The organism is Prochlorococcus sp. MIT 1327 (genome assembly GCF_047304785.1).
In the GTDB taxonomy this organism is placed as follows: Bacteria; Cyanobacteriota; Cyanobacteriia; order PCC-6307; family Cyanobiaceae; genus Prochlorococcus; species Prochlorococcus marinus_D.
Genome location: NZ_CP138972.1, coordinates 1148471 through 1263813, shown reverse-complemented (window position 1 = coordinate 1263813; position 115343 = coordinate 1148471). Strand labels below are relative to the sequence as shown.

General features: G+C 51.3%; 112 protein-coding genes, 2 tRNA genes and 1 pseudogene (1 of these 115 cut by a window edge). 52 read left to right on the top strand and 63 right to left on the bottom strand.

Annotated features, from left to right (window positions below; genetic code table 11):
- Nucleotides 1-31: 31 nt before the first annotated feature.
- From SIB80_RS06190 to SIB80_RS06175, 4 genes are all read right to left on the bottom strand, one after another.
- A complete protein-coding gene (locus SIB80_RS06190) occupies nt 32-451 on the bottom strand; it encodes a DUF3119 family protein (RefSeq protein WP_063403280.1) in 420 nt (139 codons plus the stop codon).
- A 236-nt stretch (nt 452-687) separates the two neighbouring features.
- The gene (locus SIB80_RS06185; RefSeq protein ID WP_063419430.1) at nt 688-945 is read right to left on the bottom strand and encodes a DUF6790 family protein; all 258 of its coding nucleotides are present in this window, start codon (nt 943-945) and stop codon (nt 688-690) included.
- Nucleotides 946-983: 38 nt separating this feature from the next.
- The gene (locus tag SIB80_RS06180) at nt 984-1196 is read right to left on the bottom strand and encodes a DUF6790 family protein (protein ID WP_063419429.1); all 213 of its coding nucleotides are present in this window, start codon (nt 1194-1196) and stop codon (nt 984-986) included.
- A 165-nt stretch (nt 1197-1361) separates the two neighbouring features.
- Nucleotides 1362-1868, bottom strand: a complete 507-nt coding sequence (locus SIB80_RS06175; protein ID WP_240951588.1) for a GNAT family N-acetyltransferase — start codon at nt 1866-1868, stop codon at nt 1362-1364.
- A gap of 40 nt (nt 1869-1908) precedes the next feature.
- On the opposite strand from SIB80_RS06175, the gene SIB80_RS06170 reads away from it, so the two are divergent.
- Nucleotides 1909-3348: a glutamate decarboxylase gene (locus tag SIB80_RS06170; RefSeq protein ID WP_063419428.1), complete on the top strand. Its 1440-nt coding sequence runs from the start codon at nt 1909-1911 to the stop codon at nt 3346-3348.
- A 211-nt stretch (nt 3349-3559) separates the two neighbouring features.
- Nucleotides 3560-4240 (top strand): hypothetical protein, encoded by a 681-nt coding sequence (locus tag SIB80_RS06165; protein WP_236065989.1) that lies wholly within the window; start codon nt 3560-3562, stop codon nt 4238-4240.
- A gap of 179 nt (nt 4241-4419) precedes the next feature.
- Here SIB80_RS06165 and SIB80_RS06160 read toward each other — a convergent pair whose 3' ends face one another.
- On the bottom strand, nt 4420-4950 hold the full coding sequence (locus tag SIB80_RS06160) for a DUF2808 domain-containing protein (protein WP_063419427.1): 531 nt from the start codon (nt 4948-4950) through the stop codon (nt 4420-4422).
- Nucleotides 4950-6203 (bottom strand): glutathione S-transferase family protein, encoded by a 1254-nt coding sequence (locus tag SIB80_RS06155; RefSeq protein ID WP_063419426.1) that lies wholly within the window; start codon nt 6201-6203, stop codon nt 4950-4952. The genes SIB80_RS06160 and SIB80_RS06155 overlap by 1 nt, the downstream gene beginning before the upstream one ends.
- Nucleotides 6204-6473: 270 nt before the next feature.
- On the opposite strand from SIB80_RS06155, the gene gorA reads away from it, so the two are divergent.
- On the top strand, nt 6474-7835 hold the full coding sequence (gene gorA / locus SIB80_RS06150; RefSeq protein ID WP_063419425.1) for a glutathione-disulfide reductase: 1362 nt from the start codon (nt 6474-6476) through the stop codon (nt 7833-7835).
- A 210-nt stretch (nt 7836-8045) separates the two neighbouring features.
- Here the strand turns inward: gorA and SIB80_RS06145 are convergent, their stop codons facing one another.
- Nucleotides 8046-9155, bottom strand: coding sequence for a calcium/sodium antiporter (locus SIB80_RS06145; RefSeq protein ID WP_063419424.1), 1110 nt, complete (start codon nt 9153-9155; stop codon nt 8046-8048).
- Nucleotides 9156-9568: 413 nt separating this feature from the next.
- Between SIB80_RS06145 and pyrC the strand changes: the two genes are divergently transcribed.
- On the top strand, nt 9569-10633 hold the full coding sequence (pyrC, locus tag SIB80_RS06140) for a dihydroorotase (protein WP_063419447.1): 1065 nt from the start codon (nt 9569-9571) through the stop codon (nt 10631-10633).
- A gap of 132 nt (nt 10634-10765) precedes the next feature.
- On the opposite strand, the gene SIB80_RS06135 is transcribed toward pyrC, so the two are convergent.
- Nucleotides 10766-10851 (bottom strand) — tRNA-Leu (locus tag SIB80_RS06135).
- A 107-nt stretch (nt 10852-10958) separates the two neighbouring features.
- Between SIB80_RS06135 and SIB80_RS06130 the strand changes: the two genes are divergently transcribed.
- The 3 genes from SIB80_RS06130 to trpA are packed head-to-tail and all read left to right on the top strand — an operon-like array spanning nt 10959 to nt 12391.
- The gene (locus SIB80_RS06130; RefSeq protein WP_240951590.1) at nt 10959-11165 is read left to right on the top strand and encodes an NAD(P)H-quinone oxidoreductase subunit L; all 207 of its coding nucleotides are present in this window, start codon (nt 10959-10961) and stop codon (nt 11163-11165) included.
- Nucleotides 11166-11169: 4 nt separating this feature from the next.
- Nucleotides 11170-11517 carry a DUF3007 family protein gene (locus SIB80_RS06125; RefSeq protein WP_041384294.1) on the top strand — a complete coding sequence of 116 codons (348 nt, stop codon included), beginning with the start codon at nt 11170-11172 and terminating at the stop codon, nt 11515-11517.
- 46 nt (nt 11518-11563) lie between these two features.
- On the top strand, nt 11564-12391 hold the full coding sequence (gene trpA / locus SIB80_RS06120) for a tryptophan synthase subunit alpha (RefSeq protein ID WP_063419423.1): 828 nt from the start codon (nt 11564-11566) through the stop codon (nt 12389-12391).
- A gap of 134 nt (nt 12392-12525) precedes the next feature.
- Here the strand turns inward: trpA and SIB80_RS06115 are convergent, their stop codons facing one another.
- Nucleotides 12526-12897, bottom strand: a complete 372-nt coding sequence (locus SIB80_RS06115) for an AbrB family transcriptional regulator (protein ID WP_011129843.1) — start codon at nt 12895-12897, stop codon at nt 12526-12528.
- Between the two features lie 102 nt (nt 12898-12999).
- Between SIB80_RS06115 and SIB80_RS06110 the strand changes: the two genes are divergently transcribed.
- Nucleotides 13000-13269 carry a YciI family protein gene (locus SIB80_RS06110; protein ID WP_011129842.1) on the top strand — a complete coding sequence of 90 codons (270 nt, stop codon included), beginning with the start codon at nt 13000-13002 and terminating at the stop codon, nt 13267-13269.
- On the opposite strand, the gene SIB80_RS06105 is transcribed toward SIB80_RS06110, so the two are convergent.
- The gene (locus SIB80_RS06105; protein WP_063406635.1) at nt 13245-13622 is read right to left on the bottom strand and encodes a c-type cytochrome; all 378 of its coding nucleotides are present in this window, start codon (nt 13620-13622) and stop codon (nt 13245-13247) included. The genes SIB80_RS06110 and SIB80_RS06105 overlap by 25 nt on opposite strands.
- Before the next feature lie 350 nt (nt 13623-13972).
- Between SIB80_RS06105 and SIB80_RS06100 the strand changes: the two are divergent.
- Nucleotides 13973-14428 (top strand): annotated as a pseudogene (locus SIB80_RS06100) (Nif11 domain/cupin domain-containing protein); the annotation flags it as partial.
- Here the strand turns inward: SIB80_RS06100 and SIB80_RS06095 are convergent.
- The 5 genes from SIB80_RS06095 to SIB80_RS06075 form a co-directional block, all read right to left on the bottom strand.
- Nucleotides 14391-14921, bottom strand: coding sequence for a phosphate-starvation-inducible PsiE family protein (locus SIB80_RS06095; RefSeq protein WP_063419421.1), 531 nt, complete (start codon nt 14919-14921; stop codon nt 14391-14393). The pseudogene SIB80_RS06100 and the gene SIB80_RS06095 overlap by 38 nt on opposite strands.
- A 29-nt stretch (nt 14922-14950) precedes the next feature.
- Nucleotides 14951-15235 carry a hypothetical protein gene (locus SIB80_RS06090; protein ID WP_063419420.1) on the bottom strand — a complete coding sequence of 95 codons (285 nt, stop codon included), beginning with the start codon at nt 15233-15235 and terminating at the stop codon, nt 14951-14953.
- A 5-nt stretch (nt 15236-15240) separates the two neighbouring features.
- Nucleotides 15241-15558: a hypothetical protein gene (locus SIB80_RS06085; RefSeq protein ID WP_063414013.1), complete on the bottom strand. Its 318-nt coding sequence runs from the start codon at nt 15556-15558 to the stop codon at nt 15241-15243.
- Nucleotides 15558-15929, bottom strand: a complete 372-nt coding sequence (locus tag SIB80_RS06080) for a YkvA family protein (RefSeq protein WP_011129836.1) — start codon at nt 15927-15929, stop codon at nt 15558-15560. Before SIB80_RS06080 ends, SIB80_RS06085 begins: the two co-directional genes overlap by 1 nt.
- A 110-nt stretch (nt 15930-16039) precedes the next feature.
- Complete coding sequence (locus SIB80_RS06075) at nt 16040-16966, bottom strand: RNA polymerase sigma factor RpoD/SigA (RefSeq protein ID WP_063419419.1); 927 nt, start codon at nt 16964-16966, stop codon at nt 16040-16042.
- A 239-nt stretch (nt 16967-17205) separates the two neighbouring features.
- Here SIB80_RS06075 and SIB80_RS06070 point away from each other — a divergent pair, with 239 nt between their 5' ends.
- Both SIB80_RS06070 and SIB80_RS06065 read left to right on the top strand, forming a co-directional pair.
- Entirely contained in the window at nt 17206-17676 is a 471-nt protein-coding gene (locus tag SIB80_RS06070; RefSeq protein WP_011826454.1) for a DUF2214 family protein, read from the top strand.
- 5 nt (nt 17677-17681) lie between these two features.
- Nucleotides 17682-18314: a hypothetical protein gene (locus tag SIB80_RS06065; protein ID WP_063419418.1), complete on the top strand. Its 633-nt coding sequence runs from the start codon at nt 17682-17684 to the stop codon at nt 18312-18314.
- A 47-nt stretch (nt 18315-18361) separates the two neighbouring features.
- On the opposite strand, the gene hisIE is transcribed toward SIB80_RS06065, so the two are convergent.
- Nucleotides 18362-19030 (bottom strand): bifunctional phosphoribosyl-AMP cyclohydrolase/phosphoribosyl-ATP diphosphatase HisIE, encoded by a 669-nt coding sequence (gene hisIE / locus SIB80_RS06060; RefSeq protein WP_063419417.1) that lies wholly within the window; start codon nt 19028-19030, stop codon nt 18362-18364.
- Nucleotides 19031-20093: 1063 nt separating this feature from the next.
- On the opposite strand from hisIE, the gene SIB80_RS06055 reads away from it, so the two are divergent.
- The gene (locus SIB80_RS06055) at nt 20094-20579 is read left to right on the top strand and encodes a 6-carboxytetrahydropterin synthase (protein WP_063419415.1); all 486 of its coding nucleotides are present in this window, start codon (nt 20094-20096) and stop codon (nt 20577-20579) included.
- A gap of 49 nt (nt 20580-20628) precedes the next feature.
- On the opposite strand, the gene clpB is transcribed toward SIB80_RS06055, so the two are convergent.
- The 11 genes from clpB to SIB80_RS06000 all read right to left on the bottom strand — a co-directional run bounded on the left by clpB (nt 20629) and on the right by SIB80_RS06000 (nt 32557).
- Nucleotides 20629-23220 carry an ATP-dependent chaperone ClpB gene (gene clpB, locus SIB80_RS06050; RefSeq protein ID WP_063419414.1) on the bottom strand — a complete coding sequence of 864 codons (2592 nt, stop codon included), beginning with the start codon at nt 23218-23220 and terminating at the stop codon, nt 20629-20631.
- Nucleotides 23221-23649: 429 nt separating this feature from the next.
- Entirely contained in the window at nt 23650-23865 is a 216-nt protein-coding gene (locus SIB80_RS06045) for a Nif11-like leader peptide family natural product precursor (protein ID WP_063419413.1), read from the bottom strand.
- Between the two features lie 199 nt (nt 23866-24064).
- Nucleotides 24065-24424 carry a plastocyanin gene (gene petE, locus SIB80_RS06040; protein WP_063419412.1) on the bottom strand — a complete coding sequence of 120 codons (360 nt, stop codon included), beginning with the start codon at nt 24422-24424 and terminating at the stop codon, nt 24065-24067.
- 34 nt (nt 24425-24458) lie between these two features.
- A complete protein-coding gene (locus SIB80_RS06035; RefSeq protein WP_063419411.1) occupies nt 24459-25460 on the bottom strand; it encodes an NAD-dependent epimerase/dehydratase family protein in 1002 nt (333 codons plus the stop codon).
- Nucleotides 25457-26515 carry a uroporphyrinogen decarboxylase gene (gene hemE / locus SIB80_RS06030; protein WP_063414025.1) on the bottom strand — a complete coding sequence of 353 codons (1059 nt, stop codon included), beginning with the start codon at nt 26513-26515 and terminating at the stop codon, nt 25457-25459. Before hemE ends, SIB80_RS06035 begins: the two co-directional genes overlap by 4 nt.
- 109 nt (nt 26516-26624) lie before the next feature.
- The gene (gene glgB / locus SIB80_RS06025; protein ID WP_063419410.1) at nt 26625-28895 is read right to left on the bottom strand and encodes a 1,4-alpha-glucan branching protein GlgB; all 2271 of its coding nucleotides are present in this window, start codon (nt 28893-28895) and stop codon (nt 26625-26627) included.
- Nucleotides 28896-28995: 100 nt separating this feature from the next.
- Nucleotides 28996-29763 carry a DUF3887 domain-containing protein gene (locus SIB80_RS06020; protein ID WP_063403251.1) on the bottom strand — a complete coding sequence of 256 codons (768 nt, stop codon included), beginning with the start codon at nt 29761-29763 and terminating at the stop codon, nt 28996-28998.
- Nucleotides 29718-31361, bottom strand: coding sequence for a CocE/NonD family hydrolase (locus SIB80_RS06015; protein ID WP_063419409.1), 1644 nt, complete (start codon nt 31359-31361; stop codon nt 29718-29720). The genes SIB80_RS06020 and SIB80_RS06015 overlap by 46 nt, the downstream gene beginning before the upstream one ends.
- Nucleotides 31351-31617: a hypothetical protein gene (locus SIB80_RS06010; RefSeq protein WP_011129820.1), complete on the bottom strand. Its 267-nt coding sequence runs from the start codon at nt 31615-31617 to the stop codon at nt 31351-31353. Before SIB80_RS06010 ends, SIB80_RS06015 begins: the two co-directional genes overlap by 11 nt.
- A 66-nt stretch (nt 31618-31683) precedes the next feature.
- On the bottom strand, nt 31684-32088 hold the full coding sequence (locus tag SIB80_RS06005) for a DUF4332 domain-containing protein (protein ID WP_063419408.1): 405 nt from the start codon (nt 32086-32088) through the stop codon (nt 31684-31686).
- On the bottom strand, nt 32078-32557 hold the full coding sequence (locus tag SIB80_RS06000; protein ID WP_011129818.1) for a Ycf51 family protein: 480 nt from the start codon (nt 32555-32557) through the stop codon (nt 32078-32080). Before SIB80_RS06000 ends, SIB80_RS06005 begins: the two co-directional genes overlap by 11 nt.
- Before the next feature lie 65 nt (nt 32558-32622).
- Between SIB80_RS06000 and SIB80_RS05995 the strand changes: the two genes are divergently transcribed.
- From SIB80_RS05995 to SIB80_RS05975, 5 genes are read left to right on the top strand one after another with little or no spacing between them, the layout of a single operon-like run.
- The gene (locus SIB80_RS05995; RefSeq protein WP_063419407.1) at nt 32623-37059 is read left to right on the top strand and encodes a translocation/assembly module TamB domain-containing protein; all 4437 of its coding nucleotides are present in this window, start codon (nt 32623-32625) and stop codon (nt 37057-37059) included.
- A gap of 4 nt (nt 37060-37063) precedes the next feature.
- Entirely contained in the window at nt 37064-37978 is a 915-nt protein-coding gene (locus SIB80_RS05990; RefSeq protein WP_063419406.1) for an ROK family protein, read from the top strand.
- Between the two features lie 34 nt (nt 37979-38012).
- Nucleotides 38013-39329, top strand: a complete 1317-nt coding sequence (locus SIB80_RS05985) for a glutamate-5-semialdehyde dehydrogenase (RefSeq protein WP_063419405.1) — start codon at nt 38013-38015, stop codon at nt 39327-39329.
- The gene (locus tag SIB80_RS05980; protein WP_063419404.1) at nt 39296-39709 is read left to right on the top strand and encodes a dihydroneopterin aldolase; all 414 of its coding nucleotides are present in this window, start codon (nt 39296-39298) and stop codon (nt 39707-39709) included. The genes SIB80_RS05985 and SIB80_RS05980 overlap by 34 nt, the downstream gene beginning before the upstream one ends.
- A 21-nt stretch (nt 39710-39730) precedes the next feature.
- Complete coding sequence (locus SIB80_RS05975; RefSeq protein WP_063419403.1) at nt 39731-40351, top strand: esterase/lipase family protein; 621 nt, start codon at nt 39731-39733, stop codon at nt 40349-40351.
- On the opposite strand, the gene SIB80_RS05970 is transcribed toward SIB80_RS05975, so the two are convergent.
- The 6 genes from SIB80_RS05970 to thrS form a co-directional block, all read right to left on the bottom strand.
- The gene (locus tag SIB80_RS05970) at nt 40348-40602 is read right to left on the bottom strand and encodes a hypothetical protein (RefSeq protein WP_063419402.1); all 255 of its coding nucleotides are present in this window, start codon (nt 40600-40602) and stop codon (nt 40348-40350) included. The two genes, SIB80_RS05975 and SIB80_RS05970, sit on opposite strands and share 4 nt — an antisense overlap.
- Nucleotides 40603-40715: 113 nt before the next feature.
- Entirely contained in the window at nt 40716-42863 is a 2148-nt protein-coding gene (locus tag SIB80_RS05965; RefSeq protein WP_063419401.1) for a M3 family metallopeptidase, read from the bottom strand.
- Nucleotides 42864-42866: 3 nt separating this feature from the next.
- On the bottom strand, nt 42867-44438 hold the full coding sequence (locus SIB80_RS05960; protein ID WP_063399344.1) for an NAD(P)H-quinone oxidoreductase subunit 4: 1572 nt from the start codon (nt 44436-44438) through the stop codon (nt 42867-42869).
- Nucleotides 44439-44494: 56 nt separating this feature from the next.
- Nucleotides 44495-45445 (bottom strand): homoserine kinase, encoded by a 951-nt coding sequence (thrB, locus tag SIB80_RS05955; RefSeq protein ID WP_011129805.1) that lies wholly within the window; start codon nt 45443-45445, stop codon nt 44495-44497.
- 14 nt (nt 45446-45459) lie between these two features.
- Entirely contained in the window at nt 45460-46521 is a 1062-nt protein-coding gene (gene glk / locus SIB80_RS05950; protein ID WP_063414049.1) for a glucokinase, read from the bottom strand.
- A gap of 434 nt (nt 46522-46955) precedes the next feature.
- Nucleotides 46956-48878, bottom strand: a complete 1923-nt coding sequence (gene thrS / locus SIB80_RS05945) for a threonine--tRNA ligase (protein ID WP_063419400.1) — start codon at nt 48876-48878, stop codon at nt 46956-46958.
- A gap of 474 nt (nt 48879-49352) precedes the next feature.
- Here thrS and SIB80_RS05940 point away from each other — a divergent pair, with 474 nt between their 5' ends.
- Complete coding sequence (locus tag SIB80_RS05940; protein ID WP_169189875.1) at nt 49353-49523, top strand: hypothetical protein; 171 nt, start codon at nt 49353-49355, stop codon at nt 49521-49523.
- Nucleotides 49524-49596: 73 nt separating this feature from the next.
- Here SIB80_RS05940 and SIB80_RS05935 read toward each other — a convergent pair whose 3' ends face one another.
- The 3 genes from SIB80_RS05935 to SIB80_RS05925 all read right to left on the bottom strand — a co-directional run bounded on the left by SIB80_RS05935 (nt 49597) and on the right by SIB80_RS05925 (nt 52142).
- On the bottom strand, nt 49597-50202 hold the full coding sequence (locus tag SIB80_RS05935; RefSeq protein ID WP_063419446.1) for a glycoside hydrolase family 104 protein: 606 nt from the start codon (nt 50200-50202) through the stop codon (nt 49597-49599).
- A 320-nt stretch (nt 50203-50522) separates the two neighbouring features.
- Nucleotides 50523-51536, bottom strand: a complete 1014-nt coding sequence (gene trpS, locus SIB80_RS05930; RefSeq protein ID WP_063419398.1) for a tryptophan--tRNA ligase — start codon at nt 51534-51536, stop codon at nt 50523-50525.
- Nucleotides 51537-51539: 3 nt separating this feature from the next.
- Nucleotides 51540-52142, bottom strand: a complete 603-nt coding sequence (locus SIB80_RS05925) for a hypothetical protein (protein WP_063419397.1) — start codon at nt 52140-52142, stop codon at nt 51540-51542.
- 220 nt (nt 52143-52362) lie between these two features.
- Between SIB80_RS05925 and SIB80_RS05920 the strand changes: the two genes are divergently transcribed.
- The 8 genes from SIB80_RS05920 (at nt 52363) to SIB80_RS05885 (ending at nt 61283) form a co-directional block, all read left to right on the top strand.
- Complete coding sequence (locus SIB80_RS05920) at nt 52363-53730, top strand: YcjF family protein (RefSeq protein ID WP_063419396.1); 1368 nt, start codon at nt 52363-52365, stop codon at nt 53728-53730.
- Nucleotides 53731-53887: 157 nt separating this feature from the next.
- Nucleotides 53888-54964, top strand: coding sequence for a photosystem II q(b) protein (gene psbA, locus SIB80_RS05915; protein WP_011129798.1), 1077 nt, complete (start codon nt 53888-53890; stop codon nt 54962-54964).
- A 284-nt stretch (nt 54965-55248) separates the two neighbouring features.
- Nucleotides 55249-56112 (top strand): metal ABC transporter substrate-binding protein, encoded by an 864-nt coding sequence (locus SIB80_RS05910; protein WP_169189930.1) that lies wholly within the window; start codon nt 55249-55251, stop codon nt 56110-56112.
- Complete coding sequence (locus SIB80_RS05905) at nt 56112-56909, top strand: metal ABC transporter ATP-binding protein (protein ID WP_063418822.1); 798 nt, start codon at nt 56112-56114, stop codon at nt 56907-56909. Before SIB80_RS05910 ends, SIB80_RS05905 begins: the two co-directional genes overlap by 1 nt.
- Nucleotides 56906-57775 carry a metal ABC transporter permease gene (locus SIB80_RS05900; protein ID WP_063418821.1) on the top strand — a complete coding sequence of 290 codons (870 nt, stop codon included), beginning with the start codon at nt 56906-56908 and terminating at the stop codon, nt 57773-57775. Before SIB80_RS05905 ends, SIB80_RS05900 begins: the two co-directional genes overlap by 4 nt.
- Nucleotides 57776-58319: 544 nt before the next feature.
- A complete protein-coding gene (locus tag SIB80_RS05895; protein WP_063418820.1) occupies nt 58320-59039 on the top strand; it encodes a class I SAM-dependent methyltransferase in 720 nt (239 codons plus the stop codon).
- A 1-nt stretch (nt 59040) separates the two neighbouring features.
- Nucleotides 59041-60198, top strand: a complete 1158-nt coding sequence (locus SIB80_RS05890) for an NAD(P)/FAD-dependent oxidoreductase (protein WP_063418819.1) — start codon at nt 59041-59043, stop codon at nt 60196-60198.
- On the top strand, nt 60189-61283 hold the full coding sequence (locus SIB80_RS05885) for a type III polyketide synthase (protein ID WP_063418818.1): 1095 nt from the start codon (nt 60189-60191) through the stop codon (nt 61281-61283). Before SIB80_RS05890 ends, SIB80_RS05885 begins: the two co-directional genes overlap by 10 nt.
- 581 nt (nt 61284-61864) lie before the next feature.
- Here SIB80_RS05885 and SIB80_RS05880 read toward each other — a convergent pair.
- The gene (locus tag SIB80_RS05880; RefSeq protein ID WP_063418817.1) at nt 61865-62653 is read right to left on the bottom strand and encodes a prohibitin family protein; all 789 of its coding nucleotides are present in this window, start codon (nt 62651-62653) and stop codon (nt 61865-61867) included.
- 278 nt (nt 62654-62931) lie between these two features.
- Here SIB80_RS05880 and SIB80_RS05875 point away from each other — a divergent pair, with 278 nt between their 5' ends.
- The gene (locus SIB80_RS05875; protein WP_063418816.1) at nt 62932-63234 is read left to right on the top strand and encodes a hypothetical protein; all 303 of its coding nucleotides are present in this window, start codon (nt 62932-62934) and stop codon (nt 63232-63234) included.
- Nucleotides 63235-63890: 656 nt separating this feature from the next.
- Here SIB80_RS05875 and SIB80_RS05870 read toward each other — a convergent pair.
- Nucleotides 63891-64028, bottom strand: coding sequence for a hypothetical protein (locus SIB80_RS05870; protein ID WP_169246908.1), 138 nt, complete (start codon nt 64026-64028; stop codon nt 63891-63893).
- 93 nt (nt 64029-64121) lie between these two features.
- Between SIB80_RS05870 and SIB80_RS05865 the strand changes: the two genes are divergently transcribed.
- Nucleotides 64122-65345 carry a DUF4336 domain-containing protein gene (locus SIB80_RS05865; RefSeq protein ID WP_063418814.1) on the top strand — a complete coding sequence of 408 codons (1224 nt, stop codon included), beginning with the start codon at nt 64122-64124 and terminating at the stop codon, nt 65343-65345.
- Here SIB80_RS05865 and SIB80_RS05860 read toward each other — a convergent pair.
- Entirely contained in the window at nt 65335-65685 is a 351-nt protein-coding gene (locus SIB80_RS05860) for a DUF760 domain-containing protein (RefSeq protein WP_011826503.1), read from the bottom strand. The genes SIB80_RS05865 and SIB80_RS05860 overlap by 11 nt on opposite strands.
- A gap of 15 nt (nt 65686-65700) precedes the next feature.
- Entirely contained in the window at nt 65701-66321 is a 621-nt protein-coding gene (gene lepB / locus SIB80_RS05855; RefSeq protein ID WP_063418813.1) for a signal peptidase I, read from the bottom strand.
- Nucleotides 66322-66371: 50 nt separating this feature from the next.
- Between lepB and menD the strand changes: the two genes are divergently transcribed.
- The 6 genes from menD to SIB80_RS05825 all read left to right on the top strand — a co-directional run bounded on the left by menD (nt 66372) and on the right by SIB80_RS05825 (nt 73490).
- Nucleotides 66372-68198, top strand: a complete 1827-nt coding sequence (menD, locus tag SIB80_RS05850) for a 2-succinyl-5-enolpyruvyl-6-hydroxy-3-cyclohexene-1-carboxylic-acid synthase (protein WP_370520967.1) — start codon at nt 66372-66374, stop codon at nt 68196-68198.
- Between the two features lie 5 nt (nt 68199-68203).
- Nucleotides 68204-69097, top strand: coding sequence for a 1,4-dihydroxy-2-naphthoyl-CoA synthase (gene menB, locus SIB80_RS05845; RefSeq protein ID WP_011129784.1), 894 nt, complete (start codon nt 68204-68206; stop codon nt 69095-69097).
- Nucleotides 69098-69118: 21 nt separating this feature from the next.
- Nucleotides 69119-69697, top strand: coding sequence for a L,D-transpeptidase (locus SIB80_RS05840; RefSeq protein ID WP_169189873.1), 579 nt, complete (start codon nt 69119-69121; stop codon nt 69695-69697).
- Nucleotides 69698-69756: 59 nt separating this feature from the next.
- Nucleotides 69757-71256, top strand: a complete 1500-nt coding sequence (glgA, locus tag SIB80_RS05835) for a glycogen synthase GlgA (protein ID WP_063418825.1) — start codon at nt 69757-69759, stop codon at nt 71254-71256.
- A gap of 120 nt (nt 71257-71376) precedes the next feature.
- Nucleotides 71377-72093: a hypothetical protein gene (locus SIB80_RS05830; protein WP_063418812.1), complete on the top strand. Its 717-nt coding sequence runs from the start codon at nt 71377-71379 to the stop codon at nt 72091-72093.
- On the top strand, nt 72093-73490 hold the full coding sequence (locus SIB80_RS05825) for a UDP-N-acetylmuramoyl-tripeptide--D-alanyl-D-alanine ligase (RefSeq protein WP_063418811.1): 1398 nt from the start codon (nt 72093-72095) through the stop codon (nt 73488-73490). Before SIB80_RS05830 ends, SIB80_RS05825 begins: the two co-directional genes overlap by 1 nt.
- Nucleotides 73491-73516: 26 nt before the next feature.
- On the opposite strand, the gene glmU is transcribed toward SIB80_RS05825, so the two are convergent.
- From glmU to SIB80_RS05805, 4 genes are all read right to left on the bottom strand, one after another.
- A complete protein-coding gene (glmU, locus tag SIB80_RS05820) occupies nt 73517-74857 on the bottom strand; it encodes a bifunctional UDP-N-acetylglucosamine diphosphorylase/glucosamine-1-phosphate N-acetyltransferase GlmU (protein ID WP_063418810.1) in 1341 nt (446 codons plus the stop codon).
- A 454-nt stretch (nt 74858-75311) separates the two neighbouring features.
- Nucleotides 75312-76259, bottom strand: a complete 948-nt coding sequence (locus tag SIB80_RS05815; RefSeq protein WP_063418809.1) for an MnmC family methyltransferase — start codon at nt 76257-76259, stop codon at nt 75312-75314.
- The gene (gene aroA / locus SIB80_RS05810; RefSeq protein ID WP_063418808.1) at nt 76234-77559 is read right to left on the bottom strand and encodes a 3-phosphoshikimate 1-carboxyvinyltransferase; all 1326 of its coding nucleotides are present in this window, start codon (nt 77557-77559) and stop codon (nt 76234-76236) included. The genes SIB80_RS05815 and aroA overlap by 26 nt, the downstream gene beginning before the upstream one ends.
- A 147-nt stretch (nt 77560-77706) precedes the next feature.
- Nucleotides 77707-79272, bottom strand: a complete 1566-nt coding sequence (locus SIB80_RS05805; RefSeq protein WP_063418807.1) for a UbiD family decarboxylase — start codon at nt 79270-79272, stop codon at nt 77707-77709.
- Nucleotides 79273-79336: 64 nt separating this feature from the next.
- Here SIB80_RS05805 and SIB80_RS05800 point away from each other — a divergent pair, with 64 nt between their 5' ends.
- The 5 genes from SIB80_RS05800 to sds are packed head-to-tail and all read left to right on the top strand — an operon-like array spanning nt 79337 to nt 83828.
- Nucleotides 79337-80068, top strand: coding sequence for a 2-phosphosulfolactate phosphatase family protein (locus SIB80_RS05800; RefSeq protein WP_063418806.1), 732 nt, complete (start codon nt 79337-79339; stop codon nt 80066-80068).
- Between the two features lie 42 nt (nt 80069-80110).
- The gene (locus SIB80_RS05795) at nt 80111-80932 is read left to right on the top strand and encodes a carbon-nitrogen hydrolase family protein (RefSeq protein WP_063418805.1); all 822 of its coding nucleotides are present in this window, start codon (nt 80111-80113) and stop codon (nt 80930-80932) included.
- Nucleotides 80933-80936: 4 nt separating this feature from the next.
- Nucleotides 80937-82031, top strand: coding sequence for an N-acetylmuramoyl-L-alanine amidase (locus SIB80_RS05790; RefSeq protein ID WP_063418804.1), 1095 nt, complete (start codon nt 80937-80939; stop codon nt 82029-82031).
- Nucleotides 82028-82834, top strand: a complete 807-nt coding sequence (gene murI, locus SIB80_RS05785) for a glutamate racemase (protein WP_063418803.1) — start codon at nt 82028-82030, stop codon at nt 82832-82834. The genes SIB80_RS05790 and murI overlap by 4 nt, the downstream gene beginning before the upstream one ends.
- Before the next feature lie 22 nt (nt 82835-82856).
- The gene (sds, locus tag SIB80_RS05780) at nt 82857-83828 is read left to right on the top strand and encodes a solanesyl diphosphate synthase (protein ID WP_063418802.1); all 972 of its coding nucleotides are present in this window, start codon (nt 82857-82859) and stop codon (nt 83826-83828) included.
- Between the two features lie 5 nt (nt 83829-83833).
- Here the strand turns inward: sds and SIB80_RS05775 are convergent, their stop codons facing one another.
- Complete coding sequence (locus SIB80_RS05775; RefSeq protein ID WP_063418824.1) at nt 83834-84511, bottom strand: HAD family hydrolase; 678 nt, start codon at nt 84509-84511, stop codon at nt 83834-83836.
- Between the two features lie 374 nt (nt 84512-84885).
- Nucleotides 84886-85203 (bottom strand): hypothetical protein, encoded by a 318-nt coding sequence (locus SIB80_RS05770; protein ID WP_063418801.1) that lies wholly within the window; start codon nt 85201-85203, stop codon nt 84886-84888.
- 276 nt (nt 85204-85479) lie between these two features.
- Here SIB80_RS05770 and acs point away from each other — a divergent pair, with 276 nt between their 5' ends.
- Nucleotides 85480-87456, top strand: coding sequence for an acetate--CoA ligase (acs, locus tag SIB80_RS05765; protein WP_011129768.1), 1977 nt, complete (start codon nt 85480-85482; stop codon nt 87454-87456).
- 12 nt (nt 87457-87468) lie between these two features.
- Here acs and SIB80_RS05760 read toward each other — a convergent pair whose 3' ends face one another.
- Both SIB80_RS05760 and SIB80_RS05755 read right to left on the bottom strand, forming a co-directional pair.
- Nucleotides 87469-88197 (bottom strand): DUF1350 family protein, encoded by a 729-nt coding sequence (locus tag SIB80_RS05760; RefSeq protein WP_063418800.1) that lies wholly within the window; start codon nt 88195-88197, stop codon nt 87469-87471.
- On the bottom strand, nt 88194-88655 hold the full coding sequence (locus SIB80_RS05755; RefSeq protein ID WP_063399568.1) for a peroxiredoxin: 462 nt from the start codon (nt 88653-88655) through the stop codon (nt 88194-88196). The genes SIB80_RS05760 and SIB80_RS05755 overlap by 4 nt, the downstream gene beginning before the upstream one ends.
- 41 nt (nt 88656-88696) lie before the next feature.
- Here SIB80_RS05755 and SIB80_RS05750 point away from each other — a divergent pair, with 41 nt between their 5' ends.
- The 4 genes from SIB80_RS05750 (at nt 88697) to SIB80_RS05735 (ending at nt 91853) form a co-directional block, all read left to right on the top strand.
- On the top strand, nt 88697-89626 hold the full coding sequence (locus SIB80_RS05750) for a 3'-5' exonuclease (RefSeq protein WP_063418799.1): 930 nt from the start codon (nt 88697-88699) through the stop codon (nt 89624-89626).
- A 362-nt stretch (nt 89627-89988) separates the two neighbouring features.
- The gene (locus SIB80_RS05745) at nt 89989-90648 is read left to right on the top strand and encodes an alpha/beta family hydrolase (protein WP_063418798.1); all 660 of its coding nucleotides are present in this window, start codon (nt 89989-89991) and stop codon (nt 90646-90648) included.
- Between the two features lie 128 nt (nt 90649-90776).
- The gene (locus SIB80_RS05740; RefSeq protein WP_063418823.1) at nt 90777-91355 is read left to right on the top strand and encodes a peptide deformylase; all 579 of its coding nucleotides are present in this window, start codon (nt 90777-90779) and stop codon (nt 91353-91355) included.
- 252 nt (nt 91356-91607) lie between these two features.
- The gene (locus SIB80_RS05735; RefSeq protein ID WP_063418797.1) at nt 91608-91853 is read left to right on the top strand and encodes a hypothetical protein; all 246 of its coding nucleotides are present in this window, start codon (nt 91608-91610) and stop codon (nt 91851-91853) included.
- 386 nt (nt 91854-92239) lie between these two features.
- Here the strand turns inward: SIB80_RS05735 and SIB80_RS05730 are convergent, their stop codons facing one another.
- Nucleotides 92240-92476, bottom strand: coding sequence for a hypothetical protein (locus SIB80_RS05730; RefSeq protein WP_063418795.1), 237 nt, complete (start codon nt 92474-92476; stop codon nt 92240-92242).
- A 980-nt stretch (nt 92477-93456) separates the two neighbouring features.
- Here SIB80_RS05730 and SIB80_RS05725 point away from each other — a divergent pair.
- The 3 genes from SIB80_RS05725 to SIB80_RS05715 all read left to right on the top strand — a co-directional run bounded on the left by SIB80_RS05725 (nt 93457) and on the right by SIB80_RS05715 (nt 97227).
- Nucleotides 93457-96501 (top strand): tetratricopeptide repeat protein, encoded by a 3045-nt coding sequence (locus tag SIB80_RS05725; protein WP_413351809.1) that lies wholly within the window; start codon nt 93457-93459, stop codon nt 96499-96501.
- A gap of 122 nt (nt 96502-96623) precedes the next feature.
- Nucleotides 96624-96842, top strand: a complete 219-nt coding sequence (locus SIB80_RS05720; RefSeq protein WP_063418829.1) for a hypothetical protein — start codon at nt 96624-96626, stop codon at nt 96840-96842.
- 253 nt (nt 96843-97095) lie between these two features.
- Entirely contained in the window at nt 97096-97227 is a 132-nt protein-coding gene (locus SIB80_RS05715; RefSeq protein WP_328585567.1) for a phospholipase D-like domain-containing protein, read from the top strand.
- A gap of 81 nt (nt 97228-97308) precedes the next feature.
- Here SIB80_RS05715 and SIB80_RS05710 read toward each other — a convergent pair whose 3' ends face one another.
- From SIB80_RS05710 to ftsH, 8 genes are all read right to left on the bottom strand, one after another.
- Nucleotides 97309-98025: a hypothetical protein gene (locus SIB80_RS05710; protein ID WP_074160115.1), complete on the bottom strand. Its 717-nt coding sequence runs from the start codon at nt 98023-98025 to the stop codon at nt 97309-97311.
- The gene (locus SIB80_RS05705; RefSeq protein WP_063418831.1) at nt 98006-98704 is read right to left on the bottom strand and encodes a DUF3854 domain-containing protein; all 699 of its coding nucleotides are present in this window, start codon (nt 98702-98704) and stop codon (nt 98006-98008) included. The genes SIB80_RS05710 and SIB80_RS05705 overlap by 20 nt, the downstream gene beginning before the upstream one ends.
- Nucleotides 98705-98706: 2 nt before the next feature.
- Nucleotides 98707-98838, bottom strand: a complete 132-nt coding sequence (locus tag SIB80_RS05700) for a hypothetical protein (protein WP_255454336.1) — start codon at nt 98836-98838, stop codon at nt 98707-98709.
- A 197-nt stretch (nt 98839-99035) separates the two neighbouring features.
- On the bottom strand, nt 99036-99317 hold the full coding sequence (locus SIB80_RS05695) for a hypothetical protein (RefSeq protein ID WP_205909631.1): 282 nt from the start codon (nt 99315-99317) through the stop codon (nt 99036-99038).
- Nucleotides 99318-99675: 358 nt separating this feature from the next.
- A tRNA-Ala gene (locus SIB80_RS05690) sits at nt 99676-99748 on the bottom strand.
- Nucleotides 99749-99809: 61 nt separating this feature from the next.
- A complete protein-coding gene (gene lexA / locus SIB80_RS05685; RefSeq protein WP_011129759.1) occupies nt 99810-100433 on the bottom strand; it encodes a transcriptional repressor LexA in 624 nt (207 codons plus the stop codon).
- A 135-nt stretch (nt 100434-100568) separates the two neighbouring features.
- On the bottom strand, nt 100569-101525 hold the full coding sequence (gene argF / locus SIB80_RS05680; RefSeq protein ID WP_063418833.1) for an ornithine carbamoyltransferase: 957 nt from the start codon (nt 101523-101525) through the stop codon (nt 100569-100571).
- Between the two features lie 54 nt (nt 101526-101579).
- Nucleotides 101580-103457 carry an ATP-dependent zinc metalloprotease FtsH gene (gene ftsH, locus SIB80_RS05675; RefSeq protein WP_063418835.1) on the bottom strand — a complete coding sequence of 626 codons (1878 nt, stop codon included), beginning with the start codon at nt 103455-103457 and terminating at the stop codon, nt 101580-101582.
- 1028 nt (nt 103458-104485) lie between these two features.
- On the opposite strand from ftsH, the gene SIB80_RS05670 reads away from it, so the two are divergent.
- The 4 genes from SIB80_RS05670 to SIB80_RS05655 all read left to right on the top strand — a co-directional run bounded on the left by SIB80_RS05670 (nt 104486) and on the right by SIB80_RS05655 (nt 107892).
- The gene (locus SIB80_RS05670; RefSeq protein WP_063418837.1) at nt 104486-104767 is read left to right on the top strand and encodes a hypothetical protein; all 282 of its coding nucleotides are present in this window, start codon (nt 104486-104488) and stop codon (nt 104765-104767) included.
- Nucleotides 104768-104869: 102 nt separating this feature from the next.
- A complete protein-coding gene (locus SIB80_RS05665; protein WP_063418839.1) occupies nt 104870-105526 on the top strand; it encodes an SOS response-associated peptidase in 657 nt (218 codons plus the stop codon).
- Between the two features lie 999 nt (nt 105527-106525).
- On the top strand, nt 106526-107284 hold the full coding sequence (locus SIB80_RS05660; RefSeq protein WP_063418841.1) for a potassium channel family protein: 759 nt from the start codon (nt 106526-106528) through the stop codon (nt 107282-107284).
- A gap of 347 nt (nt 107285-107631) precedes the next feature.
- Nucleotides 107632-107892: a hypothetical protein gene (locus SIB80_RS05655; protein ID WP_169246911.1), complete on the top strand. Its 261-nt coding sequence runs from the start codon at nt 107632-107634 to the stop codon at nt 107890-107892.
- Nucleotides 107893-108041: 149 nt separating this feature from the next.
- Here the strand turns inward: SIB80_RS05655 and ribD are convergent, their stop codons facing one another.
- The 5 genes from ribD to SIB80_RS05630 form a co-directional block, all read right to left on the bottom strand.
- Complete coding sequence (ribD, locus tag SIB80_RS05650; RefSeq protein WP_063418845.1) at nt 108042-109136, bottom strand: bifunctional diaminohydroxyphosphoribosylaminopyrimidine deaminase/5-amino-6-(5-phosphoribosylamino)uracil reductase RibD; 1095 nt, start codon at nt 109134-109136, stop codon at nt 108042-108044.
- Nucleotides 109137-109139: 3 nt separating this feature from the next.
- Nucleotides 109140-109676: a DUF3122 domain-containing protein gene (locus SIB80_RS05645; protein ID WP_236076880.1), complete on the bottom strand. Its 537-nt coding sequence runs from the start codon at nt 109674-109676 to the stop codon at nt 109140-109142.
- Nucleotides 109677-109757: 81 nt separating this feature from the next.
- Nucleotides 109758-112271 (bottom strand): GH116 family glycosyl hydrolase, encoded by a 2514-nt coding sequence (locus tag SIB80_RS05640; RefSeq protein ID WP_063418847.1) that lies wholly within the window; start codon nt 112269-112271, stop codon nt 109758-109760.
- Nucleotides 112272-112373: 102 nt separating this feature from the next.
- Nucleotides 112374-112775, bottom strand: coding sequence for a calcium-binding protein (locus tag SIB80_RS05635; protein WP_236065926.1), 402 nt, complete (start codon nt 112773-112775; stop codon nt 112374-112376).
- A gap of 641 nt (nt 112776-113416) precedes the next feature.
- Nucleotides 113417-113689: a hypothetical protein gene (locus tag SIB80_RS05630; protein ID WP_063418907.1), complete on the bottom strand. Its 273-nt coding sequence runs from the start codon at nt 113687-113689 to the stop codon at nt 113417-113419.
- A gap of 89 nt (nt 113690-113778) precedes the next feature.
- Between SIB80_RS05630 and SIB80_RS05625 the strand changes: the two genes are divergently transcribed.
- Nucleotides 113779-115074 (top strand): bifunctional cobalt-precorrin-7 (C(5))-methyltransferase/cobalt-precorrin-6B (C(15))-methyltransferase, encoded by a 1296-nt coding sequence (locus SIB80_RS05625; protein WP_063418854.1) that lies wholly within the window; start codon nt 113779-113781, stop codon nt 115072-115074.
- 5 nt (nt 115075-115079) lie between these two features.
- On the opposite strand, the gene SIB80_RS05620 is transcribed toward SIB80_RS05625, so the two are convergent.
- Nucleotides 115080-115343 carry the 3' portion of a DUF192 domain-containing protein gene (locus SIB80_RS05620; protein ID WP_328585568.1) on the bottom strand. 255 nt of this gene lie beyond the right edge of the window, so only the last 264 of its 519 coding nucleotides appear in the window; the start codon falls outside the window, past its right edge — the gene reads right to left on this strand; its stop codon occupies nt 115080-115082.

The following is a 115343-nucleotide window of genomic DNA, read 5'->3' as shown; positions in this document are numbered from 1 at the left end:
GCCCAGAATCTTATCAATCTCCTGGATTATTTTAGTCCGATTCTTTAGGCACTTCGAGAGTTCCCACTCGAAGCCTCAACTGTTCTAAAAGCATGACAGGGTCAAAAAGGATCGGCAGCAGATGAGGGCTCTTGACTTCGCGGAAGAACAAGATGCCTGGTATTTCCGGCAAGAACATTCGCCAGGCCAGCCAATTGGCAAATGGGAAGCGGCGTATCTCCTCGTCTACTCGCCATATCACGAGATCTTTGTCGGTTAATTCCAAACGCAGCAGATAAGCTTGCACAAGCAAAAATACTGCGAATCCGCACACCACAATCGTCGCCCAAGGATGGAGAGGGAGCGGTAGCATTGCTAGGCCAATAACGTACACCAATACAGGTAAGCGGATGTTTGGTTTGAGAATTACGCTCTGGCTTTGATCAGGCTGGCTTTCAGGTGTCGATGACATTACTACTGAACTGAGGTTGTTATTAGGTTTTTGCCTCTACCTCTTTTTAGATGATTTTCTGTAAAAAGAGTTTTAGAAGGTTTTTTTTCGTTATGATTTTAAGCTCCATCGTCAGCAGACTGAGAGCTTATGAAAGCTCTGCCACATCCTCATTTCCCTAGGATTAGCAACGCGATGTCAGCAGTGTTCTTGAAGGGAGCGCAGCTTGCAACAACGAATCGAAAGTGTTTTTTGGGCTAAGGTTTTAGTCGGGTTCGTTCTTCGCGAGTTAGCCACAACAAGATCACCATCAGGATTGGCATTAAAAGGTCTGTAAACAAAAGTGTTCCAACATTGGAGGGAGCATCATTGGACTGGACAACCAGCGAATAAACATGCGCGAGCCCATCGACGAGGAGCCAGCTGGCATAGGCAACGATCGAGGCAACCAAATAGTCACGACTTCGCTGCCAGAAGCGACTCAACCCAAGGATGCCAATGGTGAGATGGCGAATGCCACTTCATTCTGGAATGGGCGATTAGGCCAGCAGATCTACTCGGCGATGAACTGGCCAAACGATATATGCATTGCGAATCCATACAGTCCCCCTAGACCCATGACCCAAAAAGCTATCCAGAGCAGGGTTGCTTCCGACCAGCGACTGACGTTCCAACTACGGCGAACCTGCAGAGCCCCGCATAGCAAAGCAATCAATGCGGTCCAAAGATCGATATGGCCAAAGATCAAACGGACCAAGTGATTCATCGGATAAATTATTTCCCTCCGGATATTTAAAAAGCATGTTGTGAGAATCTTTTAGAGGGATATAAGCCCAAAGAAGCAAACTTCTGCATTTCAAGATCGTTTACCAAGACTGCAACCGTCAATGGCTTGATTGATCTGATAGCAATCGGTTTGATGGAACTCTTTTCAGCCAAGCTCCATGGCGAAATGGTGAAACACTATGTTGAACCCTTGTTTTGCATAAAAACGATGGGCTCCAAATCGCTCCACTCCTGCATCTAGATGGATCTGTCTGCAACCCGCATCCCTTGCGATCGCCTCCAAGTAGCGCAACATCTGAACTCCCAGACCCTGGCCCTGACAGGTGGGGTTCGTCACAAGATCTCCCAGATAGAAGTAGGTGCCAAGCGATAGGGAAGAAGCCAAGCGATATCCCGCCAGGACTGCCAATGAAGAGAGTTGCTTCTGATCAGTTGGATTGAGGTCTTGAAAGAGACCCAAAAGCACATAGCCATGGTCATTGCGTTGCAGCCCAAGACGGCTGATGAAATCAGCTTTGCCGAGTTTCGGATGAAGGTGGCGGATCAGGCCATAGGCCTCGTTCAACTCCGAAGGGGTGTTGAGTTCATGGATCATCAACCGACTCAGTTGTTTGTTATTGCACCTCCCATCTTGCAAGGCTTCCTTGCTCAAACAACGTCATTAAGGTCATACATAGAAACAAGAAAAAAGCATGGCCCTGCATCATTCCAATCCCCGCTCCAACGATCTGGAAGAACATGCCATTGGGGAAACCGTTGATGCATTGGTCTCACCGTTACCACGCACGACTTTCCCGCAAGAGTGCCGTCCTGCATTAACAACATTTAATTTGCTCAAGGAGGAATTATTGCTTGACGGCAACAGCAAACAAAATCTGGCCACCTTCTGTCAGACCTATGAAAGCCACCAGGTGGCTGAGCTAATGGCCCTCGCGGTTGACAAGAACCTGATCGACAAGGACGAATATCCCCAAACCGCAGAGATTGAACGCCGTTGTGTTTCGATGATGGCTGATTTATGGCATGCCCCCGGTGAAGCTGTGGGCTGCTCCACCATCGGTAGCAGTGAGGCCGCCATGCTGGGTGGCTTGGCTGCGAAATGGCGTTGGCGTGAACATCGCAAAGCAGCAGGTCAGTCGATCGATCGCCCCAACATGGTTTGCGGCAGTGTACAAATCTGCTGGACGAAATTTGCCCGCTACTGGGACGTTGAGTTGCGGGAGGTGGAGATGACCTCCGGCGAGCTCTGCATGTCTCCAGAACGAATGCTGGAGCAAGTGGATGAGAACACCATCGTTGTAGTACCTACCCTGGGCGTCACTTATCACGGCCTGTATGAAGACGTACAAGCCATCAGTCAGGCCCTCGATGAGCTGCAACAGCGAAAACGACTCGACATCCCTATCCATGTGGATGCAGCAAGCGGTGGCTTTCTTGCTCCTTTCTGTGCCCCTGATCTAGCTCCCTGGGATTTCCGCTTGCCGCGCGTGAAGTCAATCAACTCCTCTGGCCATAAGTTCGGCTTAGCTCCTCTGGGTGTGGGTTGGGTTCTTTGGCGTGAATCCTGTGATCTACCGGAAGGATTGGTTTTCCATGTGAGTTACCTAGGAGGCGATATGCCAACGTTTCAGATCAACTTCTCGCGGCCAGCGGGGCAGGTGATCTCCCAGTACTACGACTTTGTCCGCCTAGGTCGCGATGGTTATCAAGCCATCCATGGAGCGAGCTATGCCAATGCTCAATATGTTGCTCAAGAACTCAAAAAGCTAGGCCCATTTGAGTTGATAAACGATGGCAACCCAGCAGGTGGCATCCCCACGGTGGTATGGACATTGCGAGCCGACCAAGAGCTTAGTTTTAACCTTTACGACCTCTCTGATCGACTGAGATTACGTGGTTGGCAAGTGCCAGCTTATCCATTCACAGGTGAGCTTGCTCATCAAGCCTTTCAGCGGATCTTGGTAAAACGCGATTTCTCACGTGAAATGGCTGAGCTCCTACTTACCGACATCCGCAACGCCATAACTCATTTCGAGAGTCATCCTGTCAAGATCAGTCTTAACGCTAATGAAGCAGCGTCTGCTAATCATCTCGGCCGTTCAATGGTTGAATGCCGTGATGCGCATGGATGATGCCCCACTATTGGGGGCTTTGAATTTAAAGCGGGAGCATCCTCCAAACCTTCAGTCGCATTATTCAAGTCCATGGGGCACGACAGCTTGGCGGGATGTTCCTGTTAGTGACAGACCGCATGATTTAAAAGCTCATTCACGTTAGGGGCTGTGGACAAGTCGTCGTCTGCGAAAAGGCCATGAACCGCTGGAGCAAGGAAAGTATCGAACCTTGGCTCCGAAGCATATGGTTCAAGCATTACTGCGTGGGAAAGAAGTCCATCGTCTTGAAGTGCGAACGGCCGTGGCGTTCATCATTGGTCCGCTGTTTTTCGTTATTGGCAGTGTTTTGCTGATGAGCAAAATTGGCTCGGGTGCAGCGCTCTTGGCAATTGGCTCCGTTTTTTTTACGGCAGGAGGTTGGTTTCAGTTGGAACAGGCTTTGTTGGTGACCCGTGGTTTGCTCAATCGGAAGCAGCGCTGGGGCTGGTGTGGAATTTGGTGTGCGCTAACGCAAAGCATTGGCACCGTTCTTTTCAACATGGAGACATTTTCAACCTGGGGGTTACCTACGCTGAATGGAACACCATGGCTAATGCTGGAGGTTGCTCCCAACATTCTCGGGTCCGTGCTGTTTGTTATTTCGGCGATCTTCGGGCTTCTTGAGGTGGGTCATGGCCGTCTCTTCGTCATACAGCCGCACCATCTTGGTTGGTGGGTAGCTGTTGTGAATGCACTCGGATGTCTGTGGTTTATGCAAGCAGCCATCGCTGCTATCCCTGTAGATTTATCCATAGCGGCTGTACTTGATCCTCAGGTTGCGATCCGAGCAACCTTATTGGGAGCCTTAGCTTTTACTGCTGTAGGGATGCTGAGCCTTGCCGAGTGTAGTGAGGATGAGGTTAAGAGCTAAAATTGCATCTAATAGGGTCTTATCTCTTTGCTGATGATCAATAAAGCTTGTCTTACGACATAAAAAATCAACTCCTAACTAGAAATTAAAGGGATTTTTTCTTTGAAAGAATAGGTTTCTATTTCTAGAATGCCCCTATTAAGAAAATCTTTGTGCTCATCTAAATATCCTGTGGAGTTTCAGAATTGCCTTTGTGAGAAAACACTCATCTGTACAACTCCTACATCCTGGGGGATGGGATTAGGGCCCCAAGGGATAGCAGAAACTGAATAAACGTACAGGCCTGCGGGTGGATTCGTCATCACATTGAAAGCCACAGTGACCTTGGATCCGGGCGGAACAGCTTCCTGAAATTTGATAGCGATCGATCGATTGCCGTCTTCGAAATTGGCAGATACCGGCACGGAGGATCCACGCTGACGTGGCATTCCTAAAAATGCCTTTGGTTGAATAGAACCGTAATAGAAAGCAGGCTGGACACCGCGGATCTGTTTTAAGCTAATTCCGCCGAGACCAGCGTCTGCTCCTTGTGGCAACTCGATCACGAAATAGAACTTTGCTCCACCTTCAAATGCATAGCTGCTGTAGTTAATTAGTTTTGCCTTAGTCGGCACTGCCACAAAAGATGTCTGACCATTGATCTCAAGCGCTGGCGAATGGATTGGGAACAGCAAAAACGCCGCAGCCAATGCTGAAGGGATCAGATGCATCAGCTCGTCAAGAAAGGCGTGGGATTCTGATCAAAGCGATCGTGAATCGGAATTGGATCACCCATCTCAGGGCTATCGAGCTGGGCTGTTTGTTCAAGGGCTTGACGTAGCCTTCGAGCTGATATCAGTGGCATGTCTCGCGGGACTGAGATGCGATCCCTGAGGTAGCGCAATCCACTAGCACTTCCTGGATCTGGTGAGCAAGAGGCCCCTAAAGCCATTCGTGTGAGTGTTGCCCTTAAGGGTTGATCAAAGCGAATAGCTCCAAGAGGGTTGAGCTCCAAAAGTCGTTTGCGATGCTTCAACACCCTTGACAGAGCAAGACCCTCGGGCCGGGTCTTTGAGTTATCGGGATCAGCCCAACAGGTTTCCAATTCCGCAAGGCCTGCACCACAATCAATAGCTTCTGCCAGTTCTTGTTGTTTTGGATTAGGTGCAACCCAACATCCACCCATCTGAGGTGGCAAGTCGTGGGCATGAGTATGGAAGTCACCCTGCGTACCTCGATACACCTCCAATTCTTCGAGAGCCTTAAACCACTTGTGGATGGCGGGATGTTCTTCCCGCAGGCTGAAACCTTTGTAATAAGCCAATGAGGCATTCATCCTTTCTACATAGGGGATAAACACCACATCAGCGCTTCCTGGGCATGGGCTGGTTGGTGTATTGCTAGCTGGATCCAGCCAAGGTCCTTGTTCTGCTGACAGCTGCTGTTCCATCATCCGGGCTTTGATCTGAAATTGTTCTCGGCCAGCCTGTTCCTGCCTCTGATTCAATCGAGCTGTACAAAGCCACCGACACCAGGCTCCAAACAGTTGCCGTTCCAGATCCCGCAACTTAAGGGTGCGCGGGTCCTCCAACCGATGACCTAGAGGACCAAAGGCATGCTCTAGAGCTAACAAGATCTGATCACTTTCCGTAATCAAGCGACCATCAAGCTCAAGGGCAGGAAGCATTCCTGAAGGCACTTTTTTCTTGAACCAGGCTTCCTTTTGCCCATAGCAGCGCATGGTGACTTTGCGAATCCTGTAGGGGATCTGCTTCCATTCGAGCCAAAGCCACACCTTCTGGCAGTAGGGGCACCAAGCGTGATGGTCCCGATAAAGAGTCACCCTTAAAGCTTTTTCAGATTGCCCAAACAGGCGCAAGGTGGCTTGGGCATTGGTGGGGCCATTGATTCGATCAGCCTCCGGCACTGTTAGCTCTGCTAAGGCCTGCCAGTCAAGAGCTTTTGTCGACGCTGCAGCAGGCATAAATCCTTGATTTGAAGCCGCATCATCATGCCTGTTTCGAGTGCCTTTAGGTGCTTGGACAAAAGGTTCTCAATTCAAATCAAATCAAATGATCAAACATTGATGTTGGATAAGCCACGAGTTTCGGCCAATGCTCGATTGCAGAGGATCCACAACTCGTTGTTCTGAATGAGTCATGACCGGTTTACTGATCATTGTCGTCACGATCCCTGAGTAATCCTGGCGTTGCTTTCTTAAGGAGTTGACAATGGATGCAGTGATCCTCGTCTCTTGGAGCATCCTTTTGATCTGATCGTGCTTGGCGCTGGCTCTGGTGGACTAGCCGCTGCTAAGCGAGCCGCAAGCCATGGTGCCAAGGTCGCCATCGTTGAAGGTGACCGTGTTGGAGGGACCTGCGTCATTCGCGGCTGTGTACCTAAGAAGCTGTTGGTGTACGGATCTCTTTATCGGGAACAGCTTGAAGTTGCCCCCAGTTTTGGAGTTGAGTTGAGTGATGCACAGATCAATGCGGGGGTGTTGCTAGCCAATGTGCGTCAGGAAGTGGATCGTCTCAATACTCTTCACATTGACCTGCTAGCCAAAAACGGTGTTGAGCTTGTGACGGGATGGGGGAGTTTTACGAGCCCAAACAGCGTGGCTGTCTCAAGGAACGGAGCCATCGATGCTTCACAGGAACTTCACGGCGATCACATTCTGATCGCAGTCGGTGGGCGTCCCCATCGTCCTGATATCCCAGGTGCGGAGTTGGGCTGGGTTAGCGATGACATGTTCATGCAAAGCAGCTTCCCCGACCGAGTGGTGGTGGTGGGAGCTGGATTTATTGCCTGTGAATTTGCCTGCATCCTCCATGGCCTTGGCGTCGAGGTCATCCAACTGGTGCGAGGGGATCACTTGCTGCGTGGCTTTGATCGGGAGCTCTCCACTGCAGTACAGGATGGAATGCAGGAGAAAGGCATTGATCTGCGTTTTGGGGAAAACCCAGCCGCTCTAAAAGGCCAACCTGGCGATCTCGTCTTGTCAACCCAGAGTGGGGAACGCTTCTCTTGTGGGGGCGTTCTTCTTGCTACAGGACGACGACCTTTTTTGCAAGGACTCAACCTTCACGCTGCTGGGGTTGTTTTAGAAGGTCGACGTATTTCAGTGGATGCCAACCAATCCACAAATATCCCTCACATCTTTGCTGTTGGTGATGTAACAGACCGCATCAACCTCACCCCTGTGGCAATCGATGAGGGCAGGGCATTCGCCGACAGTGTTTTTGGACAGAAACCCCGCCAGGTCAATCATGACCTCGTTGCCAGTGCTGTCTTCAGCCAACCAGAGCTAGCCACAGTTGGGCTCACTGAAGAGCAGTCGATTGATCGCTATGGCAAAGATCAAGTCAAGGTCTACCGCGCCCGCTTCCGATCCATGGCTCAGGCCTTGCCGAAGCGAGGGCCCCGTTGTCTTCTCAAGTTAATTGTGGAACGCAACACTGATCGAATCCTTGGTTGTCACATGGTGGGGGAACATGCTGCCGAAATCATTCAGATGGCATCAATAGCACTAGCAATGGGTGCTACAAAGGCAGACTTTGATCGCACCATGGCATTACATCCCACCGTTTCTGAGGAGTTTGTCACCATGACTTAGGGAGTATTGCTGAAGATAAATTCCATCCATCCTTTTAGTCGATCACTTGCGCCATTTGAGTCGTCCAGGCAAGGCCTTAGGGGATCTGTTTCGGCTCGGCAAACAATAATCTTGGCGATGTATATGTTCTGATGTTCGTGTCACATGATATCGGTATCTTCGAATCAGTTGACTCGATTAATCTCCATCTTCAGCAGGATGCTTGATAGATCAATCAAAACTTTGAGTTATTCGTTCTTTGCGAAGTTGACGCCAATACAACAAGGCTTGAAGCACAATCATAACGAGAATAGTAGGCAGAACAATGCAGAGCATTGTCAATCGAAATCCATCCTGCCAAGTGGGTAGGGTGCGGGGGAGAACTTGATCGATCACATAAAAAACGTAGAGCCCTACGAGGATCCCTCCTTCAAGCCGGCTAATACGTCCCCTGGTCCAAAAAATTGGCATGCAGGCAAGCGTGGTAAGCACCATCACAGGTAGATCTCGCTCAATGATCAAGCGATCGACTTGCAGCCCAGCCCCACCAGAGACCAAGGCACAACTGCTTAGGACCAGAAGTTGATTGAGCAAGCTGCTGCCCACCACATTGCCGATCGCAAGATCTGTGCGGCCTCGTAGAGCAGCCACCAAAGATGTAAACAATTCCGGCATTGAGGTGCCAGCAGAGACGATCGTGAGCCCGATGACGGTCTCACTCACTCCTAAGAGTGAAGCAGCATCGCTTGCCCCTTTAACCAGCTGATTCGACCCGACGGTCAACAACAGGATGCCAAGCAAAAGGCGGATACAAGCTTTGATCCAACCGCCATTGGCAGTTTCGCTATTGATCTCCGGCTCAGCCTCCACCATTCCATCCGGTTCCTCCCGGGCCGTACGGATTTCCCATACAGAATTGATCACGAGGGCTATCAAGAGGGCTACTCCGGCCTGCCATGTCACACGACCTGCTGAAGCCATTCCCCAAACGGCTGCAGACACCGCTAGTAGCAGAGGAACATCACGTCGCACTAAACGACTCTCCACCCTGAGTGGCAGCACAAGGGCACTGCTGCCAAGCACCACCATCACATTAAAAATATTGCTACCAACCACATTGCTCACGGCCAGGGCATCGGAGCCCTTCAGCACTGAACTCACACTGACAAACAGCTCGGGGGCACATGTGCCCAAGGCCACCACAGTGAGACCGATCACAAGCTCGGGTATACCTAAGATCAGTGCAAGGGCGACGGAACCCTGCACAAACAGTTCTCCCCCCCCAAACAACAGGCCGATTCCTGCCAGCACTTGTAAAGCCGGTTCAAGGAATTGCGGCATGTGATCCGAACGGACTAAAGGGATTCTGCATCTGAACGCAAACCATGACCCTCTCTCTCAAAAATCATGGTTGTTTGCGCAAGACGATCTTAAGGTTTTGGTCTTCATACTTGCAAGATTCGCTGTTGCTCAATCGGACCAACGCTGATTCTCAGATGTCGCTCTACTTAGAAAGCGTATCGCTGCAAGAATGCTTCTATCAATGATCTTGATTTTCGCTTCTTGCTCTTGTGCGCTGGCCAAGGCTCTCTCCTGAGAACACAATGTCATTGTCTGTTCTCAGGAATGACTGAGCCATAGCGTCGAAAACATCATCTTTGGCAGCACTTCCAGAAAGGAGGTATCACAGCAAATTTATTTTTGGGTCTTGCTTCGGTGCTGAAATCTCTACACCTCATTCTGGGTTGATGACTTTGGATTCTTTGCCCGACCAACTCATTTTGCGTCAACCGGATGACTGGCATGTCCATCTGAGGGATGGTGCCATGCTGCATGCGGTGCTAGGCAGCACAGCTCGGGTGTTTCGACGAGCAATCGTGATGCCCAATCTCAGGCCACCAATCACGAGTGTAGAAGCAGCAAAAACCTATCGCGACCAGATTTTGGCAGCCCTTCCTGATGGTGTTCCGTTTACGCCATTGATGACGGCCTACCTCAACGAAAGCTTGGCTCCAGATGTTTTAGAACAAGGGCATCAACAGCATGTTTTCATCGCCGCCAAGCTTTATCCAGCCCATGCCACAACTAATTCCGAGCAGGGGGTCAGTGATCTAAGAGCGATTAACTCACTTCTAGAGACGATGGAGAAAATTGGGATGCCATTGCTCGTTCATGGTGAGGTGAGCGATGTCGATATCGACATTTTTGATAGAGAAGCCTTTTTTATTGAGCACCACCTGGCACCACTAATAGGGCGTTATCCAAATCTTCGTGTCGTGATGGAGCACATCACGACGCAAGAGGCAGTTCAGTTCGTGGAAACAGGTGGGCCGAATCTGGCAGCCACTATCACTCCTCATCATTTACATATCAACCGTAATGCAATGTTTCTCGGTGGTTTTCGTAGTGATTTCTACTGCTTACCAGTAGCCAAGCGTGAACGCCATCGACTCGCCCTGCGTCGAGCAGCGACAAGTGGCAATCCATGCTTTTTCCTTGGCACTGATTCGGCACCACACCCTCGCTCTGCAAAGGAGAGTGCTTGTAGTTGTGGTGGCATTTTCAATGCTCATTATGCGATGGAAAGTTATGCCGAAGTCTTTGAGCAGGAAGGAGCACTTGATCGTCTTGAGGCCTTCTCCAGTGAATACGGTCCAGCTTTCTATGGCTTGCCCCTCAATAACACCTCAATCAAACTGATACGAAGAGCTCATGTTGTACCAGCTACTTTTAGCGGACAAACGAACGCAGATTCTTATGAACACTTAGTTCCATTTCATGCTGGCGAACTGTTGGGCTGGTCTGTTTCGGTTGATTGATAAAGCACGCATCGGAGCGCATTAATAGCACCATTGCTCGAGCTGGCAATCAAGGATCCGATTGGGGTCTGGCTAGCAACTTGAATCTCTACGCAAATGGGGAAATATTTGGCTCGTTGCGATGATCACCAGTGGGGGCAGGGGGACTTGAACCCCCACGTCCTTTTCAGGACAAGCGATTTTAAGTCGCTTGCGTCTACCAATTCCGCCATGCCCCCGGCAATGGCTGGGCCAAGGCCCGCAATGGCATCCTAGATTTATACCAAGCAGTTTGCTGACAGTGTTTCTACAGGCCGTCACCAGTCCAATCTCGATCAACTCGCTGATGGTGCTCGCTGCCTATGCCTTGTTAGGCGGCCTCTATTTGATTGTTGTCCCTTTGCTCCTCTATTCCTGGATGAACAGACGGTGGCACTGTATGGGCAAATTCGAGCGTCTAAGCGCCTACGGATTGGTGTTCCTATTCTTTCCCGGTTTAATTCTATTCGCGCCTTTTTTGAATCTTCGCCTTAATGGGCAAGGAGAGGTTTAAACATATGACGCGTGCCAAGGTCATTCAGCTGGGCTTTCTTGTTTTGATACTCGGGGGGATCGCTTACAGTGTATTGAGATTTACGGGCCTGGATAGTATTTCTGCCGGTATCGCTGCTCAATCACTTCTTGTTGTGGTTGTTGTCGCCTGGACGGGATCATATCTACTTCGAGTGGTTTCAGGGAATATGACCTTCATGCAACAACGGCGACGTTATCAACAGGCCTATGAAAATCTATCAGCTGCTGAACTTCAGGCTCGCTTCGATGCATTACCTGATGCTGAGAAAGTTTCCTTACTGAAGGATATTGAGGATGAGAATCCTAAGCAACAAGCCCCCTCTGACCCATAGGTTCTAGGGCCTTTGCCCCCCTCACGCCTTCTTCTAATTGATTGCTATGGCAGATTTCTTGGCACCTAAATCCAATACACACGCCACAATCAGCAGTCGCTTCCAACGAGTACAAGCTGAGGGACGCCTTGCACTCATGCCATTCCTAATGGCTGGTGATCCTGATCTGGAAACCACTGCTGAGGTATTGCTCAGCCTGGAGCAATCTGGCGCGGACATGATCGAGCTGGGCATTCCCTATAGCGATCCTCTCGCCGATGGTCCGGTAATTCAGGCAGCTGCTTCTCGAGCACTGGCTTCTGGTACGACACCAGCTCGGGTCTTGCAGATGTTGATTGACTTGCGGGGCAAACTTTCCATTCCTGTGATCCTATTCACCTACACCAATCCATTGTTCAACTGGGGTATGGAGCGTTTCTGTGATGAAGCTGCTGAGGCTGGAGTTGCCGGTCTTGTGGTCCCAGATCTTCCACTCGAGGAAGCTGAGCGCCTTTCTCCCTTGGCTTCTGCTCGTGGACTTGATCTGGTTCTTCTGGTGGCTCCTACTACACCTGCGGAGCGCATGGCAAGGATTGCAGAAAGTAGCAGGGGTTTTACCTATTTAGTAAGCGTGACGGGAGTTACTGGCGAACGTTCTGTAATGGAGGATCGTGTTCAATCCTTGGTGCAGCAACTCAAGTTGTCCGGCTCCAATCCTGTAGCAGTCGGATTTGGAATTTCTGGGCCTCAGCAAGTACGGCAGGTGCGAAGTTGGGGTGCTGATGGAGCCATTGTTGGCAGTGCTCTAGTGAAACGAATGGCTGCTGCGGCCCCTGGATTCGTTGCTCAAGAAGCGGGTCTTTTCTGCAAGAAGCTGCGCAACGCTGCTGGATGAGTTTTATCTTGCTCATATCTATCATCCTGCCTTAAGACACAACAAAAAAAAGCCCTGGAAGATTTCCAGGGCTTGCGTGATTCAAATGAGGTTGGAACGATCTTCTCCGAATCTCCCTTAGCTCAAAATATGAATCAATCGTCGTCTTCGTCACTTCCTCCAGCGGGAACTAGGCGAATCTGCTTGCGTCCAAGCTTGATTTCAAACTCATCGCCAGGCTTGAGATCAAGTAAGGCTGTATAGGCCTTGCCAATCAATAGATTGCCATTGCCCTGAACAGTAGCTACATAACTAAGCTTGCGTCCACCCTTACCGATACCTGCGACACCAGTTATACCAAGGCTTACACCTTTAGCTTCTAGTAGAGCTTCGTAGAAAGCAGTGAAATTAAGGCGTTCTCCACCATCCTTCTTCGTGGAGACATAGCCACAGGCGCGAACAAGATCGGATTTGCTGACATCACCCAGGTCTTTGACTTTCGTGAGGAGGTCGCTGCCGGTGAGCATGATTTGTAAAAAGGAAATCTACTTCAACAACATAGCGTTTAGTTACCCATTTGTGCCATCCTTTAAGAGACAAATTTTAGCGATGAGTTTTACGCAGCAGACATGGCACGATTTGTTCTTTGGGGTACTTACTGCGAGAACGCACTTGAAAAGCGAAGCCCTTTTCGTGAAGAACACCTCAATAGGCTTACCACTCTTAAGAAACAGGGCATTCTGATCACTCTTGGTCCAACAGAAGGGAGCACTCATGTTTTTGGGATTTTCGAAGCCGCAAGTCTTGATGTTGTTAGGAAGCTTCTAGAGCAAGACGTTTACTGGAAGGAAGGAATATGGACCTCTCTTGAGGTTTACCCTTGGGTCCAAGCATTCTGAGCTTGAGCCCATATCCAGGCCGCCACGAGCTGATCTCCACTATCGCCGAGAACATCCTCGTAGCCAGACATTTGCCCGATTCCTTCTCGAGCCACTCTGGCGATTGCTTGAGGATTATCTAGACCATTGCGCTCTAGTGCTTTGAGCCTAAGGGTTTTGTTACGTCGGATGATATTGCCACCATTTACATGACACCCTGAACAGTGTTGCTTGAATAACGATCCTCCAGCATCGGTATCCAATGCAATGGTGCCAATAGGATGGATCAAGAGTGTAGAGATCAGGATTAATAATCCTGCAGTTTGGCCCCCAAGTTCAAGTACAAGTCGCCTCAGACGAATCTGTAGGTTCATGCAATCATCAGCAGTAACGCCTAAGTCTGCCGTAGTGATCTGTTGTGATCTGCTGATACCGCTTTAACAGTTGCGCATGGGCTTGGCACCCCCGTGAAAGAGAGGACTGGGGTATCACAAAGGCCTCGAGCAGATCCCGAGCCGAATCAACTGCTGTTCACTGCTCTCATAGGCTCGCTGATGTAAGGCATGGAAATAGGTTGTGAATCCTCGTCAAAGGTTTTCATGGTTGAGTATTTCTATGCGTGTTGTGATGATCAAAGCGGATGAGGCAACCAAAAAAATTTCGCTGATACCTTGAACAATTTGTTATCAGCATCATTAGTTGGAAATGAATTCTGGAGAAATGGATGGCAGAACAGGATCTCTACCGATTCCTCGACAAGGTGCAACAGCTTCAAGAAATGATTCAGTCGCTAGAAACTGTCCCTGGCCGACGAGAGCTGCTAGCCGCTTGTGGAGATCACAACCAAGTGGTGAAGTTAGCTCGATCTTGGGGCTTTGAGATTGGACGCCGTTGGGGTGAACTTGAGCCTGACGAGCAGCTTTCTTCCGATGCCAATCTACTAACGCGGCCATTACCTCCACAAGGACAGGAACAACAGCATCTTCTCCACGCTGGTTCAAATTGGCGCCTAGAGCTAATTCTCTCTTGTGCTGCATCTAGTCCAGAGGGGTTCTGGTATGACCAGGCTGATCACGAATGGATTGTGCTAATGAAGGGGAGTGCACGTATGCAACTGAAAGATCCCGATGTGTGGGTTGATCTCAGCGTGGGAGATCAGCTGCATTTGGCCCCTCACCGTCTGCATCGTGTGGAACGAACTGATCCTCACCCTGGGACAATTTGGTTGGCTTTGTTCTGGAACGAGCAGAAAGCTCCGGATCAATTGTCGCTCTCTTAACCAGCCAATAAGCCCCGGCCAAAGCAATCGAGGCAATCCCCAGTCCAGCCAGTAACTGAGGTTTATCATCAGATCCTGGTGGCAACACGATCACTTTGCGCGCCACGGCTGTCAGCGCTGTAACAAGCACCAGCTCAATCTGTACAACGTGGCGGCGGAGATAACTGGTGACGTTCTGAAGCACTTCAAGAGCAATCAGCACAGTTAACAGATCACCAAGAGTCTTGATCAAGTCATCCCCAAGCCAGCTCTGCTGTGAATCAACGAACAATTCATTGCCAACATTCACGATGAGCTGTATCAATGCCGCAATGATCACAACAACGGTGATCAATGTGAGAATCTTGACAATTACTCTTTCTCCCCAATCCACTAGATTGAGGAATGAAGGCATTGCCCGCTTGAGGCGGCGCAAGGCGGATCTCAGTTATTGAAAGGATTGTAGGAAGGCCGAGCCGGGGTATCGCCGCTGGGATTCTCAAGCTTGGTATCGCAGGCAATGGATCCATCGGCCTCTTCAATGCAGTTGCTGGGCACGACTTTGCTGTTTTCACCTGTACGGCTGTTCGGTCCAAGTAGCCAACCCTCCGACTGTGCCTGCAGGCTTAAAGGAGCAGCTAATTGCAGACTGGCAGTCATTCCTAGGAAAGTCACAAGTAAGGGAAAACGCATGATGAAACAGTCATTCAGATCCACTTTGCCTGTCATCTGATTCAGCTGCCGCAGTCATCGCGGATTTCTTGCAGAAGTAGGTCTAGTTGGCTGAAAGGATCGGCATCTTTTTGGTTGTCAGATTGAGATGATGCATTCGTTCCAACCCATTCGGCTTCAATTTCACATAGACGTGCCGCCACCCGTGGTATTCCTCCCAGGCGATGTTCACGTTCCAAGACCTCAAGCAAGGCAGGCATGCGAGTCGATACAGCCTGAAGGCTTCGACGCAGGTCTGCCTGGGTACGTCCCTGCTGCTTCAACCAATCCTTCAACAGGAGGGTCAGCTCATCTTCAACTTGACCAGACCACCCTGACATCAGCCGCCAACTGGAAACCACCGATCTAGTTTGCGTCGGGCACGATCACGAATCTGGGGGGTCATGTGATTGCTCCAGAGGCCTACGACTGCGGTAAGTGCAACAAGGTCATCACTAAATCCTGCGACAGGGATCAAATCTGGCACCAAATCAATGGGCATGATGAGGTAGGTCAGTGCAGCGAGCATGGTGAGTCTGGCCTGTGCAGGTGTTGATGCATCCAGGAGCATTTCCAAAGCTTCTAAAGCCGGCCTGGCAAGGCTTCGCCCAGCCTGACGCAACACCTTTTGAAACAGACTCTGATCAATAACGGAACTTTCCAGCACCGTTGCATCGACGGTGGTGTGAGTTGCGGTGGCCTCATCAACCATTGTTTGTCGGCGCCGATGTCATTCCATTGTTACCTGATTTATGGGGATTCATAAGATGAACTCCGCCCCTTCTTGGGGCGGAGTCCCTACTTTTCAGTGAGGTTTATCGCTTAGAGGGTGCTTTCTGCCAAACCACTCTGTATTCCTGTTTTGCGAAGTTTTCGCAGTGCCCTTTGTACCACCTGCCTGCAGTATTCGCGGCTGCAACTCATATGTCGTGCAACTTCTGCGAGGGTGCGCCATTCATGAGATCCGTCGAGTCCAAAACGAAGTGTGACCACCATCCGTTCTTTAGGAGTGAGATTCGCACGATTGAGCAAAGTCCATACCGATGCAGTTCTTTCCGCCATTTCGGCACGCTCAATCGGAGGGATCTCTTCGCTGGGAAGAACATCCGCAAGTTCTGAAGGATCGGATTTTGACTTCACAACTCCTTGAAGGCTCACTGTCACACTGCGTAATTCACAAGCAAGCAGATCTTCCACTTCGGCCATCGGCAGTCGCATGTTTTTTGCCAATTGCTCAGCAGTGGGAGGCAAGCCGTTGCTCTGCATCAGTCTTGACTTTGCTGCCCTTAATTTGGTTAGCTTCTCATTCACATTAACGGGAATTCGTATCGTCCTGCTCTGGGTGGATAGTGCCCTGTTAAGCCCCTGGCGAATCCACCAATAGGCATAGGTCGAAAATCTATGGCCACGGGTTGGGTCATATTTCTCCACTGCTCTGGTAAGTCCAAGCGTGCCTTCTTGAATCAGATCGAGAAGATCAAGACCCTTGCCCTGGTAGCGCTTGGCAAGATTCACTACAAGTCTTAAATTGGCAGTGATCATCTGATTTTTGGCTTTTTCACCACGACGAATGGTGAGGCGCTGATCATCTGAGTATTCGCATTCGGGCCCTGCTCCACCAGCAAGATGGCAGCGGTCAGTAAGCGCAACCATGGCCTGAACCTTCCGACCCATTGTCAGTTCCTGTTCAGGTGTCAGAAGTTGGTGGCGCCCGATCTCCCCAAGATAGGCACTTAAAGAACTCACCATATGGAACTCAACTCTTAATTGAACCTAGAGCCAAAGTGTTTCCATCCTGACTGCGTAAGGAAGAGTGCAGAATTAACTTTTTATGCGTTATTAAACAGTTTCTTCAGGATGTCGTGTTGCTTTGATTGATGCAGACCCCCTCTCACCCTCTTCTTCTATTGAGATAGCCGTTCATTGAGCTTGATGTCGCTAGCGTCAAAGCGAATTTCATTCATCCCATCCACTTGGGAGTCGTCCTCATGCCTGAGATTGTCAACAATGCTGGAATTGCCTACGTCCACTACCTGAGCTTCATGGTTTGCTTTGCTGCCTTGGTGCTTGAGCGAAAGCTGTTGAAGGCTTCCCCAAACCGTGGAGAAGCCACGGCCATGGTCATCACGGACATCGTTTATGGCGTAGCAGGCTTGGCGCTATTGATCAGCGGCATTCTGCGGGTGTTGTATTTCGGCCAAGGGAGTGACTTTTATACTCAAAACCCTTTGTTCTGGTGGAAGGTAGGAGTCTTTATTGTTGCGGGGACTCTTTCGCTTTATCCAACTGTCACCTATATCCTCTGGGCTATTCCACTGCGCAAGGGAGAACTGCCTGAAGTGAGTTCCTCGTTAGTGACTCGCCTCGGTTGGTTCATCAACATCGAAATCATTGGATTTGCATTCATTCCCCTTTTGGCAACCCTGATGGCCCGCGGCGTCGGCCTTCCTTCTCAATAATCCAAATGGTTCCAGATCCCTGTCCACCAGCGCAAGACGTGCGTATTTTAAATGGTGGGCTCCAATTACCCGAGTCCAGAAATGGGCTCGGGTATGTCGAGAAATTAGCGACCACCAGTTTTGGTTATCCAAGCCTGCCTCATTGGTGTGTATGGGTTGAACCAAACCCCAAAGGCTCTGTTGCGGGCCATCGCTGGTTAAAGCGATGGGCCAATGCTGTTGATGCTGCATTCAATAGCTGGTCTGAAGTGATTCCACTAACGAGGGTCACTGAGATTGAACGCGCTCATGTGTTGGTGTTTAGAAAACGCCCTCCGCTGCGACAGCTCCCCTCCGGTTGGCGTGCCAGCAATGGCCGCAGTCTGCTGACGATCGTTGAGGCTCGACGCAAAACAGCAACCCAACTTGAGCCAAAAGTGAAGGTCATGGTTTCACCAGAACTAAGAGCGCCTGTCCTTCAAGCCACAGCCTTGCATGAGCTAGGTCATGCTTTTGGCCTATGGGGGCACAGTGATCATGCTGGCGATGTCATGGCCGTATCCCAGGGGGCAGTGCCTGTCTTGACTGTTTCCAAAAGAGATCGGCTCACACTTGAGTGGATCCGTTCACAATCCACCAACTTTGGGCAACCACGTTGATGGGAATTTCACTAAAAAGAATCACTCAATCAGCCACAGTTCAGCATTCAGTTTCGACGCGGTGCTCCACGTCTATTAGCGAGCACCTCAAGCACTTCTCTCCAGTTCAAACCGTGGTGGGCAAGAGCGACTTGCAGATGAAAGAGAAGATCAGCTGCTTCATTAGCAATTGCCTTCGCATCGTCGTCTTTGCAAGCCATCACAAATTCCGCACTCTCCTCACCAATTTTTTTGAGGATGCGATTGTCTCCACCTTCTAAAAGCTTGTTTGTATAACTGTTGGCTTCGGGTGTGGTGTGGCGTTGATCAATCACCCGAAAAAGTTCACTGCATGCATCCATCGGAGGTGGCAGAGTGAGTGAGTCTCCCTGCGAATGCTGGTTTACCTCTGCGAAGAAACAGCTTCGGGCTCCGGTATGACAACTGACCAAACCGGTTTGTTCGATACTGAGTAAAAGCACATCAGCATCGCAGTCATAACGAATTCCCTTAAGGATCTGCGTATGACCGCTCGTGGCACCTTTATGCCAAAGCTCCTGACGCGAGCGGCTCCAGTAATGAACTTGGCCACTCTTTAATGTCTGCTCCAAGGCAGTGCGATTCATCCAGGCCATCATCAGAACGGCTCCATCAAGCCAATCTTGGGAGATCGCTGGAATCAAACCAATATCGTCAAAACAAAGTTGGTCGATGAAGGCGGGGCTGAGGGGTTGCATTCGTCCTCAAGGAGCGCAGGGGCTGCCGTGCAATCATCCCTCAGCACCAAACTAGTCATCAACTGCTTCGCTCTCGCATGATCCGCCCCTCCTAAGGCCTTTTAACCTGGGAGAGGATGGAGCAGTGCATCAGCATCTCGAATGCTATGAGTGCTGATTAGAAATTTCACCCCTAGCCATGGCTAGGGGTCAGGATCAACAGACACCATAGACATCAAGAGGTGATGGGTGGGCTTATGGACTGATAAGAGCTACTCAAAGCATTCAGTCTCAGTATCAAGCAGATGGCTTGTCTCAGGCTCAGCTAGAAGGGGAAGCTTCCAAATACTGATAAGTTGAATTTCAATGGCTATATCATCGATAAAGCTCTGAACAGACACCTTTCCGGTTTTATTTCTACTGATGTATGGAAACAAGCTACATCGATCTTTAACTGGCAGCACGTCCAAGCAAATAAATTCAATCAATTCTTGCTCTCTTCTTAGATCTGAGCAATTCAATTCTCCAGATTTAGCACTTGCCAGTTCTCATATCTCCTTTGTCACCAGGCAACGCCATCCAAGATATTGCCACCAATCACAGATCTAATGTTGCCAAAAGGAGCCTGACCTGGGTTTCCGCTAAAAGAACTTGCCAATTGCGGAAAACATCAAATATCATGCTTCTTCTTGCAATCGGATTGGAGGCACCAACTTGAAAGCCTTGATCAGAAATCAATGGATACCCGCAGACATGCAGCAATGTTGCCTGAAGAATTTTTGTTCAATTAGATATACTTTTGCAAATGAGTTGATGATCAAACCCAAGAGCCTTGACTCTAAATCATAGAATTTAGATGAGTCTTTAGATCTTGCCTCTAGAGTACATTACCCTAGGCAACTCCCTTCAATGGAAAGCATTTACAATGCATTGCCTTGAAGATTGACTTCTATTTAAACATGATTTTGTTCGTCGCCTAAGCTGATCCGTATAGTTACATAGATCGAATCACGAGATCAAAGTCACTCTCTACACATAATCTCAAAACACACGCCAACTGCAGTAACTCTCTGGATGAACGACCGTGACTAAGACACTCAAGAATGCTTACACTTGTAGCAAGAATTTCTCTGGATATCCTTGCTGTCATCGTCAATGGCGTCATCCAGGACACTGTCGATTTGTGCATGGCTATAGCCGCAGTTTTACCTTTTGGTTTGCAGCTCAAGAGCTTGATCCCTACGGATTTGTCGTCGACTTTTCCAGTCTTCGGGATCTGGAACAACAACTCAACAACCAATTCGATCACACCTTCCTCGCCAATGCTGATGATCCGCTCCTGTCTCAATGGCAGAGCCTGAATGATCAAGGCGCTATTGATCTAAGGGTGATGGACAACGTAGGCATGGAGTCCAGCGCAGAGCTGGTTTGGCAATGGGCCAATGCCCTTCTGCTTGATCGAGATGGTGGGCGCAGCTGTTGCTGGCGGGTAGAAGCGCGTGAGAATGAAGCCAATGCAGCTTGCTATGAAGCAACACCTACGTGGTTTGAGACGAAGACTCTGCTCTGATCAATTTGCTCGATCGACTCCCCTAATGGGAGCGCAAAGGGGATAAGCATTAGCGAAAACTCAGACGCTCCTGATCCACATCCACATGCACAATCTGACTATCTCCATAAAGGCCCGCCAGGATACTTTTGGCTATTGGAGTTTCAAGCTCGCGTTGTATCGCTCGCTTAAGGGGTCTAGCCCCATAAACAGGGTCATAGCCAGCATTGGCGAGCCAATCAGCTGCTGTATCACTGATCTCTAGGCCAAGCTTGCGATCGCAAAGACGCTCACGCAGCCGATTGACCTGAAGGGCAACGATCTGACGCAATTCCTCGCGCCTGAGGCTATGAAAGATGATTGTTTCATCCAGGCGGTTGAGAAACTCAGGCCTAAAATGAGCGTGCAAAGCATCATGAACTCGCCGCTCCATTTCCCCGTATTGACTATCATCGCCTCCCAAGTCGAGAATCGACTGGCTGCCAATATTACTGGTAAGAATTAGCACCGTATTTGTAAAATCAACTGTGCGACCCTGACCATCGGTGACACGTCCATCATCAAGGATCTGTAACATCACATTGAACACATCTTGGTGTGCCTTCTCCACTTCATCGAACAGGATTACCGCATAAGGGCGTCTGCGTACGGCTTCGGTGAGCTGTCCACCAGCCTCATAGCCGACATAACCCGGAGGTGCCCCAATCAGTCTGCTGACACTGTGCTTCTCCATATACTCAGACATATCGATTCGAACCAAAGCCGCCTCGCTGTCAAACAGTTGAGAGGCCAATGCTTTGGATAGCTCCGTTTTACCGACACCAGTGGGGCCTAGAAATAAAAAACTTGCGATCGGGCGGTTGGGATCACTTAAACCTGCCCTAGAACGCTGAATCGCATCCGCAACAGCTTGCACAGCCTGTTCTTGGCCAATCACACGTTGGTGGAGTTCTGCTTCAAGTCCAAGCAGCTTTTCCATTTCCGACTGCACAAGCTTGGCGACGGGAATCCCGGTCCATTTAGCGATGACATCAGCAATATCGTCTTCCGTAACCTCCTCTCGCAGCAGTGATTTATCGCCTGGCTCTCCATCTTGGGCCAGGGCAGTTTCTTTCTCGCTGAGTTGTTTCTGCAATCCCGCCAGAGTTCCATACTCCAGTTCAGCTGCCTTGTTGAGGTCGTAGCTGCGCTTGGCTTGCTCAACTTGCAATTGCACCCGTTCGATTTCTTCTTTGAGCGAAGAAAGGTCGTCAATCGCACCTTTTTCTTGTTGCCACTGTGCATTGAGGGCACTTTGTTGCTCTGCTAATTCAGCAAGTTCGCGTTCTAGTTTTTCCAACCTTTCCTTGCTAACGGAGTCGGACTCACGTCCTAGGGAAAGCTTCTCCATCTCGAGCTGCACAATCTTGCGATCGATTTCATCAATTTCCTCAGGCTTGGAAGTGATTTCCATTTTCAGCCGTGCAGCAGATTCATCCATCAAATCGATGGCTTTATCTGGCAAAAAACGATCGGCAATATATCGGCTACTGAGCACAGCTGCAGCAACTAGGGCGTTATCAGCAATGCGCACACCATGATGCACTTCGTAGCGTTCTTTGAGACCACGCAGGATGGAGATCGTGTCTTGCACTGTGGGTTGATCCACAAGCACTTGCTGGAATCTTCTTTCTAAAGCGGGGTCTTTTTCGATGTGCTGTCGGTGCTCATCGAGGGTCGTTGCACCAATGCAGCGCAGTTCTCCTCGAGCCAGCATTGGCTTAAGCAGATTGCTGGCATCCATTGCCCCACCGGTCGCTCCAGCGCCTACAACAGTATGGATTTCATCAATAAAAAGTACGATTTGTCCTTCAGAGGCGGTAACTTCTTTGAGCACCGCCTTGAGTCGCTCTTCGAATTCACCTCGATATTTCGCCCCTGCAATCAAAGCACCCATATCAAGGGCGATTAACTGTCTGTTCTGAAGGGCTGCAGGTACATCGCCATTAACAATCCGCTGTGCGAGGCCTTCAACAATTGCGGTTTTTCCCACCCCTGGCTCCCCGATGAGGACAGGGTTGTTTTTGGTGCGCCTACTAAGAATCTGAATCGTGCGTCGAATCTCATCGTCTCTTCCGATGACAGGGTCGAGTTTGCCTTCGCGAGCAGCAGCAGTAAGGTCTCTGCCATATTTTTCGAGAGATTCGTAAGTTCCTTCTGGGTTCTGATCGGTCACCTTCTGGTTTCCGCGTACCGCGTCAATTGCAACCTTTAGTTTGCCGGCATCCACGCCCGCTTGATTGAGCAACTTGCGGCCACAACGATTGTCCCCGGCCAATGCAAGTAACAGATGTTCAATCGAGATGAAACTATCGCCAAAAGCTTGCTTATGTTTCTCAGCTTGATCGAGAAGATCATTGACTCCCTTGCCCAGATAGACAGAGTCTGGCGCTGCCTGCAGAGTGGGCTGTTCTTGCAGGTGTGCCTCCACGGCTGTTTGCAAGTTGCCGATCGACACACCTGCTTTTTCTAGGATTCTTCCTGCCAAAGCGTTTTGCTGGAGCAGTGACAACAACAAATGCTCTGTTTCCAGTTGCTGGTGCTTGCGTTGTTGGGCAAGTTGTTGGGCCAAAACGATTGCTGCCCAGCCTTTTTCGGTAAATTGATCCGCCGTAGGTTGCATGTGGTCTTTTACGTTGATTCAACCGTATGTCGACTAACCATTAGCGCCAAGCGGTAAACCGTTCTGATTGGTACGGCTCTTTCGGCAGAGTGTGGTAAGCACCACCAAGAGACAAATCAAACCTCATTGCTGAATTCGTCATCAACAACTGTCATCTATGCATTAAGGTATTTAATTATTGGCTTAAAGAAGCCTATAGATCAACCATCCAAGCACGATTAGATCATCTCTTCATCGCTTAAGCTTTTAATATTCTCTTGATCCAAATGCAATCGCCTACCCAACATTTAGCCTATCTTTTACTCTAAGGAAAATGTATTACTACTGACACCAATCATGCTTATACCTTAATTCAACATAAGCGCCATGACCTTCAACCATTTCAAAACCAAATATTTAAAGACTTGCAGCCACTTGCATTCAAGCCAATCATTTGCGAATTGGAGAGATTCTACTGTTTCTAAACCAATCCTCTATCTGCTGTGACTCAGCCTCATTTTGAAGGTCGTAAAGCTTGACAGAAAAACCATAATCTTTAGCTAGATCTATCAACTCCTGATCATTAGAGCAATTCTTCAGCTGGTCCCGCAGCCTTAAACTGTGCTCAGCGGCATGGAGAAGATCAGAGAGCCCCTCTCGTGTCATTGCATCATATAAATTCTTAGCTTCATAATATATCCAAGCTTTGATGCCTGCAAACCTGCGAGAAACCTATTCAAGCTTGCTTGAGGGATCAAACCTATGTCATCCAATATAAATAATGAGGCAACAAAAAAAGAATTGCCACCTCAGGCTTGATATTTTTAGGGTCTTTAAAATCTACTTATTGATCAGTCAGTTCAACTCAATTAACAGTAACCGTTCCAACCATGCCAGCGCCACGATGGGGCTCACAGTAGAAATCGTAAGTACCAGCAGTTGAGAAGGTTTGTTCCCAAGATTCACCAGGTGCAAAGGCTAAATCTGGATGGCTTAACTCATCGTGACCTTCAAATACAGCGTTATGTGGGGCCAGATTGTTGTTGACGAACTTGATCGTATCTCCTTCTTGAATCGTTATAGAGCTGGGCTCGAAAGCAAGCATGCCTGAGTCGGAGCCTAGCTTCACTTCAGTCGTGGCAGCCTGAACGGAAGAGACTCCAAGCCCAATCACCAAAAGCAGGGCGCAGGCAGCTGCTGAGATAGAGCGAAGCATTGAGGCCATGAGGGCTTACATGATTTCTAGGAATACTTTAGCCCTAATTGTGAAGTTTTCCGCGCTGCGGCAGCCCTGAATCTGCCAAGACGGCTTCAAGTGTGGCTGCATGGCTGTGACCTCCGACACGTTCTGGTGTCGTAATTGGATCATGCACAAAGTGCCGTTGTTTGATGCTGAATCGATCCCAGGCATTGATTTCGATCGGTAGCACCTTGATCAGAGCCTCAATCAGCCAACCCCAGAGGGGTAGGCCAGGCGTCTGCCTAAGCCCACGCCAACGACAAAGAGTCGCTATTGCTTGATTCACAGAGATAGCGGGTTGACCCATAACCAAACGCCGAACAGCTCCCTGCCCAGCCTCTCGATTGGGGAGTTTGGGGGTCGTTGCCAAGTGGCCACATATGCAAGCAATATCAGCTGCGTGAATGAAATGAAAGCTGGCATCAGCCCTTAGCCAGCGTGCCAGCCAAAGCCAGCGGCTTGCTTCTTCTAACCCTTCAGTGAGATAGCTGGTAGGGAATGGGCTCGTACCATCGACCCTTCCCCCGAAAACGAGCGTAGGAAAAACAGCCACGATCCGATCAGCCAACGGATGGTGCTCTAGGTCCTGGAGGCACTGAGCCTTGGTTTGAATGTATTCAGTGCCATACGCAAGAGCTTCTGGCAATGGCTGAAGATCCCGGTTGAGGATGCTTGCCGTAGAGAAATAAGTAATCTGCTCAAGAACATCTGGATTGAGAAGCCCGAGCAGAGTTTTAACAGCCACAACATTCACTTGATGGGCTCGATCTGGATCCCCCCAAGCCGTTGCCGTATGAATCACACGGCTGACCGTGGCTAGCTGATTAGCAAAACAATGGGGATCACGTAAATCTCCTACCAGCAGTTGAACACGTGGGTGTTGCGCTGAGATGGCTGTGAGTTTGGCCGGGTCTCTGAGCCAGAGCAGTAGCTCGGCATCGGAGTTTTCAAGTAGCCAGGCGGCTGTGTACTGCCCAACACAGCCGCTGGCTCCTGTGACCAGGATCCGGGCAGGAGTCAAGCGGCAGATCCGATCAGATTGTCAACAGTCTTGCCAGTTTCGAAAAACACCTTGGCATTGTCCTCAGGTGTTCCAGGCAGGATGCCATGGCCGAGGTTGAGGATGTGCCGGCGACCTCGAGCCTTGCGAACCGCATCGACAATTCGCTCTCGAATCGCTTCTGGTGTTCCAAACAACAGGCCAGGGTCAACATTGCCTTGCACACCTAAGTGATCGGGAAGTCGAGCGCAGCCATCGGCCATATCAACAGTCCAGTCAAGAGAAATGATGTCGACACCTGTGCGCCCCATTCGTTCCAACACTCCAGCGCTGCCGGAGATGTAGAGAATCATTGGAGTGTCGGGATGAGTGGATTTCACCAGGTCTACGACTCTTTTTTGATAAGGCGCTGCAAAGGTGTCGTAGTCGGCCGGGCTTAGCTGACCGGCCCAGGAATCAAACATCTGCACGACCTGGGCGCCGGAATCGATTTGATAACGCAAATAAGTGGCAATCGATTCAGCGAAATGGTTGAGCAAACGATGCAGAAGATCTGGCTGCTGGAAAGCCATCGCCTTGATCACGGCGTAATTCTTGCTGCTTTTGCCCTCAACAACATAGGCAGCAAGGGTCCAAGGAGCCCCCACAAAACCCAACACAGCAGCTTTATTACCAACGCTCTCGCGCAGGCGTCCGAGCACCTCGCCAACAAAAGGCATGGTTGCGTTTGGCTCCAATGGCTGAAGAGCCTCAATTTGGCTGAGGCTGCGAATCGGCTTTTGGATGAGGGGGCCCTTGCTTTCAACGATGTCGAAATCGATGCCCATGCCGGGCAAGGGAGTGAGGATGTCTGAGAACAAAATCACCCCATCAGGCTGGAATGCTTCAAAGGGCTGCATCGAGATCTGGTAAGAGAGATCAGGATTTTCAGAACGCTCTCGAAAACTGGGGTAACGGTCCCGGAGATCCCGGTAAACCTTCATGTAGCGTCCCGCCTGGCGCATCATCCACACAGGGGTCCGCTCGACCGACTCACCACGCGCAGCGCGGAGCAATAAGGGCTGGGAGTCGCTCATTACAAGGGTCAGGATCAGTCAGAAAACCTACCTGAAGGCCGTTGTTGTTCAGGCCATCAGTGATGTTGAGAAGGCAGCTTCGTCACATGTTCATTGGCTTTGGCTGCACTCAAAGACTTCGCTTCGGGTCATGACGGAAGACCAGCACGCTCAGCGCTGGTAGACAGAGTTCAAGAGACTGCTCATATCCATGGATATTGAATTCATCAGTGTTTTTACCGCCCATATTGCCGAGGTTTCTACCGCCGTAACAAGAGCTATCTGTGTTCAAAACTTCCTGATAATAGCCACTCATAGGCACGCCAATTCTGTAATTTGAATGACTTTGAGGTGTGAAGTTGGCGACGACGACAAGCCAAGTTCCGCCACTACTTTCACGACGCATAAAGCTGATTACAGAATGACGATTATCATTGCAATCAATCCATTGGAATCCATACTGATCAAAGTCATCTTTCCATAGAGCAGGCTCGGCTTTATAGAAAGTGTTGAGGTCATCAACCAATCTCTGCAGACCCTTATGAGGATCATGTTTCAACAGCTCCCATTGCAGATCTCCCCATACATTCCATTCCGATCGTTGACCAAATTCCATTCCCATGAAGATAGTTTTCTTGCCAGGATGGGTCCACATATAGGCAAGCAATGCACGAACATTTGCAAATTTCTGCCAGTCATCTCCTGGCATCTTATGGAGAAGATTGCTTTTACCATGCACAACCTCATCATGACTAAGTGCCAGCATGAAGTTTTCGGTGTAGGCATACCAAATAGAAAAAGTGATGTTGTTCTGGTGAAACTGCCTAAACCAAGGATCTAACTCGAAATAATCGAGCATGTCATGCATCCAACCCATATTCCATTTAAGATTGAATCCCAGCCCGCCCATATCAGTGGGCTGAGTAACCATGGGCCAAGTTGTTGACTCCTCCGCAATTGAAAGCGCTCCAGGGAAGTGCTGGAAAAGAACGTGATTGGCCTGTTGGAGGAATCGAACTGCTTCTGTATTTTCTCGCCCTCCATCTTCATTGGCAATCCATTCTCCATCAGGTCGAAGATAGTCGCGATAAAGCATCGAAGCCACCGCATCAACACGAATACCATCAATATGGAATTGCTCAAACCAATACACAAGATTGGCAACGAGAAAGTTGCGAACCTCGTTGCGGCTGTAGTTGAAGATCAACGTGCCCCATTCCTTGTGTTCACCAATGCGTGGATCAGAATGTTCGTAGAGATGGGTTCCATCAAAGAAGGCCAGGCCATGACCATCCTTAGGGAAATGGCCTGGCACCCAATCGATGATCACACCTAAACCTTCGGCGTGGCAGCGATCAACAAATGCACGGAATTCATCCGGACTTCCAAATCGGCTGGTGGGTGCATACCACCCTGTGACCTGGTATCCCCATGAGCCATCAAATGGATGCTCTGAGATTGGCATCAGTTCAATGTGGGTGAATCCCCGATCTTTCACGTAGGGGATTAACTGGTCGGCTAGTTCGGGATAGGTCAGGAGACGAGCTTCAGGCTTCATGTCCGCAGCGGGTACCGGCGCCCGAGGCGTGCCATCCAACTCGATATACGGTTCATCTGTTGCTGCATGAATCCAGCTGCCTAAATGCATTTCATAGACAGAAATTGGTTGATCGAGAGCATTACGACTATCCCGTTGCCGCATCCATTGCTCGTCCTGCCATTGATAGCGATCAAGCCTCGCGACTACGGAGCTTGTCGCTGGGCGCACCTCGTGCTGGAAACCATAGGGATCAGCTTTCTGATAGCAATGGCCTTCCTGCGTTCGGATTTCGTATTTATAAAGCCCCCCTTCTTTAAACCCAGGAATAAACAGCTCCCAAAGGCCTCCCTGGCGACGCTGCATCGGATGATGACGGCCATCCCATCCGTTTAATTCTCCGAGAACAGCCACACTGCATGCATGGGGTGCCCAGAGGCAGAACATCACTCCCTCAACACCCTCACGCTCCATCAGGTGAGCGCCCATGCGTTGCCAAATGTGGTGATGGTTACCCTCCGCAAAGAGGTGACGGTCCATCTCCCCCATCCATTCATCGTGGAAGGCCCAGGGGTCGTGCTGCTCATGCACGATTCCTGCGCGTTTAACCCGCACCTGGTATGTGCGGCCAGGATCTTGGTTGAGAGCTGCTTCGAAGATCCAGGAGTGATTGGGCGTAGTCATGGCAGTCGTTCTGCCATCACAAAGCAGCTCTACTTGGCTTGCCTCCGGCATCCAGATGCGCACGATCCATTGCCCCTCATGGGATTGAGGGCCCAACAGCGAGAAAGGGTCATCGTGGCGACATTCAGCAAGTCTTTGGCCGTCTTGAACCACCCAGTCGAGGGCAACACTGGTGGTCATGGGGCAAAGACATCAATGGCCGGGAGCTTAGGTCGATTCATGGACCGCAAGGGCAGACTGAGCACCAGAGGGAGCAGTTGAATCAGCGAACGCTGATCAATCAGACCAGATCAGCTGAGAAATCCACGTTGATGATCTCCCCTTGACTGTTGAAAATGACAAAAAGGTTGTCTGTTAAATCGCCAAACTCAATGGTCACTAGAACCAGCTGCTGTTCCCCTCCTTGGCTGGCAACAATTGCATCTTTCACCTTTTGGAAACCGCCGCTGACGCGATTGAGTTTTGTCCACTTGCGTTGTAAGTCTTGTGGTTTCAACTCCTGTTGAAAGCTCAGTTCAAGAAAGGAACGCGCAGCGATCCAGCGAGCAGAGACCAAATCGTCAACGAAATCAATGGCCGATTGCTCGATCGGCAATGCTTGACCACTCCATTTCCATGCGATCAATTTCCCTTCCTGATCGAGAACCATGATCAACGGGACGTCTCCATCGATGGTCTCAACCATGGCGTCGACAGTGGTGTCGTCTATGCCTGGTGAGACGTCGACAATGCGACTTGACTTGACTTGAGGGCGCCTTTTCAGACGTTGTTGGATCCGTTCAGTGGTGGTGGTGCTGCGCAGAGCTTCTGAAAGTTGGCCATAGATGGTTTTGGCGTCTTGCACCACTAATGCCTTGAGCAGGATTTGCGCTGTTTTTGTCGCCTCAGCAGGGCTCAAAGTGGTCTTTTGAATGGTCTCCTGCGCTGCCACAGTCGGAAGGGTTAGTGCACTCAGGCCCATGGGCAATCCAAGGGATAGGCTCAGCAGGCAAACAGACAGCTTCAAAACTCTTGGGGCAAATCGAAATCTATTTTGCCGGAGTTCCATGACAAAAACCTCAACTTGGATCCATTGAGCTGCAGTGTCATTGTCACCACTTGGCAATGGGGTCCTGGAGGGCCACAGGGATGACGATCGTGGCCTGGGTTGACACCAATGGCCGGCCAAGCTGCACCTGCGAGAGATAGGCGCAGATGTTCTCCTCGCTGCAGGTCTGCAAGAATTGGTTGAAGTTTCACCTTGCGCGGCAGCATGCGCAGGGCCTGCTCTCCTTCCACACGCAGAAAACCTGTTGAGAGCTGCTTCACCTCGCTGTGGTTGCAATTAACAATGGAGAGGGCAACGCAAAGGTCAAATCCCGGTTGATCTGACTGCACGGTCAGCTGCAGTAATGGGATCCCATTGAGTTGGAGAGGTTCCTGCAAAGCAGTGCTTGTGAAGGTAGCCACATCGGCGCGCTGGTCCAAGGCGCTGCGCTCAGCAACTCCTGGTTTTGGGCTGAGATGTCCTCCCACTGCTTGAACCGGTCGCCAAGGGTCATGAACCACATAAACCACGCCGCCACCTTTCTTGTTCTGATGCAGAGTGCCTTCTGAGGGGTCCAAGCAGGCCATCCCTCCACTGACAAGACTCCAGCTGACATTGGCTGATGTTGTGGTCTGGGTGGGGCTTGCAAATGTCTGCCAAGAACAAGACGTGATATTCCAGATCCGCCCATAGGGTCTTGAATTAGTTAAGGCTTTCGAAGATTTCAGATGGCGATCAAAGAACTCCAGCTGAAGTTGCTGTGCATCAGGCCACCACTGCAGGTGAGTCGCTGGACCGATATGAAGTTCTGGGCTACCACCTACTTGGCTTGATCGTTGATAGAGATCAAGCAGGCCATTCAAATGGGGATCCCACCAGCCACCCAGAAGCAGCATCGGTTGACGAAGCCAGGAATCCAAGGGCTTGTGTACAACCCAGCCTTGATCGTTTTGGCTCGCTTGATGTAGCCATCTAAAGCTCATCCCATCGGGATCGTGGCGTTTCAGAAGTGCCGGCCCCTCATACAGGTAGCTGTCGTCTTCCAAACTGCGGCGAAGCTCTCTCCATGCTTCCCAGTTACCACAGCGACGAGCTTGTAGTGCTGCAAGTTGCAGCCCCCAGGCCAAGCCAAGATGCCACCAGTGAGCACCCCCCTCACAACTCCAATGGTTGCGCTCATCAACTCCTGCCATCGCTGGTGCCAGACAATCCGGTGGCGGCGTCCCAGGTTCGGCAAGCAGCTGTGTTAGGCCCTGATAGGAAAACCCATAAGTTCCAAGGCGGCCATTGCATTCTGGTAACTCCCGAACCCATGCATGCGTCTGACTGGTATCAGAAGCTTCTTGCAGGAAGCCATTGAAGTGGCCTTCGGAATCCCCTTGACCACGTACGTCCTGGACCACGACCAGATAGTCGTGACTTGCCCACCAACCAGGATGGATGTAAGTCACAGTTGAGGCGAGCGCACGTCCGTAGGGCTGACGCATCACGAGAGCAGGCCAGGGTCCCTCACCTTTCGGGATCCATAACCTGGCAACGAGCTTGACCCCGTCAGAGAGTGTCAGCCAGGCATCGTGCCAGTTCACGGATCCAGAGCTCGTTCGACCTTCAACGCACATCCGGGCAGTTCATTCCAATCACATAGGTGGCCAGAATCTCAGCGTTATTGGAGCTGAGATTGCGCTGGCGGGCAACTTCTGAGATCGCTTGAGATGAATAAGCAGAAACCCCTTTGGTATTGAGAGCCTTAAATTGACTGCACAATTCGCGCGCTTCGCCTGGGTTGTTTTTGACGCTTTCAAGAAGGCTGGACTGCGCCTTGACATCCGAAGCACTGGCAAGGGCTACGACGATCAGCGCTGGCAAATAGCGCATTGGTCCCAAACATGCACGCTGTCATCATTTGAGACACTCTTGTCGGGATTGTGGGGCTTCGCTAGGTCAGTTCTGCAGTTGCCTCGTGCGAGCAAGCTGGATCCAGCGATTGGCCATAGCAAGGTCCACGCTCGATTCTCGATGGTTATTGAGTTGGCGTTGTAACCGTCCCGTCTGATGCACGACATCCTGTGGAGTCGCAGCTGCCAAAGCGGCTGCAGTGGCTAGCCCGGAGTGGATCAGCAAGGCAGCATCCGCCAGTTCTAGATCCAGATCACAAACAAGTGCCGCCATGCCTCGCAATCGTTTCAGGTTGCGGGTCGTCGCAAGCCCTCCCTTAGCAAGTCGGTTGAGTTCCTGGTCCTCAAGGCGTTTCAATGCGCTCCATGTTGTGATCCCTGCGGCCACGAGCAGGGCTTGTTCGTCACGAAAGCTTTGAGGTAAATCTCCCAGAGGTTGATCAACCTGCATCACTTTTTTCGGCTAATGGCAGCGTGATGTTCTGACGCAAGTCGCGTATGACTTCGCCGAGGATGACGGGTTGACTGACACCCTCTCCAACCGATTCCAGCCTGCGTAGCCGCACATGCACCTCACTGCCGTTATATCCACCGCGATGGATGTTGCCTGCTAGTTGCTGCAATGTGGCTTCAACCGCTTCATCCGGAAAGTCATCAGGGACCTGGGCGACAACAAGGTCCGTGCTGTTGTCAAACACCACGGGTACCACCAGAGCTCCTTCCACCTTGAGGGGGGGGGTATAGCTCACGCCAAAAGCCCAACAGCTTGCCAAAAGAAGAAGGTTGAAGCTGGTCACTCCCACCAGCCGGAAGCGTTGTCCCCAACGAACCAAGAAAGCAATCAGGGTCATTAGGCTTAGGGCTAGGCCTGACCAGGCAAGCCATCCGGTTGCGGTTTCAATCAGCTCTGGAATGGACATGGACTGGTGAACCTCAAGAGAACTACTTATATTTCGCACGCTCCCAGGAAGGTTGACTCAAATCGATGGGAGAGAAGAGTCAATCCTTGGCTAAAGGGCGATGGAAACGCCCTGCTGTTCTACTGCTAACGAGCAGCTTGGTTGTTTGGGTTGGCGCCGATCGAGTTGTTGCGGCCCTTCTTGAACGTCTGCGTCCGCAACTGGAGCAACAGCTTTCAAAACCTCTAGGCCATCCTGTAAAAATTGGTGCCTATCAGGGCCTGCGGCCCTGGGGTATGGCCATTGGTCCCACTGAAGTGCTGCCTGGAAGTCATGACGATTCCACAGCATCGCTCTCTGGTCTAACCATCAGCCTTGCCCCAATGGCCAGCCTGTTCCGTTTGCGACCCGTTGCCGTACTCACCCTTGAAGGATCACGGTTAACGCTACGTCGTAATCAAAAGGGTTTCTACTGGGTCCCTGGTCCATCCAAAGGCGATCCTCCCCCAAAGGTTGATCTTCAGCTGCGGTTAACTCAGCCCGCCAGGGTCCGTATCGAACCGGTGAACTTGGAGTTCACCGCCACTACACGGGCAGACCTTCAGCTGGCGGAGGGATGGGCCAATGGATCTGTCCAATTTGTATTGCCAGATCGTGGCAGATTCTTCCTAAAGGGCCGTGGGCGCTGGGATCGTTTAGAGCTTCAGGCCCATGCTCGTTTGGACCAAATCAGCCTTGAACCATTGCAGGGGCTTTTGCCCGGAACGCTGCCCATGCAAATGCAGGGTCAGATTGGCGGTGACCTCCAAGTGAGTCTTAATCAGGGACGCATGGGCTGCAAGGGAGCCCTGTCATTGGTTCGATTCCAATTAGCGGGTGGTCCCCTCAAAAAGTCACTCTCATCTCGTGAAGCCAAGATCAACTGTCGTCAAGATCGTCTTCAGTTACCTCTCAGCCAGTGGCGTTACGGCCCTTGGACCGCTTCTCTAAAGGGAGGTGCTCGTCTCAATCACTCCTACAACCTCGACCTCAAGGTCAACCAGCGGCAACAAGGGCATGCCTTCCAAGCCCGGATCAATGGACCTTGGCATGAGCCCAATCTGCACGCCAGTGGCCGCTGGATTCTTGCCCCAAAGATCCCCGTTGATGGTCCGCTGCAACTGAACTTGCAAATGCGCACCAACTGGCGCAATCCCAAGGCCTTCAGGGCCGTTATTGACACTTTTGATGTTCGTGGTCCAGGTCTTCAGGTCCGTGCAAGGGGTCCCCTCTATCCCGAGTTAGGGCTGAACACCCAGCGCCTGGAGTTTGCAGGACCTGCATGGCAGCGCATCCCTGTGCTTGCTGATCTTCTCGGCAGCCAAGCCTTGATCAAAGGCAAGCTTCAGATTGAGGGTCCTTCATCGAGCCCCCAACTTCAGCTAAGCCTTGCTCAGCAACGTAATCCTTTGCTGGAAACCTGGTCTCTGCGAGCGGGGTGGTCAGCAGATTCCGGCTTGCTCCGCTTAAGGCAGTTCAACAGTCCCCTGCTCAAAGTTATGGCGGACTTGCCTCTCTCAGTTGATCAAGGACGCCTACGCAGTGGAGAACTGCAGGCCAATCTGAATTTGAGTCCTTTCCCTTTAGCTCGTGTTGGTCCGCTTCTCGGCACCTCTTTGGCTGGAACCCTTGCTGCTTCGGGGCAGGTGAGAGGGCCATTGTCGGCCCTTCGTCCAAATCTATCCCTCCGGGTGGTGAATCCAGAGGCGGGAGGATTGCGGTTGTTGGAAGATTGGCAAGGGAACTTAGCCGGACTCCCTGCTGGGGGTAGCACTCTGCTGATGGAATCAGTGGGGGGGGTGATCCCTGGGCAGCTCTCATCTCGATTGGGACGCGACTGGTTGCCAAAGGAGTTGGCGATTAACCGTGGCGATGGCCGTCTCTCGCTAAACGGCATTTCAGCTCACTATCGCTGGGAGTTGAACAACTTCAAAGTGGATGGGATTGAGGCGGCCCTGTCTTCAAAGCAGCGATTTGAAGGCCTTTATGGTCAACTCAGCGGATCAGGCAGCCTGGGTCTTCAGCCCCTGGTCATGGAAGGCCAAGTCACCATCAGCAATCCAGGGTTGATGGGTCTGCAATTTCAACAGGCTTTGCTTCAGGGGAGGGTTGCCAACCAGCGCTACAAGCTGACTGGTGAGCTGCTACCAGCGGATACAGGCCAGATCAATCTTGCAGCGGGAGGTCGCCTTGGTGGCGAACTCTCTGCTAAGGCAAAGGCACTCGGTCTAAGCGCGCGTTGGCTGATCTCTAGTGCAGAGCAACTTTCTAAGTTTAATGATGTTCTTCCAACTTCGATTGGGCGAGCCCAAGATCTGGGCACTCTGTTGATGCAAACCTTGGGAAGGTCTCTAGATGATCAGCTCAAAGTCTTGGCAGCGGCGCAGGCTTCCGTCAATCGTTTCGACCAGCAAAATCGTCGTAGCAGGATCATCCATCCAGAAGATCTACGTGGGCAGATTGATGCGGTGATAGATCTGAAGGGTCCCGATTTGTCCAAGCTCAATCTGGGGCTAAAGGCCAGCGGTCATCTCTGGACAGAAGGTGAGTATCAGGATCACGCCCTACAAGTCAAACCCATTTTCGCCTCGATTCAAGGACCTCTGCATGGTGGGGAAGGGTCGTTTTCACTGCTTCACGTTCCCTTTTCTCTGCTTTCGTTGGTTGCACCTCTACCTCAAGCACTGCGGGGCGCTCTGGGACTTTCGGGTCGATACAACCTCAGACGGGGAACCCCTGAGATCACAGCTGATCTAGTGATGGAAAGCGCCAGGTTGGCTGAAAGCTCATTGAGCTTGGACAAAGGGCAGATTCTCTTAAATGATGCCCTCCTGAACCTCGACTTGGCGCTGCGAAGCTCTTCTTCCAAAGAGGCGGTAACCATTACCGGTCAAGTGCCTCTTGATCCCTCCTTGCCGATAGACGTCAGGGTTGAGAGCCACGGCGACGGCCTACATTTTCTGGCTGATTTTGCTGAAGGTGCGGTCACCTGGAAGGGCGGTAACTCCGACCTCAAGTTGTTGTTTAGCGGCAGCCTTAGCGCTCCTCAGGCGAATGGATTTTTGGTGGTGCAAAACGGCGAATTCGTCGTCATGGAACAAGTTGTCAAAGGGTTGGAGGCTGCCATGTTTTTTGACTTCAATCGCCTTGAGGTGCAGCGTCTCAAAGCAAAGATTGGTTCGAAGGGCATCTTGCAAGGTGCGGGATCCATTGCCTTGCTTCGCCCTGCACCTGAAGACCAGCCCCTGACTATCGAGATCAGTAAGTCCCGTTTTAAGTTGCCAAAGGCTGATGTAGGGGTGGCCGCCAAGCTCAAGTTCACGGGTGCCTTACTGAAACCCTTGATTGGCGGTGAGCTCACGATCAAAGAAGGAACGATCTCACCCGCCGGATCAGGGCTTCTGCGACCGATCAACTCTGCCATTCAATCCACCAAAAGGCCTGGAGCCGGAGAAGCGATAGCAACTTCCAGCAGCCCCAAAGTTGTTAATGCCAACACCCTGCTTGAGGAGCAGTGGGATTTTAAGAAACCCTTGGTCTTGCTTGGACCAGATGTAGAGGTCAGTCGGAGGAAGATGTTGAGCTCGATGATTCCCAACATCCCCTCTATCAGCTTCGACAACCTGCGTTTAAAGCTGGGGCCAAATTTGCGCATCACTGCTAATGCGCTGGCCAATTTCAGTACAGAAGGATTGCTCAGTTTGAATGGCCCCCTAGATCCAAAGCTTCAGGCTCGTGGTGTGATTCGGCTACTGAATGGGCGGCTGAATCTGTTTACGACATTCTTCAATCTTGATCAGCGAGCTGCGAATGTCGCTGTGTTTACTCCTTCTCTGGGCCTAATCCCTTACATTGATGTCGCCATGAACAGCCAGGTCTCCGACAGCATCAGCATCGGCACCGACAGTAATGCCGCATCAGCGAATGTATTTGACACCAATGGAACAGGTGCTCTTGGAGCCGGAGGACAGTTCCGCTTGATCAAAGTGATGGTGAAGGCCGAGGGACCTGCAAATCGTCTTTTCCAAAACATTGACTTACGCAGCTCGCCGTCACTGCCTCGTGCTCAATTGCTGGGGTTAATTGGAGGAAATTCACTGGCAGGGTTATCGGGAGAAGATGGTCGTGCGGCACTAGCGACTGTGATCGGTCAATCTCTTCTCACGCCTGTTCTTGGATCAATCTCTGATGCTTTCAGTCAACGAATGCAAATTGCCCTTTATCCTGCATACGTCTCGCCGGTTGTGACGAGTCAACAAGAGCGCGTTTCTGGGCAAGTCCCACCCACTCTCGAGTTAGTCACAGACATTGGTATTGATATCACTAAGCGACTTAACGTTTCTATTTTGGCGACACCAGACCGCAACGATATTCCTCCGCAAGGCACCCTTACTTATCAAATCAGTCCCAGCATGAATCTCTCAGGTTCTGTAGACAGCCAGGGAATTTGGCAAAGCCAATTGCAATTATTTTTCCGCTTTTGACCAGTTGGCAACCGACTTAGCTCAGTTCATCGGTGTCGATTTGGGAGGTACCGCGATCAAGTTAGGTCGATTTGATCAGCAGGGCCATCTGTTGGCAGAAACCGAGTTGCCAACCCCTCAACCCTCGGTGCCAGGTGCTGTCACAGTTGCTCTTTGCGAAGCTATCGAAACTGTTGATCCAAACCATCAGGCTGCATTCGTGGGAGTGGGCTTGCCAGGACCAATGGATGCTGAAGGGCGAGTCGCCAGGGTCTGTATAAACCTGCCTGGATGGCTGGAGGTTCCTTTAGCCGACTGGTTGGAACCACGACTGAATCGGCACGTCACCCTGGCGAATGATGGCAACTGTGCTCTCGTTGGTGAAGCATGGCAGGGCGCGGCCCAAGATTTTCAAAACGTCGTTCTGCTCACTCTTGGCACCGGGGTAGGTGGGGGCGTCATGCTTGGGGGTCAATTGTTTCTCGGTCATAACGGGGCTGCAGCCGAGCCTGGTCTGATTGGGGTGGATTCGGAAGGTCCTAGCTGCAACAGTGGCAACCAAGGCTCCCTAGAGCAGTACGCCAGCATTAGCGCCCTTCAACGTCTATGGGCTGGGGACCCAGAAGAATTAAGCGAACGAGCTGCTTCTGGCGATCGCGAGGCTCTCGAGATCTGGGAAACCTATGGCCGCAAACTTGGGGTGGGAATCAGTTCTCTCGTCTATGTTTTCACCCCTCAGCTGGTGCTGGTTGGAGGAGGTCTTGCAGGTGGAGCAGTTCATTTCCTACCAGCGGTCCGTCAGGAAGTAGAGAAGCGGGTGCAAGCTGTGAGCAGGGAGGGTTTGCAGATTCGCTCCTGTGCCCTTGGTAATGGAGCTGGTCGCCTGGGGGCAGCTCGACTTGCCTTTCAACGTCTCTTAAGTGTCGGCAATGCCCCTTGAGGAGTGATGATGAGCACAGCTGTGCCGCGCTGTGATGACAACTTCTCCTGGAGTTCCTGACCCTTCCGCCCAGTTGCTGCGACTTGCAGCAGAGGTGCGGCAAGCAGCCATGGCTCTTGGGCAAAGTGATGACAACCAGCGGCGTAAGGCCCTGATGGCAATGGCCAATGCTTTGCTGTCAAGCTCTGAGCAGATCGTTAGGGCTAATCGACTCGATTTAGAGAAGGCTCGAACTGAGGGACTTGCTTCTGCCCTGATGGCGCGGCTCAAGCTTGATGAAAGCAAACTCGATTCGGCTATCGAGGGGCTCAGGCAGTTGGCTCAGTTATCTGATCCCCTTGGTTTGCGTCAGTTGCATCGTGAACTAGATCAAGACCTTGTGCTGGAGCGCATCACCGTTCCTCTTGGAGTCCTGGGGGTAATCTTTGAGGCACGCCCAGATGCCGTGATTCAGATCGCTTCACTGGCGATTCGCTCTGGCAATGGCGCACTTCTCAAGGGCGGCAGCGAAGCAAGCCACACCAATCAGGCCATCATTGAGGCGTTGAAGAATGGTCTGGCTGAAACAGAGATCGATCCCGAGGCAATTGCCTTACTCACGACCCGTCAGGAAAGCCTTGCCCTACTTCGCCTTGATGGCCTAGTGGATTTGATCATCCCTCGCGGCAGCAACGAACTGGTGCGTTTCATTCAGGACAACACACGAATTCCGGTTCTTGGTCATGCGGACGGAATCTGTCATCTCTATCTCGATGCCGCGGCGGATCTGAAGCAGGCCCTACAGATTGCAATCGATAGCAAGACTCAGTACCCCGCAGCATGCAACGCTATTGAAACTCTGCTCATTCATCAGTCCATTGCACCGTCGTTTTTAGAGCTTGCAATTCCTGCCTTTCATCAAGCCGGGGTTCGTCTGCTTGGGGATTCAGCGAGCCGGGCTTTAGGAGTAGAAGAGTCAGCAAGTGAAGAGGATTGGGCTACGGAATATCTCGATCTAATTTTGTCAGTGAAAGTGGTGCCTGATCTAGAGGGAGCCCTGGATCACATCCGTCGCTATAGCTCCCGTCACACGGAGGCGATTGTCAGCAATGATCAGGAGACGGCTGAGCGTTTTCTCCAAGCTGTCGATAGTGCCGGTGTTTTTCACAATTGCTCCACGCGTTTTGCCGATGGATTCCGTTATGGCTTTGGAGCCGAGGTTGGAATCAGTACTCAAACACTGCCTCCAAGGGGGCCGGTTGGCTTGGAAGGGCTGGTGACCTATCGCTATCGGTTGCGTGGACAAGGCCACATTGTGGCGGACTATGCCAATGGTGAATGCATGTTCACTCACCAGGACCTACCGCTGTGATCAATCGTCTCCCTTTTGGAGCCATTCATGTTAACGATGTGCGCTTGTGGGCTCACGTGGGTGTGCTTCACCATGAAAGACGTGAAGGGCAGTGGTTCAGCTTGGATTTCAGCCTTTGGCTAGACCTTGACAAGGCTGCCCTGGATGATGACCTCAATGCCACTGCGGACTACAGCTTGGCTATTGGTGCAATGCAACGACTCTCCTTTGAACTGAAGTGTTTCACCATCGAACACTTCAGCGAGCGATTGCTAGTGCTCTTGGAAGATCTCTACGGTCCTGTGCCAATGCGAGTGCTTGTGCGTAAATGTGCTGCGCCGGTGCCTGGGTTTATTGGCAGTGTGGCTGTTGAAAGGTGTCGCAATTGGCCAACACCCTGATCTTTGTCAAGGCTTTTCGCGATGTTTACGCATGTCGCATCAGTGGATAAACCCCGTCGACCATTGGTGCTTGTACATGGTCTTTGGGATACCCCGCATCTTTTTAGGCGGTTGGTGAAGGCACTCGAACAGCATCAGCTACCTCTACAGATCCCCCATCTGCCTCATCGTCTGGGAGCTGTTCCGCTTTCCAAGCTGGCGGAGACGTTGGATCAGCTCATCGTTGAGCAGTGGGGGGCCGAGACGGTTATCGATGTACTTGGATTTTCGATGGGAGGGGTGATCAGTCGAATTTGGCTGCAACAACTAGGTGGATCACGACGAACGCATCGTTTTCTGAGTGTAGGAAGTCCACAGCGAGGCACCCTCACAGCCCAGTGGATTCCCGCCTGTTTGTTTGCTGGTTTAGCGGATATGAAGCGCGGCAGCCCCTTACTGCGCAAGCTCAACAGCGACGTTGAAGCTTTAGGGCAAATGGAATGCAGCAGTTATTTCTGTCGATGGGATCTAATGGTTTTTCCAGGCTGGCAAGCCGTATTACCAGTGGGTGAGCAACAGGCCGTTCCAGTAATCACGCATCAACAATTGATGTCTCATCCGTTGGCATTGAAGTTGCTGATTTCAAAGCTTCTCAGTAATTAACTTGGCGAAGTCGGCAGCAGATGCTGTAGGTCATCAGCCAACGCTGCCAACAGCAGAGGGCTTAGCAAACCATCTTCTAATAGGGTTGCAATCCCTCGTAGACGTTCAAGAAGAACGGCCGGAGCCATCCTCCAGCCTCTCGGCAGCATTCCTATCAGTGGGATTACACGGCGATGATCGAGATCACGCAACAACTCACTTAGCAATTGTTCTCGGCTTATGCCGCGACGCAAGCTGCTTGTTTCAAGCACCTCCTCAAGTGCAATCAGTGGTGCCGTGTGGATATTGTCATGCTCGTCTTGGCCCCAGCTTTGTGATAACGCTAGGGGGGTTCAGAGAGTACGGTATCTCTTCAGCCATCTCCTCACTGATCCGCAGAGCTTGCGGCTAAGCCGGAATGGCGAATCAATGCCTCAGTGGTCGCTGGTCGTCCGCGGAATTGCTCATAGACGTCTGCTGGGGAATGGCTACCTCCCAAACTGAGAACTGTGTCGCGAAAGCGAGCGCCAGTGAGTCGAACTTGATCTTCAAGCTCCAGACCAGCTTCCTCAAAGGCAGCAAAGGCATCAGCACTAAGAACTTCTGCCCACTTGTAGGAGTAGTACCCGGCGGAATAACCACCGGCGAAGATGTGGCCAAAACCACAGAGGAATTGATCTTCGGCGATAGGAAGCATCACCGTGGTGGTCTCAGCAATCTGACGGCGAAGCTGATCTGGGGTCACGCCGAGATCTGGTGTCCAGCAACTATGCAAACGCAGATCAGTGAGAGCGAAATGCACCTGGCGCAGAGTTGCCAAACCGGCATTAAAGGTGCGGCTGGAGCGCAATTTTGCGAACTCCTCCTCCGGAAGCGGTTCGCCAGTACGCCAGTGACGTGCCATCCCCATCAACGTGGTGCGATCGAGGCACCAGTTCTCCATGAACTGGCTAGGCAGTTCCACTGCGTCCCATTCCACGTTGTTGATTCCTGCAGCCTGTGGATACTCAACGGTCGTGAGCATGTGCTGAAGGCCATGGCCGAACTCATGGAACAAAGTCTCCACCTCATCGAAGCTCATCAGACTTGGTGTCTCTGCTTGCGGTGGAGTCTGGTTACAAATCAAATAGGCCACAGGAAGAATCGATTGGCCCTCGAGGCTTTTGCTGCGTGTCAGGCATTCGTCCATCCATGCCCCCCCTCGCTTGCTGGCTGGTCGGCTATAGGGATCGAGGTAGAACGCTGCCAGGTCTGAACCATTGGCATCCAACACCCGGAAATAACGCACGTCTTGATGCCAGATCGGAGCCTCGCCGTCAGCACTTTGAATGCGAATGCCAAAAAGACGTTCACAAAGTCCGAACAAACCTTCCAAAACCTGTGGCAGGGGAAACCAAGGGCGCAGCGCTTCTTGATCAAGGTCAAAGCGCTCTTGCCTCAGCCGTTCAGCCCAGAAGTTCACATCCCATGGTTTGAGCTGGCTGGCCTCTGGAGCTCCATGTTTTTTGGCACAGGCCTCGAGCTCAATTAACTCCTTTTGGGCTGCGGGTAAAGCGGCAGCACGCAACTCATCAAGTAACTGCTCGACGGCCTCAACGCCCTCGGCCATTTTGCTGGCCAGGCTGAGTTCAGCCCAGTTCCTGTAGCCAAGCCTTTGAGCTTGCTCAAGCCGAAGGCTTAGCAGCTCTTCAATCAATGGTTGATTGTTTAACTCACCTGCACTCGCTCTACTCACATGAGCCTTGTAGAGCGTTTCACGTAGCCCTCGATCTTTTGCATGGGTGATGAAGGGGATGTAGCGGGGCATATCTAGACCTAATCGCCAGGGACCCTGCTCCGCTGTAGGTTCTCCACCGTCTTCTCGGTGATCTCCGGCTTGCTTGGCTGCTGAGGACAAAACCTCCAAGGCCCTCTGCGGCAGTCCTTCAACTTGTGCTGATCGATTGAGGAGCAGGCTCCATCCCTGGGTTGCATCCAGGACGTGATTGCTGAAGCGGGTCGACAGCTCGGCCAGTTGTTCACTGGTGGTATTAAAAGCCTGCTGTGCGTCGTCATCGAGACCCACGCCTCGTTGATCCATGGAGAGTAATTCCGCGTTCAAAATCCGCTGTTGAGTCGAATCCAGCAATGGCCTTGAGGTCTGGTCTTTAAGCCGGCGCAGGGCACGATGAAGTGTTTGGCTTTGGCCCATAAGGTTTCCAAAGCGCACCACCTCTGGTTCTTGTGCAGCGTGAGCTTGCCGTAATTCGGAGGTATTGCAGACGCCGTTGAGATGGGAGACAACTCCCCAGCTCCAACGCAATTGCTCTTGCAGCCGATGCAGAGGAGACATGACTTGTTCCCAATTAATGCTCTTGCCAGACACCAAAACTTTGTCTATGTCTTGTTCCAGCCGGCTGAATTGTTTGTTAAGAGCACAGAGAAGTTCAGGCATGTGATCCTGAACTTGTTGAGCAGTAATGGCAGTGAAGTTTGGGATTCCTTCACCCTGGAGGAGGGCTGATGACTTTGTTTCGTTCACAGCAACAGGCATTATTCAGCCAAGGGGTAGCAGGGAACCTTGGGCTACCAAGCTATGGCTAATCAGTCGATCAGCGAGAGCATTGGTTGAAGCCTCATAGAGATCGATGGCGACTCGAGGCCAAAATCCGATCACCAACGTGGGCACAATCAAACTGAGCCCAATGGTCAGCTCTCTGGGGTTGATGTCTTCGATCATTGCAAGGGCGGGAATCCTGGGGCCAAAAAAGACCCGTCGACACATCGACAGCAAATAGACGGGGGTAAGCACCAGTCCAATCGCCGCCAGCACGATCGTGATAACCCTGAATATTGAAGTGAATCCTTCCTGACTAATGATGCCGAGGAAGACCGTGATTTCACTGACAAAGCCGCTCATTCCTGGCAGGGCGAGGGAAGCCAGGGAGCTGGCCAAGAAAAAAGCGAAGGTGATTGGCAAGACCTTGGCCAGGCCACCCATATTGGGGATGGAGAGGGTCTGCGTGCGTTCGTAGAACGTTCCTGTGACGAAAAACATGGCTGCTGCAATCAGGCCATGGCTGATCATCTGCAGCATGGCCCCACTGATCCCGAGAGCATCGATCGCGCCGATACCCAACAGAACGAAGCCCATGTGGCTCACAGAACTGCAGGCAATTCGTCGTTTCACGTTGTCTTGAGCAAAGGCGTTGAATGCTCCGTAGATGATGTTGACGATCCCAATCACGATTAGGGCCGGCGCTAGCTGAAGATGAGCATCAGGCAGCATTTGCACGTTGAAGCGCAAAAGGGCATAGCCACCCATCTTTAGGAGTACCCCTGCCAGCAGCATCGACACTGGTGCGTTGGCTTCTCCATGGGCATCTGGCAGCCACGTGTGGAGAGGAAACATCGGTAGCTTTACGCCAAAGCCCACCAGAAAGCCCAGATAACAGAGGAGTCCAAGACTGCCTTCTGGAGATCGATTGGCCAATTCAGTGAGGTTGAGCGTGAACTCACCACCAGAAAGTGCCAGAGCGAGTCCGCTGATCAGAATCAGTAAAGACGCTAGAGCGGTGTAGAGAATGAATTTGGTGGCGGCATATAGACGTCTGCTTCCGCCCCAGATGGCAATTAACAGGTAGACCGGAACAAGCTCTAGTTCCCAAGCAAGAAAGAACAGCAGGAAATCTTGAGAGAGGAAAACAAGCCCCTGGGCAGAAGCCTGAACCAACAACAGGGCGAAATAAAGCCTTGTCTTGCTTTGCACCTTCCAGCTAGCTGCCACGGCAAGAAGAGTGATCAGCCCGCTAAGCACTACCAGAGGAGCCGAAAGGCCGTCTGCTCCTAGCGACCACTCCAGGCCGATGAAGGGAATCCAGCTAACCCGTTCAACCAGCTGAAGCCCTCCATCCTGACCATCAAACATGCGGCTAAATACAACCAGCATGAGCACGAAATCCACCAGCAGAAAGACCAGTGCAAAATTGCGTGGTGCCTGGGAGTTACTTGTTTCATTCTTTGGCAACAGAGGCATCAGCAGGGCACCCATTGCCGGCAGCAACACGATCAGGGAAAGCCAGGGAAATGAGGCCTGGGACGCAGCCGTCAGCGGCAAATTGGCGTCCATGGCAGGCAAGAGAATGCGAAGGAACTGATCAGCCCCGGGCGGGCGCTTGAGTATATCTACTCATCCTCAATCTGAGGTTGCCAGTGGCTTCCTCCTGACTGAATGCTAAGCAGTGGAGCCCTACTTGCTACACCCTCGGCCTCCCAAGCTTTTACCATTGCCTGACTGACTGCTTGCCCTTTATCCTCAGGGCAAAGAGCCAGCACGCTGGGGCCAGCTCCGCTGATGGCACAACCCCAGGCACCGGCATTCAGAGCCGCATCGCGAACATCCAAACCACCTTTGATTAATGGCCAGCGATAGGGCTCATGCAATCGATCGTGCATCCCATCTGTGATCAGGTCGCCGTTTCCTGTCCGCAGTCCCTGCAGCAGGAGCGTAAGGGCACCAAGGTTTTCTACGGCATCGCTGATCGGGATGTCTTTAGGCATGGCGCGCCTTGCCTCGCTCGTGCTTAGGCGAATAGAGGGGATTGCTACAACGGCTTTCACGGAATTGATCCAGACACAACGAACCACCCGCCAGCGTTGCGAGGCCGCCTTGGCAGTCAAGCAAAGACCTCCCAGAAGAGAAGGAACCACATTGTCGGGATGTCCCTCAATGTCAATGGCCAGTTCCAACAGTTTTTCTTTGCTGAGCGGTTCGCCCACCAAGGCATTGGCTCCGACCAACCCTGCCACGATGGCACTGGCACTGCTTCCTAGGCCTCTTGCGGGGGGTACCGCAAGCCTCACTTTGGCTTCTAGTCCCACCGGTTCGAGCCCTGCGGCTTTCCACACCCTCTGGGCGGCGCGATAAATCAGGTTATTGGGCCCACCGCGTAGGTGGCTTCCCTCATTGCCTTCAATAATGAGTTCAAAGCGTCCGCTATCCCCTTCAATCCGCCGCATGGCAAAACGGTTGTTGAGGTCAAGGGCAGCGCCAAGGCAGTCGAAGCCAGGGCCAAGGTTGGCTGTGGTGGACGGTACGTCAACCACAATTCTTTGGCCGATACTCGGCTGCGCCATCCCTACTTGTCTACTTAGGTCAGTGTCCCACCTTGCTCAGCAAGCATGTGTGCTCTGCAGGCTGCACTGAACAGGCCCACCTCGGGATCGATCACTGCCATCACTGGCAATTGCTCTAGAAACGGACGGAAGCGACCCTTGTTGCGGAAGGCTTCAAGAAAGGTGCTTGAGCGAAGACCTGGAAGCTGCTTCGCAGCGGTACCCCCACCCACCCAGAGGCCTCCGACACAGAGTTCCTGCAGAGCTAAATCTCCTGCAGCAGAACCGTAAGCAGCGAGCCAGAGCTGTAAGGCTTCTTGAAGAATTGAATCGCCTTCGCTTGCGGCTTGACTAGCGAGAGCAGGCAGATCCAAATGGTCGCAATGATCATTAGCACCATGGCGCCAAGCATCGGCCAGATCTCGCAGAGGATGACCATCTGCGTCACTGTGCTGTAGGCGCCAGCGCGCCACGTGTCCCAGGCCGGTGCCACTGACAACACGTTCCAATGAAAGGCGTTCGAGTTGCAAATCGGCCTTGAGCCACTCACAAAGTTGCCACTCGCATTCACTGCGAGGAGCAAATTCACGGTGTCCGCCTTCACTGGGCAGCGCCACCATCCCATCTTTTGTGGGCAGGCCACGGGCCATTCCAAGTCCAGTACCTGCCCCCAGAACTGCAATTGGTCCTTGTGCAGACAAATGCTGCTGTGGACGCTGAAGCTCCACCTGCTGCGCGTCGTTGAGAAAGGGTAGGCCGTAGATCAATACGCCAAAGTCATTAATCAGTTCCAAATGCTTCAGTCCCGTGGCTGAGCAAAGGTCCTTCTCCTTCAGGCTCCAGGGCAGATTGGTGATACGTGCCTCACCATGGCGAACCGGTCCTGCAACAGCGATGCAGCCGTTATTGGGTTGCTCCATCTCCCCTGGCAAATGGGCGATGAAGTGGCTCAGCATGGGTTCAAGCGAAGTCCACTGATTGGATAAATACCTCCGCCGGTGCTGTTGCTTGAGTTGCTTTTCGTCCCAGCTATAGAGCGCAAGCAAGGTTTTGGTGCCCCCCAAATCACCTGCCAGAAAGGTTCTCGGGGACGGCATGGTGATGACGAATGAGGCAAAGAGCTTCCCTCAGGCTGCATTGACAGCGAGAGATCTGCAACTTTTACGTTGGATAGATTGCTGATTAGCTCAAGGGATAGTGATTCCCATGCCTAGATCGGTTGGCAAGGACTCATTAGCAAGCTCTAATTAGCCCCCACCTGACTTGGCCCTGCTCAACACGGATTGAGATTCCCCACTGGTTTGATTGACGTTGCGCAAGACCAGTCATTTCTTTTGATGGTTGAGTAGTGCTTGCATCGGAGACCATAAAGAAGTTCTGATTCTGCGCAGAACAGAAAGAGCCTGCTCCAACGAGAGAGCCAGAACGACTAACGAGAAGCAATCAGCTTCTCATCCAGACGGAAGAGAGATTCACTCCAAAGCGAGGTATTCCTCAATTATTATTATCACCTAACTATTGACAACTTTTGTCAATAGACACCTGATCTACCTTTAAGAGCAATTGCTTCATCCAGAAGTGATGTGAAGCTTTTCAAAGGCATGCTGCCAAAGTCCTTGCCCTCTCGAGTGCGCACAGCCACCTCTCCACTTTGCTGTTCTTTATCACCAATAATGATTAAAAATGGTACGCGCTGAAGAGTATGTTCGCGAACTTTAAAACCAATTTTTTCATTTCTTAAGTCAACTTCAGTTCGATATTCTAGAGCTGATAAGTTCTTGCAAACATCCTGACAAGCCTGAGCATTACGGTCTGTAATCCCCATCACTACCACCTGCACAGGTGCTAGCCAAATAGGCAGTCGTCCAGCATAGTGCTCGATCAGAATTCCGATAAAACGTTCAAAAGAACCCAGAATTGCTCGATGCAACATTACTGGTGTTCTGCGCTGGCTGTCTTCTGCTACATAAGATGCTCCCAAACGTTCCGGCATCGAGAAGTCAACCTGGATCGTTCCACATTGCCAAACTCTACCAAGACAGTCTTTTAAAGAAAACTCAATTTTAGGTCCGTAGAATGCACCTTCCCCTGGCAATAAGTCCCATGCAAGACCTTTAGCGTCCAATGCATCGGACAAGGCCTTCTCTGATTTGTCCCAGATCTCATCACTACCAACACGCTTTTCGGGCCTGGTTGATAACTTTATAAGCACCGAGTCAAACCCAAATGATCTGTAAACCTCAAAGACTAGATCAATAAACTTAGAAACCTCTTCCTGAACCTGAAGCTCAGTACAAAAGATGTGAGCATCGTCTTGAACAAAATTGCGCACGCGCATGAGACCATGAAGTGAACCCGATGGTTCATTCCTTAAACATGAACCAAACTCTGCCAATCTAATTGGCAGGTCACGGTAACTTTTTAGGCCTTGATTGAAGATCTGTACATGGCAGGGACAATTCATAGGCTTTATGGCATATTCACGATTTTCAGATGTCGTTGTAAACATGTCATCTTTGAACTTCTCCCAATGGCCTGATTTCTCCCATAAGGAGCGGTCTACAACCTGAGGTGTTCGGATTTCTTGGTAGTCATGCAGGCTCAGGGTCTCGCGAATATATTGCTCTAAAACCTGATAAATAGCCCAACCCTTGGCATGCCAGAAAATCATCCCAGGAGCTTCTTCTTGAGTATGAAATAAAGACATTTGCTTGGCGATCCTGCGATGATCGCGCTTTTCAGCTTCTTCAAGGCGCTTGAGATAAGCTTTTAGCTCTTTGGAACTTCCCCAGGCCGTGCCATAAATGCGCTGCAACATTGTTTTATTTGAATCACCTCGCCAATAAGCACCTGATACTTTCATTAATTTGAAAGTGCGCAAATGCCTTGTGTTAGGCACATGTGGACCTCTACACATATCAGTATATTCTTGATGTCTATATAGCTTAATAATCTCATTCTCAGGAATTTCATCTACGATTTCGATCTTGTAAGGCTCGGATCGCTTTTCAAATTCCTTATGAGCCTCTTCCCTTGAAACTATTTCAACATTGACGTCGTAGTCAAGTTTAACCAGCTCTTTCATGCGAGCCTCAATCGCTTCCAAGTCTTTAGGCGTAAAAGGCTGATCATAAGCAATATCATAATAAAATCCATCTTCAATAACTGGACCAATGGCCATTTTTGCTTCGGGATATAATTGCTTTACGGCATGACCAATTAAGTGGGCGAATGAGTGGCGAATGGTCTCAATTCCATCTTGGTCTTTAGCCGTAATGATATTAACTTCAGAGTCTTTCTCAATAGGGATACAGGTGTCAAGCAATACACCATTGACTCGGCCTGCGATAGCCGCCTTGGCCAATCCAGGCCCAAGGCTTTCGGCCACCTCCATAATGGTTACGGGTTGATCAAACTTCTTTTTATTTCCGTCTGGAAGTGTAATAACAGGCATAACAAGGCGTTTTCTTTGATGATTTGCAATAGCGTTCTATTTTATCAGCTACATCATTCCCAAGCCTGGCATCTCTGAATGCTGGAGTAGAATATTTTGCACATTAGCAACAACGTAGAGGGACACTGCGAAAAAGGAACATTGAATCAATCAAATTTTCTGGCAAGTTCAACAAGCAAAATACCAGCATAGACTTCAATGGGAGCTTGCTTAGATTCTCCAGAGCTCTTTCCCGCGATCTAAAAAAGGTTTTTTTATACAGCCGATCTAACCGCCTAGGCATTTTGTAGGCGTTCTTGGCTGTCGTGAGCAAAAGATGTTGGCATTACCTGCCTACCCCCAGCACACATGGCTTTGATCGTAATCAATCCGAGAGACGCTTGATGCCTAACATTTTCTGCTTAGGGAATGGTCTGCCATAGGATTCGAGCTTTGCTGATAATCCAGCTACCAGCAGGCCCGTCAGCAAAACAAGTGAGCAGTAAATCGCTTACGGCCCTGATCGCAATTCTCAGGGTCATGGATGAGGGCATCGACTATGGCTTTGCTCGTGGCAAGAAAGCTACCGAGATTGTCTGCTTCTGTTGTGATCGTCATCCTTTTTGGATGTCTCTTTTAGAGAGTGATCCGCAAAGGGAACGCTAGGGTTTGGTTGCAATCAAGGGATGTCTTTCGTGTAGAAGCACACAACTTCTGCTGGTTCTGAAGTTAGATGCTTTTAGCTTGCTAAGGCCTGCTGCTGCAGTTGCCGCAAATTGGCTGAATAAAATTTTGCCAACTCTGCATGGCTCTTGACTGGCTGTCCATAACTGCTGTTGCCAGCCCAATTAGGAAACGAAGCCCATTCCGGTGCAAGACGAGCCATCGCGGAGTGCGTTAAACCAAGAGAATCTATTTCCTTGAGAGCACCGCGCTTGCTAACTAAGTGCAACGCTGCTTGATCTTGATGTTGTGGTTGGAAATTGGGTAAGTTCAGCTCCTTCGCTACTGCCATCCAAGTTGATGGCATGAATTGATAGGCCCCTGCTGCTGCACTGCTGTAGAGCTTCACCACAACTCGATTGGGGTGTTGAGAGAGGTCCTCAAAGACACCCCCTCCAAATATTGTGCGATATCCGAGGTCTTTTCCTTCTTTCCAAGTGCCTTCTGCATAACGGATGGTGTTCAGAAGGGCTCGACGTTCGGGCGTTATTAAATAGTGCAGCTTTTGGTTTCCATTGCTTTGATAAGCAACGTTCACCCTAAAAGCATGTTCTTTAGGTAACTGAATGCGTTCAGCTTGCAAGGTCTGTCCAGTAATCATGAGAACACTCAGACTGATCATGGCGGAAGTTGCCGTGACCCAATTCGAATGATTCGATTGACTTGAAAAGCCAAACTGCAATGGGAACGAGCGAAGCACGTAAGCCAACTAAACGGTTTGTCACATTGATCAATACCTCCCCCCTCTGGCGAGATGGTGACTAATGCCCTTGACTCACACAGCAGAGTGTGCATAAGCCTGAAGCTGACATTGGCAACAGATTCTGCGTCTCACGAGACCCTCACTGATGACTAGAACTCGCTGACTTCAGCACCACAAGGAGACCTCGACCATCACTGTGCCCCAATGATTAGCCAAACTTTTCTTTTGGCCTGTATTGATTAGCTGGCTATCAGGAAGCCAAGGGCCTGGCGGACTCGTTGAAGGGTTGCTTGGGCGGTCTCTTCCGCTCTGGTCCTGCCTTGGTCAAGAACTCTGATGAGTTCAATGCGGTCGCCCATGAGTTGTTGATAGCGATGCTGTATCGGCTCAAGGGCTGACACCGTGGCGTCGGCCAGCAGAGGCTTGAAGGTTCCCCATCCCATTTCTGCGCATTCTTGGGCAGCTGCGTCTCTTCCGCGGCCACTAAGAATGGCGTAAATCCCAAGCAGATTGTCAGCCTCTGGGCGGTCTGGGTTGCCAAATTGCAAGCCCATTTGGGGGTCTGTCTTGGCCCGCTTGATTTTTTTTGTGATCAGTTCAGGCGGATCAAGCAGTGTGATACGACTTCCTTCATTGGGGTCACTTTTACTCATCTTGCTGCGGCCATCGCTAAGGCTCATCACTCTTGCCCCCTCTTTAATGATCAGGGGATCTGGAACTTTAAGGACAGGTTTCTCTTCACTACCGAAGCGAGCATTGATGCGCTGCTGAGCGATGTCACGGGCAAGTTCTAAATGTTGTTTCTGGTCTTCGCCCACAGGCACCAAATCAGCGTCATAAAGAAGAATGTCTGCTGCCATCAACACCGGATAGTCCAGCAGTCCCACAGAAACGTTGTCCCCCTGTTTGACTGACTTTTCTTTGAACTGGATCATTCGCTCTAGCCAGTTCAGAGGCGTAACACAGTTCAGCAACCAAGAGAGCTCACTGTGGGCAGAAACATGGCTCTGCACAAAGATGCTGCAGAGATCTGGATCCATCCCACAGGCCAGGTAGAGAGCGGCTGTGGAGAGGGTCTCCTCGGCCAAACGTTCTGGATCGTGCGGAACGGTAATGGCATGTAAATCCACGACACAGACATAGGTGTCATGGCTGCTCTGAAGATCTACCCAGTTGCGGATGGCCCCCAACCAGTTACCCAGATGGAGGGCACCAGTCGGCTGGACGCCGGAAAGGACCCGCGGGCGCTGCATTAATCAGCCCTCACTAGGTGCATTGTCAGGTTCATGCTCTATTGGCTGCACTTGTTGAGTTTCAGCAGCCTGGACCTGCTCTTGCTCTGCTGCGTGCAATTGTTCGCTTTCAGCAGTCTGGGCCTGTTCTTGAGTTTGTTCTTCAGCTCGGTTTTGTTCACTTTCTAGAGCCTTCTCGGGCTCTTGAACCGATGGTTGAGGCTTAGCTGGCCGTGCGAAAGGATCAGGTCGAGCCCCTCGTTGCATTGGCTGTCTGTCTCTATGAGAGCGATCACTTCGCGTTCGCTGAGCTCCTTCTTCTCTTCGTCTGCCACCACTTGGGGCCTTGGAACGCTCACTGGCCACCAGTTCGTCCAATTGGCCATCCTCCAACATCTGGCCAAGGGTGCGCAAGGCAAATCCCAGTACCGCCACTGTGGAGCGCAGTTGAAAGGCTTCCTGCAGGGCTCTGGCAGAGCGCATTTCGTTGTCGCTCAAACGGATACGAAATCCGCCGGCTTCACGGTTCCCAGGACCGCGCCCACCTCGGAATCCAGTCCTTCCGCTCTCCCGGGCACCATCACCATGCCTTTCTTGTCGTTGCGGATCGCTGTAAGAATCAGTCATGGCCTACGGCCTTCAATCAGGCGCAAGTGTGACGCATCGTCGTCTTTTGCGACATGCCTGGGGTTCATGACGGGATTAAATTTTTTTTGATCTTCATCAGAGAAACGCTTCTTTGTGACCCCATTTGAGGAGCCAAATGAACGCAAAGTCTTCTCTCAGCCATTAATTGAACGAAGAAGGTCACGTAGGCTGGTAAGGCTTGCACGACAGGTGGTGCCCCGTGAAGCTTCCAGCCCTACTGATCAATCTTGTGCCTCGCTCCCCTGCCTTAATTGGCCGGGTAGCACTCATCACAGGGTCCTTCGTCCTCGGTCAGTGGGTCTTCACTGATGTGATTCATCTGCCTGGCGGTGGTCTTGGCTTGATGGTTGCTGGTGCGGGCGTCTGGTGGTTATCAAGGCCCTCAATACCGGCCCGTTTTGATGCACCAGATTCTGTGCAGGGCTGGATCCGTCGCTGCAAAGAGGTCCTTGATCAGTTTGAGGACCTAGAAGAGGGTGAGGACGATGTGGTTGCGCTTCGCCAACAGCGCAGCGAGGCCCTTGATGCCGTTCTACAGCGTTCCGAACCTCAAAAAGTTTCTTTTGTGAATTCCGGAGAGGGTTCTCTTGAGGATCATCCCGATGTTCAGACAGCCATTGCAGGATCCACTCCACTGAGCATCAGCTGGGCGCGGCCTCTCTCTCAGACAGGCGAGTCTTGGGTCTGGCCCGCAGCTCTACAAGAGCAGGATGTCTTGCTCTATGTCTTACCTTTGCCGTTGATGGCAGCAGACCTTCTTTGGTTAGAGAGGGTGCCAGCCAATCAACCCATCTGGCTGATCGTCTCTTGGCAAGATTCATCGACTTGGGTCGATCAGCTGCAGGCACTTCAAGCTCAGTTACCACAACGCTTGAGCGGACAGGTGCTTCGTTGGACAGGCAATCAAGACGATCTTTCAGAAGCCCTTGCACCGGTGAGACGTCTGTTAGAGCACCCTCAGCGAAATCTTGAGATCACGCGTAAGCGCTTGTTGGGCAGTCTGCACCGCAATTGGCAAGCCGAGTTAGAGCAACTTCGCAGGCAGAGGTTCCTTGGACTCCAACAGCGCACTCAATGGTTGGTTGCAGGAGCTGTTTTTGCCTCTCCTTTACCCACAACGGATCTTCTAGCCGTGGCTGTGGTCAACGGCTTGATGATTAAAGAAATGGCGGGGATTTGGAAGTGTTCCTTGAAGCCAGAGGTTCTGCAGTTGGCAGCTCGCCAGTTGGCTGGGGCGGCTCTAGCCCAGGGAGTAGTGGAGTGGAGTGGCCAAGCTCTATTGGGCGTAGCCAAACTTGACGGCAGCAGCTGGATTGCAGCGGGTACTGTTCAGGCGCTCAGCGCTGCTTACCTAACCCGTGTTGTTGGACGCTCAATGGCCGATTGGCTGGCATTGAACAGTGGCGTTGCTGAGCCGGATTTGGAAGCCTTAAAGATTCAGGCACCGCTGCTGGTTGCTAAGGCTGCAGAGCAGGAACGTCTCGATTGGTCCAGCTTTTCACAACAGGGAATTAACTGGATCAAAGAGTTGGCTCGCCAACCAGGCGCCTCGCCGAACCCTGCGTAGGCTGCGCAAGCAAACTTCATGAAGTTTGCTTGCGCACTGCGTCGCAATGTGAGGAAAGCACTTGCAGTAAGTGAGCTTTGCTGCCCAATTTTCATATGCTATTTGCGAGTCTTCCCTAACCATGGGTTGAGGCTCGTTAACGTCCTCTTCATACTCAATGACCACCACCATTCGCAGTGGTCGCCTCAGTGGCTGGGAATCCTTCTGCAATTGGGTCACCTCCACCAATAACCGCATTTATGTGGGTTGGTTCGGTGTCCTGATGGTTCCCACGCTGTTGGCAGCTGCCATCTGCTTCACCATTGCCTTTATTGCGGCACCGCCGGTTGATATCGACGGTATCCGTGAGCCTGTTGCTGGCTCTTTCCTCTACGGCAATAACATCATTTCTGGTGCTGTTGTTCCTTCCAGCAACGCCATCGGCCTGCACTTTTATCCCATTTGGGAAGCTGCTTCTGTTGATGAGTGGCTTTACAACGGCGGTCCTTACCAGCTTGTTGTGTTCCACTTCCTGATCGGCATTTGTTGCTGGTTGGGTCGCCAATGGGAACTCTCCTACCGCTTGGGAATGCGCCCTTGGATCTGTGTGGCCTACAGCGCACCGCTGTCTGCAGCCTTTGCTGTTTTCCTGATCTATCCCGTTGGTCAGGGTTCCTTCTCGGATGGCATGCCTTTAGGCATCTCTGGAACCTTCAACTTCATGTTGGTGTTCCAGGCAGAGCACAACATCCTCATGCATCCCTTCCACATGATTGGTGTGGCAGGCATGTTTGGCGGCAGTTTGTTCTCCGCTATGCACGGTTCACTGGTGACCTCATCGTTGATTCGTGAAACCACCGAAACCGAGTCTCAGAACTACGGCTATAAGTTCGGCCAAGAGGAAGAGACCTACAACATCGTGGCTGCCCACGGTTATTTTGGTCGTCTGATCTTCCAGTACGCCAGCTTCAATAACAGCCGCAGTCTGCACTTCTTCCTGGCTGCCTGGCCTGTGATCTGCATCTGGATCACCTCACTGGGTATCAGCACCATGGCCTTCAACTTGAACGGCTTTAACTTCAACCAGTCGGTTCTCGATGCCCAAGGCAGAGTTGTACCAACCTGGGCTGATGTGCTCAACCGCAGCAACCTCGGTATGGAAGTGATGCACGAGCGTAATGCTCATAACTTCCCTCTCGACCTGGCAGCTGCTGAGTCCACACCTGTGGCTCTGATTGCTCCTGCGATTGGCTGATCTGATCATCACCAATACAAGGTTTGGCAGCAGCTGAACCTCACAACCCCCTCTCAAGAGGGGGTTTTTTGTTGCTAAGTCGCAACTTCTTTAAAAAGACTCTTTTTGGGCTCAGCAAGATTCCATACTTAGAAGCTTCAGGGAACATGAAATAACCCCTGAAAGTCCTTTGGCGCGAACGGACCTATCACGTGTCTCAATTGATCTCTGGGCGTCAAGCCGTCCGTTTTGTACTTGCCTTCGGCTGCCTTGCACTTCTAGGTGCATGCACACCACCAACCAGGATGGCGAGCCAGTCCCAGGCCCAGGACTCAGGCAAACCTCTTGTGCTCACCACCTTCACGGTGCTGGCAGACATGGCACGCAATGTTGCAGGCGACCGTTTACAGGTGCGCTCCATCGTCAAGCAGGGCGCTGAAATTCATGGTTATCAGCCAACGCCAAGTGACCTAGCCCAAGCTGTTGGTGCGGATTTGATTGTCGAAAATGGCTTTGGGCTAGAACTCTGGGCGCGCAAGTTCACTGCCGCTGCTGGCAAGGTCTCAACGCTGACTCTTAGTGAGGGTATGGAGCCACTGTTAATTGAGGGGGATGCCTACGCAGGCAAGCCCAATCCTCATGCCTGGATGTCTCCTGAACGAGCGATGCAATACGTCGATCAAATGGTGAAAGCCTTTAGCAGTCTTGATCCAGAAGGTGCCAAGACCTTTGCTATTAATGGTCGTCGCTACAAAGACCAGCTCCAAAAACTTGATGATGAACTAAGGACATCTCTGGCAACGATTCCAGCCAAACGTCGTTTACTGGTCACCTGTGAGGGAGCCTTCACCTACTTGGCAAAGGATTACGGCATGGAGGAGGCTTACCTTTGGCCTGTCAATGCCGAGAGTCAGGTCACACCTCAACGTATGGCCAAACTCATCGAGACCGTCAAGCTGCGTGAAGTGCCAGCGATCTTCTGTGAAAGCACTGTCAGCGACAAGGCTCAGCGTGAGGTCGCACGGGCTAGCGGCGCTCGATTTGGCGGTACATTCTTTGTTGATTCTCTTTCGCAAGCCGATGGGCCGGCCTCGACCTTGCTCGATCTTCAACGACATAACGTCGGTCTGATTCTGGATGAATTGGTACCAGTCAATCGCGAAAAATAATGGATCAGTGTCGTTCAATTCCTTTCGGCGATCGCCTACGCATTGAGGCCGATCAAATTTGCGTGGATTACAACGGCGTCGTGGCGCTTTATGACGCCAGCCTGCATTTGCGGGCTGGTTGCATCTGCGGGCTAGTTGGAATGAATGGTTCTGGCAAGTCAACCCTTTTCAAGGCCCTGATGGGTTTTGTAAGACCATCACGAGGAACGATCCAAATCAATGGGCTATCAGTTCCCCGTGCCCAGCGCGATCAGGCTGTTGCCTACGTCCCTCAGAGCGAGGAAATCGACTGCTCGTTCCCAATAAGCGTCTGGGAAGTGGTGATGATGGGTCGCTATGGCTCGATGAATCTCTTCCGCATCCCTAGGGAATCAGATCGATTGGCGGTTTGGCATGCCCTCGAACGGGTGGAGCTCCTCGACTTAAGACATCGCCCCATTGGGACCCTCTCCGGCGGCCAACGCAAGCGGGCATTCCTGGCTCGCGCAATTGCCCAGCGCGCCTCGGTACTCCTACTGGATGAGCCATTTAACGGTGTTGATGTACGAACCGAAAAGCTCATGGCGGAGCTGTTCCTTCAGTTTCGTCATGAGGGTCACACCATCTTGATCTCCACCCATGACCTCAGTCATGTACGTGAGTTCTGCGATCTGGTGGTACTCATCAACAAGACCGTGCTGGCCTATGGCGAAACGGCAGAGGTCTTTACTCCAGAGAACCTCGCCATGACATTCGGCGGCATGGTTCCGAACGTCCTGAGCGGTGGTCCAACCTCCACGGAGGACTTCAAGCAATGACAGAGCTTCTGGCAACAGCGACAACACTGTCTTGGTTATTGGAACCCCTTAGTCATGAGTTCATGGTGCGTGCCTTGGTGGTGAGTGCTCTTGTTGGAGGGGTATGTGGACTGCTCTCCTGCTACATGACCCTCAAGGGCTGGGCGTTGATGGGCGATGCGGTCTCCCATGCCGTGATGCCCGGAGTGGTTGTGGCCTATGCCCTGGGGTTGCCGTTCTCGATAGGGGCCTTTGTCTTTGGGGTGGGTTCGGTGGCTTTGATTGGCTTTGTAAAACAGAAGTCACGTGTCAAGGAAGACACTGTGATTGGCCTTGTCTTTACAGGCTTTTTTGCGCTCGGATTGGTACTGGTATCCAAAACTAGAAGCAACATCGACCTCACCCATATTCTTTTTGGCAATGTGCTGGGAATCTCAATGGCTGATATCCAGCAAACACTTTTGATTTCTGGAATTGTGATGGCAATTCTATTGGTTCTTCGCAGGGATTTTATGTTGTTCTGCTTTGATCCAACCCATGCACGATCGATCGGCATCAATACAGGGCTACTGCATTATTTGCTGTTGTCGGTGTTATCACTTGCTGCCGTTGCTGGTCTACAGACCGTAGGCATCATTCTGGTGGTTGCGATGTTAATCACTCCTGGTGCTACGGCCTATCTACTCACAGACCGCTTTGATCGGATGACTTTGCTCGCAATCCTCAGCAGTGCCCTTTCAAGTGTTCTAGGTGTCTACATCAGCTATTGGAGCGATAGTTCCACCGCAGGCTGCATTGTGCTGGTGCAGACCGTTCTTTTCCTGCTGACTTTCTTATTCTCCCCTCGATACGGCATTTTGAAAGTTCAGCGTTCACTTGCTCCATAAGAGTGGCCGAACAGCGCAACTCTGACCAGAGAGGATTTGATTTTTATGGGCCTCTTCAATTCGGCTCCGCTCAATGTGGATTGAGAAACAGCAATTGCTCAATGCCTAATCTCTGTTCAGATTTAAATTGAGCAGGCACGTTCTGTTCATGATCTACACGTTCAACAAAGAATCCACTGATAACGCCTGAAACTCCAATTCCAGCAATCACTTGACTTGATCAAGAGTGGTTTTGATTGCCGCTGCTGCCGCTTTGCAGCTGTGGTTGCAATTTGTTTGCAGGCCTTATCCATGTGATGTCCCTAGAGATTTGTGCAAGCGGCCATGTTTCCTGCAATGACACGTCGTCTGCCTGAGCAATGAGTCCTCTCCTGTGCTCTCTGACAATGTTCGGCAGCTTGTTTTGAGAGGATTTTTGGGGCCTTGGCCGGTTAGATGTTCGAGCGCATTGCCTGCCTCTACGGTTCGATCGAGATTAAAGATGATCTGACGATTTCCGCACCAGCCTTCTGCCTAAGTTGAGTGAACACCACGTTCGTGCCCGATGCCCTGGGGTGAGGCTCTCAACCGACGTGATCGTCAACCGGAAGTCATGGATCAGCCAGGGCTCGATCCCACTGAACATGCCAGGGCATTAAACGGCTTGCGTCGCATCAATGCCATCAGCCGCTGTTCTGCAGGTCTATTCCAATCCATTAAGGCTCTAGCCATCCGTCAGCCCGAGACTCCCCTACGTGTGCTCGAGCTCGCCTGCGGAGGTGGAGACACAGCGATCGATCTTGCTCTGATGGCACAGCGCCAGGGCCTGAAGCTGGAGATTCAAGCCTGTGATTTCAACCCAGAGGCCGTGAGTATTGCCCGTGCCAATGCACGGAAACGGAATGCCAAATTGACATTCTTCTCTGCCGACGCACTCTCTGAAAACGTTGATGATGAATTGTTCGATGTCGTGTTCTGCACCCTGTTCACCCATCACTTAGACGACAGCGACGTGGAACGGCTTCTCGCCAGAATGGCAACAAGGGCCCGCAGGCTTGTGCTGGTTAATGATCTGATCCGCAGTCGTCTGGGCTACGTGATGGCCTGGGCTGGAACGCGTCTTCTGAGTCGCTCCTGGGTGGTCCATACCGATGGCCCCCTTTCGGTTCGTGCCGCTTTCCGGCCTGCGGAAATCATGGCTTTAGCCCGGCGCGCAGGTTTGGAGGGTGTTCAACTGAATCGCTGCTGGCCTGAGCGTTACCTGCTCAGCTGGGAGCGTCATTGAGATGCAGGAGTCGTGGGATGTACTGGTGGTTGGGGCCGGTCCTGCAGGGGGGCTAGCCGCCCTGGATTGCGCAAGGCGAGGATTAAGGGTGTTACTTGTAGAAAAACGCGCTTTCCCCCGCTGGAAAGTGTGTGGTTGCTGCTTTAACAAACAGGCTCAGGCGACTCTCTCCTCTCTGGGACAAAACGATCTAATCATTGATCGCGGCGGCGTACGACTGCAAACCCTTCGCCTCGGCCTGAATGGTCGTCAAACATCTCTAGCCATTCCCGATGGTTTTGCTCTCTCCAGGGAACGGTTCGATCAGGCACTGATGGACGCGGTCGTTGAAGCTGGAGCTTCCGTTCGCTGTCAAATGAGCGCCGGGGTCGAAGAAGTCCAACCAGGCTGGCGGATTGTGCGGCTGAAGGATCAGCGCAGCGGCCAACAGAACCTCGTCAGGGCGCGTGTCGTGCTTGTCGCAGCTGGGCTTGCCCAGCGTTGCTTACCCGAGCAGGATGCTGGCATCACCAGGATCCGTAGTCGTTCCAGGGTTGGAGCCGGTTGTGTTCTTGTTGATGATGAGAAGCACTACACCGCAGGCGCCATTCACATGGCAATCGGCGAACGTGGTTATGTGGGTCTGGTGCGCCGAGAAGACGGTTTACTCAATCTGGCAGCCGCTTTCGATCGGCAGGCGCTAGCCCATGGGCAAGGAGCGGCCGGAGCTACCCAGGATGTGCTTGTGCAGGCTGGTTTCCCACCACCTGCTGCTCTGAGACAGGGGAGATGGCAGCTGACGCCAGCTCTTAGTCGCGGCGCTGAGGTTGTTGCCGGAGAGCGCTTTCTGGTGATGGGTGACGCAGCGGGTTATGTGGAGCCATTTACAGGAGAAGGAATTGCCTGGGCCCTCACTGCAGGTGCCGTGGTGGCACCATTTGTTCAAGAAGGCCTCCTGCGCTGGAGCCATGATCTGGAGAAACGCTGGACGAGAGAGCTGAAGCTACGGATCGGTCGTCGCCAGCGGATCTGTCGCACTCTGGCCATGGTGCTGAGGCAGCCAAAGCCGACGAGGGCATTGTTTGAACTGAGCAGCCGCTGGCCGGCACTGTCTGAAAGGATTGTTGCCAGCCTGAACCATGTGACCCTCCCCTCCGCCGGAAGTCAGCAATGCCTCTGACCATTCGCGGCATGGGAACTGCAGTGCCGGAACAACAAGTCAATCAGAGCGATTCCATGGCGCTTGCAGAGTTCGTGAGTGCCGACAGTCCCGAACGAGCGGCACTGGTCCGCCGGATTCAGCGACGAACTCAGGTTCAGAACAGGGGCAGCGTTCTGCTGGGAGACGACGCGAGTGAGCCGATCAGCCAGCGTTTGCCCTTCTACGGGGCCAAAAGCCCCACTACTGCCGCAAGGATGAACGAGTTTGATCACCATGCTTCAACGCTGGCAATCAATGCATGCCGTCTTGCCCTCGAGGAGGCCGAGCTAGCAGCTGATGTGATCACTCATCTTGTGACCGTTTGCTGTACCGGATTCAAGGCTCCGGGTGTTGACCTTGCTCTGATCGAGCAACTTGAACTTGACCCCGGTGTTCAGAGGACCCATGTGGGATTCATGGGCTGTCACGGCGCCTTGAACGGTCTACGTGTGGCGCAGGCGTTCGCCGAGGCTGATGCCAACGCTGTAGTGCTGCTGTGTTCTGTCGAACTGTGCAGTCTCCATCTTCATTACGGCTGGGACCCCGAGAAGGTGGTAGCCAACGCCCTGTTCGCTGATGGAGCAGCAGCTTTGGTTGCTTCTCAAGCTTTGGCGCAATCGAAGGAATCTCTGACCCTGAAGGCTTCTGGCTCCACCGTGATTCCGAACACCAGCAGTCTGATGCATTGGCAGGTCGGAGATCATGGCTTCGCTATGGGTTTATCACCACAGGTGCCAGAGGCGATAGCTGGTGCATTGCAACCTTGGCTGAGCAGTTGGTTGAGGGACCATGGATCCGATCTGACTGAAATCCGCAGCTGGGCCCTCCACCCGGGGGGGCCGAGGATCCTGCAGGCCTGCGCCGACGCCTTGGCCCTCAAGCATGAGCACCTGGCTGAATCCCGGTCCGTCCTTCAAGCTCACGGCAACATGTCTTCGGCCACCGTTCTTTTCATTCTTGAACGCATGCGTCATAAGGCTTGCAGCGGACCTTGCCTGGCACTCGCCTTTGGTCCCGGCCTTTGTGCCGAAGTGGCATTGTTCGATCTCTACAACAGCAAATGAAATCGAACTTCGGATCGGAATTCAGGGCTACTGAGTTCTACGTTCAGCGAGGATCAGGTCTGCGCAAAGGGGAAGACGGAGCAAACACTGCAAGTAGATCGAGTCGGTTCTAAAAAGCCAAAAGAGTGCTCGTCTTGATGGTGATCAAGATCTACTGCAACTAAGACATAACAAGTACTGCAATTGGGATCGAGCAAATAATCAAGGCAAATTCAGGAAGTGTTGTAAGTTTTCAGGCCAAGTCAAAGGCGGCGAGGAGATTGAATCATGAATGGTGATTAACAAAGTCGCTCGCTAACCTCAATATCAAGAAAAAGAGCTAAGCAAGTGTTGCTTGAGCAGTGAAATTCGACTAGGGACAACTCTTAAATTTGTCACCTGTTCGGAAACAATATAGTCTTCTCAAATTGCTTTCATTTATAATTAACCAGCTTCTGAATATTAGGCATCGAGAAATCAAGTACAGACAAGAGTGAACAGTCCAAGAAGGCTAACTATTCTTAATGTGAATGCTCCTCCTTAGGCCTGTAATTGCACCTGCAAGTTCAGACTGTCATCAACAAATAAATATATAGAAGTTATCACTGGCCGACGATGACTGGAGGCATCCGACCATTCAAACCTGGCACAACCTGAGTTTTGCCATCCCATTTGTCAAGAAATAGCTTATAAAGCACCCTGTCATTGAGACCTCGATTAAGAGTCTCAAACTTGATTGCTTCTTGCCCTGCGATCTTCACTTCTGTTTGTGCCTTTAATAATTGCTGTTCGGCTATTTGCTTCTGTTCAATTGCGGAACGATATTCTTCTGCGATTTTTAATCCGGTTAGATCGAGACCTTTCACCTCAACATAGTCAAACTTTGCCAATTCAGCCGATGCATTGGTTTCAACAATCTGAGAGATATTATTCCAATCAGTTGCAATGGTTACGAGTTCATATTTTGAAAACACAGACTTCAGAGCCTTGAGTAATGATGGCTGGATGATCCGTTCATAAATCTCAGCATTACCTGTTGCGATAGTACTGTAAATCCTTGGCGCTTCAGACTGCTTCACAGCATACTTAATCGTTGCAGTCGCTTCTATGACTTGCAGATCTTTAGTTAAACTGGAGAAGTTTTCGGGACGTACTTGTGTTCTTATGTTGAAGAAATGAACTGATTGAGCGAAGGGTATCTTTAGGTTTAAGCCAGGCAGCCGTGGATTTTTACTAACCTTTCCAAGCGTCGTTATAACTCCTACTTCACCAGCAGGTACGACGAATATTGCTGAAACACCAACAATCGCTGCAATTGAACCTCCTACAATCATCACCGTAGGAGCAACGACTGCTCGGACTGATGAAATGTTGTTGATTGGTGAACGCATTGAATCTACTTTGCAGCAGACGCAAGCATAGGCGTTTATCAATAAATATGAGGGAAAGCCATGGCAATCCAAAAGGTTCAATTGACTTGGGATACAAGAGTCAATAAGTGGTCAATGGATAGCAAAACAATCAAGGGAGTTCACTTGTTTTGTCAAAACCTTGCAGTCTTTTCATCATCATCATCGTTCATTGGCAGCGTTTTTATAATTATGGTTAGTTACGAAAGGTTGATATTGCACATGATCTTGATAGAGTAATTAATAACGGTAAGATCGCGATGCAAGCAGCACAGCTCAAAGTTTTTCTTGCCAAGCTCAAATCAGAGCCCTTGCTGCAAAGTCAATTAACTGCTGAAGGTGCAGATATAGTCTCAACAGCTAAAGTCGCTTCACTCTTTATTGACTCAAATGAGTCCGCGACAGAAGCTGTAGTCGAGCTCTCTGACCAAGAGATTAAGGACCAGATTGCCGATGCCCTCAGCAAAAGAAACAATCCCTCCATTAGCCCGATTATCATATGGGCCGCTTTGCTTACAGTGCTTTTGATTTTAGTTGGTGTCTTCTTGAGTCTGAGATACTGACTGATATTTGTTAGCCAAAGGGAAACACCACTCTATTTAAATTCGGCTCATTCTATCTCTATCTTTTTTGAAAATTGCCTTGTTTGGCCAAGGTATTTATGGATAAATCCTCCCTATTGTTACCAATATTGGCAATGAATTTTAAGCCATCATCTTTTTCAACCTTTGCATATTGATAAATACTTAAATTGATAATTTATTATCAAAAGTGCTCCCAGAAGTAGCAGAGTCAACAATTAACTTGATAGTGATTATTTACACCTTCCTGTTACCAATCCCTACGGGACCGTTCAAGGAAAAGTGAATAAGTTAATAGTTGCAGTAGTCCAACGCATGGGTTCTAAAGAATTCCAGCATCTCAGCAGGTCCCTTCTTTCCGTAAAAACTATTTGCCTGATCTTATGTTCCTTTGCCTGGGCCTATGTATGGATAAGAGTAGAAGCATTAGCTTTTATTTTAGTCACCTCTTCGCGAAGATTAGGCGGCAGCTGCGTAAGGATCCGAGGTTTCAGCTTCTGCTCCAACCCATTCGCCCATGATCACGCGCTGGTCTTTTCTGATTTAACAGGCTTTCCTTGACCTACTGAGGGCTTTTGGTAAACGTTCTCTTTGCCGGAGTTAAGAGCCTTCCCATCAGTAGCGATATTGAAGAGCAGCTATATCAACCCCTGGCCATTCGGCCTGGTCTTGCTGCGCAGAGACAAGCCATGCCGCTCAGAGTGAACTCCTCTGAGATAATTGGCAAGCTGCCTCAGCCTCGCGCTGTTGCGACGCATCCCGGAGTTGGGCGTCATCGAGGGACAGATTGGCTTGCTCGCCTGTTCTATCTCTAGCTTGTCCCTAAAGCCAGTTGCACAAGATGTTGACCACTTGCACAGACTGAAGAAATGACTCCCGAGAATCAAGCTATTGCAGAGCAAGTGAGTGCACATAAGACTGTCTCTTGGCTTGATCAAGAGTGGCCTTGGTGGCCGCTGTTACCTCTCTATCCCTATGGTCAGCGCCGCACCCTGGTCCGGGAACTAATACCCAATCAGATCTGGAGTTTTGAACAACTCCAAGGTGTCTATTACGTCGCTGTGCCTGTCAGGCTCACCGTGGTGAAAGTGCCAGGTGGGTTGATGTTGTTCAATCCCCTTCCTCCTACTCCCGAGTTGCGTCGAGCTCTAGCTGATCTGGAGGCCACCCATGGCAATGTGGTCACGATTGTGCTTCCCACCGCGTCTGGCCTAGAGCACAAACTGTCTCTACCGGCAATGGCACGAGCCTTCCCACAGGCAGAGGTATGGGTTTGTCCTGGTCAGTGGAGTTTCCCAATTTCCTTGCCTTCATCTTGGCTAGGCATTCCAGCGCGCCGCACCAAGGTGTTGCAGGAGGACGGCTTCCCCCATCCGGACAGTTGTACTTGGCTGCCTTTAGGCCCCCTGGATTTGGGGCTTGGCCGTTTTGAAGAGGTGGCTTGTTTTCACCGAGCTTCCGGCGCTGTATTGGTAACAGATGCTCTAGTAGGCATCGAGGCAGAGCCTCCAGCTCTGTTTGATCTAGACCCCACACCCCTGTTATTCCACGCCCGTGATCGGGGTGATCAACCCCTTGAGGACTCTCCACAAGCGCGCCGCCGAGGATGGGCCCGTGTGGTGTTGTTCGCGACCTATCTGAAGCCAGGGCCGCTTGTGATACCTCCCCTATTGGAAGTGCTGCGCAATGCCTTCAGGCCCGGAACACTTAGCCCTAAAGCCCATTTCGGCCTGTTTCCATTCGCTTGGCAGCCCGGTTGGGAAGCTGCGGCTCAGGAGCGTCTCGGAAAGAACGGCCCGCTTCTACAAGTTGCGCCAGTGTTGGAACGGCTCGTATTTCCAAGAGCGAAGGACGTCTTGTTGGAATGGTTGGATGAGATGCGGCGCCTCAAAGGGATGCGTTGGCTTGTGTCTGCACACTTCAGCGACATCGTGGCCTTCAAGCCTCATCACGTTCGAGCTTTAAGTGAATCTATTTCCAGACGCCCATGGGCTATCAATCAAGCCAGCTGGAGCTTTCTAGGCAGCGTTGATCAACGCCTGCTCAGCCTTGGTGTGGTGCCGAAAGATCCTCAGGCAGCCTTCAGAGATTGAGATCGTCTGTGTCGACTGCCATCGCTTCATCTGAAAACAACGACTCTTCCAATTCCTTGCGTTGCTCCATCTGGCGCAAGAAATATCCAGTCATCATTGCTGATGCGAGCAAACTGGCCAGATTATCTCGACTGGCTGTGACCTTCACTTCAAATTGCTCACCTGGGAGCATGCCCAGCAGGCCCTGAACATTGTGGCGAATAATGTCCTGAATATCATTGCTGGCGGACTTGGCGACTCGCTGCAATACATCAGGGGATTGATCCTGAAGGTACTGAATTAGCCCATTACCGTCCTGGCAATCGTTGTTATCGGTGGTCAGGAACTCCGGGTTGAACATCCGGTGTGCTTTTCGTCACGATGTTGACCCTATCGCAGCTAGGTCGTTTGATCCACTCTTGCCTTGGGAGGGGAACCGTATTGGACCGAACCGATTGAGTGGCCAGTACCTCCAAATAGCTGTTCCGATCACAGCTTCTTCTGGTAATGGCCCCCAGAGATGAGAGTCAAGACTGGAATTGCGGTTGTCCCCCATCACCCAAAGTTCATGCTCAGGAACGGTCACCTTCGCCATCTGGTAGTTCATTGGTGCATCACGGCAGTCATCCTTGATGGCGATCTCGTTGCGCAAGAGCTGACCATGATGAACTTCCAGTTGATCGCCCGGACGCCCCACCACGCGTTTAATCAAGGCCGCTTTGGGGTCGTAGCCAGCATCCAGTAGTGCGGATGGCGGGTGAAACACCACCACGCTGCCCAGCGGCAAAGGCTGTTCTTGTTGACGTGCAAGTCGAGGGCGAACCTTCTCAACAAGAATGCGATCCTTCAACTGAAGGGTTGGCAGCATTGAACCGGAGGGAATCCAGCGAGGCTCCACCACCTGCCAGCGCATCAACAAGGCCAGAACCACCCAGAGCAGCAGGCTGCGCCAGCTACCGCTTGCTTCTTTTCGAGGAGGAGAAGGTGTCGGGGTCATCGAAACTGATTAAGTCGGCCCTCGCCGGTCGGTATTGACCGAGAATCGCATTGGCTAAGGCTCAAGCTCTGTCTCTTGCTCACAACAATCTGTTGGTTTGCCTGAGCTTGCTCGAGGCATTTCATGCCTTGGGGCTGCGCCATCTCGTGCTTTGTCCCGGCAGCCGCTCGGGGCCCCTTGCACTGGCTGCAGGAGGAATGGCACGTACAAATCGCTTGCGGCTTAGCACTGCCATTGATGAGCGGTCTGCTGCTTTCTTGGCTTTGGGTTTTAGCACTGCTACTGGCACTGCAGCAGCTGTAGTGACCACTTCGGGCACCGCTGTAGCCAACCTTTTGCCTGCAGCGGTGGAGGCTGATCGATCCTGTCAGCCCCTATTGCTGCTCACTGCTGACCGTCCCTATCGACTCAAAGACTGCGGTGCCAATCAAACGGTGAATCAGGAGACTTTCTTGAGTCCTGCCTGTCGATGGATTGGGCAGGGCCCAAGAGAGGGGTTGCATCTTGTCAGTAAAGAAACGCTGGAATCATTCGCAGAGAAGGCCTGGCAACGAGCTCATCACCCCGCAGGGGCCGTTCATCTCAATCTGCCTTTTGAGGAGCCTCTACATCTCAGTGAAGAAGAGCAAAGGATGATCTGGAAGGGGTGGTCTCCCAAGATTCCACGTTCATCTCCGATCAAGCCAATCAATCTGGCAATGGCAGCTGAGGGGACTAATGGGGTTACCGATCAGGCTCCCTTTGCATTGGATCCTTTACGACCCGGCGTTGTGATAGCTGGTGCTTGGCGAGGCCTAAGCAAAGACCTCATTGCTTTTCAGCAATCCTTGCGGGAGTGGCAGGCCTTGAGTGGCTGGCCCGTGCTGGCCGATCCACTATCGGCTCTGCCTTCAGACCAACCTGGTCTAATCCGCTCCTGGGAGCTGCTTTTGGCTGCTGGGCTTTTAGGGTCTCAGGAGCAGCTTCAAGTGCTGCGTCTAGGACCAATGTCAGCCAGTCGGAGCCTTGAGGCATGGTTGAAAAGCTTTGGTGATGGTCAGCTCCTGATTACAGAGGGAGACTCCCGTTGTCTCGATCCCCTTGGTTTGTCAGTGCAATGGAGTCATGGATTGACGAGCTGGTGGCAACACCATCACCATCGCTGGATCGATGCTGATGCCGCCTCTCAACAGGCAACCAAGGCTCTGCTGAGGAAATGGCAGATCAGCGATCGTTTTGCTCAGGAGTGGCTGGATCAGCAGTTACCCCTGCAGGGTGCCATCACAGAACCAGCCCTGGCTCGCTGGTTATCCCGTCTTCTGCCAACTGAGCTACCAATCATGTTGGCAGCGAGTAGTCCTGTGAGGGACTGGCTGGCTTATGCGGACAAGAGCTTATTTTCGAGACGATGCTTCAGTTTTCGAGGCGCGTCTGGTATCGACGGCACCCTTTCTTTAAGCATGGGTTTAGCGATGGCTCTTGGGCCCACTTTGCTTGTAAGCGGCGACCTGGCTCTCCTTCATGACAGCAATGGCTGGTTGCTTGCTCATCCCCAGCGCCCGCCTTTGGTGGTGGTGTTGATCGACAATGGTGGCGGAGGCATCTTCGAGCAACTTCTGGTGAAGACAGCTCCTAGCGAAGCATTTGAGCAGCTGTTTGCCATGCCTCAGGCGGTTGACCCTCTTGCTCTTGCAGGGGCTCATAACATTCCTCACCGTCAGGTGGCCTGTCTCGAAGACCTACCAGCAGCCTTGGAGTGGGGGCTCTTCCAGGCTGGACCTGTTTTGATACGTGTGTGCACGCATCGGCGTCAAGATTCATCGATGAGGCAACAGCTTCGCGAGGGATTGATGATGCATCTGCAGTCGATTTCCCAAAATGGCCACATTGATCTTTGATCCCGATGGCTATGGATTCCAATCGGTTTGATAGGAGGCCAAGACAGGTTTTGCCTGGCAAGCCCACGATCGAATGGGAACCCTGGGGTGAATATCAAGACGTCCTGCTCGATCGCAGTTCAGAAGGAATTGCCAGGGTTGCGATTGATCGTCCGACCAAGCGCAATGCTTTCCGCCCACGCACGGTGATGGAACTCTGTGATGCGTTTACCAGAATTCGAGACGACCAACGTTTAGGCGTGGTTTTGTTCACCGGTGTTGGACCTGCTGACGATGGCGGCTATGCCTTTTGTGCAGGTGGTGACCAAAGTGTGCGCGGCGACGGTGGCTACCTCGATGAGGAAGGTTTGCCGCGCCTCAATGTTCTCGACCTACAGCGCATCATTCGCAGCTTGCCAAAGGTTGTGATTGCACTTGTCGCTGGCTATGCGATCGGCGGCGGCCAAGTGCTGCACTTGTTATGTGATCTCAGTCTGGCGGCAGAGAATGCCGTGTTTGGGCAAACCGGTCCCAAGGTGGGCAGCTTTGATGGTGGCTTTGGTGCTGGTTACCTAGCCAGAGTCGTGGGGCAACGCAAGGCTCGTGAAATCTGGTTTCTCTGTCGTCAATACGGAGCTGAAGAAGCGCTGAAAATGGGGTTGATCAACGAGATTGTTCCTCTTGATGGTCTTGAAGCAGAGGGAGTGCGTTGGGCAAGAGAGGTGTTGCAGCACAGCCCCACAGCCATCCGCTGCCTGAAGGCCGCATTCAATGCTGAAACCGATGGCTTGGCAGGACTTCAGGAGCTAGCCGGCCAGGCCACCCATCTGTTCTATCGAACGGATGAAGCCCAGGAGGGGCGAAATGCTTTTCTACAAAAACGACGTCCAGATTTTTCAGGCTCAGGCTGGCTTCCCTAACCAGCCGCTCTAGGCAGCGTCATGATTGACGCATCGATTGCTTTGGGGAATGAGTTCTTGCTACCGCTTCCACTGCCGCTGCTGCCCTCCCTGATTCATGCAGCTGTTCAGGACTCTCTTCCCCAAATCGTCGCCAGCTTCCCCGTCGCTGTGATTGAACGTGAGGGGCGGCATCTGGTCTTGGATCGGCGTAGCCGTCGGCTGCTTGTTTTGCAAGATGGCTCCTTAATTAAAAGCTTCTCAGTGGCGGTTGGCATGCCTGGCTGGGAGACTCCGACAGGTGAGTTTCAAGTTTTAAGCAAGACTCCCCATCCCATTTGGGAGCATCCCCAGAGCGGAAAGCGAATCGGATCTGGGCCGAACAATCCCCTTGGTAGTCGCTGGATCGGCTTCTATCGAGATTGCAACGGTAGAGACGCTCACGATGGTGATCGCTGGCTAACGATTGATGGCTGCGACACGTCTGGCTTCCATGGAACGCCCCACCGCTGGACTGTTGGCCGAGCCGTTTCCCATGGTTGTGTTCGGCTGTTTGAAGAGGACATCCAATCCCTCTATCAGCTGGTCAAAATCGGCACGCCGCTCAAGGTTCTCCCATGATCGTGATCTGATTGAGCTGATGCACATTTAGAGTCTCGCGGCTCTCGACTGACTTGAAAATGCGCGTGCTATTTGCTGCTGCGGAATGCGCGCCGATGGTCAAGGTCGGTGGAATGGGTGATGTGGTGGGCTCATTGCCCCCAGCTCTAGCCAAGCTTGATCATGATGTGCGTCTGATCATGCCTGGTTACGGCAAGCTCTGGAGCTTGCTGGATATCCCTACTGATCCGATTTGGCGGGGTCAGACCATGGGCAACGAGTTCGCCATCTATGAGACAAGTCATCCCAGCAATGGTTTGCCCCTTTATCTGGTAGGGCATCCAGTGTTTGATCCTGAAAGGATCTACGGCGGAGAAGACGAAGATTGGCGTTTTACGTTTTTCGCAAGCGCGACAACGGAATTTGCCTGGAACGTTTGGAAACCGCAAGTGCTGCATTGCCACGACTGGCATACCGGGATGATTCCTGTGTGGATGCATCAGGACCCTGAAATCAGCACGGTCTTTACCATTCACAACCTCAAATATCAGGGCCCCTGGCGCTGGAAACTTGATCGGATGACTTGGTGCCCCTGGTACATGCAAGGGGATCACACCATGGCGGCAGCCTTGCTTTATGCCGATCGGGTGAATGCCGTCTCCCCCACCTATGCCAGAGAGATTTGTACATCTGAATACGGGGAGAGCCTTGATGGCTTGTTGAACTACATCTCTGGAAAACTGCGTGGGATCCTCAATGGCATTGACCTGCAGGATTGGGACCCTGCCAATGACAAGTCTTTGCCAGCCACTTTCAATGCCAATGACCTTTCAGGTCGTGCTGTGAACAAGCAGGCCCTTCAACAGCGCATGGGGCTTGAGGTCAATCCAGACACCTATCTACTGGGGATGGTGAGTCGGTTGGTGGATCAGAAAGGGGTTGATCTTCTGCTGCAGGTGACAGAGCGGTTGCTTGCTTACACAGATTCCCAGATCGTCGTGCTGGGCACTGGTGAGCGTGGTTTGGAATCCGGCCTGTGGCAATTGGCGATTCAGAACCCTGGCCGCTTCTCGGTTTTCCTCACTTACGACGATGACCTAGCACGTTTGATCTACGGCGGCAGTGACGCATTTCTGATGCCGAGTCGCTTCGAACCCTGTGGCATTAGTCAGCTGTTGGCCATGCGCTACGGCAGCGTGCCGGTGGTGCGCAAAGTGGGTGGTCTTGTCGACACGGTGCCTTCCTACGACCCTATTCATCAAACCGGTACTGGATTCTGCTTCGATCGATTTGAGCCTGTTGACTTCTATACAGCATTAGTGAGGTCTTGGGAGGCGTTCCGTCATCGTGATTGCTGGCGTGAGTTGCAGCAACGTGGAATGACTCAAAACTACAGCTGGGATCGCTCCGCTCTCGACTATGAGCAGATGTATCGAGATGTCTGTGGCTTTAAGGAGCCGTCTCCTGATGCAGCGGTTGTGGAGCAATTTTCTCTCGGCCAGGGTTCAGATCCTTCCCGTCAGAATCAGGACAGCAATGCGAAAAAAAGAACCAGACGCAAGAAGAGGGGGAATGATTAAAAAAAGAGGTTTAAACTTGGTTGTTGGTTTTGCAGATTTAGCGGCTCTTTTGCAGACGAATCCATTGCTGCGCCCCAATCTTTTCAATCTGCCGCTTGGTCGTCAGGGCTCCTGATCAGCATGGGAAAGTCGCCCCGGCCAGAGAAGCAAACGGGACGACTCCCAGTCCCCTATACCAATCCCTGGGTATCACTGCGAGAGGGGTTTCGTGATGTCTTCGCAGACCTTGGCCTGCGACTCAGGCAACTCTGGCGTCTCAACCGGCAAGGCGAATTCTCCACACCAAGGTTCTGGCCTTCAGCACTGGCACCAATGTTTTGGCCATTGACACTTGCAACGGTACTGATCTTGGGAGTGTTCCTCAGCAGTCTGCTGATTGACCAACGTGCAGCTGTGGCACAACCAGATTCTGTAGAGACGTATCCCAGCAATTCAGCTGCATTGGCTGTGATGTCTACCCCCTCCACTGCGGAGCCACAGCCTGTTGCAACGTTGTCGGAGCCTTCTGAACTGGAATCCACACAACTTTCAGCGCCTTTAGCTGTGCCTCTTCAGCTTGAGCCTCTGTTAACGATGCTGGCAGACAATGATCTCCCCAGTGGTTTGCTTCTTGCCGCCGAACCAAGACCCCTGGACAATGATCTTGTGTTGAGGCTTAGTCCCGTATGGAACAACCTCAATTCATCTCGACAGCATGAACTTGCCGATCGTTGGCAGGCTCTTGCTGAACAGCTCGGTTATGACGAACTTCAGCTTCAGGGTGAGGATGATCAACTGCTTGCCAGGACAGCAAGAGTGGGTGTGGGCATGATTATTTTCGATCGGGATTTGGCTTGATGAGGCTGCGCCTGGGGCAGCTGGTCGAGCTTTGGGGTGCTCCGATGCATGTTCACGCGTCTGACCTAGATCTTGACCAAGCTGTTGGTCCGATCTGCACAGACAGTCGTCAGTTGAGCCAAGGCAGCTTCTTTGTGCCGTTGGTGGGGGAGCATTTCAATGGTCATGCCTTTCTTGCTCAAGCTCTAAAACTTGAGGCCCAGGCGGCTGTGGTGGCTCGCAAAGATCATCATCCAGTGCCCGAGGGTCTCCCCCATTGGATTGTGGAAGACACTCTCGAGGCTTATCAGCAGCTGGGGTTGCTGCATCGCCGTCAGCTCAATGTACCGGTGGTTGCCGTCACAGGTTCAGCAGGAAAAACCACGACTCGGGAGTTGATCCGTTCTGCACTCACACCCCTTGGTGAGGTCTTGGCAAGTGAAGGCAACAACAACAACGACGTGGGTGTTCCGCTCACCTTGTTGCAGGCGCATTCAGATCATGGCGCAGTTGTGGTGGAGATGGGTATGCGTGGAATTGGGGAAATAGAACGACTCTCCTGTTGCACCCAACCAGACGTCGCTGTGATCACCAATGTCGGCAATGCACACGTCGGTCGTTTAGGTAGTCGTGCAGCGATTGCTTCCGCCAAGTGTGAGATCACCACTTGCCTCAAACCCAGAGGAGTGATCGTCATCCCAGCAGGGGATTCGCTCCTGGAAGATGCTCTTGAGCGGATCTGGCGGGGGCGGGTGATCCGCGTGGCAGTTCAAGGCAATCAACAATTAGAGGCACCAGGGATTGCAGATCTGCATCGAAGACCTCTACCCATGGCTGACCTCGTTGGCTGCGTTGACCTGGCCAAGGGTGAACTATTGCTAGAGGGAAAGGCCTACACCCTGCCTTTAGAAGGGATGCATAACGCTTGCAATTTGATGCTGGCACTCGCAGTTGCCCGTGAATTAGATGTCTGCAAGGAATCGCTATCCGATCTGAAAGTAGACGTTCCTGGTGGCCGTAGTCGACGGCTAAAAGTTGGCAACTTCACTGTTCTGGATGAAACCTACAACGCTTCGCCGGAAGCCGTGCAAGCAGCATTGGAGCTATTAGCAATTCAACCGGGACGTCACTTTGCAGTGCTCGGAACCATGCTGGAGCTAGGAGACCAGAGCGTGGCTTTGCATCGCCAAGTCGCTGAACGGGCGGTACAAATTGGTTTGGATGGACTCGTCGTCGTTGCTGCAGGCGCAGAGGCTGAGGCCATGGCAACAGCCGCAGGGTCCTTGCCACATTTGGCCGTCGTTGCCAACCCAGAGCAGGCTGCTCAGCCATTGCAGGCTTGGCTTGAGGACGGCGATGTAGTTCTGCTTAAGGCTAGTCGTGGTGTCGCTTTAGAGAAATTGATCCCTTTGCTCTAAGGGGGCTAAGCCTCAATCCTCTCGTTTCACTGCCAACCATTTTTAATCAGTTGTTTGGAGCGGCCAAGGGCGAGAGCACCATTGGGAACATCTTTAGTGAGAGTGGAACCAGCTCCTACTGTCACGTCCGACCCTAAAACAATCGGCGCCACCAAAACGGAATTCGCCCCTGTTTTGCTGTTATCACCAACCACGGTGAGATGTTTTCTCACACCGTCGTAATTTGCAGTGATTGTACCGGCCCCAACATTGACATGGCGACCAAGTTGTGCATCACCGATATAACTGAGGTGATTCACCTTTGAACCCTCGCCAATTTGGCTTTTTTTGATCTCCACAAAGTTGCCAATACGGCAGTGATCAGCGATGTCTGCACCAGGGCGTAGGTGTGAGAAAGGGCCAATAGCCACCTCATTTCCCACCTTGGCATCACGTACAACGGAATGAAGAACGCTGACTCCATGACCAAGGTCGGCATTCTCAATCAAGCTTCCTGGGCCAAGCTGGCAGCCATCGCCAATGTTGCAGCAGCCCCGCAAATGGGTTTGGGGTTCAATCACCACATCTCTACCGAACTGACAGTCTTCACTAAGCGTGCAGCTAGCAGGGTCAGCAAAAGTGACCCCTTCTTTCATCCAATGGTTACGTAGCCGTTCTTGAAGCAGCGCCTCACAGTTGGCAAGTTGGCAACGATCGTTGATGCCATTCACCTCATCGGGATCAGCCACCTCTACATGCATCGCAATAGGTAGCAACGCCACAGTGTCGGTGAGGTAGAGCTCAGCTTGATCATTATCACTACAAAGTTGAGGTAGTACTACGGCCAATGTCTTCCAATTGAAGCAGTAGATGCCCGCGTTAGTGAGATTGTTGTGGCGCTGTTCGTCACTACAGTCGCGATGTTCAACGATGCTGCTTACGCGGCCTTTTTGATCTGAAAACACCCTGCCGTAGCCCGTGGGATCTGCGAGTCGGGCTGTTAGCAGCGTGACGTCGGCACCACTTGAGCGATGTTCGTTCACCAAGTGTTCGATCGTGCTAGGTCGAAGTAATGGAACATCACCATTGAGAACCAAAAGCTCACCGTCAAAGCCCTCCAATACGGGCAGTACTTGCTGCACCGCATGGCCTGTACCGTTCTGAGGTTGTTGAACAACAAACTCCAAGCCTTGCCAATCAGTGAGCTGCTGTTGCACCTCTTGCGCCTGGTGGCCAACAATCAACAAGCGCCGTTGAGGTTGAAGGCCCGAGCAACTGGTCAACACCCGCTCAACCAATGTGGAGCCTGCGAGCGGTTGCAAGACTTTCGGCAGGCAGCTCTTCATGCGGGTGCCCTTCCCAGCAGCCAAGATGGCGACGGCAAGCATGGAGCGAATGGCGAATCGGCCGGAATCTAATTGAATTCCGACAACTTCACTGCAGTTAACAGCCTTTAAGCAGGATCAGCTCAGCTTCTAGCAGTGATGATTCAGCCAGAAGAGCGCCAGAGAAGTTTCTACTTTCACTAGCACTGGCACTTTGCTGGCAATGAAGCGCACTATGGCCCCACATAAAAAGCCTCCTTATTGATGAGTCATTGTTCAAGCAATCGTTTAGATCATGATCAACAATCTAAAGTGAAAGCAAGCTGCCAGTCATTGACATGAATCACCCAGTAAAAGAGGGTCCATTAAATCAAACGTTGCCACAACATCACCTTTGGGATTGATCAGCTGTAAGCAATGAACTTGCATTGAGTTGGGAGGATTCAAGAATGACTCTAAACAATCTCTTTCAATTCTTATCTATTCTAATTTTTCACTCGTTTCTTCCTGACAAGAATCAACCTTGCCTTTGCTTGGCTGTCCAGCGGTGGTGCCAGGTATTGGTCGCCTCTAATCCGCAGAGCTGTTGTTCAGTGCTGCGCCGCCTCCGGATCACTTCTGCCTGATCTTCTCCAGTTGGATCGCGGTACGGAACGGCTGCGCGTGTATGTAGATGTTCATGTTCCATTGCAGTAAGCGACCGCCAACCAGGCCCTTTCTCTCCAAAGCTGATCTTGAACTGCTTCATCCCCATGGTGCCACTGCTCCAACCTCCGCGCTCCCCTGGCACTTGCAGTAGCGAGAATAATTTCAGCCCTGCTCGCTGCAAGCTGGCACGTATGGCCGCTGCACGGCTATAGGTCAGGAGCCTCCCACCTGGAGCTAATCGTATGGCCAGGCCATGCAGAAACTCTTCACTCCATAGCTGTGGGCAGCGACCTGGAGAGAAGGCGTCGTGAAGAATCAAATCAAACTGCTGATCTTGGGGTAGCTGATGAAGCGTTTGGCGTGCATCGCCCCACAACATTGTTCCCCTGCTCTCTAGCTGATCCCAACCATCACAATCTCGGATTAAAATAAGTTTCTGGTGGACCGATGCTGACCAGGCACTACAGAATCCCGTCTGCGCCAAAGCGAGTTCCAGTGGTCGCCTGTCAATCTCTAGACCCCACCACAGCACATTCGGTGCTGGAGTTGGCATGGCATCCAGCACAGCCGCAGTGTTGTAGCCAAGACCCATGCATACGTCGAGGATCCGAAGAGTTTGTCCGCCACTAAAGCGCGTCAACTCTGCCGGTTGTGCGAATTTCGCGCATGCTTCATTCAGCGCTCCGGCGGAGTTGTGGAACGCTTCGTCGAAGTACTCACTATGCAGGCTGAAGCTACCATCCGCCGTTGGGAAAACATTCAGCGCCCCCAAAGAGCGAGAGTGACCGTCATTAGCGATGCAGCCGCTCAAGGTCATCCCAGAAGTTCGGGTAGGACACAGCCGCAGCTTCGCTACCCGTCAAGCGGGAATCGCCCTCTGCCAGCAACGCAGCCACCGCCAGGCTCATGGCGACACGATGATCCGTTTCACTATCGAGGTCTGTGCCTCGCAGTGTTCGGCCCCCGCGGATGGTAAGCCCATCGGCATGTTCGTCGATATCTGCTCCCATAGCCGTAAGCTGCCTGGTCATCACAGCAAGCCGATCAGTTTCCTTGACGCGCAGTTCACTAGCGTCAGTAATTTTGCTTTCACCATCACAGAAACAAGCAGCCACCGCCAGGATCGGCACCTCGTCGACCAGGCGAGGAATGATGTCCCCATTGATGCTGAAGGGCTTTAACGGTCCTTGCCTCACCCGTAGGTCTCCAACCGGTTCACCGGCGACTTCATGGCGGTTGAGCACCTCAATGCGAGCTTCCATTTGCTGCAACACTTCCAGGATGCCGGTACGGGTGGGGTTTAAACCAACGTTTTCCACCACGAGCTCAGCTCCAGGCACAAGCACTCCTGCGACAAGCCAAAAAGCAGCGGAACTGATATCACCTGGCACGACAATATTTTGCCCATAAAGCTTTTGTCCTGGGCTCACTCTGATATGGCGACCCATCTCTCCTCCCACTTCGAGATCAGCGCCGAATGCCCGCAACATGCGTTCGCTGTGGTCTCTCGAATGGGCTGGTTCGATCACAGTCGTTGCCCCATCGGCTGTAAGGGCTGCCAGCAGCAGGGCTGACTTCACCTGGGCACTTGCTACAGGTGTACCGATGACACCACCACGAAGTTTCTGACCACTCACGGCAAGCGGTGCGAAGTCGCCGTTGGATCGTCCTTTAATTTTGGCTCCCATCATTGTTAATGGCTGACCAACCCGATTCATGGGCCTACGACGCAAAGAGGCATCACCGCTAAGCACGAAATGGCGGCCCTTGCTTGCCGCCAACAGCCCTAGCATCAGCCGAATTGTTGTGCCGGAGTTACCGCAGTCGAGTACATCTTGCGGTTCTTGAAGTCCATCGAGACCAACGCCTTCAACGCGAACTATTTGCCCGGCATGAATCGGGCTGATCGTGGCTCCCATCGCTCGAAGACAGGCGGCGGTACTCATGGGATCTTCAGCAGGTAAAAGGCCCTCGATGGTGGTGACCCCTTCTGCGATAGCTCCAAATAACAGCGCTCGATGGGAAATCGATTTATCTCCAGGGACTCGCACCGTTCCAGAAAGCCCACCACCTGCTCGAAGCTCACGTGACGATGAGGCAGTGCTTGTAACGCTCAATGGGTGTGGCCCGGATCAGATCGATCTTATGGGCAAGCGTTTGAGCTTATTTCCAATTTGTTTTTGTGCTGTGTAATTTGTCTCTTTTGGACCATCTCAACCAACAGATATCTGCCGAGTGTTTTTTGGTAACAGTCCATTTTTAATTCAGGTCTTTTTGACCATCGCTTGACGGCAAAGGCTCTCCATCACATAACCGAACAGGCTTGGATCAGGTTCTTCGCTGCCCAAATCCTCCAGCCCCAACTCCTGCCATCGAGCATCCACCCTGCTTTCTAGATCTGCATCCCGGCTGAGTGGCTCGCCCCATTCATGGCGCTTCTCAGGGCCAATCTTAGTGGTGGCGTCGATAGCCATCCTGCCTCCAAGCCCTAGATGTTCGCTAGCGAAATCAAGGCTGTCGAAGGGGGTGTTCTCAAGTACAAAAAGATCCCTTTGCGGATCGACCTGTGCAGCGATAGCCCATACCACTTGGCGTGGATCTCTCACGTTGATGTTTGCATCTACCACGACAACGAATTTTGTATAGGTGAATTGGGGCAATGCGCTCCAGAAAGCCATCGCGGCACGCTTGGCTTGTCCTGGATAAGACTTATCGATTGCAATCACCGCCAGCTTGTAACTGAGGGCCTCCATCGGTAGAAAAAAGTCAACAATCTCCGACACCTGTTGACGCAAGATAGGCGTGTAGATGCGGTTCAAGGCGATGGCGAGCATCGCTTCTTCCTTGGGGGGGCGGCCGCTAAACGTCGTGAGGAAAATCGGATCGCGGCGTTGAGTCACGCAGTGGAAGCGCACCAATGGTGAGGACTCCACTCCTCCGTAGAAGCCCATATGGTCACCAAATGGACCATCCTCTAATTCCTCACCTGGTGTAATGGTTCCTTCCAACACCACTTCACTGTGGCTAGGGACTTTCAGATCCAGTGTTTTGCAGCCAGTGAGACGTACACCCTCTCCTGCATAAAGACCAGCAAAAAGCCATTCACTGAGTTGCACAGGAATGGGAGTTGCTGCGGCCATGATCAGCAGCGGGTGTACACCAATAGCAATGGCTACCTCAAGCTTCTGGCCCATGGCAGCAGCTTTGCGTAGGTGCCTAGCTCCGCCGCGAACGCTCAGCCAATGCACCGTCATGGTCTTTGGCGATTGGCGTTGTAGGCGATAGACCCCCACATTCGGCACTCCCGTCTCCGGGTCTTTGGTAATCACAAGGCCCAGGGTGATCACACCACTGGCATCGCCTGGCCAGGGACGGATCAAAGGCAGGTTGTCGAGATTCAACGCATCTCCACGCAGCACCTGCTGATGGCAAGGAGGTGTGAGATCCAGGTCTGGTCGCGCTTTGATCAGATCCCAAAACACACTTGCAAACTGTCTGGTTTCTTGCAGACCCTTTGGCGGCCTTGGTTGCTGCAGCAGAGCCAGACGAGTTCCCAGATCCTCAAGTTGCTGAGCGTTGTCCAGACCCATGCTCCAAACCACTCGCTCCATGGTGCCCATCAGATTCACTGCCACTGGCATCGATGAACCAATCACGTTTTCGAACAACAGGGCCGGCCCACCCAAGCCCAGCACCCGATCAGTAATAGCGGCGAGTTCTAAATCTGGATCTACGGGGGCACTGATCCGCCTTAGTTGGCCACGTTGCTCAAGTAGGGCTAGGAAGTCCCGCATGTCTTGGGACGCAGGTCCGGGACGAAGCAGGGGCATGGTTGGTAAGACAGCCAGCAAAATGATCTAGTTACTGTGGCGCACGTCGTTCCCTATCGAGGCTATGCAGCTCGCTTATTTCCATGTGGCCGCGGATGTGCCTCAGGGGGCTGAGCCTGATGCTGCTGTCGTCATCGACGTTCTCAGAGCCACCACCACCATCGCCTGGGCTTTAAACAACGGTGCCGAAGCTGTTGAAACCTTTGCTGATTTGGACCAACTGAGGCAGAGCGCGGCTCAATGGCCGGAGTCTTCCCGTTTGATGCTTGGTGAGCGAGGCGGACAACGCATTGAGGGATTTGATCTGGGGAATTCCCCCGTCGCTGTGGTGCCCGAGCAAGTGGCTGGCAAAAGACTATTTATGAGCACGACTAACGGCACGCGCTCTTTGCAGCGAGTGCGTGGGGTTCAGCGTTTATTCACTTTGGCACTACCAAACCGCAGAGCTGTTGCAGACCACTTGTTGATGGATCCACCTGAGCAACTTTGGATTGTTGGTAGTGGCTGGGAAGGGGCCTACTCCCTGGAGGATTCTTTGGCGGCCGGAGCATTAGCCGATTTGCTATTGGATGCTGCCGCTGATGAGGCTTGTGTCGTGAACGACGAACTCACTGCTGCACTAGCCCTTTGGCAGCAGTGGAAGCACGATCCAGAAGCCTGTCTTCGTCAAGCCAGCCATGGGCAACGCTTAATTGGGCTTGGCGATCACGATGCAGATTTCAGATGTTGTGCTGAATTGGATCGGCTTTCTGTGGTTCCTGTTCAGGTCAAACCCGGAGTCCTTTGTGCCTCTTGAAACCACACTGCGATCTAAAATCTCGCTCTCTGTTTCAACCCTGTGACCGACTTTCTGGCAGCCGCTTTGCAGCTGACGAGCACCTCGGAGCCAGAGCTCAATTTTGCTGCTGCCGAGGAGCAGATCGAACTGGCTGCCCGCCGTGGTGCGGAGTTGGTGGGATTACCTGAAAATTTTGCCTTTATGGGTGATGACGAGCGACGACTGGAGCTGGCACAAGACTTAGCTGAGCAATGCAGCCGATTTCTGGTCACCATGGCAAGGCGCTACCAGGTGGTGCTTCTGGGCGGGGGCTTCCCTGTACCTTCAGGAGATAGCAATCACACGGTCAACAGAGCCGAATTGGTCGGTCGTGATGGTCAGCTGCTAGCGAGATACGACAAGATTCATCTCTTCGATGTGGATCTACCTGAAGGCAACACCTATCAGGAGTCGGCCACGACTACGTCTGGTCGTGAACTACCCCCGGTCGTGGATGTGCCAGGACTATGTCGAGTGGGACTATCCATCTGCTACGACGTGCGCTTCCCTGAGCTCTATCGCCATCTCGTCAGTGCTGGCGCCGAGTTATTGATGATTCCAGCAGCATTCACGGCTTTCACCGGAAAAGATCACTGGCAGGTCTTACTTCAAGCCAGGGCCATCGAAAACACCTCCTATGTGCTTGCACCTGCCCAGACAGGTCGTCATTACAGCCGTCGACAGAGCCATGGACATGCCATGGTGATTGATCCCTGGGGAACCGTCTTGGCTGATGCAGGAGTGAGTCAGGGTGCAGCCATTGCCCCTGTGGATAACTCGCACATTGGTCGCATTCGCGCGCAAATGCCAAGCCTCCAACACCGGCAGTCAGCACTGTTCTGAGCCAATGGCCTCGGCTCCATCCCGCCCTCTCATCCTGCTGGTGGTTGGTGCCTTGCAGATCCCTTTGTTTTTTGCAGCGTTGCCGGCCAGAGCGGCAAGTGCTTTAGCGGCCTGGGCACTTGGAAGCGACGGGGTGTTGCAGTTGCGTACATCAAGAGGGGCTCGTCTAGAAGCGTTCTTTCAACCAGCGGATGGGGCCCAAGGAGCAAAGGTCTGGATTGATTTTCCTGGAGAATTGAGCCGCTCCCGCAGCCTGCGGGGTAGCGGGCCGGTGCGTGCGATTCGTTTGGGGAAACCAACGCCTGGCTCAACTCGACTGGTGATTGAGTTCAAACCATCAATCTCTCTGAATCCAAATCAGCTCAAGCTGATAGGAACCTCTCCGGACCGCTGGAAGCTCAACTTCGAAGGCTTACCGACCCGCGGGCTTCGCCCTATCGGTGAAGGAGACCTGACAGCATCAACTTTGAGCCGATGGGCTCCTGGAATCCGGATTACACCCACACGGACGCCTATCAATGCCTCTGGTTTGCCGAATGTCCCCCGCGGGCGCTTTAGAGTTGTCATTGACCCTGGTCATGGTGGTCCAGACCCTGGTGCTATAGGGATTCGCGGTCTACGTGAGACGGATGTTGTTCTCGATGTTTCCCTTCAGGTGGCCCAGCTATTAGAAGCTCGAGGGGTGCAGGTCATCATGACCCGCACGGCTGATGTGGATGTGGATCTACCGCCAAGAGTGGCGATCGCCAATCGAGTAGGTGCAACTGCATTTGTAAGCATTCATGCCAATGCCATCAGCATGTCCAGACCACAGGTCAATGGAATCGAAACTTTCTATTTCTCTGATTCCCGTTCAGCCAGGTTGGCGTCTCATATCCAGCAACAGGTGCTGAACGTCTCCCCTGGGAGCCCCAACAGAGGGGTCAGACGGGGCCGTTTCTTTGTCATCCGGCGAACCACAATGCCCTCCGCCCTAGTTGAGACAGGTTTTTTAACAGGACGGCTAGATGCTCCTCGGCTGGCTTCAGCAGTCCATCGCCGCAAGTTGGCTCTGGCTATTGCTACTGGCATCCTCAACTATTTGCAGGGGGTCCGTTGAAGCCTCGCTTGGGATTATTTGATAGCGGCGTGGGTGGGTTGACTGTGCTCAGGCGAGTGCTGGAGCGCCATGGGCAGGTGCCTTGCCTCTATCTCGGTGATACCGCCCGAGTCCCTTACGGAAACCGCATGCCGCATGAAATCCGAGTGATCGCCAAGGAGGTTGTCCAGTGGTTACGAGACCAGCAAGTGACTGCGGTTGTGATGGCTTGCAACACCACGAATGCGTTGGCTTCTGATGTGGCTGAAGCTGTTGCGGGAGGGATCCCTGTCGTTAGGTTGATCGAGGCAGCAGTCAACATGCTTTCGGAAGAGCGTGTGGGAGTACTGGCCACTCCTGCTGCTGCTGCATCAGGCGCATATGGCAAACAAATTGAGATCTCTCGACCAGGCACGATGGTTATTGAGCAGGGATGTCCGGCCTTTGTGCCATTGATTGAGACTGGTCAACTCAGCAGCGAGGAGCTTTATCAGGCGGCGCGTGTGTATCTGAATCCACTCTTGGCTGCACAGGTGGAAGCAGTGGTTCTCGGATGCACTCACTATCCTCTTCTTGAACCGATCTTGCGTCAGATTTTGCCGCAAGATGTGCGCTTGATTGATCCTGCTATCGGTGTGGCGCGCGAGCTGGATGTTCTGTTGGGTAGCCCAACGATCCCATTAGGAACATCACTGTCGCTGACCTCTACACGGTTCTGCGTGACTGCTAATCCCGAGGGCTTTGCCACACGTGCTACGCCATGGTTGGGCGAGCGTCCTCAAGTTGAGTTGGTTTCACTGCAATGTCCTGCCTGCGCCTCGTAAGATCACTCCACCGAGGGAATCCATGGCCACCGTTACTGAGCTGCTGCAGCCGGTCGAGCTGGACCTTGAGACCCTGCTCACTGATCTGCGCAGCTTGATTGGTGCCGGTCATCCCATTCTTCAAGCAGCGGCAGAGCACTTATTCAGTGCCGGGGGCAAACGCCTTCGCCCGGGCATTGTGCTGTTGATCTCAAGAGCTTTATCTGCCGATGGTGATCTCTCGGCCCGTCATCGTCGGCTGGCGGAGATTACCGAGATGATCCACACGGCTTCTCTTGTTCACGACGACGTCGTCGATGAGGCTGACACTCGCCGAGGCGTGGCCACTGTTCATAGCCGTTTCAATCATCGCGTTGCGGTTTTGGCAGGTGATTTTCTATTCGCACAGGCCAGTTGGCATCTGGCTAATCTGGATAACTTAGCTGTCGTCAAGCTTCTCAGTCGGGTCATCATGGACCTCGCCGATGGGGAGGTGAAGCAAGGCCTCTATCGCTATGACACCGGCCAATCATTTGCGACATATCTGGAGAAGAGCTATTGCAAGACGGCTTCTCTAATGGCCAACAGTGTGCAGGCTGCCGGCGTGCTCAGTGGTGAGAGTGTTGAGCATCAGAAATTACTGCATCACTTCGGTCGCCAGCTTGGACTCGCATTTCAGGTTGTCGATGACATCCTCGACTTCACAGGCAGTGAACAGCAATTAGGCAAACCTGCCGCGAGTGATTTGGCCAGTGGCTATCTAACGGCACCGGCTCTCTATGCGCTAGAAGAGCATTTAGCTCTAGCTCGTCTGATTGAGCGAGAGTTCAGCGAAGAGGACGATCTTGATCAAGCCCTTGAGCTGGTGCGTAATTCGCAGGCCATTTCACGCAGCCGTCAGTTGGCTGAAGATTTTGCCAGGGAATCTCGTGAAGCCATCGCTTGGCTACCAGATTCACCTTGCCAGCGTGCATTAATGGAACTACCTGATTTTGTTTTAAGCCGTCTCTACTGAGCTTTTCAGAGTGCATCCCAAGCCTGCTGGAGATGGTCAAGAACGGTTTTTAACTGGGCGATTTGACGAGGATTCTCATCTTTAAACTTGCCATCACAATTGATGTGAACTTCGTTTTCGCTCAGCACCCAGACATGACACCCTGCGGCTAGAGCCGCCTGTGTGCCGGCCTGAGAGTCTTCCAATGCCCAACAGGCAGTCGGCTTGACCGCCAGCCGCCGCGCGGCAAGCAGATAAGGATCTGGAGCGGGTTTGCCTGCTGTAAGAGATAGATCATCGCCAAGAACTCGAGTCTGAATCTGTGCAAGCCAGCTGTGATGGATACTTTTAAATTCCACGGCATCTGCCGTACTACTGGAGGCCATGGCCATTGGCAGCCTGTGGTCGTAGCACCAGCGAACCAATTCCTCCGCTCCAGGCATGGCTTTGGCCTGACTGAGCAGATGCTTTGCGATCGGCTGGCGCACGGCTAAGAGCTGTTCGATCCCTACCGGGGTGTTCAACCAGTTGTTGACCAGCTGAGCACAATCAAGCCGACGCCGACCTTTTAACATCGACAACTGACTTGTACTGAGACTGGTAGCAAAGACAGCCGCTGTTTGAGACCAGGCCTGAGCATGTAGAGGTTCAGTATCCAACAACACTCCATCGAGATCAAACAAGCAGGCCGCAGGGAAGGACATGAACCAATGCGCACCCTCTCGGTTGACTTGATTAAAACTCAATATCCAGCTCAGTTATTTTCGATTGGATGCAAGTTGTCAATGGTTTAACAGGAGGTTGTGTGGCTCAACTCATATTTTTAACACCTTTCCTGCAAAAGTGGCTCAACTAGCAAGAGAGACTGCTCATCAGTCATGAAAAGAAGCCGCTATCGCATTTTCATCTGAAAGTTGCGATTTTGCATTGAGATGTAGGCTCTACTTGACTTGCGTCTTATTGGTCCATCAGATGATCTTGCCGTCAATCCAAAGATAACTCTGCCATGAAGCAAAAACTAACACTTGTCAGACTGGCCAAGCATGATGTGATGACTTAAGCAAGACAATCCCCTTATTCAAAGAAAGTTGCCATTCAAGTCATTAAACAAATCTCTAAGCCTCCACTCAACTGAAATAGTGAATATGGCCGCCAAGCAATCATGCTGCTGAGATGCTTCAAGAGATTCTGGAAGCACAAGACAGCCGACCTGATAAAAGTCGACACCTATATATATTATCAGCATCCAGCTCAGAGGATGAATACATTTTCCAAGTTTATCAATCGCACAAATCAACTCAGCCGGCATCACTTTTACAATCGACTTTACGACCCAGTCACAAGTGTCATACTGAAGTGATTGCGAGTCAATAGATTGCCCGCAGAGTTGGTCCATCGTTGTGCTGCTACCAGCATTCTTTTCACCATTAACATGAATGTATTTTCTGACTATATTTGGCGGACTGCAAGCAGATAGGAAAAGACTTTAAAATTGATCATTTTGCTTTGTATTTTTATCTTATTTCAGATTTCTACTCTTTCAATTTGTACTCATTTAGATGCCCTTCAGAGACTGTCGCTTCGGGGGTTCGTTTAAACAAGCGTGTCACAGCGCTGTAGTCCCTGCTCTTAATCGCTTGAATGCGGGAAATCACTGGTCATTGATTGCCTTATGTCCCCTGATCCATCCGGCACCATTAAGTCAGTCCTGCAGGAGCAGCGCGTCTTTCATCCCTCCGCAGAGTTGGCCTCACAGTCGATGGTTGGAAGCCTGGAAGCCTATCGTCGGATGGCAGAGCAAGCCAAAACTGATCCTGACAGTTTCTGGGGTGAAGCCGCTCGCACTGAGCTGGAATGGTTTGAACCCTTTGATAGCGTTCTCGATTGGTCGAATCCTCCCTTTGCGCGTTGGTTTGAAGGAGGCACGACAAATCTTTCCTTCAACTGTCTTGATCGCCATCTCAATGGGCCGAAGGCAAACAAAACAGCCCTGATCTGGGAGGGAGAGCCAGGTGATGTACGGCGCTTCACCTATCGAGAACTTCATGCTGAAGTGTGCAGGGCTGCCAATGCGCTGAAAGCTCTTGGCATTGGCAAAGGTGACCTGGTTGCCCTTTATATGCCAATGGTCCCAGAAGCGGCCATTGCCATGTTGGCTTGCGCCCGTATCGGAGCCCCACATTCTGTTGTCTTTGGTGGCTTTTCCGCTGAAGCCCTTAGAGATCGTTTGGTGGATGGTGAAGCCAAAGCCGTGATCACTGCTGATGGTGGTTTTCGTAAGGACAAGGCCGTTGCCTTGAAGCCGGCAGTGGATGCTGCATTAGCCGAGGGTGCCTGCCCCAGCGTGACGTCGGTGCTGGTGGTGCAACGCACGAAAGAAAGCGTGGTGATGGAAGCTGGTCGAGATCAGTGGTGGCACGAGCTTGTGTCAGCTCAATCGCAAGAGTGCGCGGCGGAACCCATGGCGAGTGAAGATCGCCTGTTTGTGCTCTACACCTCTGGCTCCACTGGAAAGCCAAAGGGCGTTGTGCACAGCACGGCAGGCTATAACCTCTGGGCTCACCTCACTTTCAAGTGGATCTTCGACATTCGCGACGAAGACGTCTACTGGTGCACAGCCGATGTGGGCTGGATCACAGGCCATAGCTACATTGTTTATGGGCCTCTTTCCAATGGGGCGACAACTGTGATGTATGAGGGGGCACCACGCCCATCCAAGCCTGGAGCCTTTTGGGAGCTAATTCAGAAACACGGGATCACGATTTTTTACACTGCACCTACGGCAATTCGGGCATTCATGAAAAGTGGTCGGGCTGTACCCGATCAATACGACATGAGCAGTCTGCGCTTGCTAGGTACCGTCGGAGAACCCATCAATCCTGAGGCCTGGATGTGGTATCGCGAGGTCATCGGTGGTGATCGTTGCCCAATTGTCGACACTTGGTGGCAAACGGAGACAGGTGGGGTGATGATCAGCCCATTGCCTGGTGCGACGCCAACAAAACCAGGATCTGCGACCCTTCCTCTACCAGGCATTGAGGCTGAGGTGGTTGATGCACAAGGCGAGCCAGTAGCCGTTGACGAAGGTGGGTATCTGATCGTGCGACGTCCTTGGCCAGGAATGATGCGCACCGTGCACGGAAATCCTCAACGCTTTAGAGAGAGCTATTGGGAATACTTACGCCCTAAGGATGGCAGTTTCATCTATTTCGCAGGCGATGGAGCTCGTCGAGATGGTGATGGTTATTTCTGGGTGATGGGCAGGGTGGATGATGTGATTAACGTTTCAGGCCATCGTCTTGGCACGATGGAAATCGAATCGGCATTGGTGAGTCACCCGGCAGTGTCTGAAGCGGCAGTGGTTGGAAGACCTGATGACCTTAAAGGTGAAGCGATCGTGGCCTTCGTCACCTTGGAAGGAAGCAGGGAAGTGAGTGATGCTTTGATTCAGGAGCTTCGTGTTCATGTGGGTAAGGAGATCGGCCCCATTGCTCGACCTGATGAGATCCGTTGCAGTGATGCCTTACCCAAGACCCGCAGCGGCAAAATCATGCGGCGTATCTTGCGGGCTTTGGCTGCTGGAGAGGAGGTCAAGGGTGATACCAGCACCCTGGAAGATCGCTCCGTACTGGATCGGCTTAGAGCCTGATCACGACCTCGTTCATGGGCTTGCCCAAGAAGAGATCGTTTCCACCAATTGATTGAGAGTCTCGGCCCGGGCGGAGTCATCCGCCCAGTCGCCGAGAAGGTTCTGCCGTAACCCTGCACTGGCTGGGGTGAGGTGATCGCCTGGAAGATGCAAGCTTTGTGTTGCATCTTCCACTCGCTGCTGGAGACTATGCAAAAGGCTTGGGCTCTGATCAAGGCTGTCATTCCCAAAACTCACCAATAAGTTCTGAGGTTGGTGGTAACTCTCGCGGATCAATCGCAATGTTTCATTGGGGCTTGGGCTGAATTCCGTGTAAAAGCCAAGCTTTGGTGCAAGTTCGCTAAGCATGGGAATCGAACGATCAGCCGTGAAATTGTTGAAGCTCAATGCCACCAAAGCCCTGCTGTTACGACCTCCATCTGGGGCTAGAAGATGCAACTTGCAGCCAAGGCTATGGCCCAAGCGAAGGGGTGTAGGAAGGGCTCCGACTCTGGCCTCAAGTTGTTGTCGACAACGACGCAAATGTTTCCAAGCTTCATTGGCCTGAGCCTGATGGTCGAAGCCTGGCACATAGCCCCAAGCATGAACCGCCAGATTGTGGTCAGCTAAACCTTCAAGCAATCGTCGGTAGCTGAGCTGGGGGCTCGCCGCCAAATAACTGCCCCCCACCATCTCGACCAGTGCGATTGGCTGAGCTGGCCATAGTCCCCAGACGTTGCCGAGGCGTCTCCATCTGGTCATCGTTTCTTTTTGATTTCCTCCACGACGCGACATGCCTCACGCATATGAGCAGGACCATCGAGGAGATTATTAAAAATATGGCGGATTGTTCCTTGGCCATCAATCACGTAAGTAACTCGGCTTGGCAGCATCCCAAGGGTGCGAGGAACTTCAAAGGCTCGCCGCAGTGTGTTGTCCTTGTCGCTCAGTAATGCATAGGGCAGGCCATGTCGTTCTGCAAATTGCCGATGACTGATGTCATCGTCTCCACTCACCCCCCAGACTTCAGAACCGAGTTTCTCAAAAACTGAGTAATTGTCTCGAAAGCTACAAGCTTCGGCTGTACATCCAGGAGTGTCGTCCTTGGGATAGAAAAACAACACGAGTACTTTGCCTTTGAGATCATTACTCCGCCGCTTGTTGCCATTTTGATCAACCAGATCAATGGCAGGAGCCTTATCACCTACTTGAAGGGCCATCCAGAAGCTCGCATCTATGACGCACCCTAGAGAGCCCCTTGATGGGTGCGGGAGAATACAAGCAATCGATCGATGAACTCGGCGTGGGGGAAGCAAAGCAGCATCTCTTTGGAGCTGGTCAGTTGGATCTTCTCCCCGATCTCAATGCAGAAGAGGCAGTTGTCACTCCTTCAAAGGCTGTCACTCCTTCAAAGGCTGTCTCTTTACAGCAACCTCATGCACCAGTAGCACTGCCTTCTTTGCATCGAGAAGCTTTGAGCTCACTGCCAGAGATGCTGCTGATCATCGATACGGAAACCACTGGATTGGATCCGAAGCGAGGACAATGCCTAGAGGTTGGAGCCATCCTTTTCCATGCACCGCAGCGTGCTGTGCTTGCCCAGCATTCCTTTTTGCTACCTGTGGAAAGCAATGCGGCTGAATCAATCAATCGCATCCCCGCAGAGGTCACTCGCTTGGATCAACCTTGGCAACAAGGGCTGGACTATTTCCAAGCCTTACTGGATGCCGCTGATCTGTTAGTTGCTCACAATGCTGGCTTCGATCGTCAGTGGTTTGGAAAGGATCAGCTTCCAGCTGTCTCCAAGCCCTGGCTGTGCACGATGGAAGACATCGCTTGGCCAGTTGATCGTCAGCTTCGTTCGAGGCCTTCTGTAAGAGATTTGGCTCTCGCTTATGGCGTGCCGGTATGGGCCGCCCATCGTGCTCTCACCGACTGCATTTATCTCGCCGAGGTGTTCGCCCGTTGCAAGGATCTCGAAACGCTCCTGCTTCATGGGCTAGAGCCAAGGCGTTTGATGCGTGCCCAGGTGTCTTATGCACAAAGACATTTTGCCAAGGAAGCTGGGTTTCGTTGGAATGATCCAATTCAAGGTGCCTGGACCCGACGCTTAAGTGATCGAGAGGCCGCCAAGCTGGAATTCGAAGTGGTTGCTATTGATCAACAAGAGGAGCAGCCATTGAGTGCATAACGTTGCCTTCAATGGCGTCATCCGTTTGAGAAAAGGTTGAGCTGCCAAACATCCTTGCTCCGAGAGCGTTGAATTCTGATTGATTCCCTTAGTCAAGAGCTGAACTCTCCTAACAGTCTTATCACTTGCTTGCTGCCGCTGTGGCATAAGCGATCAAGCTTGCGAGTTCTGGTTGAAAGGCAATTAGAAAAACTGCACTTACTAAGTAACGACTCTTTGTCTGGGATTAGATCAGCCCTAGGTCACAACCCCATTGAATAGCTATCTACGATTGTTTGTTGAGCCATTCCGTTCCTTCCTGACAAAAACGATGACTCACCAAGCATGTCTACTTAGCTGCCAAAAATCAGGAGAATGCCTAGATGAATAACTTATCGATGGATCCCACTCCACGCTTGGTGAATGGTTCTAGCGCTGCACCTGCCACCCTGCTCTTAGCCCATGGGGCTGGTGCAGCAATGGATAGCCCTTTCATGACAGCGATGGCCAGTGGCTTAGCTGAAGTCGGATGGCGAGTGGTGCGCTTTGAATTCGCATACATGGCTAAACAACGCATTAGTGGCAAACGCTCTCCCCCTGATCGAATGCCGAAATTGAAGCAAGTCTTCCTCGAGCAGGTCGAGAGCGAAGCTGCGCTTCGACCAGTAATCATTGGCGGTAAGTCAATGGGGGGTAGGGTCGCCAGTCTTCTGGCAGATGAACTCTCAGCCAACATGAACGTACTTGGCTGCATCTGCCTGGGTTACCCCTTTCATCCATTAGGGAAGCCTCAGCAGTTAAGAACTGAACATCTTGCCGTGCAAAAAACTCCGACCTTAATTTTGCAGGGCGAACGCGATGGGATGGGTCGACAAGGCGAGGTTGAAAGCTACGATTTGTCGCCAATGGTCTCATTGCAATGGATGCCTGCCGGAGATCACAGCTTCAAACCCACCCGAAACTCTGGACTCACTGAAGCCGACAACTGGACCGCAGCAGTGACTCACTCAAGTAATTTTTGCGAGAGACTGGTAAGCAGCTGAACATCAACAAAAGCCAAAACAATGAACCTGATAACTCACTTATCCATTGACAGAATCTTGCTCATCCTTATGGCTGGTTGTGTTGTGTTGGCGAAAACTACAGAAAAGAGAAAAGGAGGTTAATGATCATGGCTGTGAAGGAAATCCTGCGTATGGGCAATCCTCAACTGAGGCAAGTGTCCAATGTCGTCGATGATGCCTCTGATGAGCTGATCATTTCACTCATCAAGGATTTACAAGACACGGTGAAGGCCCATCAAGGAGCAGGACTCGCCGCACCTCAGATTGGTGTGCCATTAAGAGTGGTGTTGTTTGGTGGAGGAGGCCCTAATCCCCGCTATCCCGAGGCCCCATCGATTCCACAAACAATTCTGATCAATCCTGTCTTAACACCAATCGGCTCTGATCTAGAGGATGGTTGGGAGGGGTGCTTGAGTGTGCCAGGCCTTCGTGGTCAGGTGTCGCGCTGGAGTCGGATTCACTACAGGGCGCTCAATGAAAATGGTTTTGAGATTGAGCATTGCCTTGAGGGCTTCCCAGCAAGAGTTATCCAACATGAATGTGACCACTTAGACGGGGTTTTGTTTCCCGATCGTCTGGTTGACTCTGCCTCATTTGGCTTCACAGGGGATTTAGAAGCTGCTGGCATCATTGCGAAGCTTGCCAGGGCAGAGCAAAAAGCATCACAACAGAGCAGATCAGATTGAAAGATTAAATCTTATTCTTAAAGAGACAACGCACCATCATTAGCCAAGAGCTAAACAGTGACAATGGTCAACATGAGGCTATTAATATGGACAGTTTTTGTATTTATCATGATGCTAGAAGTTGCTCCTAACGATGGCCAAATTCTTGTGGGAACCTTTTCTGGATTATTGATCGGACTGTTAGTGCACACGCTTAAAAGCTTAGACAAAGCACAGTAAGATGAGAAATCAACAACTGCTGACGACTTAGGAGTGACTAAATCCAGAGAACAGCTTGAACAATGGATGAGTGAGACCAACTCCCTCCTCCACAAAAGGCTGAGGAATAGAGCAATAAAGCGACGTACTCTACGCGCCTTGACATTAACTAGTTTTATCCTGATCGTTGCGACAGAAATCGCACCTAATGCCGATGGGCAAGTTGTCTTAGGCGCTTTTCTTGGCATCGCCCTATACCACTTTTCTATTGAATTAGAAAATTTAAAGGACAGCAAGTAAAACCATCACTACTGGCTTGGGCTATCAACAACTGCTCCATATGCCACTATACACATAAAACTCCACTAATTATAGACAAATCAACAACAGCAACTGAATTGTTAGCAAAGAATGTCCTGTTGCCGTAAAAACCTGCCAACTGGTCATGCAGGCAGGCAATACAAAAATACAGACGGCCAACAGAAAGGCATCTCTGAAGACCTATGCGTCATTTCTATCGGCCTGATTGACTATCATCAAAGTGGAATCATCAGCTTGCTGATCTATCAGAAACAAGCATCGCAATCAGCACATTAAGTCAGATTCAAGTGGGAACTTTTTTGCAAGCATAACATCTACTTTCGATCACCTTGATAAAGATCATTCAATTTCGCAACAACTGATTGTTATAATTTATCTTTTTTGATGGCCAGCAAATCACTTACATTTGACTTCCCTTGCGGAGCAGGGTTCATTTTTTGCAAGTACTCCTTGGTGGACTCCCAAAACAAAGCTCCAAATTCTTTTGAATGCTTAAGCCGCTCAGCCACTTTTGAATGAATATCCTCGTCATTCAGCAGAGGGTGGGTATCCGTGGGTTCAGCAGAAATGTCAATGATGGTTTGATCAGGTGTATCGGGCATAGCAAGAGAAAGAGAAAAAGTTCCCTATGTACTGGACATCTCAAGTTTTAATATCAGCTCACCTTTCTTAAGCCCTTTGGCTTCTATGCCTCGATCCTCGGCTTCCTTCCGTAGTTGAGTGAACAGCATTTTCGATAATAGGTATCTCGAAGTGTTTGGATAGGGTGCAGGCGCAGGCAAAAATGTGAACGCATCCTCCATAAGAGACCAGGTAGCTGGAGTGGTCCCACCCCACGCCTTCTTGAGATCCTTCCCCTCCGCCCAGTAAATACGATCCTCATCAGAAATAATCTTACGAGCGGTTTTCAAAGCATCAAGAGTGCTGACTTTCACCTTGCCTGGCTCAATAGGAAGACGAAGTAATTGGAGTAAATGGAGGCACAGAGGCGCCCCAAGCTGAACCCTAAAATTAGAAAACCCAGGCTATACCAAGGGAAAGTAAGTGGGGCCAAGGAGACTCGAACTCCTGACCCCCTGGATCCCATGCGTCTAAACCTCTCGCTCTCTTCCCAGGCATAGACTCGCAAAAGCATTGCAGCACAATGGTTTCGAGAAATGCACCATTCACTTGCATGGGCAACACCCATACAAAAAATCAAACTAAAATTATAGTTTGAATTGTTTATTTTTTGAACACAATGCAAGGATCATCAAGTTCTCAAGACCAAACTATCTAAAGGCATTTGTAAATCCTGGAATTTTTGTTGCCGAGTACGCAGCTTTAAATCCACTAACTTTTAGTTGCACCCATAGATCCCAAACATTGGGAAATTGACGAAGACAAAAAGCAACCGGCCATCTTAGAGCCTCCTGAGAACTAATACGAGCAATCCTTCGTCATTCACTGAAATCCTATTTTCTTGTCAAATAGTTAAAATAATGAGACTGCTTCAATCGCAATATTATATGCCCACAAATAGCGAGAATTATTTCGAAGTATCTCTCTTAGTTACTCTTCAAAGAGGCTTGGAAAATGACTCATGAGTTTGTTCTGGAATCAATGTATCCTTATCATCATCTGGCTTTTAAACCGCGTGGCGGATCTCAGAACTATCAAGCAACTATCAGCGGATGGTCACCATCAAGAATGCATCCAAGCATGTCAGGAAGCTTTTCAAGTCGAACCGGAGCAGGCAATTGTTTACAAATACGCCGGAAAATCTTTCTTGGCTCTTGGCCAAATAGAACAGGCTCAAAAGCTTTTGATCAAATCTCATCAGCTCGACAAGTCAGACCCTGAAACAACAAAGGATATTGGCAACTCATATCTACAACTTCAAGATATAGCCAATGCACGAAAATGGTATCAAGCATCACTAGTAATCAACAAGGATTATGCTCCAGCTATCAACAATATCGCTAATCTAGACAGCCAGTCAGGTAATCACAACAGTGCACTAGAACTTTTCAAGCAAGCCATTGCAGCTGATCCAAATCTTTTCCCAGCTTTATTAGGAGCAGCTTCTAGTGCAATCGCCATAAATCAACCAGACAAAGCCATTGCTTTTGCAATAAACGCACTTGAGATCAGCCCAAACACCCTGAAGGCTCACGAGCTACTAGGAATCGCATACCAAAACACTGGTCAGCAGGAAAAGGCTATTGAGCACTACAAAAAAGAAATTTCAAGAAACTCAGCCGCTTCCGCATCAATGGTCAATTTAGGAGTTATTTTATTACAAAGAAAAGAAGCAGCAGAATCGATCAAGCTTCTCAAGCAAGCATCAGTAATAGCCCCAAATGAGCAAATCTCTCTTCTGCTAGCACAGGCTTATCAAAATCAGCAACAGTGGTCTGATGCTATCAGTGAATATGAGAAACTAAATTTAGGAGCAGCTCATAACAAACTAATACCCTACAACTATGGGCTCTGCCTAATAGAGGCTGGCGTAAGTGACAAAGCAATTGCCGCTCTTGAAACAGCAATCAAACTAGACAAAGACTTTGTTGAAGCATGGCGGAATATCGGAGTAATTCATAAAAGAGAAGGTCGTATTAAAGAAGCAATAGAAGCAACAAAAAAAGTTATTTCTCTAGATCCAGACAACGTCTCAGCCCACATGAACCTGTGTAGTATCTACACAGGTATTGGTGAGCTAGACCAAGCCCTAAAGATAACAAGAAAATCCTTATTTCTCAAACCTGACAATGTCGATACTTACATCAACTTGTGCGTTATATACAAAGAGCTCGGCGAACTTGAGAACGCACTAGCGGCAACACTAAAGTTATTAGAATTGCAATCAGACAAAGCCGAGACTTACATTAACTTGGCCCTCATATACAAAGATTTGGGCAAACTGGATAAAGCACTAGAGGCAACCCTTAACTCCTTGGAGATCAAACCTTGCAATGCTAATGCCTACATTAACCTGGGCAACATCTATCAAGATCTTGGCAAGCATGAGGAAGCACTAGAGTCAACAGTTAAATCCTTAGAACTAAAACCTGACAACGCCTGTGCCATCAATAACTTACATAAATTGACAGAAGAGTACTCACCAACTGAGAATAATATGCCCCTTCTCAAGAAAGCTTATGAGATACTATTGAAAAATGAGAACATTTCTCATCGCCGTCTATCAAAGATCTTCATTCATATATATATGAAGACATTTCAGGCAGCAATGGATTTAGAGGTAATCATCTCAACCAGCAATTCCCCGCTGAATGAACTCGCTGCAGACTGGCGTCTAAAAAAATCACTAGAACTACTGATCCCATCAAATCCCGAAATCGAAATTTTTCTCACTCGTTTCAGAAAAGAGCTTCTTCTATTAGCTTCAAAGGGTAAGTCTATTCCGGACAATCTAAAACCGCTTTCAGAGGCTCTAGCAACTCAATGCTTTCTCAATGAATATGCTTACGCACAATCCACAGAGGAAAAGGATCTACTCAAGAAGTTAATAAATTTGGCCCAGCAAAGCCAACAGAGATTCAATCAAGACCTAGCTATCATTGCGTGCTACTTGCCAATATACAAACTAAATATCAACCGAGAGTGGTTGAAAAAGTTTCCCATCACCAGCGAAGAGAGAAGAACTCTCATCCGGACTCAGTTTCAAGAGCCGTTAGAAGAAGAGAAACTAAAAAGTTCATTTCAAACGCTTTCAATCATTGACAACACAGTTTCAGCCAAGGTCAAAGCAATGTATGAACAGAACCCATATCCGAGATATCGTTTTGCCAATTTTACAAATAAATGCTTTGCTTCCAATATTTCACACTTCATCAAACTAGAAACTACAAAACAACATATTACTTTTTCAAAAGAATTAACAAACAACAATTCCTATCCAAAAGTTCTAATCGCAGGTTGCGGAACTGGCCAGCAACTTATCCATGCAAGCCGGTACATGAATGCTCAAATCACAGCAATCGACCTAAGCAGCTCGAGCCTGGCATATGCGATGAGGAAGTCAGAAGAATATGGAATGAAGAATATTGATTTTAAAATGATGGATCTTTTACATGTTGGAAATCTAGACGAAATTTTTGACGTTATTGAATGCTCTGGCGTGCTTCATCACATGAGAAATCCCGCACAAGGGCTATCAGAATTGAATAAAATTTTAAAGCCCGATGGCTACATCAAGATTGGCTTATACAGCGAATTAGCCAGGCAACAAATCGTAAAAGCCCGAAACGAAATCAATCGATTAAATATCAAAAGCACTCCAGAAGGGATTAGAGACTTTCGAAACCAAGTTCTACAAGGCAATATAGAGGGACTATACGGAATAGCTCAATTTGCACTTGACTTTTACTCACTCTCAGAGTGCCGAGATATGTGCTTTCATGTTCAAGTGCATCTATTCACTACTGAATCACTTCAAGCACTCCTTGATAATCACGGATTTGTTTTCTGTGGATTTATACTCCCAGAATCAATTCTCAAAGCCTATAAAGAGCAATTCCCAGATGATAGCGACATGACTAGTCTAAATAACTGGGGTAGATTTGAGGAGCAGCAACCAACAACATTCTCAGGCATGTATCAATTCTGGGCTTACAAGCCTTCTTAGATCAGTTCAGATGCTTGGGATATGGAGATCCCGCAGCTATACAAACGCTCGGCAATGTCAACCAATTGCTGAGCTTCAACAGTTAAGAACTAGCTGCACTGTTCAAAAAGGAGTTCCTTTTGATGTGGGGCGATGGTCCAGGAGGGGCAAAAGACAGTCTGCTTGGATTAAGCAAAAATGCGCCTGTTGTTCAGACTGCAAAGGTTGGTGACACCCGAATTGAATTGCTCTTTGCTCCACACGCGAAACGACAAAAAATAAACGGCATACACTTCATTGCCAAGCAAATAGAAACATCAAAACAAAGCATAGATATGGCCTTATTCATCTTTTCTTCATAAGCTTTGGCTAACAAGCTACGGGAGCAGGTGCAAAGCGGTGTGAAGATACGATTAATCGCCGACCCTAGCTTTGCTAGCCGTTCCTATTGAGAAGTACTGGACTTATTAGGAGTTGCCCTTCCAGATCACAGTTGCAAGCTGTAAGTAGGCAACAAACCATTCGCAGTCCCTCTAGAAGGAAAGAGTAGGCACAACGAGACTGGCCAACGGAGACAAACTGCACCACAAGTTTGCGGTAATCGACAACAAAAAAGTGATCACAGGTTCATTTAATTGGAGCCCTGCTGCAGCTCACACCAACGATGAAACACTGGTGGTGATTCATTCACCACTGCTCCACAATCACTTCACCCGCGAAATGGATCGATTGTGGCGTGGTGCTTAAGTGGGATTACGGCTCGGATGCAGCGCAAGCTGGAACGGCAGCATTGATTGCGTTATCTCCTTGCGTAGGGCTGCGTGATTTTCAATTGACGCCCCCTCCATTTAGGTTCTTCTGGAGTGCCTTAATCAAGGTGGCCTCCCAGCCCTCAAAATCGCTAGCGGTAGGCCGTTGTTCGTGGTTCACCAGGCCGCCAACATCAAAGGCGACTTCATAGGGGAAGGCCGCATCAACCGGCTTAGGACAAATCGTCCAACGGAATGCGGCCCGCAGAACATTCACAACAGCTGGATCTGGTGTGCCATCAGCTTTGGTGTAGGTCTTCTCGATGAAATCAAGCCATTGGGGGCACTCCGCTTCCGGCTCGTTGTTGAACGGGAAACAAAAGGTGAGCCAATCCGTTTGACTATGACCAGGCAACAGTTGATTAGTGGTTAGATCAAAAGTGCCGTTAGCAAAGGTCACCAGATTTGGGTTATCCCATTTCCTGGTCTCTAAATAGGCCGTGATCTGGTCATGGATTGAGTTCATGCGGCCATTGCCACGGGTATGAAAGTCGTGTTCATCCATCAGCTGATGGATAGGCCTCATGAGGGGATTGCGGTCTTCCATCCTGCTCCAGTGGGTGCCAATCCACTCGTACGTGCCAAACGATGGATGTTCAGCGTAGTGCTCTTTTAAGACCGTGCTGAATGTTGTAGCGATGTAGTGAATTTTGTTGGGCTCTGGAGTCCAGGTAAAAGTAAAAAAGTACTTTTTCTTCTTTTTATCCCAGTGCCATTCACCAGAATGGTTGCGCAATCTTGACCAGCCGGTGATAAGCCTCGAGCCCGTGACGCACGATGAAATCATCAGCGCCATTTTTGTCTCCATTCAGTTCACAAGGAAGTTGAACGACTATGGGAATAAAAGGCTGACCAGCTTGATTCGCGAGCCAAGTGCAAAGTGCAACGAGTGCTGCTTGAATCTTCGGCTTGAGAGTCAGATCTGAGTCAAAAACTATATACACATCTCGTTTCCAATCAATTACCTCTAGCTCAGGAAGTGGCTGTGATTTTCTCGATCTCTGGTCTTTCCAACACCAAATACCAGACAAACCAATGGTTGGAACGTGGTTGAAATTCAAACAATCAGTCTTCTTCTCTCCCTCAGTGATGAATACGTTCCCCACTGTTCCAAGGTGGCCTTTCGGGAAGAGTGGGCTGATGAAATAAGATCGGCACCAAGCTTTTGCAGAACTGAGGTACTTAGGAGATCCTTCCTTGAATCCGCGTGGCTTCAGGCGATAAAAGTTCTTGCCGTTGTGCTGATAAGGATTGCCATCAGGGTCGCGGGACGGAACAACCCACCCCTCCTGTTCATGTCCAGTAAGTTGCTTTGCCTCTTGAGCAGTGACGCTGCAGTAGCCGAGTCGATCATGGATCTCTGGAGGTAGCCCAGAGTCAACAAGCTCCTGAACAAGTTCGGGATCATTGGTCATGATTACTCCCCATAACTTTCATCGAGGGATGCCCAAACACTGCGGATCCAGATCGCAGCCGCAATCACGCTGGCTTCATCAAGTCCGCCTCGTTCTGAGGACAGCGCAACCAAACAACGGGCAATGTGCGACATTGTTTCTCTGCCATGACCAGCAAAGGGATCAGGATTTATCCCTTTCTCCTGTGCTTCCAAATCCGTCTCGCACAGGCCTTAAAGCACCAAGTCCTGTGCGCTAGTCATTGGATGAAGGACATGCTCCTGAAATAGAATAAATAAATCGACATCGGGGCTTTCGCTATTGCTGTAGCGAGGGTCTTTTTTTTGCACGATCACCCCTCCTTACGAACCCGAAGGCCGTTCTGATTAAAAGCATCTCGGCAATTCTGAACGTTCCATACCAAAGGAGAATTTCGATATGGACCGAGAACATAGTCACGGCCAATCTCCAAGAAACCTCCATTGCTCTCACGACGACGGTGAAGCGTGTCAGGGCTGACTCCCAATTGCAAAGCAGCAAAAGAAGTCCTCATCCATTCGGAAATAATTAAAAACAGGTTGTGTCTATTACTCGCCGGAACCACTTCAGCCAATACTGGAGCCAACAGTGACAACTGCCGAGATGAATCTGAGCCGGCTTTGGACGCCGCCGACAAAAATTTTGAGGCTTACTGGGGTGTTAGTACCCTGTTAAAGTAACTGCTAAAACCCTACTTGCTGCCTGTCTCAGGTGCAAGCACTGACAAATACAATATCAGAATAATAAATATACTATTTAATTAGAATTAATATACATGATTGACTTACACCTTAAGAGCTCCTCGGAGGGCGTTAGAGCCAAAACCCACCAGAGAAACCCATTCCGCCCCAAAGCAGTTTTCACACCAAAAATCACACCAAACAGCGGTATCGCCCGCCGGAGCGCTAAGGCCAAACATTAAAAAACCCAGCCAGAGACTGGACTTTGTTCAATGGAGCCAAGGAGACTCGAACTCCTGACCCCCTGCATGCCATGCAGGTGCTCTACCAGCTGAGCTATGGCCCCATAAACGCCGGTAACACTGGGCTCGTACCGCCATCAAAACAGAGCTTACAACGGCAAGGCCTCAAACCTGACGCCAAACAGCCACGAGCTTGCCCTGCACCTGCACCTGATCGGCTGGTAGCTCAATCGGCTCATAGGCAGTATTGGCAGCCTCAAGTCGCACCGAAGCGCCGTTGCGGTGAAAGTGCTTCAGCGTGGTGCCACTTCCGGGCACAAGTGCACTCACCACCGTTCCATCTCGCAGCCGCGAAGGCTCAGGCACTGGCTCCATCAGAACCACATCGCCATCTGCAATGTAGGCATCCACCATCGAATCACCATTCACGGTGAGCGCAAACAGGCCACGGGTCTCCAAAACTGGTGCAAGATCTAAGCGCTCCTGAACATCATCAAACGTCTCCACCAAACCACCAGCGGCAACTGCCCCCAACACGGGGATACCGGACACCAACCCACCAAGCAGCTGCAAGGTACGCGCCTGCCCTTCCTGCCAAGTAATCCATCCCTTCTGCTGCAAATGTCGAAGCCGGCTCTGCACCGGCGCTGGTGAGCGCAGACCCATGGCCTGCATCATCTGTCGAATCGAAGGGCTGTGGTGATGGCTGCTGATGTAATCGGCCAACCAGTCATAAAGCTCCTGCTGGGCAGAAGTAAGCAACTCAGGAGAAGAGGCAGCCAATGGCAACGCATTAATTCATCAATACATGTGTACCCATAGGCGCTGAATCTGGCAAGGGTTTAAACACCAAACAGTGCAGCCGCAAGAAGATCCTGAGTTGACCAGAGTGCTCAAAACCGAAAGCAGCAATCCAGCCTGGAACTAGAGACCACCAAGCACGGCCGCAAGCAAAGCTTGCTGAACATGCAAACGATTTTCAGCTTGATCGAAGATTCGACTGGCCTCACCTTCCATCACGCCTGAACTGATCTCCTCCCCTCGATGAGCCGGCAGGCAGTGCAACACGATCGCGTCGGGATCTGCCTGAGCAAGCAAATCCTCATTGAGACAGAAACCACGAAAGGCCTCTTCCCGCTGCGACTGTTCCTGTTCCTGTCCCATCGAGGCCCAAACATCGGTGTACAAAGCCTGCGCTCCTCGCACTGCATCAACTGGATCTGTCATCACTTCAATACGAGCATCAGCCACTGCCAAGTTGCGGGCCTGATCAATCACCTCAGGTAGAGGTTCAAACCCCTGCGGGCAGCCAATCCGAACGTTGACCCCCAAGAGAGCGCCGCAGAGCATCAAAGAATGTGAGACGTTATTACCATCGCCCACATAGGCCAAGGTCTGACCGGTTAATGAGCCGAGAGCCTCTTGAATCGTTAGGAAATCAGCCATTGCCTGACAGGGATGCTCCAAATCAGTCAAGGCATTGAGCACCGGAATCGAAGCCCAATGGGCGTAATCCAGTAGTTCCTGCTGCGCAAAGGTCCGCACCGCCATCACATCACAGAAACGACTCAACACTCTCGCCGTGTCTTCAAGGGGTTCGCCCCGGCCCAATTGGGTCACCTGAGGATTGAGATCCACCGTTTGCCCGCCAAGGCGTGCCATCGCGACCTGAAAGCTCACTCGTGTGCGCGTCGATGCCTTGGTAAAAATCAATCCGAGCACTCGATTTCCCAAATCAATGCGGCGATTACCGCTCTTGAGCTGGCGGGAAAGCTCAAGCAAGGCAACCGTCTGCTCCGCAGTGAAATCAGCGCAGGAGAGAAAGTCTCGACCCTTGAGGTCAGCAAGGACGGCTGCAACACCTTGGGGATTGTCAGCCATTAGGGGAGCTTCAAAGAGTCTTTATCGGAGACCAGCCTCCCTGCCGTCAAGCCTTCAGGCAATAACAACACCTCTAGGGAGAGCGCTGGAATCGAGCATCTCGATCAGCTCATCGCCTTCGATCACTTCCTTTTCGAGGATCTTCTGGGCGATGGTCTCCAGCAAGGTGAGGTTATGCCGAAGAATCGCAAGGGCACTCTCATGACCTTGATCCACCAAACTCCTCACCTCCTTATCGATGGCCTGAGCAGTGGCATCACTCACAACTCGGCGTGGATTGTTGTTACCACCAAGGAAACGCCCCCCACCTTGCTTGTCATAAGCCAGAGGACCCAAAATATCGCTCATCCCATATGTCCCCACCATCTGCTCAGCAAGGTCAGTAGCGCGCTGTAGATCATTAGCAGCACCAGTGGTGATCTTGCCAAACACGATTTCTTCTGCTGAACGCCCTCCTAACAAAGTGGCAATCTGACCTTCAAGGTCTTGCTTGGAATTGAGGAAACGCTCCTCAGTAGGCAACTGCAAGGTGTAACCAAGAGCACTCATCCCCCTTGGCACGATTGAAATCTTGGCGACCTTGCTGCCTCCAGGCATCAGGTGTCCAACGATGGCGTGCCCAACCTCGTGATAGGCCACAACCTTCTTCTCGTCATCCTGGAGCACTCGGCTCTTCTTCTCAAGGCCTGCCACAACTCGCTCGATGGCTTCGTTGAGATCTTGCTGTTCAACCTCTTTTCGCTTGCCACGAGCTGCCAACAAGGCCGCTTCATTAACCATATTGGCCAGATCAGCTCCAGCAAAACCGCTGGTCGCCTGAGCGATGCGGTCTAAATCAACCCCTTCCGCCAATTTCACTTTCTTGACATAGATCTCGAGAATCGTCTTGCGGCCAGAGAGGTCTGGGCGGTCCACAAGGACCTGTCGGTCAAAACGACCAGGCCGGAGCAGGGCTGCATCAAGGACCTCGGGCTGGTTGGTCGCGGCCAACACGATGACGGGCTTATCGGTGGACGAGAAGCCATCCATTTCCGTGAGCAGCTGGTTAAGGGTCTGCTCACGCTCATCGTTGCCTCCTACGACACCCATTGAGCCAGAACGGCTCTTACCAATGGCATCGAGTTCATCGATGAAGATGATGCAAGGAGCCTTTTTCTTGGCCTGCTCAAAGAGGTCCCTCACGCGGGCCGCACCAGCACCGACAAACAGCTCGACAAACTCCGAACCAGAAATAATAAAGAAGGGAACCTCTGCCTCCCCAGCAACGGCCTTGGAGAGCAAGGTCTTACCGGTACCAGGTGGGCCCACAAGCAGCACACCCTTAGGTATGCGCGCACCTATTTCTGTATATCGCTCAGGTGTTTTGAGAAAATCAACGATTTCAGTTAGCTCATCCTTGGCCTCATCGACCCCTGCCACATCGGCAAAGGTGACTCTGGACTCTTCATCAGGCACATAAACCTTCGCCTTGCTCTTCGTGAAACTAAGAGCTCCCTGGGCACCACCACCACCCATGGAACGCCTGGCAAAAAACTGCAGTACAAGGATGAAGATCAGCGGGGGCACAACCCAGCTGAGGATGGTGGAGAAAACATTGGGCTTCTTAGGCGGAGCTGCTGCAAATTCAACTCCTTTGCTTTCCAAGCGTTGGGGCAGATCCATATCGAAGATCGGCGTCGTGGCCAGCAACGACGGTGCTCCCTCCTCAGGATTGGCCAGTTCGTAACGGATCTGATCCTGAGTGATGAAGGCCCGCTTCACGGCGCCATCGTCAACCTGATCAATAAATAGTGAGTAGGGAACCCTCGGCACCTGTGCAGCAGGATTGGGTAAGAAGCTGCTGAAAAGCAACAAAACACCGAAACCGATCAACACCAAATTGACGATGCCAAAGCGTCGATTCGGTTTGTTGTCATCCTCACGGATAGCCATCGAAAAAAATTGATTTCCGGGCTGTCACGCTAAGAGGATCAATCTGCAAGCGCTTGCCTTTACTGGTGTGAGAACCGAACGTCACCACAAACGAAACGCTGCTGGCTGCCTTGAAGACATCAATGCATCGTTGTCAGTAGCTACTAAGACAAAGCCTTTTTGTTAAGGGTTTTTAGGAGTTCACTGCCAATCAAAGGCACTTACTTATTTCCCCCAAACCAAGCCATTAACTGCCATCTGAATACTAGTGAAACCGATGCTGCAAAGGCAGTTTCAAGGCAACCAACGACACCCCTAGGGCAAAAAGAGAATCTTGTAGTGCATTGGCACCACAAGTCTTGATGTCAGCCCGCTTCTGAAAAGCTCTGCCTGAACAATCAATTTAGTTTCTGTAGAAGCAAGACATTTTCTTTAGCCATTAGAGCAAACCAATACCATGAAGGTATTTTCTCTCAGGCAATTGCGCCTAAGCGATGCAACTTAGGTGCTTTATTATTATTAATCAAACATTCAACCCCCAAGAAAGTGGGCTAGGGTTCATTAAACAAAAGGGAGGTATTCGCTTCACCGTGAAAACCTAAACCGCGCCTGGCTACTACCGCAACCAATCGGCTGCATTCTCCTGCAGGCATTCACAAATCCATGTCCTGCAGCGACAAGGCAACCCCAATAAGGTAATTTCTCACGGGCGTGTCTATAGCGAGTAAATGCTGATATCTCTCTGCATGAATATCAAGAATAGAAGTCATCTTGACTTCTCAGAAAGGCCAGTATCGATACAAACTTTAGGCGTTGAAGCATCAACAGGTCGACCCTGAAGTCCATTGATCTACGCAACGAAAAAACTCACCGCCATGAAGTACCATCCATTCTACGTAAGCGCAAAAGGCGGGACAATTCAGTGTTTCGAGGGCGACAGAGGACGCCTGTTTCGAGTTTGCTCAAGATCTCAATGCCTTTATTGCGAAGGGCTGCACTCAGCAAAATCACATCTTGACTGTTTAGAGAGCTCTAAAGGTCTTCCTGCAATGCTGCTGCCTCCATCTTCTCCTCTACAGCCAGATGAGCTATGGCCATATCCACCACTTGCCCTGCTGATGGATACGGCAACAAACGTCTTAATCGAGAACGACTCTGCCAGCCCTTCAGGTATCACTGAAAACACGAAGTCAAATCATGAGTTTTCATTAGAATCAGAGCAAACTTGGGATGCTGTTGAGACTTACTTTGAATGCATTTCAACCTGCTCACTTGATGACGGCGAATGTCTCACCACCTGTGTTGAGCAGCTAAGAGAGGCTGACGAGTAAGCAAATTACATATCTCGACCATCTATCAACGCAAACAGACAAAGCAGATCAACCAAAAGGCCTTATCAGACACAATCAAGCCCTGGGAGCGAGAGAGGAACCATGTGTGGCTGCTATAGCCTCACCACCCCAAGGGACACTCTGCGAAAGGTCCTGGCGCCTTGGCTAGCCAACAGCTCTTCGTCAACATGGCTAAGCCACTACGTCCCTCGCGCTGAAATCCACCCAGGCGAGCCTGTGCTCGCGCTAAGAGAGCATCAAAGACATGCGGATGTAACCCATTTCCTTTGGGGCTTTTTGGCCAGCTGGGTGAAAGATCCCTGGCGAGGCCCAAGGCCAATCAACGCTCGTGCCGAAACCATTGCGGAGAAGCCATCTTTTCGCTCAGCTTGGCGTCATCACCGCTGCCTATTACCTAGCGATGGTTTTCATGAAAAAGGGCAACGCATTCATCGGTGCAATGGTGAACCGTTCTGGCTGGCGGGGCTCTGGGATCACTGGATCGGGCCCGATGGCAGCGAAGTAGAAACCTGTTGCGTCATCACCACTCGCGCCAATGCCTTAGTGCGTCCACTGCACACGCGGATGCCTGTCATCGTGCCAAATGGCTTAGAAGAGGCCTGGCTGGAAGAAGGGGATGCCACCCACTTGCATGCACTTGAAAGCTTGCTTAACCCTTGGGATCCACATGATTGGTGTGTGAGCCGAGCTCCCAACATGGCTTCAAGGACCAACCCAAATCAATTACAGCTGTTCTGATTGACAAAAGAAAACTGATAGGAATCAACCATATAAACCGACGCATAAGTATTAACTTTAATCAGTTCAACAGCTGCTAGGACAAACAATCAAAGAGAGTCAATAGCAACAATGAAAACAAAGCGTAGCAAGCGCAATAACTGAGTTAGATAGATATTGATTACAAACATAGCAACAACAGCGGGAAACAACTTTGAGGATCAAATAGAATCAACGAATTAGGATGAACACTGACTCTGCATATAACGATATATTTTGCCATAACCCACACTAGGGTTTGCATCATAAAGCAACTGGAAACAACTAAATTCTTGACCCCAGAAAAACAGCAGCAAAGTCAAATCGTGTGAAATCATTTTCATAGGATCCATGTCCCGATGTTTCTTGTGCCTTTCAAAGGAAGTAACGATCACAGGCATAGAAACTTTCTAAAGCATCAATTAACTGAGAATTAAGATCACCACGACTCAATATCAAGAAGGAATCATCGTCATAATCTTTTTTAACATCTTCGACCTTTTATTGTATAGATTGAACAGTGCCATGATGCCAATGTTTCACCAACTCGCCGATCTGGTTCATCGCTAAAATCGCATGACAGAGAAACCGAAAGAGTGATCGAACATCGCTACATCATCCTTCCAGCTGATCAACAGAGCAAATGCGTCCATCGTCAAGAAATTGGGTCCAAAGCCGCCAGTCATGCAAGAAACGGAGATCTTCGCTAACAAAGAGTTAACGATGCCTTCAAAGAATATCTATACTTGCTCTAAACAAAAGCCCTACCGAAACCAATACGATATAAAGTCTCTCAAAACCAAAAAAATACTCCAAGCTAGTACCGAAGCCTTATACAAGCTGTGATACGGAGTCTCTCAGGGCTATTGTGAAAAAGTTCATGACTCAAATCGAATAATCATCTAAACCGTTTCTTCTCACCAAGCAGGTGCTTGACAAACGCATCGATACACTCAGCATTTTATGAGCTGATTGTTTCAGGTGACTACTACACCACGGCAACGAAAACATCAATATCGAGACAGGCTTTATCGCCTCTTGCTCGCTTTTACCCTGTTGCTATTGGCAAGCTTTGCGATACCGCAAGTTTATTGGCCTGCTCCAATTTGCTATTCAGTAATCGCAATCCTTATCACCAGGTTGCTGGCGAGAAAAGTCAAACACCATGTCTGGAGAGAACGGCTCTATCAATGGCTGGGATGGGCAGCATTACTGAGCCTATGGTTCTGGCTACTCACGCCAAGTCACTGGACCTACAGCGGTATTCCCCTGATATGGAGCTGGATTTTGTTCGTGGGCTGGAGCTTAATTCGACTGATTAAACAGCTGAGTCGTGAGCGCCAAGTCAGCGAAATGGTTTTGATGGGAGCAGCTGCTGGATACTTACTCTTAGGAATCAGCGCCGGCCTTGTGATGAATGCCTTGTATACGGTTGAACCCAACAGCTTTGCGCTTCTGGATTTACCCAACCAAGCCATCACCAGCAACAATCACAGCGTACTGAATACGCCTCATAAATTTGCCGAGATCAACTACTTTGCCTTCGTGTGCCTAACCACCGTTGGCTTCGGGGGGATCAAGCCGATCCTGCCCGCAGCAAGGATAGTGAGCGTTTCCACCAGCATTGTTGGCCCTCTTTATCTAACGCTAATGATGGGTGCTCTGATCAGCCGGTTTTCAAATAATCCAAACAATCAAATACAACAAACCAAATCAAACCAGAAAGGACCCCCGCCTTAAGCAAGCAAGAGCTCTTAGTATTAGAATTAATTTGATCACACTTTCCAAGAATTCCGTTGTCGACAAAAGGACTTTAATGCAAAGCAAATGCAACTTCAACGGAACAGGTCAGATCAATTAAATGATTCCATAAAAATCTAACTCATCTCAACCAAACCTTCTACTACTCTTAAGCAAAGATGGCTAAAGTACATTCGTTACAACAAAATGAAGCTTTTGACACGGGCAGTCTCATTAGACAATTGTAAATTTTACAGGGATTGCAATTATTACAAGAAACACCAATGACAAGCAGAGTTAACTAAATGATCCGACATAAGATTGACGACAATTTGCTCGATTGCAAGGTGAAGTTCTTCGAAGAACGCCGTCGGCTTATTGAAGCATTCTACAATGATACATTACCCTACTCTGAGGTATTAGAAGGCAAGAGAGATAGCATGGATATTGTAAAAGCAAAGATTGTAGAGGTATTCCTTGAAGACATTAAAGAATTAAAGTCAGAAATGTCTAGACAGACAAAGGGCCAAGAGCTTAACAAAGGCAAGGCCATTGACTTCACTAAGCTAGTAAAAGATCAAGCCATGCCAAGATCACTACTGAAATGATTAATTAAATATTTTGCGGCAAAGATTTATTCACTGCTAAAAATACTAGCCTATTAAAATCAACAAACCTGGAGCCAAGACTTCAAGGGATTAAGGCTCCAATGTATCTCAAATATTCATAACGTAAGGCGTAGATTTCAACATATTGATTACAAGATGAAGCTAATAATCCAATCGTCACCCAACTGTTGAAATTGCCCAGATTCGAGCACTAGCACCTGGTTCATTCTGGTAAAACCAAGATCAGCTAATGGCGTTCTTGCAGGCAAGCCACCCAACAGCTTGGGAGCCACCACCACCGCCAATTCTTGAACACAGTCTTGCTGCAGGGCTGAGGCTGCTAAGCCTGGCCCGCATTCCCACAGCACACGATTGCAGTCTTGTTGAGCTAAGGCCTGCAGCAACTCAAGCGGTTCAGAGGCAGGCAAAGCAAGTAGCTCAGGCCCCTCAGGCAAATGAGCCAACTGTTCATGGCCAGGCTCTAGGCCATGTGCAACCAGGGTCTGAGCCACTGCAGTGTTCCAAAGCTGAGCTTGTTGAGGCAAATCAAGACTGCGACTCAGCACCACCCGCTTTGGTTCGGGGTCAGAGTGCCCACGACTGGTCAACAACGGATCGTCCGCACGCACAGTGCCGCCGCCAACGATCACAGCATCACATTGGCCACGTAAGCGATGCACCCAGCGACGCGCTTCACCACCACTGATCCACTGACTGGCGCCATTGGGCAAAGCCGTGCGTCCATCGAGGCTCATCGCCCATTTGAGAATCCCCCAGGGGCGCCCAGTAGAAACACGATGAACAAAAGCCCGGTTCTGATGTGCTGCTTCCGGCTCCAACACAGCAGTAATCACCTCCAGCCCGGCATCACGCAAACGAATGATGCCGGCTCCAGCAACACGAGGGTCTGGGTCCTGCATTGCAACCACAACTCGGCGAAGTCCAGCAGCGATGACGGCCTGCGTGCAGGGAGGCGTGCGGCCTTGATGGCAACAGGGTTCCAAAGTGACCACCAGGGTTCCACCGCTGGCCTGTTCACCAGCTTGTGTGAGAGCGCCTACCTCAGCATGGGGCTCACCAGCACATGCATGGAACCCCTCTCCCACAAGCTTTCCAGACTTGTCTAGAACAACAGCCCCAACAAGAGGGTTAGGACTCGTGCGACCATCTGCGAGCGCAGCCAACTGCAACGCCCGCCGCATCCATGGCAGCCAAACAGCACTTGCAGAGGGGTTGACGTTCATCAACTATTGAGAAGCCTGCGGCAATGAACGCCACTCGCCGACGACATAAGGAGGCACAGGCAGTTCAGTAAACACACCGGCGAGCTGCAAGCGCAGCGGGCGATTGTTGGTCAAATCATCCAGCAAAGGGTTGAGATCGAATTCTGCTGCTGCTTCACGGCCATCCTTCGCCAATTGCGGACTGGCCATTGTGATGTCATCCAAGGCCCAGTCGCGGCGACCGGCATGCACGAGCAGTGCGGTTGGATGATTGAGACGAACCTTGCCGGGATAACCAACAATCCTCAACACCACTGGCTCACCAGGAGGGCCCTGGCGGTAAGCCACCACCTGCCAACTGTGATACTCAAGATCACGCAGGGTCTCAAAGCTGCGTACAAATAAAGAACTTTCATCACTTTCATTGGTCAACACCTGCGCCTGGGCAAGAGATGGGCTGAACAGCAACAGCACAACGGCCACAAAGAAGCAAGCCAAAGCCCTCTTCAGTATGAAAAGGCCAGGCCATCGATGCGATGCAGAACTCCCTGCGCTGGCCATGACCTCAAAGAAGGTCTTCACAGCGTATGCAAAAAACCATCGCTGCCGATAGGACATCCCTCACAGACTGGCGCCACTCATTCACCCCTCAGACCCTGCCCGTTCGGCACCTGGAATCAACTGCCAATCGGTATGCGTTGCCCACAGGGCCCAGATCGCCATTGCACGCAAATAGTGGCAAGCCCTGTAGGTCTTCACTGCAGTAATCGCTTCTGGGGTGCGGAACTGCAAACCACCGCCATATACCTGATTGACCACCGCTGAACAGATGGCTGTGGCCGTCGTTGCATCGCCCATCAGCCGGTAGTAGGCCGCTAGACCGAAGTTGATGCCAGTCCATACCTCCAAGGGATGGGTTCCATTGGGATCAAGTGGCATGCCATCACGGCACAAACCATTGGCAACTCCCAAACGGCCGCCTTCAAAACCTTCAAAGCAGGCCTCTTTGACTGCATTCAGACTGCTGCGACTGCGTTCATCAGCAACAACAGAGGGCAGCCCCAGCAAGCGAGCATAGAAATCACCACAGAGTTGATCAGCCATCACCACGGGCGTACCACTCTCAGCATCAATCTTGTAGTACTCCCCATTCCAAAGCAGCCGATCGAAGTTGGCCCGTGATTGCTCAAGCCAACCGCTGAACTGATGTTGCTCCTCTGCCGTATTGAGTCCTAAGTCCAATTGCAAGCGCTGTGCCATGGCTAGAGCAGCCTCAAGAGCTGCAATCCAAAGAGCACCGCAATAGGCGCTCACGCCTTGTAAAGGCCAATCGTCAAAGGTCTGATCCGGAGCACCACCGTTATCAGGCAGACCATCGTGATTGACATCAAACCGCTTGAGATAACTCAGGGCTTGCACTACCGCCGGCCAGCATTCAGCCAAGAAGCTCAGATCTTCACCATTCGGTGAGAGAAGAAACGTTCGCCATACCTGCAACACATAATCACTGGCCAGATCTTTCCAGAGATTGCAATCCTGATAAGCGGTGTAGTTGGTGGCATCAAACGGCGACTCATTCGGTGCTCCCAGATCATGGGGGGTAGCAGCCGCCCTCTTGCGGGGGGCCTCGACCCGGCCACGCCCCTGGGTGAAGTACCAGCCAATTGGTCGTGGCGTGGCATCTGCCGCTGGAATGGCTCGAGCAAAACTACGCAAGACGGCCTTATCGAGTTCAGGCCACAACTGCAGCAGAGCCAAGGAGCCATAGAGGCGCACATCAAGACTTTCGTACCAGGCGTAGTCGAAGCACTCAAGAACCCCAAAGCGACCCACCGGATCTCCTGGACGGGCTGCCGTCCAAAGGCTGCCACCGCTAGCCAAGTCGTAGAGTTCATTGAACAAAGCCATTCGCAAGCGCTCCGGCAGATCCTCACGCGCCAGCACCGGCGCCTGCCAGGCATCAATCTGCTCACGCCAATCAGGCCAATCACGCAAGGCCTCGGCAGCAAGTGCAGCAGCCCCCTGCCCATCACTGCCGTGAAAGTCGGTGTAACGGCGCAAATCGCGAACGCCTGTAGCGAAAGCCGTCACCGGTAGATCCCAACTGATCACCACAGGGATCTCAAGACATTCGCCAGGCGCCAGGGTGACCTTCACCGCTAAAGCAGCACTGATCTGCTCGCCCGCCAAGCTCTTGTGTGCGTGATTGCTGTTTGCAATGGTTCCTTCACTTGCGAAGGAACTCCACAGTTCGCTGCCATCTCCGCTGGGATCCCAACGGCTACAACGCATCACCTCCACACCAGGCAGATGATCAGGAACAGCCAAACACCACTGCCCTTGCCCCTCAGCCAATGGGTCAGCTCGCTCACCATCCATCAAGACACCAATCAGGCCTGGCTGATCAATCCAACGATTGCACTGCCCCTCGCCACGGCCGATAGCAGGCACATAACTGTGTTCAGGGCTGCCGTCATCGCGGAAATGAACGCTGGCGGAGGGATCGGTGTTCGTAAACCAGCCACATGTATTGCGCCAACTCAGCAGCAGCGACAATTCCAGAGATTGCGATGTGGGGTTCTGCAGCTGCCAACGAAACACCGCAAGGGGGTAGCTGCTGCGTCGGTAATCACCAGGAAGGATTGGACTGAACGCCTCACAAACCAGCTCAGCCGAGAAGACTCCGTTGTAATGGGTCCAACTGAGCGGATAGCGGGCTGAATAGCTACCAGTCGTGCGTTGCGCTGTACTGGCTGGATACCAGCTCCAAGAGGAGAGAGGCTTGTCTAGCTCAGGCTGAGAGTCATCGGTTTGTGGCGCTGTAGCCAGCGCATGAGCACGCACCTGATCCCCCTGCCGCTCAAACAAAGCGAACTGGCAATCAGGAATGCTGCCCTGCCAATGCTCACCACCATCAAGATTCCAGAGATTGAAATCACCGCGCGGGCTACGCCCGATACAACCGGCCCCGAAACCTCCCAGGGGCATGCCATGCCAGGGCCCATCATCGAGATTGCTGGCATAACGAACCGTGTATGGCTGTTGCCAAGGCAATCCGAAAGCACGGCTCCAGCTAGCGGCAGGCACACTCCAAGGCTTCAAGCTCGATCCTCGCTTCAATAAGGATCTGAAAGCTGAAACGCCAAAAAGGGCCATGGAGCAAGAGATGATGCGCCCAGCTTGTCAGCAGATCAGCCGGCCAGCCAGGGGATCAAAACATCGTTTGAACCTTGATGGCATAACAACGGTTTCTAGCGCTCAGATGTAATCAATCACATCAGCAGCGAGAAACTCACCCTTATCCACATCCAGCAATGTGGTGTGAATGCCATCTGCTGTGAGCAATAAATCATCTCCGGCTTGCGTCATGGAAAGCACAACTCCATCGCCTACAGAGATGCGATCGTTTTCAGCGGCTGAAAAGCCGATAATCACATCATTGCCGCCACTCAGCTTGTAGGTATCAGCGCCTCGATCACCTTTGAGATGGTCATCTCCAGACCCGCCATCAAGCCGATCATCACCATTGCCTCCAGCAACTTGATCATCTCCACTGCCCCCTAACAAAACGTCATCACCACGAGCTCCAAAGATCACTTCATCTACAGATGTTCCAGTTAAGGAATCATCATCAGAACCAATGATTCTTGGTTCACGCAAGCTCTCAGGAAGAACACCAAAGAATGATTTCGTATAAAGCTCAATATCATTACAATCACCACCTTTGTATGTGATGAAGAGATCAAGTTCCCGCCATTCTCATTTTTAAAACGGCCTACAGAATCACCTTCATCAAGACCATCATATTCACCAGAGAGATCTCCATCAACTTTGGCAATCACAAAGGAATCACCAGCAGAAAGCTTAAATCCATCAATTAGCGAAACATCGAGATTTCCTGCGAGTTCTAGGTTGCCAGTAATTTCAATCCAGTCGTGTTCTGTTGCTATTCTATCTCCATCTCCATGGTAAGTACCACTTAGTCCTATCTCCTTGGAGCCATCTTTCTTGTAAATGACTATGAATGAATACTTTATCTAATCCAATAAAGATGATCATCTGCCGCTTTAATCATCTTTCTAACTTTCCTCAGTTGATCTGTTGCTTCATCAGCTCGGTAGCGGAAGCAATCACCTGCCCCCCATAGAAAGGCCTAGGTCTTCTTCTCGATCAAAACACCTCACAATTCTAAAAAGAAACTTCACAGCCGCCGCTTAATGGCAATGATCGGCCTGTGACTAATTAACTCATCAATTTATGAATACGCCCGTAGACCAATCAAACTGTCGACCCCTTACGGCCTACTCAGCATCTAACAAAGCATCGATGGTGACTGCAGAACGAACCAAGGCCTGGTAGCGCTGCAGAACACGGCGATTGCGATCCAACCAGCGTGCTGGATCATGAGCTTGAGCTGAACTTGCCGCAACATCAAGGCGTGGGGCTTCGCCATCAAGCAATTCCAGCTCGCCCTGCTGCTGAATCAAAGCAACCACCAACTCATGCAAACGCCGACGGCGGTCAAGCACAAAAGCATCCTGTTCCTGTTCAGTTTTTCGCACCTTGCTCGCCATCTCGTCCGCCATCTTGCCCACCAACGCGCTGTTCACCATTCAAAGCAACGACAAGTCAGCCATACAACCTCTCAGCCGAGAATGACAACATGCCCGCCTCAATCAGCTCCGCAGCGATCCACGTCATCGGCACCGATGCCGCGGGCTTAGATCACCTTGCTACTCCATTGCAAAAGCTGGTGCTCTCAGCCCAAGGAGTGGCTGCACCAACTCGGTTATTGCAACAGCTGCCGAGCTGGTGGCAGCAGCAGCAAACGGATCAGGCTTTGCCAGAACTGATGGCCAGCGATCAACCAGAGGCTCTGATCGCCTGGTTGCACCAGCTGCCAGGCACAGCCGTCGTGCTTGCTAGCGGCGATCCGCTCTGGTTCGGCATAGGCAGGCGACTACTCGAGGCCTGTTCTGCTGATCAGCTGCACTTTCATCCAGCCCCTTCTTCGCTGCAATTAGCCTTTGCCCGGCTTGGACGCCCTTGGCAGGATGCCGCCTGGATCAGCCTGCATGGCCGTGACCCGGCACCCTTAGCTCAAAAGCTGCAACAACGCCCCGCAGCTCTAGCTGTACTCACCGATCCCAGCCGTGGTGGAGCCGAAGAGGTGCGTACGATTTTGCGCGCTTCTGGCCTTGAAGCTGCCTATGCAGTTTGGCTATGCGAACAGCTCGGACACACCAATGAACGGGTGCAACGGCTGACGCCACAGGATGCCTTGCCATCGGATCTTCATCCCCTACACCTGCTGGTGCTGCTTGCAGAACAAGTTGCTCCACCAGTAGATCCAGGCGAACTTCCCTTGTTCGGTCTTGACGATGGCTTGTTCCTGCAACACGCCGATCGCCCTGGGCTGATGAGCAAACGGGAGCTCCGTGTTCAGCTCCTCGCAGAATTAGAGCTACCAGAACAGGGCGTGCTCTGGGATTTAGGTGCCGGCGTCGGCAGCGTGGGCTTAGAGGCCCTACGCCTGCGCCCACAACTGCAATTGCTTGCTGTTGAAAAGCGTGGCGGCGGCGCAGCACTGATCAAGGCCAATGCCGCCCGGCTTGCCGTTCAGCCTGCTGCTGTGCTCGAAGTTGAGGCCCTCAGTCTGCTGAATGGAACTGATCTACCAGCAAAACTCAGCAACCCCGATCGGGTACTGCTAGGCGGTGGCGGGCGCCAGCGAGCTGCTCTCCTCCAGGCCGTATTGCAAAAACTTCAACCACATGGAGTCGTCGTGATTCCACTGGCAACCGTTGAGGCCCTCTCAGAACTCAGGCCTCTACTTGAAGCCTCAGGTTTCACAGTAAAAGTGAGTCAACACCAAGCCTGGAGGGGCCTGCCGCTGGCAGACGGCACACGCATGGCGCCGATGAACCCGGTGATGATCCTCAAAGGCACGAGGCCTTAAGGCTGCTAATCAAAAGGCTTCGGCAAAGGTTGAATCTGCACAACATCACCAACCTTGATGGATAGCCGTGCTGCCTCCCCGGCCGCCAACTCCACCACTCCATCCGCCGGCAGCTTCGGGCCATAACTCGGGCAGGGCAAATGCGGGCAAACAGGCACAGCCGCCTCAATCGCAATCACGCGACCCTGATTCACAAACACCATATCAAGCGCAGCCAAGGTGTTGTGCATCCAAAAACGCAATCGCCTCGCAGGCTGAAACGGAAACCA

Bases quoted from the DNA above. Each gene is read 5' to 3' on its own strand.
- psbA (WP_011129798.1), top strand. From the start codon at position 53,888: ATGACCACCACCATTCGCAGTGGTCGCCTCAGTGGCTGGGAATCCTTC.
- hemE (WP_063414025.1), bottom strand. From the start codon at position 26,515: ATGAGCGACTCCCAGCCCTTATTGCTCCGCGCTGCGCGTGGTGAGTCG.
- SIB80_RS05790 (WP_063418804.1), top strand. From the start codon at position 80,937: ATGGCCTCGGCTCCATCCCGCCCTCTCATCCTGCTGGTGGTTGGTGCC.
- SIB80_RS05825 (WP_063418811.1), top strand. From the start codon at position 72,093: ATGAGGCTGCGCCTGGGGCAGCTGGTCGAGCTTTGGGGTGCTCCGATG.
- SIB80_RS05895 (WP_063418820.1), top strand. From the start codon at position 58,320: ATGCCCTGGGGTGAGGCTCTCAACCGACGTGATCGTCAACCGGAAGTC.
- SIB80_RS05665 (WP_063418839.1), top strand. From the start codon at position 104,870: ATGTGTGGCTGCTATAGCCTCACCACCCCAAGGGACACTCTGCGAAAG.
- SIB80_RS06115 (WP_011129843.1), bottom strand. From the start codon at position 12,897: ATGCTCACCGGCAGCGACCTCCTCACGAAAGTCAAAGACCTGGGTGAT.
- SIB80_RS05630 (WP_063418907.1), bottom strand. From the start codon at position 113,689: ATGGCGAGCAAGGTGCGAAAAACTGAACAGGAACAGGATGCTTTTGTG.
- SIB80_RS06075 (WP_063419419.1), bottom strand. From the start codon at position 16,966: ATGGTGAGTTCTTTAAGTGCCTATCTTGGGGAGATCGGGCGCCACCAA.
- SIB80_RS05815 (WP_063418809.1), bottom strand. From the start codon at position 76,259: ATGACCTTGAGCGGCTGCATCGCTAATGACGGTCACTCTCGCTCTTTG.
- SIB80_RS06045 (WP_063419413.1), bottom strand. From the start codon at position 23,865: ATGACACGAGAGGGGCTCTCTGATCTTCTCCATGCCGCTGAGCACAGT.
- SIB80_RS06000 (WP_011129818.1), bottom strand. From the start codon at position 32,557: ATGTCCATTCCAGAGCTGATTGAAACCGCAACCGGATGGCTTGCCTGG.
- SIB80_RS06010 (WP_011129820.1), bottom strand. From the start codon at position 31,617: ATGCGCTATTTGCCAGCGCTGATCGTCGTAGCCCTTGCCAGTGCTTCG.
- SIB80_RS05625 (WP_063418854.1), top strand. From the start codon at position 113,779: ATGCCCGCCTCAATCAGCTCCGCAGCGATCCACGTCATCGGCACCGAT.
- thrS (WP_063419400.1), bottom strand. From the start codon at position 48,878: ATGCCTGTTATTACACTTCCAGACGGAAATAAAAAGAAGTTTGATCAA.
- SIB80_RS06085 (WP_063414013.1), bottom strand. From the start codon at position 15,558: ATGTCAGGGTGGTCTGGTCAAGTTGAAGATGAGCTGACCCTCCTGTTG.
- SIB80_RS05910 (WP_169189930.1), top strand. From the start codon at position 55,249: ATGGCGAGCCAGTCCCAGGCCCAGGACTCAGGCAAACCTCTTGTGCTC.
- ribD (WP_063418845.1), bottom strand. From the start codon at position 109,136: ATGAACGTCAACCCCTCTGCAAGTGCTGTTTGGCTGCCATGGATGCGG.
- SIB80_RS05645 (WP_236076880.1), bottom strand. From the start codon at position 109,676: ATGGCCAGCGCAGGGAGTTCTGCATCGCATCGATGGCCTGGCCTTTTC.
- SIB80_RS06015 (WP_063419409.1), bottom strand. From the start codon at position 31,361: ATGTGCGTTGAAGGTCGAACGAGCTCTGGATCCGTGAACTGGCACGAT.
- SIB80_RS05980 (WP_063419404.1), top strand. From the start codon at position 39,296: ATGCATGTTCACTCACCAGGACCTACCGCTGTGATCAATCGTCTCCCT.
- SIB80_RS05960 (WP_063399344.1), bottom strand. From the start codon at position 44,438: ATGGACGCCAATTTGCCGCTGACGGCTGCGTCCCAGGCCTCATTTCCC.
- SIB80_RS05885 (WP_063418818.1), top strand. From the start codon at position 60,189: ATGCCTCTGACCATTCGCGGCATGGGAACTGCAGTGCCGGAACAACAA.
- SIB80_RS05870 (WP_169246908.1), bottom strand. From the start codon at position 64,028: ATGACGCCCAACTCCGGGATGCGTCGCAACAGCGCGAGGCTGAGGCAG.
- SIB80_RS05670 (WP_063418837.1), top strand. From the start codon at position 104,486: ATGCTGCTGCCTCCATCTTCTCCTCTACAGCCAGATGAGCTATGGCCA.
- SIB80_RS05900 (WP_063418821.1), top strand. From the start codon at position 56,906: ATGACAGAGCTTCTGGCAACAGCGACAACACTGTCTTGGTTATTGGAA.
- trpA (WP_063419423.1), top strand. From the start codon at position 11,564: ATGGCAGATTTCTTGGCACCTAAATCCAATACACACGCCACAATCAGC.
- SIB80_RS06005 (WP_063419408.1), bottom strand. From the start codon at position 32,088: ATGCAGGTTGATCAACCTCTGGGAGATTTACCTCAAAGCTTTCGTGAC.
- glgA (WP_063418825.1), top strand. From the start codon at position 69,757: ATGCGCGTGCTATTTGCTGCTGCGGAATGCGCGCCGATGGTCAAGGTC.
- SIB80_RS05875 (WP_063418816.1), top strand. From the start codon at position 62,932: ATGCAAGCAGCACAGCTCAAAGTTTTTCTTGCCAAGCTCAAATCAGAG.
- SIB80_RS05760 (WP_063418800.1), bottom strand. From the start codon at position 88,197: ATGACCAGATGGAGACGCCTCGGCAACGTCTGGGGACTATGGCCAGCT.
- glmU (WP_063418810.1), bottom strand. From the start codon at position 74,857: ATGCTTGCCGTCGCCATCTTGGCTGCTGGGAAGGGCACCCGCATGAAG.
- SIB80_RS05975 (WP_063419403.1), top strand. From the start codon at position 39,731: ATGTTTACGCATGTCGCATCAGTGGATAAACCCCGTCGACCATTGGTG.
- SIB80_RS06110 (WP_011129842.1), top strand. From the start codon at position 13,000: ATGGCACGATTTGTTCTTTGGGGTACTTACTGCGAGAACGCACTTGAA.
- SIB80_RS06020 (WP_063403251.1), bottom strand. From the start codon at position 29,763: ATGGAACTCCGGCAAAATAGATTTCGATTTGCCCCAAGAGTTTTGAAG.
- SIB80_RS06160 (WP_063419427.1), bottom strand. From the start codon at position 4,950: ATGCATCTGATCCCTTCAGCATTGGCTGCGGCGTTTTTGCTGTTCCCA.
- SIB80_RS05880 (WP_063418817.1), bottom strand. From the start codon at position 62,653: ATGCGTTCACCAATCAACAACATTTCATCAGTCCGAGCAGTCGTTGCT.
- glgB (WP_063419410.1), bottom strand. From the start codon at position 28,895: ATGACCACCAGTGTTGCCCTCGACTGGGTGGTTCAAGACGGCCAAAGA.
- SIB80_RS05770 (WP_063418801.1), bottom strand. From the start codon at position 85,203: ATGGACCAACTCTGCGGGCAATCTATTGACTCGCAATCACTTCAGTAT.
- SIB80_RS05905 (WP_063418822.1), top strand. From the start codon at position 56,112: ATGGATCAGTGTCGTTCAATTCCTTTCGGCGATCGCCTACGCATTGAG.
- petE (WP_063419412.1), bottom strand. From the start codon at position 24,424: ATGGCCTCAATGCTTCGCTCTATCTCAGCAGCTGCCTGCGCCCTGCTT.
- SIB80_RS05775 (WP_063418824.1), bottom strand. From the start codon at position 84,511: ATGTCCTTCCCTGCGGCCTGCTTGTTTGATCTCGATGGAGTGTTGTTG.
- SIB80_RS06190 (WP_063403280.1), bottom strand. From the start codon at position 451: ATGTCATCGACACCTGAAAGCCAGCCTGATCAAAGCCAGAGCGTAATT.
- SIB80_RS05925 (WP_063419397.1), bottom strand. From the start codon at position 52,142: ATGACTGATTCTTACAGCGATCCGCAACGACAAGAAAGGCATGGTGAT.
- SIB80_RS06170 (WP_063419428.1), top strand. From the start codon at position 1,909: ATGGCCCTGCATCATTCCAATCCCCGCTCCAACGATCTGGAAGAACAT.
- trpS (WP_063419398.1), bottom strand. From the start codon at position 51,536: ATGCAGCGCCCGCGGGTCCTTTCCGGCGTCCAGCCGACTGGTGCCCTC.
- sds (WP_063418802.1), top strand. From the start codon at position 82,857: ATGGCCACCGTTACTGAGCTGCTGCAGCCGGTCGAGCTGGACCTTGAG.
- SIB80_RS05700 (WP_255454336.1), bottom strand. From the start codon at position 98,838: ATGTCGCACATTGCCCGTTGTTTGGTTGCGCTGTCCTCAGAACGAGGC.
- thrB (WP_011129805.1), bottom strand. From the start codon at position 45,445: ATGGCGCAGCCGAGTATCGGCCAAAGAATTGTGGTTGACGTACCGTCC.
- SIB80_RS06080 (WP_011129836.1), bottom strand. From the start codon at position 15,929: ATGGTTGATGAGGCCACCGCAACTCACACCACCGTCGATGCAACGGTG.
- SIB80_RS06130 (WP_240951590.1), top strand. From the start codon at position 10,959: ATGGTGCTCGCTGCCTATGCCTTGTTAGGCGGCCTCTATTTGATTGTT.
- glk (WP_063414049.1), bottom strand. From the start codon at position 46,521: ATGCCGTCCCCGAGAACCTTTCTGGCAGGTGATTTGGGGGGCACCAAA.
- ftsH (WP_063418835.1), bottom strand. From the start codon at position 103,457: ATGGCTATCCGTGAGGATGACAACAAACCGAATCGACGCTTTGGCATC.
- SIB80_RS05725 (WP_413351809.1), top strand. From the start codon at position 93,457: ATGAGTTTGTTCTGGAATCAATGTATCCTTATCATCATCTGGCTTTTA.
- SIB80_RS05995 (WP_063419407.1), top strand. From the start codon at position 32,623: ATGGGAGAGAAGAGTCAATCCTTGGCTAAAGGGCGATGGAAACGCCCT.
- SIB80_RS05935 (WP_063419446.1), bottom strand. From the start codon at position 50,202: ATGATCAGTCTGAGTGTTCTCATGATTACTGGACAGACCTTGCAAGCT.
- SIB80_RS06090 (WP_063419420.1), bottom strand. From the start codon at position 15,235: ATGACAGGCAAAGTGGATCTGAATGACTGTTTCATCATGCGTTTTCCC.
- argF (WP_063418833.1), bottom strand. From the start codon at position 101,525: ATGGCTGACAATCCCCAAGGTGTTGCAGCCGTCCTTGCTGACCTCAAG.
- SIB80_RS05830 (WP_063418812.1), top strand. From the start codon at position 71,377: ATGGGAAAGTCGCCCCGGCCAGAGAAGCAAACGGGACGACTCCCAGTC.
- SIB80_RS05805 (WP_063418807.1), bottom strand. From the start codon at position 79,272: ATGCCCCTGCTTCGTCCCGGACCTGCGTCCCAAGACATGCGGGACTTC.
- SIB80_RS06065 (WP_063419418.1), top strand. From the start codon at position 17,682: ATGGTTCCAGATCCCTGTCCACCAGCGCAAGACGTGCGTATTTTAAAT.
- hisIE (WP_063419417.1), bottom strand. From the start codon at position 19,030: ATGCAACCCCTCAGCCCCGCCTTCATCGACCAACTTTGTTTTGACGAT.
- SIB80_RS05800 (WP_063418806.1), top strand. From the start codon at position 79,337: ATGCAGCTCGCTTATTTCCATGTGGCCGCGGATGTGCCTCAGGGGGCT.
- SIB80_RS06180 (WP_063419429.1), bottom strand. From the start codon at position 1,196: ATGAATCACTTGGTCCGTTTGATCTTTGGCCATATCGATCTTTGGACC.
- SIB80_RS05890 (WP_063418819.1), top strand. From the start codon at position 59,041: ATGCAGGAGTCGTGGGATGTACTGGTGGTTGGGGCCGGTCCTGCAGGG.
- SIB80_RS06095 (WP_063419421.1), bottom strand. From the start codon at position 14,921: ATGCCTTCATTCCTCAATCTAGTGGATTGGGGAGAAAGAGTAATTGTC.
- SIB80_RS05745 (WP_063418798.1), top strand. From the start codon at position 89,989: ATGAATAACTTATCGATGGATCCCACTCCACGCTTGGTGAATGGTTCT.
- SIB80_RS05750 (WP_063418799.1), top strand. From the start codon at position 88,697: ATGGGTGCGGGAGAATACAAGCAATCGATCGATGAACTCGGCGTGGGG.
- lepB (WP_063418813.1), bottom strand. From the start codon at position 66,321: ATGACCCCGACACCTTCTCCTCCTCGAAAAGAAGCAAGCGGTAGCTGG.
- SIB80_RS05840 (WP_169189873.1), top strand. From the start codon at position 69,119: ATGATTGACGCATCGATTGCTTTGGGGAATGAGTTCTTGCTACCGCTT.
- SIB80_RS05755 (WP_063399568.1), bottom strand. From the start codon at position 88,655: ATGGCCCTTCAAGTAGGTGATAAGGCTCCTGCCATTGATCTGGTTGAT.
- SIB80_RS05985 (WP_063419405.1), top strand. From the start codon at position 38,013: ATGACAACTTCTCCTGGAGTTCCTGACCCTTCCGCCCAGTTGCTGCGA.
- SIB80_RS05740 (WP_063418823.1), top strand. From the start codon at position 90,777: ATGGCTGTGAAGGAAATCCTGCGTATGGGCAATCCTCAACTGAGGCAA.
- SIB80_RS05705 (WP_063418831.1), bottom strand. From the start codon at position 98,704: ATGACCAATGATCCCGAACTTGTTCAGGAGCTTGTTGACTCTGGGCTA.
- SIB80_RS05860 (WP_011826503.1), bottom strand. From the start codon at position 65,685: ATGTTCAACCCGGAGTTCCTGACCACCGATAACAACGATTGCCAGGAC.
- menB (WP_011129784.1), top strand. From the start codon at position 68,204: ATGGCTATGGATTCCAATCGGTTTGATAGGAGGCCAAGACAGGTTTTG.
- clpB (WP_063419414.1), bottom strand. From the start codon at position 23,220: ATGCAACCTACGGCGGATCAATTTACCGAAAAAGGCTGGGCAGCAATC.
- SIB80_RS06145 (WP_063419424.1), bottom strand. From the start codon at position 9,155: ATGCCGCAATTCCTTGAACCGGCTTTACAAGTGCTGGCAGGAATCGGC.
- SIB80_RS05640 (WP_063418847.1), bottom strand. From the start codon at position 112,271: ATGGCCCTTTTTGGCGTTTCAGCTTTCAGATCCTTATTGAAGCGAGGA.
- SIB80_RS06155 (WP_063419426.1), bottom strand. From the start codon at position 6,203: ATGCCTGCTGCAGCGTCGACAAAAGCTCTTGACTGGCAGGCCTTAGCA.
- SIB80_RS06105 (WP_063406635.1), bottom strand. From the start codon at position 13,622: ATGAACCTACAGATTCGTCTGAGGCGACTTGTACTTGAACTTGGGGGC.
- acs (WP_011129768.1), top strand. From the start codon at position 85,480: ATGTCCCCTGATCCATCCGGCACCATTAAGTCAGTCCTGCAGGAGCAG.
- SIB80_RS06125 (WP_041384294.1), top strand. From the start codon at position 11,170: ATGACGCGTGCCAAGGTCATTCAGCTGGGCTTTCTTGTTTTGATACTC.
- SIB80_RS05865 (WP_063418814.1), top strand. From the start codon at position 64,122: ATGACTCCCGAGAATCAAGCTATTGCAGAGCAAGTGAGTGCACATAAG.
- SIB80_RS06070 (WP_011826454.1), top strand. From the start codon at position 17,206: ATGCCTGAGATTGTCAACAATGCTGGAATTGCCTACGTCCACTACCTG.
- SIB80_RS05965 (WP_063419401.1), bottom strand. From the start codon at position 42,863: ATGCCTGTTGCTGTGAACGAAACAAAGTCATCAGCCCTCCTCCAGGGT.
- SIB80_RS05730 (WP_063418795.1), bottom strand. From the start codon at position 92,476: ATGCCCGATACACCTGATCAAACCATCATTGACATTTCTGCTGAACCC.
- SIB80_RS05720 (WP_063418829.1), top strand. From the start codon at position 96,624: ATGTGGGGCGATGGTCCAGGAGGGGCAAAAGACAGTCTGCTTGGATTA.